Here is an 83,687-nt window from a genome sequence, read left to right on the forward strand (position 1 = left end):
AATGTAACGGCAAAGTCATCTAGTGAAAACGTCAGAGCCATAAAGAAACCTGCCAATATTCCTGGTGAAATATATGGAAGGATAACCTTTGTTAACACATTCCAGTTACTCGCTCCAAGATCAAGAGCGGCATCCACTAAAGATGAACTCATTTCTTCGATCTTAGGTAATACCATTAAAACAACAATCGGCACACAAAAAGCAATATGTGATAAAAGAACAGAAGTAAAGCCCAGTTTAATCCCAACAATCGTAAATAATATTAAAAAGGATGCCCCAATAATGACGTCAGGACTAACTAAAAGCACATTATTTAATGTTAAAAATGTATTTTTTAGTCGATTCTTTCTAACATGTGCGATTCCAAGTGCCCCAAACACTCCAATAATCGTTGAAATGGCTGCTGATAACAGAGCAATGATTAGTGTATTTAAAACAATAATGAATAAACGTGTATCAGCAAAAACTTCTTTATACCAATCAAGGGTAAAGCCTTCAAACTGGTGCATCGTTCCACCGCTATTAAAGGAATAATATATCAAGTAAAAAATCGGAGAGTATAAAATGATAAAAACGATGATTAAATAAAGATTCGCTACTTTTCCATTTCGTTGCATCTTATAACATCCCTCTCTTCCGATTTCCAGTTAACATCATAATAATAGCCATCGCAATAATTAAGAATACGGCAATTGTTGCTCCCATTCCCCAATCTTGAATCACAAGGAAATTCTGCTCAATTGCTGTTCCAAGCGTAATCACTCGGTTCCCGGCGATAAGTCGGGTGATCATAAATAATGATAGTGCCGGAATAAAAACAGCCTGACAGCCTATTTTCACACCATTCAACGTTAAAGGAAAAATAACACGACGAAATACTGTCAAAGGTGTTGCCCCTAAATCACTTGCGGCAGCAATTAATGAAGGGTTGAGCTTATCAACTGCATTAAATATAGGCAAAATCATAAACGGAATAAAAATATACACAGAAACAAAGACAAAACTAAAATCGGTAAATAACAGCTGCTGTGCTGACATTCCAAAGAAGACAAACAAGTCATTAACCGGTCCATATGTTCCAAAAATACCCAGGAATGCATAGGTTTTTAATAACAAATTGATCCACGTAGGCAAAATGATGAGAAGCAACCATAATTGCTTATGTTTTGTTCTTGTCAGCAATAAAGCTGTCGGATATCCAATTAAAAGAGAAAACGCTGTGATTAAAAAGGCATACCAAAAAGAACTTATCGTCATCTTAAGATAAACAGGCGAAAAGAATTTTTGATAGTTTTCTAAACTAAATTGCCCCTCTATATTAAAAAATGAATAATATAAAATAAGAATAATAGGAGCAATAACAAAAACAACAATCCACAACATATATGGGATGAAATAAAGAGTACGAGTTTGTCTATTCATCGCTAACCTCTGTATATGATTCTAGTCGTTTGTCGAATTCATCCTCTGTTTCACCTAATCTCATAACATGGATCGCTTCCTTTTCAAAATAAAGACCGATCTCAGAACCTACGATTGCTTTTTCCGTTGAATGAACGAGCCACTCATTGTCTTCTTTGTCATAGCAGCAAATTTCATAATGAACACCCCTAAATAGCTGGGAATCCACTCTTACTTGAAGCTTTCCTTCTTCAAATGTGCTAATTTTTAAATCTTCCGGCCGAATGACAATTTCAACTCTTTCATTTGGATCAAAGCCTTGGTCCACACACTCAAATTGCTTACCCATAAACTCCACTAAAAAGTCCTCTATCATGTTCCCTGAAACAATATTCGATTCTCCAATAAAATCTGCAACAAAACGATTGATAGGTTCATCATAAATATCAATGGGGGTTCCACTTTGTTCGACTTTCCCCTCATTAATGACAAAAATCTCATCAGACATAGCCAGCGCTTCTTCCTGGTCATGTGTGACAAATATAAAGGTAATCCCAAGACGCTGCTGTAATTCTCTTAACTCATACTGCATCTCGGTTCTTAGCTTAAGATCAAGAGCTGATAACGGTTCATCTAAAAGAATAATGTCCGGTTCATTAACAATCGCTCTAGCAATTGCAACCCGCTGTCTTTGTCCACCAGACATTTCATTAATTTCGCGTGCCTCGTAACCAGCCAGGTTCACAAATCTGAGGGCTTCTTTCACCTTTTGCTCAATAACAGCATTCTTAAGCTTTTTAATACGCAGGCCAAAGGCAACATTTTCAAACACGTTTAAATGAGGAAACAATGCGTAGTCTTGAAAAACAGTGTTAACTTGACGCTTATTAGCCGGGACAGAGTTAATGACTTTTCCATTAAAATAAATGGTCCCTGTTGACGGTTGTGTAAATCCTGCAATTAACCTTAACACCGTCGTCTTACCGCAACCTGACGGACCTAGTAGTGTATAGAATTTTCCACGCTCCAGTTCGAAGCTGATATTATTTAATACAGGGTTGTTATCATACTGCTTTGTTACATTCTCAAAGCGAATAACAGCATCGTTCACCATATCGTTATTCCTCCTGCAAGATGAGTATAGCCTAACTATTTCGACATTTTCCTACTTTTTACGAAAAGTAATTATACATCATTTTTTAGAAATAAAAAATAATGTGTGTTACATCCAGTTACAGAAAAAGTACCATATTTTATCTCCAGTTTAAAACCAAAAAGACCCCCAGGTTTTGACGGTATCTTAATACAATGAAAGGCTCAATTTTACTTTTTTAGCTTCATCTGTATAAACACTAATAGTATAAATGCCTTTTTTTCCTTTAAATCTTATTACTCCATTTTTTGCTGAAGATATTGTATCTTCCCAAATCTCCTCATCTGAATGTTCAAGATATATAGTATATTCCCCTTCTTCAACTGAAGCTTCAAAAGGAATAGTCATAGTTCCGTTAACTGTTTCATTGATTTCAAAGGTTTCAACTTCATGATTACCTTTTAATGAACCAATAGATACATTAACTTCTCCATTGGTTGTTGTTTTGTTCATATTTATCACTACATTATCTCCAAAAAAGAAGGTAACGACCAAGGTAATAACGGTGAATAGCCCTATCATTCCTCCCAGAACGATCCCTAGAATTATAAAGACCCGTTTATTCAAACCTTTAAATGATGTATGTGTATGTATACGAGTGTTTAATTTATAAACTAGTCTAAAGATTAGGGGAAAGGCGATTGCTGGAATCAGGATATTAACCCATCCTCCAAATGAGAGGGCTTGAATACTAAATAAAAGCAATGCAAAAAAGTAAAACCCTACACCAAACCAGTAGGTAAACCTATAAAACTTACTTTCTACGTATGGCTTACCAAAAATAAAATATATTGTATTTTTCAAGACTAAACCTCCTACTATTCTTGAAACTAATTCTTTGTAAAATAAAATTCTTTCCCTTATGAAATAATAGCCACATATGATGGCAATGTCTATGTCTACTTCTTCTATCTGGCAATAGTTACTTATATCTGTACGAAAAAAATCCCCTTTTGTCCTTCAACAGACAAAAGGGGATAATTATTTTTCGTTTATTCATTTAATCCACTTGGATTTTGGTAAAGTGATTGTACTTCAGTTGCCGGGATGGCTACTCCATCATACACACGCACTTCATCCATCAATCCTTTGAAAGGAGTATCCCAATAGTTAACACCTAAACCAAATTCAGCATCAAGAGAAGTAAATACATTCGGGAAATTGTCCCCTGTGTATTTAGCCACTCCATTGATATAAAATATAGCATTTCCTTCCTGGACCGTTAAAGTGAGATGTGACCACTGACCTTCAGGTATGGTGGTATCCGTTACAGCATCATACCATTGATCACCGTTGTGTGACCAAACCATTGTATTGCCCCATCCGGTTTTTGGTACGATACTGATCCAATGATTCGATGTTTCTGCCCCAAAGAATGAGGTTGTAAATTCAGTGATTTGCTCCGGCTTTAGCCACATTGATACAGAGTAAGTATCACCTGTAATTAAGCCATCAGCTAATTTCAGTCCCGATTCCCCATCGAATTGAGCAGCTTGTCCCACTTTACCTTCAGTAAATGTAATATTTCCGCCTGTATTATTAAGTCGATCGCCTGTCACGGCTGCGTCCGCTTTTTTACCAGAGCTGTCTTTTAAACCTTCACTAAAATCGTAGAAAGCTGATAAGCCGCCTTCTTCCTTTGCCTTCACTGTAACGGTTACTGTTAGTGTTTCGGTCACATCTCCTAAAGTAATCGTCCCTGTTAAGTTAACCTCAGCATCTTCAGAGCCAGGACCCGGCCGTGTAACAACTCCTTCATTAGACACTGCCTCCGGATTAGAAGATTCCCATGTAATTTGAGCTCCTCTTGTTGCTACTGTTGGAAGTGTTATATTACTAATCACAGTTGATGGGAAAGTAGTCATTAACTCCTGTTTAATTGCTTGTACTAATTTCTCATCAGAAGACGCTTCCACATGACTTCCCCAAATGACAATTCCTTGATCTGACATCGCGCTAAACGTCATAACCCACTTTTGAGAAGTAGGATCATATTGGCGGTTGAACACACCATCATACGTTCCTTCATTATCAATCGTTAATTCCGCTTTGTAATTTCCATAAAGTTTCCATGTTCCTGTTACTGCACCAGAAATGGTGTGATCTTCGTTCAATTTTACCCATGTAGACTCTGTTACGTCACCAGTGATTTCCTTCCCATGGTTAATATATTTATAGTCACCCGTTACATCCACTTCTGAAACCTTCTCAATTGTTTCTCCAGCATAGCGGTATGGTGTTGGTACCGGCCATTGATCTTTATTCTTAAATGTTTGGTGTACACGAACTTCATGCATTTCCCCTTGTTGTGGGAAACGAGTATGAGTAACGATAAATTCCTTGTCTAGTTCATCGTCAATTAGATAAGAGTTATGACCTGGAGAAAGGTAGCCTGTACCAATTCCTGTTCCTTCTTCACCAAGGTCTCTTTTAAATAGGAAGTTTCCTATCATTTTATTACCGATATCTTTATGATCGTCATTACCCGGGAAGTTTCCAACTCCTCTATCAAATGATTCTGGGAAAACAGCAGCATTTCCTTTTGCATCGACATATGGACCATCAGGATTCTTGGATCTAAACTGCCTCATCTGATAGCCGCCATCAGAAGCTAAACCGCCATACGTGATGTATAAGTAATAATAACGTGTTTTCTTATCATATACAGCGTAAGTTCCTTCAGCCGATCTTCCGTAGCCAGAAGCAATTTTTGTACCAAAATATCTGTCGATCATTCTTCCATCTTCTGTTTTTCCATCTTTGCCAGGATACTTTGGCAACCCTGTTTTCTTATCTAATTCTAAAATAAAGGTACCTCCTGACCAGGAGCCGTAAGTCATATATAACTTATTATTTTTACCTTCAAGGATATTAGCATCTATTGCATTGGTATAAAGCTTATTATTATAAGCACCACTTTCCGTAAACCAATCAGGGTTTACTTCATCGATTACACCATCTTTAATAAGATCTGCGATATTTGTATTCTCCCAATGTTTATTTACATTACTGTTTCGATCATATGCTTCATTGCTGGTAAATCCTGAATACATAATGGTATCGACATATTGAAATGGTCCTTCAATATTCTTTGAAACTGCTATACCGATGGCAGAACGGATATAAGTGGAAGACACACTATAATAAATCATATAGGCACCCTTTGTACCATCTTCATTTACATAATGTTTATTCCAAAACACATCCGGAGCCCAAACTGCAAAGCCACCCCTGCTGTCTGAGTCATTTTCTCCAGCCCATTTAAATGACTCTGCCAAGTTCTGAGACAAATCTCCATATACTTTATTATTTGGAGTTGTATACCCATTCGTAAATCTATCCCAATTGATTAAGTCCGTTGACTTAGCCCCATCAATGTGTGAACCATACACATAGTAAGTCCCTGTTTTAGGATCTTTAATAATTGAAGGGTCATGAACAGACGCATTTCTAAATTCGGGTGGTTCCGAATTACTTGTTTGCTTTATGCCTAGGGCACTGCTTGGTATTAACAACAACAGTATTAGAAAAATAGATATGAAGCTTTTAAAATAACCTTTCATTTCGTTCCTTCTCCTCCTTTGTCAAATAAAATGAAAACGTATCCATTTCTTCAGACTCCTATTCCTCCCTACATAAAAACAATAAAACTATATCGGGATTAAACTTTCCTAATATTACTGAATGTAAGGGTTGTTCCTATTCTTACATGAAAATAGCGAAAAAAGGATGTCTTTACATACAAAAATTTAAGTGAACGAATAGATGAAACCTAATAATTGTACGCACCATTAATCAACATTGAATTTCTTATTTATCCTTACAAAACCCCCTATCCCCAAAAGTTATACTTACAACTACGAAGCGTTTACATATGTAGGTTAGTAAGTTTCTGTCAATTAAACAGTACTATAAATCTATAATAATCTCAATATTCTATTATACCTAGCTTACAAAAACATATACATGATCGTACAAGTTATAACAAAATCTGTCGAAAGTACTACGAACCAGTTGTTATCTATCAGAGAATAAAAAATCAAGGGGACGGTATAGGTTTTTATATCGCCCTCTAACCATCTTCTTTCTTTTTTAAATACAGTACTTTTTTAACCTACCCCCAAAAATTCAAAATAACCACCTAAGCTTTTGTTGATAGTCATTTTTTGTCGAAAGAAATTACCCTAAAGGATACGACCTTTTCAATAACTTTCATACAATCCAGTGGTTTTTGGAAGATTTTATTTATTGTACAAAATCAAGTTAAGAGTTAATTATCATTTTCGACACTACACCTATGGGGGGAGTCTAATGAATCAAGTTTTTAGGTGGATTGTCAGATCATTTTTTGCACCTGTCACTGGAAGTACAGGAGCAATTGCAAGTACACTTGGCTTTTTTCTGGCATTTTTACCATTAGATAACTTAAGAATTCCATTATTAATCGCTTTTTCACTTTTGTTACGTCTTAATATCATCGCCTTATTCCTTGGAACATTGATGACCATTTTTATTCCTAACATTCGTCAATTACCATTGCTGGATTTAAATATATTTGAAGATTACTGGTTTTTCTCCTTCCTAAAAATGAAAATACAATCTTCACAGCTAATTGCATCAGGGGTATTCGGAGGATTGATTGGTCTTGTCTGCTACTTTTTCTTCCATTGGTTTTACAATTTAGGACTAAAAAAAAGTGATCGAAACAAAGAGCCTATCTTTCTTGATCCCGCCAAAAGACGCTGGTCAATTATTAAACGGATGATTGCAGGCTTTACAATTTTAATTGTTTTAGTATCCACTTTTTTTATAGAAAGCCTTAATACAAACCCTGTATTTCCAGAACTTCAATTGAATAATAGTACTGAAAAGAGCAAAATCGAGCCAATTAATACAAGTTTCACGGAAGAAGAACTTACTTCACAGGTTCAGCAAACAAATCCTTCTCCTCTTATTCAAAAAAACCTGGGTCAATTGACTCAAAAACAAATGCAAAGCAATCAAGAAGTTTATGGTTTTTATGTCAATTGGGACGAAAATAGTAAAATCTCTTTTAAAGAAAATATAGATTCGATTACAACATTAGTGCCGGAGTGGCTGCAGCTTTCTCCTACTCTTACCCTTAACTCCAGCATAGACAAGTCTATTGTTTCAGAAGCAAAAGCACATAATATAAAGATTCTCCCGGTAGTTAATAATTTTATTCATAACAAATGGGATGGAGATACACTGCACCAGTTATTTACTACTCCCGGAGCTGAAGATCTTTTTATTAAAAATATGTTGGATTATGTAAGAACAAATGATTTAGACGGAATAAATATTGACTTTGAAGCAATCAATCCAAATGACAAAAATAATTTCACTCATTTTATGGAGAAAGTTTATAAAGCATTTCATCAGCATGACCTTATGGTGACATTAGATGTTCCGCCACAGAATAATAGCTATGACTATGCTTCTTTAGCAGCTAACGCTGATCGAATGATTATCATGCTATATGATCAACACCACTCATTGAGTAATCCTGGGCCTGTGGCCTCATCTGATTGGGTAAAAGAGAGCTTAAGCAAACTCAATATTCCTTCAGAAAAACTGATAGTGGGTTTAGGAAGCTATGGTTATGACTGGGAGAAAGACTCTAAACAGCCTGCGGAGGTGATAGCGTTCCAGGATATCATGAAAATGGGAGTTGGAACCAACCTAAAAATCCATTGGAATAAAAAAATAGGCAACCCTTATTTACGATACAAATTAAACGGAAAAAATCATACTATTTGGTTTTTAGATGCTGCTACTTTTTATAATCAAATGAAGGTTGCGATAGATAGCGGGTCAACAGGAATAGCTGTTTGGCGGCTCGGTTCTGAAGATCCTTCCATCTGGAATTACATTAATAAACCAAGTCAAATTCATCATCCATCCAATGCTCTTAAAGCTTTGGCCAGCCCTGAATCTATTCACTATACAGGTACTGGTGAGATTTTAAAAATCGTTTCCGAACCAGAAAATGGGAATAGAACAATTCAATTAAATTCATATGGGATGATAGAAAATGTAACCTATGATAGATTACCAAAGTCTTTTGAGGTGGCTCGTTATGGTAATTCCAAAGAGAAGGAAGTCGTCCTTTCCTTTGATGATGGTCCCGACCAAACCTATACATCACAAATTTTGGACATTTTGAACAAGAATAAGATTAAAGGAACCTTCTTTATTGTTGGAGAGAATGCTTTAATGCATCGTGAGCTTGTTAAAAGGATGCACAATGAAGGACATGAAATTGGCAACCATACATTTACCCATCCTGATCTTGCTTCCATCTCACCATTTCAAACAAAAATGGAGCTAAATGCAAATCAGCGTTTATTTCAAGAAATCACTGGTCATTCAATGACACTGTTTCGTCCACCGTATGTAGCTAATGCTGAACCGGGCACAAAGAGCGAACTGATACCTATATTGAGAGCACAGAATATGGGATATACCATGGTCGGCGAATTCATCGACTCTGACGATTGGAAAAAAATCTCTAGTCAAGAAATTGTAAACCGGGTATTGGAGCAGTTGCCACAAGGAAATGTCATTTTGCTGCACGATGGTGGCGGTGACCGCTCTAATACTGTAGAGGCCTTGCCTATTATAATTAAGGAGCTTAAAGATCGAGGCTACACATTTACCACCATTGGTGATCTAATAGAAAAAAGTGATAGTCAGATTAGCCCCCCTGTTGATCTGAGCAGCCCCTATTCAGTCTATGATAAAGCTGTATTCATGGTCATAAAAGCGTGGCACTCAGGGTTAAGCTTTCTGTTCTACTCAGCTATCATTTTAGGAATCTTGAGACTAGTTATTTTCGTTTTCCTTTCTCGAAAACAGATCAAACAGTATAAAGAGACGGAAATCGACCCTAGCTTTACACCCTTTGTCAGTGTTGTTATTGCCGCATATAACGAGGAAAAAGTTATAGGCAAAACAATTCAGTCTATATTATCCAGCGATTACTCTGCTTTTGAGATACTTGTAATCGACGATGGGTCAAAGGATGATACTGCCGGTGTTGTTCAAGAAATATATGCAAACAACCCTCTCGTTAGATTAATTAAAAAGAGCAATGAAGGAAAATCTTCCGCTGTTAATCTTGGCTTTAAAGAAGCAAGAGGGGAAATTGTCGTTGCTCTTGACGCTGATACACTCATTGCCGGGAATGCCATCTCATTGCTAGTGAACCATTTTAAAAATAAAAATGTTGCTGCTGTTTCAGGTAATGTAAAGGTCGGTAATAAGAGGAACCTTCTAACAAACTGGCAGCATATTGAATATGTGACAGGCTTTAATCTAGAGAGAAGAGCCTTTGCAGCTCTCAATTGCATTACAGTTGTACCAGGTGCAATTGGTGCATGGAGAAAGACGGCGGTAGAAGAAGCAGGATACTTTAAAGAGGATACACTGGCAGAGGATACCGATATCACTCTTACTCTTTTACGTAATGGAAAAAAGGTTGAATTTGAAGAAAAGGCTTATGCCTATACAGAAGTCCCAGAGGATATTAAAAGTCTAGTAAAACAGCGTTATCGTTGGGTTTATGGAACGTTACAATGTTTATGGAAACATCGTGAAGCTTTATTCAATAAAAAACATAACTCATTAGGGTATATCGCCCTTCCAAACATGTGGCTCTTCCAATATATCTATCAAACCATATCACCTATTGCTGATGTATTATTCATTTTGGCCCTTTTTAACACACACACTGAAAAAGCAGTCATTGGATTTACTCTTTTTTACTTGTTGGATTTATTTACTTCCCTATATGCGTTTCGATTGGAGAAGGAAAGCCCTAAACCATTAGTTTCATTGTTTTTGCAACGAATCTTGTATAAACAGCTTATGACTTATGTGGTAATAAAGTCTATCTTCTCTGCAATAAAGGGAGTAACTGTTGGTTGGAATAAACTGAAACGAAAAGGGAATGTAACTCAGGAAGCCTCTTTTGAGAAGATTGGTTAAATAGTATATAATGAAAATTTTTTATGGTCTTTCCCATTTTAGGAAAGGCCTCTTTTAATTGATTTATCCTAAATTAACAGGCCGTAATATCCTCGTTTGAGTGGACACAAGAAGCAAACTGCCCTTTATAGCAGCATAATTCTTGCTTAATAACAAAAACAAGGATCACCATAATTTTTGGTGATCCTATTTAAAAGAATGACTATTTTTTTGTTGTTTTCTTTTTCATCAATTTGATTTTGCAGCTTTTCCTTTTGCGGATTGAGAAACTTCTTGTCCACGGTTGGTTATCGTTGTTAGTTCGCTGCTTGGATTAGTTTTCTTTGGCGGGGGTGTAGTCGTTGTTGCTTTTTTGCTTGTCTTAGGTTTTGTTTCTGCAGCAGCGGCTGTTGGTTTACTCGCTGTATTATTTTCCTTTGACGTGGTTGTAGTTGTTGGTGTTGGCTTTTCACTTTTCTCAGGTGTCGCTTCTGCAGTAGTTGCTGTTGGTCTACTTGTTGTACCAGTTTCCCTCTGCGTAGTTGTTGATGATTTTACACTTGTCTTAGGCTTCGTATTTACAGCAGGTGTTGTGATTATTGTCTCATTCGTACTAGCTAGGTTTGTTGTCGTACTCGTTTTCAATACTTTTGTATTCTGTTGACTAGATGCTTGATCCATATTACTCATGTTCTTATTTTCTATAGCCGTGTTATTAGGACTATCATTAGAAATCTTGGTTTGAACTTTTTGCACGTCTATTGTTGGCGTTTGATCTTTCACCGTTTTTTCAGCTTGGCTGATTAAACCCTCTTTTTCCCTGTCTTCGAATATCTTTAAAGCATTTTCTTTCATTAATAGTTTAGAAGATTGATCGACTAACAAGCTGTTGGTGACAGAAAACGTAACAGCACCTGCTAATATCATAGCAAGGGCACCCTTAGTTAGTGTCATATAATTCCCCTCGTATTTTAAAATGATTGCATTATAAAAAATACGATCGTCAACATGTATTATGGGGGTGAATAAATAGAATATTCTAGTTTTTTCATTCCTAGACTACATCGATAACCTTATTTATACCTTCACTTTTGTAATATTACTATCAGCTAAGGATGTGGAACAAAGACCACCGTAAGAGATCTCTTAGGTCCATATAATAAAGAAACGCTACCTATAATGAATTATATTGAAGGAAAACGTATCGTAACGGTCGTTCCATGCCCCTTAGAAGTTTGGAAGTCAATTGTTCCTTTATATTTTTCTACAATATTAAAGCAAATCATCATTCCTAATCCTGTTCCTTTACTTTTTAAAGAATAAAAAGGAGTTCCAAGAGATGCAACCTCTTCTTCCGACATCCCTCTTCCATGATCAGTAACATTAATTACAACAAAACCTTTTTCACTTCTAGCTGTTACAAGGACTAAATCACCCATTTTAGAGGCCTCAATGGCATTTTTAATAATATTGATTAATAGTTGTTTAAACTCTATGGTATTAATAGAAATAGTACAATCACCCATTATGTTTAATTCGATTCGATTATTATGCAAAAGTCCATATGAATGTAGTAAATCTTTAACACTTTGTAGAACCAACTTTACATCCACTGTTTCAAGTACCTTTTCTTTTTCCGGTTTGGCAACAGATAAAAATTGAGAAATGACCTGTTCTGCCGTTCCTAACTCATCAATCATCAAAGCAAGATGTCCTTTTCTCTCGGCGGAAAATGAAGTGTCTTGTTCAAATAACTGTAAAAATCCCTTCACAACGGTTAAAGGATTCCTAATTTCATGTGCAACAGCAGCTGAAAGTTGGCCTGTTATCTTCAAACGACCAGATTGTTGGATTTGTTCATAATACAATTGTTGTTGTTTTATTCGCCTATTCGTTAAGTAAAAAATAAAATAGACAATAATTTGGCTCGCAATAAAGTTGATCAAATTTCCTATTAAATCCTCTTCTATGTAAGGATACCGATTTCCTTGATCAAAAATCATAATATAGCAAAATAATAATATGATTGATACAAAATTTGATAACAATGAAAAATAAAAAAGTTTTGAATCAAAAAATAGAATCGAAAATGCCGGAATAAAACATAGTAAAATAAAGTTGGACCACGTCTCTGGATATAAAAAGAAAAGTGTATAAAAGTAAACACCTGCAATGACTGTGATCATGATTCGAAGGGCATCTGTACCATATTTAGGATAAAGTAATAAACAAATAGACAAAACAAACACCCAAATAATATGAAAGATATAACCAAACTCGAACTCTCCCATACGCGGATTATTAATTATCAAGCCCATTATCATCATAGCTATTACAATTAATACAACTATATAGTACATTTTTTTGTTTAATTTATTATGAAACTCCTTCATACATCCCCCTTTGTTATCCATTGATAATTACAAACTAAAATATACCATTATTTTAATATACTGGAGCAATTTTTAGGCTCCAATTTATGAATACGGTTTTCGTAACATATCTAAATGAGGTTTAAACTGGTAGAAATTATGGACAGTATAGGTTTAATCTCATGTTTAAATGTTCTATGACTTCTTCAGGCATTTCCTTGACCTTGATATCCTCACCTAGGAAAAGCAGCCAATTGATCATTTCAGTCAGTTCTTCCAGATTATTAACATTGATAAAAGTCTTTAGTAAAGCTGTGGTTTGGTAAGGATTTGTATAGGAAATTGAGACTTTTAAAAGATGGTATTTTTTGAACTGGGCAATCGCCTTTGGACCAAGTTCAACTACAAGATTTATTACTTCTTCCTGCTTATTTAATTTTTCCAAAATAGTCTTCTTGCTTAATCTGTTTTTCACAGGATATGGTTTAACATTGATGAGATTGTCTACGGGGAAAATTTGTCTCTTTTCTTCTTTTAAGTCAAAGCCTTCAATCAACCAAATATTTCTTTCACGATAAAGGTGCAGGAGATTGATTGGATACGATATTATTTCCTTCTCCTCTATGATGGTAATCAATAAGTAGCTATCCAAAAGAAGTGCTTGGATAAGTTTTTCTAAAATTGGATGGGGCAGGTCTGACAGTTCAAGCAGGTCTGGATTATTTGGATTGGTCCCTTCAAAAAGCAAGATTTGATTTAATAATACTAATTCATCCTGCTGGTTTTCAGAGATGAGGCCAAGTAATTTTTCCGCTAAAGACTGACGGCTCTTTAGATAAGGGAGTTGTTGATTTCTTGTAGCCATAAAGGCAATAAAAAGAGCTTTAATCTCATTATCAGTAAAGCGAACGGTGGGCAGTACAGAATTGTTCATGACAGAGTAGCCCCCATCCCTTCCTACTTCAGCGACAAGCGGCATCCCCATTGCTTCAATTTCTCTTATATCTCTAATAGCAGTGGAACGGGAGATACTAAATTCTTGCATAATCTCAGAAATTGTAAAGTGGGATCGGTTGTTGATATATCGCATGATAATATTAATTCGTTCAACTTTTTTCATCGGATCCTCCTAAACAGTATCATTTTTTGACATGATTAAGGACTATTATAAACTCATCAAGTGAAAAGACAAATCATTTGAAAAAATTTATAAAAAAGGAAGGTTTTGAAAAATGACACAATATTCGCTGGAAGAAAAAGAAAGCTTCACTGTATTAGGTATTGGAATTGAGCTAAAAAGCGATTATACAGACTACGCTGGCATAAACAAGGAAAAGGTAGACTTTTGGCAGGAAGTCAAACAAGATGGAAGACTTGACACTCTAAAATCTATAGCCACAAATGACTACATTTTTACTGTGAACGAAGCGGTAAATAATAAGATGATGCATTATGCCGGTGTCATGACAGAGCAATCTCTACCAGAAGCATCGAGAGTTATTCAATTTCCTAAAGGGGAATACCTGATTGTTCAAGGGGAAGGAAAGACAGCTGATGAATTGAGTAATACACTCACTGGCATTGCCTTTGGTCAAGTATTGCCTAAAGCAAAAGATTTTGCTTATGTTGGCGGGCCGAATGCAACAGTTGAGATGGGACAGCGAAACGGCTTTGTATTTGGTGAAATGTGGATCCCTGTTGTTAGGAAATAACTGGTGAGATAAAATTGCCCCATATTGTAGATTTTAAAAATGTGTCTATAGCTCTTGATTGAGCGTAAAATTATTATTTATTCCATAACAAAGACTATCATTCACGCCAATTATTTAGGCATTCAAATTACGAAACAGGACATCTCCTTCATACTAGAGAGTGCTGTTTCTTTTTTGTGTCATTTACTTATGATACAGTTCCTAGCTGTATATCAATATGAATGAATCTACTTACCTTTTTCATGCCCTCTAAAAAATATTCTTATCTACTAATTTATGTATTTGTACCCATTGCCTTCTAAATATTCTATTGACAACGCCCTTAAGAGGATATACATTAACGATATTGATAATTATTATCAATTAATCTCATATTAAGGAAGGAAATATAAAATGATTGTAAAACAAAAATTTTCATTATTCTTAACATTACTAACTTTTATACTTTTACTTGCATTAGTAGGTTGTTCAGGTGATGAGCAAACAAATGCAAAATCTGAACCAACTTCTACTGAAGAATCTACTAAGGAAACAACGGAATCAGAAGAAACAACAGAGTATCCAATCGTGATTAAACATGCACTTGGTGAAACAACAATTGAAGAAAAGCCTGAACGCGTTGCTACGATTCAATGGTCAAACCATGACGTGGCTCTTGCTCTTGGTGTTGTGCCTGTAGGTTTTTCAGCTGCAAACTACGGTGTTCAAGATGATAGCGGAATGTTACCTTGGACTGCAGATAAATTAAAAGAACTTGGTGCTGAAACGCCAACTATTTTCCAAGATACTGACGGTTTAGATTTTGAAGCAATTGCTGACGCTAATCCAGATGTCATTCTTGCAGCATACTCAGGTATTACTCAAGAGGAATATGATACATTAAGTGAAATTGCTCCCGTTGTTGCCTATCAAACCAGCCCTTGGGTAGCTTCATGGCGTGAACAAGTTACATACAATGCAATGGGTATGGGTATGGAAGAAGAAGGAAAACAACTGATTGCCGATACAGAGAAACTAATTGAAGAAAAAGTAAATGAACATGCTGAAATTAAAGGTAAAAAGGCCGCATTCGTAAGTATTAGTGCCGATGATTTATCTAAATTCTATATCTACTCACCAGGAGATCCACGTGGTGCATTCCTTAATGAGTTAGGAATGGAATATCCTGAAAGTATTACAAGTCAAATCACTGATCCAAATAGTTTCTTTATAGAAGTAAGTGCTGAAAATGCAGATATGCTTAACGATGCTGAAATTTTGGTATCATACGGCGATGAAAATACACTTGCAGCTCTGCAGGCTGATCCAATCCTTGGAAAAATCCCAGCGGTAGAGAGAGGTTCTGTCGTCATTATTGGAGATAACACTCCACTTGCAGCAGCTGGAACTCCTAGCCCACTTGCAATTGAATACTCAATTGACGAGTACTTAACATTACTCTCAGAAGCTGTAAGCAAAGTTCAATAAAATGAGTAATATATCCGTTTCAGAAAATAAGCAGTTACATTTACCGAAAAATTTCATAGCAGTACTTATACTTTCAATTGTCTTACTCGGTATTTGTGTATTGGCTTCTCTTGCTTTTGGCTCTCGAACAGTTGGATGGAATGAGTTAATGGACGGCTTATTCCATCCTGAAGTACAGACTCACGGAGCAAATGTTGTTCGCCAAAGAATTGCTAGAACTGTATTTAGTATTATGTGTGGTGCTGCATTAGGAGTTTCTGGGTCTCTGATGCAATCAGTCACTCGTAATCCTATTGCAGACCCTAGTATATTAGGGGTTAACACAGGTGCAGCACTATTTGTCGTTTGTGGAATAACATTTTTAAATATTGGTACTGCTAGTCAATACATTTGGCTTGCATTAGCAGGAGCGATCATAACTGCCATTTTTGTATTCGGAATTGGTTCGATGGGGAGTGGCGGTGCCACGCCCCTTAAACTTGTTTTAGCGGGTGCTGCTACTAGTGCTGCGTTATCATCCCTTGTTATGGCCATTATGATTCCCCGCTCTAATGTTATGGATCAATTTAGATTTTGGCAGGTTGGTAGTGTCGGATCAGGAAATTGGAGCTCTATCTCTCTTTTTATTCCTTTTCTTATTATCGGAATACTAATTGCCATCTTCACAGCTCCAGCACTAAATGCATTAGCATTAGGTGATGAAGCAGCTACAGGATTAGGTGTACGTACAGGAACACTTAGACTTGTTGCTGCCTTTGGTGGCGTATTATTGTGTGGTGCTGCAACAGCACTCGCAGGTCCTATTGGATTTATAGGATTATTAGCAACACATGTGATTCGACTCATTATTGGTCCTGATTTACGATATATTATCCCAATGTCAGCTCTTTCAGGTGCCATTATTTTAACTATATCAGATATATGCGGTCGGATTTTAGGAAGTCCTGGTGAGCTTGAAGTTGGTGTCGTTACTGCATTTATTGGAGCTCCTATTTTAATTTTAATAACTATGAAAGCGAAAATGCGTACGTTATGATGAATGAATCTATAAATCTTATAATAATAGGTAGAAAAAAGAGACATCGTCGTTATATCCTCGTGACTTCTTTACTTGCAATTATCGCCTTTGCTCTTTGCTGCACAATGCTTATGCTGGGAAATACGATTTATCCTGTTTCAGATGTCATAAGCGTTCTGCTGGGTGAGAAAGTAAAAGGTGCCTCATTTGCAGTGGGAACAATCCGTTTCCCAAGAATGGTTGCAGGTGTTTTTGCCGGATTTGCTTTCGGTGTTGCTGGACATGTATTTCAGACGATGCTTCGTAATCCCCTTGCAAATCCAAATGTTATCGGAATAACAACTGGTTCAAGTGCTGCGGCTGTTTTTTGTATCATCGTTCTTCATGCAAGTAATACCTTTGTTTCGATTGCTTCTATTATTGGTGGACTTGCTACAGTAATCGTTATTTTTCTATTATTAAAGGGTACTTCTTTTTCAATTGGCAGATTAATTTTAATAGGAATTGGTATTCAAGCCATGCTGAATGCAGTTGTATCTTACTTATTATTGATTGGTCAACAACAGGATATCCCTACTGCTATGAGATGGCTAAGTGGTAGTCTAAATGGAGCTAAAATGGAGGAACTCTACCCTCTTATGGTAACAGTTCTTATCTTTGCACCAATTATTATCGCGTTCGGGAAACGATTAGATATGTTAGAACTTGGGGAACAAGCAGCAACATCACTGGGAGTCGATACGAATAAGACACGATTTGTACTTATCATCAGTTCGGTGCTTATTATTGCGTTAGCTACCGCTACAACAGGACCTATCGCATTTATTGCGTTCCTTTCCGGGCCTATTGCAAAAAGACTAGTTGGTGTTGGTTTCTCTAGTATTATACCAGCAGGTCTTGTTGGCATCATTTTAGTTTTAGCATCAGATCTTGTAGGACAATTCGCATTCGTTGCCAGATACCCTGTAGGTGTCATCACAGGTATTCTTGGAGCACCATACTTGATTTACTTGCTAATCCGAATGAATCGAAAGGGGGATTTATAATGAAACCGATACATGCTTTTCAAGCTAAAGGAATCACCGCTGGATACGATAATAAAACGATCCTACACGATGTAAATATTTCCATTTCAAGCAACAAAATAAGCATTATTATTGGAGCCAACGGTTGTGGTAAGTCTACTCTGCTTAAAACAATGGCTAGGCTGATTAAACCTACTTCCGGGCAAGTTACCTTGGGAGGAAAACCAATTCATAAAATTCCACCAAAACAGTTAGCCCGTGTATTAGGACTTTTACCACAATCACCAATTGTTCCGGAAGGAATTACCGTTGCAGATTTAGTTGGTCGAGGGAGATTTCCACACCAAACATTCCTAAAAGGATGGACAAAAAAAGATTATGAAGCTGTTAGTGAAGCAATGGAAATCATGAAAATCACTGAATTTGCCGACCGGCATATTGATGAGCTTTCAGGTGGTCAAAGACAGCGTGTATGGATTGCTATGGCTCTGGCACAACAAACAGACATATTGTTTCTTGATGAACCGACAACCTATTTAGATATCACCTATCAAGTTGAAATACTCGATCTGCTAACAGATCTTAACCGAAAATACGGAACAACCATTGTCATGGTTCTTCATGATATCAACCTTTCAGCACGCTATGCTGACCATATCTTTGCTCTTCATAAAGGAAAACTTGTTGTGGAGGGCGAGCCGGCAGAGGTTATTACAAGTACATTGATTGAAGATATATTTGGTCTTCATTGTACTGTGGTAGAAGACCCTATATCGGGTTCTCCTTCTGTGGTGCCGATTGGGCGGCATCATGTGAATAGGGAACTGATTCCTAGTTAAAGATATGTTTTTGTGTGATTTCGTTTACAGGGTAATGTTCGTAACCTTTCTAGTGACCGGACATAGATTCTTCGTTATGTATTGAAAATCAAAGACCACATTCAGTGCTTAGGGAGTGGTCTTTCTTTCCACAGAACTTTTTTATTTAACCTAATTTATTATTCCTGTCTTAATATCTTAGTTTTCCTATTAAGATAGTTAAATGCTAGTTATTGAAATATCTAATAGTAATTAACACTCAGCAGTTTCTTCCTATTTATATAATTTAAAATACAAGCTTAAACTCATATTATGATAATTTCAGAAAGTTAATTACCTGTCTTTATTTAAATTTTATTTAGTCTCGCCATCACTTTTAATTGCTTGACAAGACTCTCTTTTAATAAGTGTAGCATTTACCTTTTCCACGATCCCTCGTTGCTGTTCTTTCTCAATTGATTCAATAAGAAGTGTTGTTGCCTTTTTAGCGATATCGGAAAATGAAATTTCGACTGTTGTTAGCGGTGGATTTAAATAAGATGAAAAAAATGAATTATCGAATCCAATGATTGATATATCTTCTGGAATACGTAATCCTAATTCACTTGCTGCTTTATATGCACCAATTACCATCGTATCATTACTTACAAAAATGGCTGTTGGCAGATTAGGTCCTCTAAAAAAATACTTTACACCCTCGTATCCACTACTCTCTGTAAAATCACCATGGTAAATAGCATCCTTTGTCATCTCTATTCCGTGTTGCATTAGTGTTGTTTCGAAGCCTGCTAGCCTTTCTTTTGCAGACAATTTATTTAAATTTCCAGTAATAATACCGATAGAAGTATGTCCAAGTTCCAATAAGTACGATACCGCCTTAACACTACCCTCATAGTTATCCGCATTAATATATATCGCATTGTGATTTGTGTTATAAACTTCACTCGTATCTATCATAGCAATGAAATGTTTTTGTTCAATTAGTTTAAATATAAGCTCGTTTTCTGCTTCTTGCGTCCCTACAAAAATGGCTCCATCAATTATCTTTTGATAAAAAATACTTTGAACCTTTTTTAAATCCTCTTTTGAATATGCAATAGAGATAAGGACATAATAATCCATTTTATTTGCTTGGTCACTGACTGCACTAACAATTGGAGAAAAAAACGGGTTATCATGTATTAAAGTATCATCCGTTGATTTGACATGATGAGGTTCCTCATTATCCTTTACATCTAATAAAATGATTGCAATCATTTTATTTTTTACACCAGCTAACTTTTGTGCTGAAGCATTGGGAGCGTAATTGTATTCTTCGATGGCTTTCCAAACCTTTTCTCTTGTGGATTGTGGTATATCTGGATAATTATTAATAACTCTTGATATTGTACTTCTAGATAATCCTAGAAGTTTAGCTAAGTCCTCACTGCGCATAAAGTCTCCACCTAATCACTGATATTTATCATATTATATCAGATAGAAATTCAAGTTCTTGAATTTAAAGACTAATTAATTTGATTGGTGGATATCAAATATTAAAGACACTGGAAACTTTTACATTAAAAGTGATTGAAATTTTTTGACTTATAGTTTAACATCGTTATTGAAAGCGTTTCCGTTTACTGCTAGCAAACAACTTAGAAAATACATAACTATGATTAATGTTTTTTTTTACTCTTTCACTAACACGCGTTAGTAGAAGTTATGAAATTTATTCATGTTCTTCAAAATACTATTAACAACAACAATAAGCTTTTATAACTTAAAACAGAAAGCGGTTTCTAAACTAAATAAAGAGATCTAGAATAACATTTTAACAATTCCACTTTAAAATATTCTCTAACTACATAACTCAAGTAATATAAGAATATTTTATACATTCCACAGAAACCGGTTTCCTCCTTAGAGGTGGTGATTATTTATAACAAACATTTAGTAATAAAATTCTAATACTATGGAGGTAAATTATGAATTTTAGAAAATTAGTTATTCTTTCAATTGCAGTTATTCTATTTTGTTCAAGCTTTCCCTTTAAAAGTAATGTTTCAGCTGCTGAAAACCCATCAACTGATACAAGCTCAGCATCAAAAGATTGGGAATTAATTTGGTCTGACGAATTTAATGGCGACGATATAAACATGGAAAACTGGAGCTATGATGTTCCTACAAATGGTAGGTATAACGGTGAAATACAATCGTATACAGAAAATAATGCCTTTGTTAAAGATGGATCTCTTATTCTTGAGGCTAGGGAAGAAGATATTACAGAGGCAGATGGAAAAACATATAACTACTCTTCTGCTAAACTAATTTCCAAAGGTAAACAAAAATGGACGTATGGAAAAGTGGAAGTAAAAGCAAAAATGCCTTCAGGACAAGGAATTTGGCCTGCAATTTGGATGATGCCAGAGGATGAACCTTTTTATGGTACATGGCCAGTTAGTGGAGAAATTGACATTATGGAACTATTAGGACATGAACCTGATACAATTCATGGAACAATCCACTTCGGTAATCCACATCAACAACGACAAGGACATTATTATTTACCTGATGGTCAATCATTTGCTGATGATTACCATATTTACAGCATAGAATGGGAACCTGGTGAAATTAGATGGTATGTTGATGGTAATTTATATCACACTGCAAATGACTGGTTCAATAAAAGTGATTCTAATGCAGATGACTATACCTATCCAGCACCATTTGATCAAGATTTCTTCTTAATTATGAACATTTCAGTAGGTGGAGGCTGGCCAGGTAATCCTGATGAAACAACAGTATTCCCTCAACAAATGGCAGTTGATTATGTAAAGGTCTATCAAAAAGATGAGTACCCTGAACGTGAAAAGCCTGTAAGTGAGGATAACGATGATGTTAGAGCTCCTCTTAAGGATGGTAATTACGTTTACAATGGTAGTTTTGATATGGAAGACCCTTCTGTAGACGGTGTAGAAGGTGTACTAAATTCTGATTATTGGAAATTTTCAACAGATGGAGGCGCAATTGCGAATCTTGCACCAAATAACGGTGCAATGGATGTAAATATTCAATCAGGCGGTAATGTTGAACACGGAGTTCAATTACTTCAAGCTCCAATTCATCTTATAAAAGGAGCTAAGTATAAAGCTTCCTTTAAAGCAAAAGCAGAGAATGAAAGACCATTAAAAGTTAAAATAGGTGCAGATGGAGATCGAAGTTGGAAAGATTATGCTGGACAAGATCCTTTCACTCTAACAACTTCTTGGGAGGATTACTCATTTGAATTTACTATGAATGAAGAAACTGATAGTAAAGCTCGATATGAATTCAATATGGGGCTAAATGACGGAGATATTTCACTTGATGATGTAAGATTAGAGAAAATTGAAGATGCAGAACCTGTTGATCCGTCAAAAATTGTAAGAGACCCACTTCCAACTGGAAACTATATTTATAACGGTACTTTTGACCAAGGTACTGAGAGAATGGGTTTTTGGGAATTTAGAACAGACGAATCCGCAGATGCAACGAAATATATCGGAAGTGCAGTAAATGAAAGAAGATTTGAAGCATTGATCAGTAATGGTGGTAACAATAAAAATTCAGTACAATTAGCTCAAAATGGTTTTAATCTAGAAAATGGAAAACCATATCAATTAACCTTTGAAGCAAGTACAGAAGCAGAAAGGGATATTCAGGTAGCTATCACGAATTCGAAGTCTGATATAATACATGAAGAAACAGTTAACTTAACACCAACTACACAAGAATATACGTTAGATTTTACAAATGATTTTGCAACCGATAATAGATCAGAGCTCCAATTTAATATTGGTGGTAATCAAAACGATGTGTACATTGATAATGTGTTCATGAAAAGACTACCATTGGAGCAGGTAGAAGGTAATCTTGTTAAAAATGGAATTTTTGACGGCCTAGCTAGTTGGAGAGCAGAAGCATATAATCCCGGTAAAGCAACTTTTGCAGTAAACGAAGAGGGACAAGCTAAAGCAGCTATTACTGATATCGGTACTGCTGATTGGAACATTCAATTATTCCAACAGGGAATTAATATCGAACAGGATGCTACTTATGAAGTATCTTTTGATGCAAAATCTACTGTGGACCGACCATTACGTGTACAAATTCAACATAATGGTGAAGAAGACAACAATTGGACAGGATACTTTGATCAAGCGGCAGAACTAACAAATACATTGCAGACATTTACCTACACATTTAAAATGAGTGAACCAACAGATCCATCAGCCAAATTTGGTTTTGCTTTAGGAAAAGATGCTGATGGATTAACACCAGCAGAAATACAGGATGTATTTATTGACAATGTTGTTATTAAAAAAGTAGAAGACAATAGTAATCCAGAAAGTCCTCCAGGCACTGATGATCCAGGTACTGATAATCCAGGCACTGATGATCCGGGCACTGATAATCCGGGCACTGATGATCCGGGCACTGATGATCCAGGCACTGATGATCCAGGCACTGATGATCCGGACACTGATGATCCGGGCACTGATGATCCGGGCACTGATGATCCGGGCACTGATGATCCGGGCACTGATGATCCGGGCACTGATGATCCAGGTACTAACGAGCCAAATACTAAAGACCCAGAAGTAAAACAGGGTGAAAATTCTGGAGAAAAACAAAGATTACCTGACACTGCAACTAACACGTTTAACCTACTTGCTTTAGGGCTATTAGTAGTCATGTTTGGTTCAGTTTTAGTTATTAAAGCTCGTAGAAAAAAATCCTTTTAACGTAAATAGCACTAATTCCTTTAAGGAATAGTGCTGTTTTTTTATTTAACATAGAAAAACACGGTTGTACCCGTACACTATCAACAAAATGTCAAATCTCTTTTCCGTTAATTGTTATAAATAACTATTAAACTTTAGAAGATCTGTTTTTTGTTTCAAACATCCGAAATCGATCAAGGATCATTTCTAGTCTTGCTCGGTTATACCTCTGCACAATAATAAAAGGGACGTTGAAAAACAATGCATATAAGATCATTACCCAACCAGCCCAGACTGGATTCCAAAAGAAAAACAGCGGAGCAGGGAGAATTGATAGCCAATGAGCTAGTTCGGCTCTCTTCGTCTCAGCAGCAAATCTTTGAAGAGTGTCATTGTCGAACCCATGTAGAGCCTTTTTTTCATATCCAAACTTAAAAAGGCGTGCACCATCTGGAACGGCTCCTTTCCACTTTTTCACACAAAAAAGACGCTGCCATAAATGACCTGAGTTTTCCCAAGCGGCAATCTTAAAAAGCGAGGAACTTCTTTGAAAATATCGTAATGGCACGAAAAAACAGCAAACAGAAACGAGTAGATGAAAAAAGGCCCAGGCTACCACGTCGATAATGATGGTCCACATAATCGAAAATGAAATGATCGGCATATCGATTCCCCTGTCTAGACTTTAATGTTCCTTCCCTTCCATGTTACTGTACGCACTATTTTTGTCAGGTACAAAGAGTAGACAAAAACACCTGTAAAGAATAGCAATAAGAAAGGAAACAAAGGAAAAACCCATATATAAAAATTACCTGTTTTTCTGGCAAGAAAGGCTGTTTGCCACGTATATAATAGATAGAAAAAAAGACTAATGACGATCACAACCAAGTTTGGTTGAAGAAGGGAAATAATGAGCCCTCCTATCAGTGCAAAACCACCACAGATCCAAAGGTTAATGAAAAGCATGACAGTTCCGTGAGTTGACTTCGATGCCGTAGCAAAGTTCTTCGCCCAACCTTCTATCAACTGCTTCCATCCTTCAGGATACATCCGGAATGAAATAATGCCTTTACCACCATAACAAAATATTGGAAACTGATTTTCCCTGAAGACTTTCGCAAGGGCAAAATCATCCATAATCGCGTTTTTCGCTTTTTCATGGCCTCCTGCATGAAAATAGTTTTCTCTGTCACATAGTATACAAGGACCAAAGGCACCAGCGGCTGGAAATGTTTCTTTCCAAGGAGTGAAAATATTCATACCAATCATGACGATCATGTTGAATACAGCGGAGAAGTTTTCATAAACTCGTTTGATCGTGTGATACGGTTGGACAGAAAAAACTCCTTCTGCACCATGATCCATATAAGAAAACAACAATGTTTCGAGACTAGTTTCATGAACGAATTGAGTATCCGCATCTAAAAATAACAACCATTTTCCTTTTGCGTGCTTGGCTCCCGTCCAACAAGCATGCGATTTGCCCGAGCCCATGTGAGCAACTTTTTCATTTTGAAGAACTGTTGCTCCATATTGTTTCGCCACCGAAACGGTACGATCTGTCGAGGCATCATCGACAACGAATAATTCAAATTGTTGAAAGCTTTGTTGTTTTAAAGATTGAAGTAAAGCTTCTATCCTTCCTTCCTCATTTCTTGCAGGTATTATAATTGATAGTAAAGGAAGAGGGGTGTGGGTATTTTTTTTTATAGGAATTAATGGTGAAGACCAAAACATTAGGGCACCGCTTATCACACCGATCATCGTAAGTAGCCAAATACTAATCCATACTATAAACATTTCTCTTCCCCCTCCTATAAAGCAACCATTGTATGTATATGCGCTTTTTGCTGCCTGTCCACTTGCTTTTGTAAGGGAACTTCAAGTTCCATATGTCTGATCTCTTTCAACAATTTTATCTCGAACTTGCTGTCCGCTTAACGTCACCATAGGCATTCCTCCGCCAGGGTTGACCGTTCCACCGACGAAATATAAATTTTCATATCGTTTACTTTGCTTACTATGTTTAAAGCCCTTGTTTTTCTTCCGATCAGATACAGTGCCATATATTGAACCCCGATCAGAATTATATGTACGTTGGATGTCTTCCGGTGTCCAAATATCTTTCGTCACGATATTTTCCCGCAATTGATCAAGCCCCATCTTTTCCAATTTCATCAATACTTTTTCAGCAAATGCCTCATAATCTTCTTGGGTAAATGGGTTATCTTTTATATAAGGAATATGCGGCAGAATTTTTAAATTTTCATAGCCGGACCTAGCCTGAGACAGATCTGTTTTATTGACATTAACAAGATATATGACAGGATCGTCCGGCAATTCATGGCTGTGAAAGATTTTATCCATTTGCTGCTTGAGGTTTTCTGAAAAGAAAAAATTGTGATGGCTTAGCTGTGGGTAGCTTTTTTTCACTCCTACATGGATGACCAACCCAGAACTCGCTGGTTCAAACTTCTTTTTAAGTTTACGAATTAATGATTCTTTTTCTTGAAGTAATTTTGTGTATACCGGAATTACTTCCATATTGGCGATATAGTGATCTGCTGTCAGCAATTCTCCACTCTCCAGCATTGCTCCGGTAATTTTGCCTTTTTCTTTTTGTAATTGAATGATAGCCTGATTCGTATACAATTGAACCCCTATTTCCTCAGCCAATCTTACAAGACCACGTGCAAGCAAATGCATGCCTCCTGGTACATACCACACTCCCTGAGCATGTTGCATATAAATCATCATATTTAAAACAGCTGGTGCATCATAAGGGGAGGATCCTACATATTTAATGAAATATGAAAGCATGTCACGAAATTGCGGATTACTAATTCTTTTGTCAATCGCTTCATACATCGTTGATCCCAAATCAAATGCCTTGATAGATTTAAAAATACCATGATAGCCCATCACTTCTTTTGTACTGTCAAAACCTTTTTGAAAATATCCTTCCTCTGTAATGTCATATAGTTTTTTAGAATAATTGAGCAATTGTTTGTATTCGTCAATATCGCTTTGTGTCAAATTAGCATTTTTCTCAAGCATGTCTTGAAGACTCTCATACAAATCGATCACATTACCATTTGGAAAAAAAGAACGCCACTGATGCTCCAGTCGTAATAGCGGAACATAGTCCTTCATCCTTTTCCCGCTTGCAGCAAATAATCTTTCAAAAATATGGGGCATTGTTAAAATTGATGGTCCGAGATCAAAGCCAAAGCCGTCTTGCTCAAGCCGGTTCAATTTTCCCCCTAAATGGTTATTCTTTTCATATAAAGATACCGCATACCCACTTTGAGCAAGAGAGATAGCTGCGGATAAACCACCCAACCCTCCACCAATAACTAGCACTTTTTTCCGTTCATCCATCTCGCTCCATCCTTTCTCCGTCCTCACGTCAATATTAGTGACTAATCGCTTTTCTTATAGCATTCATTTTTTCCTCGGCTACATAGTTCCTCCATGATAAACAATCATAATGATGAGCCCGTACAGAGTTTAGAATTTCTCTATAGACTTGCGCAGAAAGAGAAACAGGCAGCTGACTATCTTCATCAAAGTAAGTGATATTTTCAAAGAACCCTTCATAAAGTTCCTCTGCCCTTAAGGCTAGTTTTTCCCAGAGTTGAATGAAATTCATATTAATAATTCTGTTTTGCAAATCAGAGCGTGAATATTGATACCTGACTAGTTCTTCTTCTGGTAAGTAGATTCGTTGCTTTTCAAAAAAATCTTCCCCCACATCTCTTAAAATGTTCGTCATTTGCATAGCAATTCCCAAGTTCACCGCAGGGCCACTTAAGTCACGGGGAGTATTGGAGGCAATAATCGGAAGAAGCATTCGCCCCACCGATCCGGCAACATAATAGCTGTATTGCTCCAAGTCCTGCATCGTTTTCGGGGCTGAAAAGTGTACATCCATCAACTGTCCATTTAGTTGATCATAAAAAGGCTTAATCGACATTGGATAATCATCAAACACCGAGCGTAAAGCTCTCCATAAGGGCACATCCGGTTCTGCACGATTTTGAAATAAATCCAGTTCTTTCTTTAATTGCTCTAATGCTCGCAGCTTTTCTGCTTTTATTCTGCTTTCATCGACACAATCATCCGCAATTCTGCAAAAGGCATAGATCGCAAAGACAGCATTTGACTTCTCCTTAGGGAGCTTTGAAAAGGCATAATAAAAACTTTTCGAATGCCTTCGAATAATTTCTTCACAATAAATAAAATCAGCTTGCTTTTGCCTCCAATTCATGTTGCTCTCCTCCTTCAAAACGTTAGTGGTAATCCATCTCATCCTTGGTCATCCAATAACAATTCCTGAACGGCAATTTTGGCGGATAGCAACACAATCGGTACACCTGCTCCTGGATGGGTACTGCTCCCCGCAAAATATAAATGTTCACAATGGGTCGATTTACTTTGTGGTCGCATATGATTACTTTGTGATAAAGTTGGCTGTAATCCAAAACAGGCACCATTGTAAGCATGAAACTTAGATTCAAAGTCTTTTGGAGTCATATACGTTTCCGTAACAATCTCGTTTTCTATCTGTTCAAAGCCCTTAATTTTCTTAAGTGACTGCAAAATGTATTGGCGATAATATTGAATCGTTTCATTATTCCATTCATATTTAGCAGTTGATAAATCAGAGACAGGCATCAGAATATATAAACCATCTTTTCCTTCCGGTGCGAGCGAAGGATCTTTTTTAGACGCAATATACACATAGAATGATCCATTTTCCAATTGGTTTCCTTCGAAAATATCGGTCAAGTTTTGTTCCAGATTTTCATTAAAAATGAAATTATGAACATGGTCGATTTCTTCATATTTGCGGTTCATGCCCAAATACATTAAAAAGCAAGAACAAGAGTATTTCATACTATCAATCTTTTTATCTGTATATTTTCCTTTTGCTTTTACATCTTTAATAAGATGTTTCATAGCAAATGGAAAATCAGCATTACAGACAATATAATCAGCGTTGATTGTCTGATTTCCAAGGCGAATGCCAGTTGCTCTTCCATGCTCGATACATATTTCATCTACAGGACTGTTGTAATGAATCTTCCCCCCCAATTCCAGAAAGAGTTTTTCCATCGCAGTTGCCATTGTATACATTCCTCCTTTGATAAACCAAACACCATAGAGGAATTCAATCATCGGGATCATCGTATATAATGAAGGACCGTTATAGGGGGAAATCCCTATGTACAAGGTTTGGAAACTGATCATTTGCTTTAGACGTTCATTCTTTATGTATTTGCCAATGAACTGATCTGCACTGTCCAATGTTTTCAACTTCAGTGCTTGCTTAAGGGTGGACGGATTGTAAAAGTCTTTTGGCTGACGAAATGGTCGTTGAATAAAATGATTTTTTGCTACTAAAAATCGCTTATAAATTTCTTGGAGATATCGGAAGAAGCCTTCTGTATCTTCTTCACTTATGCTTTCGATCGTTTTCGTAAGTGATGTTAAATCAGAGGAAATATCATATGGATGTTCAGGATCATCGCCAAAATATACACGATACATTGGATCAAGCCTTTGCATTGGGATATAATCATCCGGATTGCGGCCACAAAGTTCAAAGATTTCTTGATATAGTTCTGGCATCATCACAATACTTGGTCCCAAATCGAATTGATAACCATCCAATTCAATCCTATGCATTTTACCGCCTGGCATCGATTCTTTTTCATATAACTCCACATCATATCCTGCATGTTGAAGACGAATTGCACTAGCCAAACCGGCAACGCCTGCCCCAATCACGACTATTTTCTTTTTCATCATTCAATCCTCACATTTCCTATTTTTTCAAGATAATAGGTACCTTTTTAGATACTTTAATGTAAACTATTTTCTCAAAGGTTATCATTCTTTCTTTTTAAACATTATATACGGTTGTACAAGTTTTGTACAACTATAAGTGTTTTATTCGACAAAAAAACAATAATAATGGCAATATTAGAGCCTTTTTGTATAGTGTCATGATAAAATAGTTATACAAAAAGTTATACAAAACGGCTAAGGATTGAATAAGATGGATGCAAAAGATAAACAATATTATTTAATTAACCAAACAGGTCATTCGCAAATGGGAAACTCGATATCAAGTGATTGAACCAAAGCGCTTAGAAAACCGCTACAAAGTTTATACTTTTGAAGATTTATTTACATTGAAGGCACTTAAAGCTTATAGGGCTGAGGGGACATCGATGAAAAAGCGGTCCAATTGTTAGCAAGCCAAAATTCAATTAGGGACTCATTTCATCAACCAAATCCAGTTGAAATAAGTCCTTTTGTAGTAGAATTAATTGATAGCAGTCTGTATAAGACGAAGAGTCGCTTATTTTATTATTAACAAAAGCACATCATAAGCATGGATTAGACTTGTTTTTACAAAATACAAGAGATTGGGATGAAAGTCAGGAAACGGTTGCTAGTTTGGTAGTTAGAGATTTTTTAGCACAAATCAGCCGAAATTTTCAGAATGTACTCATGCTCCATGTGTCCTAGGCTTTTGTCTTCCCTATGAGCTGCACAAAATTCCCCTTCCGATTATGTTATTAAGATTGAAGATGAAGGGTTGGCAAACAACGCTGGTTGGAGCATCGCCCAAGTATTCATCCATTGAGACATTGGGGAAACGAATACAGCCACAAAAGGTGCTACTTTCTGCATCGACCACCATTCCCTTTCAAAAGGATGATAATCTCCTTATCAATTTAGATAATATGGCGATGTAATATAAAGATATTGATTTTTATATTGGTGGAAGAGGGGGATGGGAATATACAAGGCTTCTAAAACCTGAGCATCTTAAAATTACAACTAGTCTCGAAGATATTCTAGGTTAAATTAATTTTGCACGGGGCAGTTTTTTTGTGTTGACTTCATTTATATTTTAGATAACTAATGATAGATTACTTATTTTCTACTTCATTTATATTAAAAAAATTAGGCATAACTATTAATTTTTGTTTTTACTACCTCTCTTTTATGGAATCTAGCTATTATGTCCAAACTCACTTATTCCTTTTCCATATACTAATAAAAAGGGAGGTGAGAGAGTGAGTAAAAATAAGAATAGTTCTTCGCGTAAGGATGAAGAGAACGTGAGTATTAATGAGCATAGTTCGTTATGTAAAGATATAGCAAAAATAGAATCAGCACACCAAGAGTGTATTGACCGTGCTTATCGTATTCCCATATTTTTAAGTACCACAACACATTTAAATGACAACCAACAACGGTTTCTAAACCGGCTAATTTTAGAGATTGAGAATGCATTGCTTTTTCCACGTACATTACCATTAAGCGAAAGTTATCCCGAATCCATTTTAACTGATATTCGTCGGTTAGTTTCATCAAGCTATGGTATGTTGGCAGTTAACCTTCGTCGTTTTGAAATTCAAACTGTTGATGTCAATGCCGGTCCCCTTCCACCATCCACTCCATTCTGGACAGGATCTGTTTATTCACAAGTAGAACCTTCTATGGCTTTTCAATTTGGTCTCCCCTTATTATTAGTAAGGGAAGAAGATACTGATGCAAATAATGGAATTTGGGCAGGAGGAATTGCCCCACTCAACCTATTTATAGTTTGGCATTCTGAAACTCAAACTGTAGATCAATTCTTTAACACTCCTGAATGGAGATCAGCCTTTGCAAATTGGAGTGCACAAGTAAGAAATGCTTTTTATATACAGACAGAGCCTCAGTTCAAGTACAGATGTGAATGATAACCTGATACTCTAGCAAAAAGTCGAAAATAGACAAGGTTTTGCTCACCTTTCTAAATTTCCGACTTTTTTCACATGAAAACAAAATAATTTACTTCATAGTTTTGGGTACTTCTATCAACTGACGAATTACTTTCATTAATTGAGTTGTTCTTGAGAAATTCACTTACATTACATTTGTTGTTAATTATGGTATGGTTCTCCACGTTATATCTAAATGAGGAAATGAATTGGAATGACTCTATCAAACATACTAAACTCTACCTATTTTCCAAACCTTTTGCGATAACCGCATTTTCTACATAGTTCCTCCACTGCCACTCTTTGTGAAAAACCATCTACAAGGTTTTTTGCTCTATCCATCTCGATAATATCAGAAAATGAATGATCATTAATATTTCCAAGATTGATAACACCTTCACCATCTAGACAACAAGGAATAACAGTTCCATTTGCTAAAATACCTGCTTGATTTCGCAGGCCATAGCAGAAGCCCTTGCCATCATCTTCTTCTTCATGTAACGCAGGCCACTGAAACTCGTAATCTTGATTGATAAAGATACGATCCGCAATCTTCACACCGCTTCCAGGAACGACCTTCTCTTCAATTTTGTAATCTAACTCAAATTCGTTCTCAATCATTTCTAGTAAATCTCTATTTCGTTTTCTTTCAATGTTCGTCACATTATCTTGTGTAAGATTCCATAATCTTAGCGAAATAATCATGTCTGATTGGCTCGTTGCTTCTTTAATAAAAGAAAGAATACTTCTCACATACCCTTCCTTATCTTTAGAACCAATATGACCATCAAAGCTATGGAGTGAGAAGTTCATTTGTCTAAGCGCAGGCTTATTTAATAATTTTTCTCTTTTTTTATTAATTAATGTTCCATTTGTTGTGATATTAACTTTAAATCCCTTTTCATGACTTAAGTCTAACAATTGGTCTATTTTAGGGTGGAGCAGCGGCTCACCTTTCACATGTAAATAAATGTAGTCTGTGTGTGGTTTTATTTGGTCTAATCTCTTAGAAAAATCCTCCACAGAAATGAATTGCTTCTGTCGTTCCGTTGGCGGACAAAAGCTGCATGCAAGATTACATACACTTGTAATCTCTAAGTAAAACTTCTTAAATTTTTTCACCATCAATTCCTCACTTCTTTGACTACTTAAAACAATCTAAACTATTATTCTACCACTATTACAGCATATTTTTTTATAAATGCATACATGCTTATTAAAAGAAACTGTCATTACCTATATACCTTCATTTGTAGAGAAAAAGATGATTAAAAGGATTTATAAGGACTAAAAAAGTACAAGCACAATAAAATACGAGGTCCTACCTAAATATATAGACAGGACCTCGTATTTTTATTTCAACATTGTCGTCTTTAAAAACTCCTGAGTTCTCTCCTCTTTCGGATGGTTGAAAAATTGCTCAGGGTTGCCGCGCTCAATAATTTTCCCATCGTGCATGTACACAATCCAATCCGCTACTTCTCTAGCAAATCCCATTTCATGGGTGACAACAACCATCGTCATTCCTTCTTCAGCTAATTCTTTCATGGTTTTTAAAACCTCTCCCACAAGCTCGGGGTCGAGTGCAGAAGTAGGCTCATCAAAAAGCATAATGTCTGGTTCCATCGCAAGCGCCCTCGCAATTGCCACCCGTTGCTTTTGCCCGCCTGATAGTTTACTAGGATAGACATCTGACTTATCCTCCAAACCTACTTTATTCAGTAATTGTTTTGCTTTGAGGATTGCCTTCTTCTTTTCAACGCCTTTTACTGTTATAGGAGCCTCGATAATATTTTCCAAAACAGTTTTGTGTGGGAATAAGTTGAAATGTTGAAATACCATGCCTATCTTTTCCCTAATCTTATTGAGGTTATCAGTACCTGGGTCTACCTCATTTCCTTCAATTATTATATTGCCGTTATCCTTTTTTTCTAAAAAGTTCAAACAGCGAAGGAGGGTACTTTTCCCTGAGCCGCTCGCTCCTACTAAACAAACGACATCACTTTCGAAAACTGTCATATTGATATTTTTTAATACATGTAGATCTCCAAATGATTTATTCAATTGATTTATCTTGATCATTTCCTTTGTGCTCAATGTCCTCGCCTCCTATCTATCGCTTACTGCTAATTTCAGTTCAAATCTTTTTACTAGGAATGTCATTAGCGCTACTAGTAATAAATAGTATATTGCTACAATGAGTAAATAGGTCATTTCGTCAAAATTATTGGACCCTAGTGTTGTTGCCACATTGAACAGCTCATTCATCGAGATAAATGCGGCTAATGAAGAATCTTTTAAGCCTATGATAAATTGGTTGCCTAAAGGCGGCAGCGCCCGACGGAATGCCTGCGGAAGAATAATCCTCCTTAATGTCAGTGCTTTTGTCATCCCCAAAGAGCGTCCTGCCTCCATCTGACCTTTGTCGACTGCCTGAATCGCTCCTCGAAGGATTTCAGAAATATAGGCCCCATTATGTAACGCCAGTGCAAATGAAGCAGCCCAGAAGTCAGGAAGCAGGAAAATCCCACTAATTCCGAAGTAGAGGATAAATATTTGAACAATCAGTGGTGTTCCGCGGACCAAATAGACATATGTATCTGAAATAAGTTCTAGTATTTTTATTTTAGAGATTTTTAATAAAGCAAAGAAAAGTCCGATAACAATTCCGAGTAAGATCGAAACAACTGTCAGCTCTAATGTTAAAAGCATAGCTTTTAAGAATACACCTTTTGTTTCTGTTAGTACGTCGAAAAAATGTGAAAAACTTGGCAATGTACCTACTTCCTTTCTTTCCATGGTGTTGATTTATTCCGGTTTATTGGTAATGTCCTCACCAAAATATTTGATACTAATCCGAGTAAGTGTTCCATTTTCCCGGAGTTTTTCCAGTGATTCGTTTATTCGCTTCAATAGTTTTGGATTATCCTTAGGCAGCACAATCGCTTGTTCACTACGATTAATTATCTGCTGTCCTTTAATCTTAAACCCTTCCTTTGCAGCACTTTTTCCGGTGACAAAATCTGTAATTACCGCATCATGTCGTCCGCTGCTTAACGCTTTTAAAGCTGTAATATCGCTGTCATATGTTTTTATTTTGTCTGTATACTCGGAAGCTGTATCGGCATAAGTCGAACCTTTTGCTACAGCTACTTCTTTTCCTGCTAAATCTTTGGCAGTCTTAATTTGACTGTCAGGTCTGGTGAAAATTTGCGGTCCAGAATAATAGTAGGGGGTAGAAAAGGAGACATGTTTGCTCCGCTGCGGATTAATCGTATGGCTGGCAACAGCTGCATCCGCACGGCCTGTTTTTACTCCTTCTACTATCCCTTTGAATTTGATTCGCTTCTGAACCGGCTCAAGACCCATTTCTTTTGCAATGGCTTCGCCAACCTCAATATCAAAGCCTGACATGGTGAGATCATCATTTATATAACTAAATGGCTTAAACTCACCAGAAGCAGCAAAAACAAATTGATTTTTATGTATTAGTTTAGATCCGTCGGCAAGCTCCTCCTTCTCAGCACAAGCAGATAAAAGGCAGATCATGATAAAACTGAAAACCAATATTAACTTTCTATTCAACCACATGTTGGCTATCAATCCCTTTCCCTCTCTATATTTCTCCAATACCCCTAGCTAGGTATCTTACTTTGAAAATAAATACCCCATTAATTTCCCGACTAAACAAAAAGAGTGTCAGGCAACTTTAAAGGGCCTGACACTCTTTTTATAACACATAAAATTTGTTTTAAGGTAGTTTCGTAGTTGGGTACCATCTTCCTTTTTTATTGCTACAGGTAGAAAGATTGAAAGAAAGCTCGTTTACTTCATGGATATTTTTGAGATAACAAAAAGAATGAAAGCCGTCCATCTCACTTCTTTTTCAATAAGAATAATGGTCCTTAAATAAGTAACTAGCGAAAGGAAAATAAGCGGAGTTTTACCGGTTATTTTCAGAATGGAGCTCGTTTCGGGGTAAATAAGGGGAGGTTTTCCGATTATGCGAAGCAGAATTCCCCATTTTCACATTTTCCGAGTAAATAGGCGGAATCTTTCCGTCTATTTACTCTATTTTTTATTATATTTACGAATTAAGTGGAATTCTTCCGTCTATTTTTCAGATCGGGCACTTAACCTGATCTCCCAACCGATAAGAGCGGATCCTCTTAATCCCAGATGCGGGAATCAACATTTTTTTATCGACTAGTTGAGAAAGTACTTTTTTTACCGTCTTATCACTTAGCTTCATATACATCTCGATTTCTTTAGGGGATATGGATTCTCCTTTTCGAATGACTAGCCGAAGTACTTCCTTTTCAACAATGGACAAAGATGTTTGATCCAGTTTATCACCCAGCCACTGGCCAATCGCTTGCTGAACAATCTGCTGGCATCGGCGAGGCTTCTCTTTCACTTGGTCAAAAGAAAAGCGGATCACGGTCCATCCGTCAATCACCAACTGATTTTGGCGTTCCAGGTTGTCAGAAAATTTCCATCTGCTTATGTTCTTTAGGTGAGGGCCATACCCGTCGACCTCAAGGCAAATCCGGATGCCGGGACGAATATATGCAAAATCCAAATATCTTTTGCCATCCTTGAAATCATCGACTTCATATTCTGGATGAAGATACTTGAAGTGGTAAAATATTGGCCACCACACTTGCTTCAAAAACAACATTTCAGCCTGATCATGCCCTTCTTGTAAGCGCCTTAACCGTTCACCGGTTCTTGCCTGTAAGTGAGCATTCAAAAAGGCCTGATATTCTTCTTCAAATCCCATAGGATACCTCCTCCTATCCAATGGTCATGTCCTCGATTCTTCTACTACCATATAGAACATACATATTCGACGCCACGAATGAATCATCTTTATTATTTATTCATTTGAACTTCGGACCGATTTTTAAAATTAATGAGTGTTAATAAGGGTGAAAACAGAGGTTTATTGTGGCTTCAATTGGAGAAAGTAAGAAGCTTAGTAGCTACTAGGCAATATAGGGAAGAATTTGAGGATATAACTATTTTTAGTTTATTAAAATTCTTACATTTGTCAATCCGTTTTCTTTATCTTTCGCAATACCATTTTTATCAGTTGTATTTCCGTAAAGAGGCTGGGACAAAACTAAAATGTTCATTACTAATGACGAATAATTTTGGTTAGAATAGGCCCTTAATAGAAAAAATCCGAACTAATTCAACATTCTAATCGTAGAATCATGAATTATAGTTCGGATTTTTCTTTGGCTAAAATACTTTTGTCCCAGCCTCTTTGGCAAAAAAACATTATTTACTTATGGTACGGTTCACCCCGATTAATCCGAAAAGTCCGATAAACCTGCTCCAACAATATCAACCGCATCAATTGATGAGGAAATGTCATCTTCGAGAAAGAAAGACTATCATTTGATCTCTTCATAACAGCTGAACTTAACCCTAGTGATCCACCTATAACAAACGCAACCTTGCTTTTTCCATATGTAGCAAGCTGATCTAGATCCTTTGCCAGCTGCTCAGATGATTTCATCTTTCCTTCAATAGCTAATGCAATAACATGTGTGTCATCACTAATCTTGCTTAGTATTCTTTCTCCCTCTTTTTCCTTTACTTGCTCCATTTCGATTTCACTTAGGTTTTCCGGAGCTTTTTCATCTGGTAATTCAATGATTTCCATCTTTGCGTATGATGTTAAACGCTTTAAGTATTCGTCGATTCCTTGTTTTAAATATTTCTCTTTTAGCTTTCCAATTGTAATGATTGAAATGTTCATTTTTGTTTCCCCACTCTAAATTTGTTTATCCACAGAACTTATCCACAATATTTAAAATTTATCCACAATAATGATTGTAACTATTCTCCAACTACATATATAGCTGGTCTTTCGCATATTTGGCATCTTGTGGATAACTTTCCATCATCGTCAATTTTTTCTATTTCTGGTGCCGTTTCTTTTTCATCTACATACATATCTATAGCTAATTCAATATGTTCTTCACAACAATACATTTTCTTATATCCTCCTTATCCACATGTGGATAGTTTATTATTTAGTTTACCCTTAAAGGTTGTCCACAACCAGTAAAAAAAAGAGAGCTAATTTTTAGCTCCCCATCATGTTCTCTTCTGCTAACTTCATCTTACCAGACATCTTTTCACCGTTTCGATAGTAGATCACTTCAACTGAGTCACCGACATCCTGATCATAAAGAGCTTTTCGTAGTTCTATAATATCTTTTACTTTCTCACCTGCAAATTCTGTGATCACATCAAACTCCTGTAACCCTGCTTGAGCTGCTGGCGATACTGGAACAACACTCATCACGATGACACCATCTGTAACATCTTCAGATAACTTTAATGTTTGTTCTTTGTGATAACTGGAAACTTCATTCAGTGATCTCATACCAATTCCTAAAAACGGGCGCCTTACTTCACTGTATTTTTCAAGATCCTCGATAATTGGGATGGCATGATTTGCAGGTATTGAAAGCCCGATACCTTCTACCGCTGATTGAGCTATTTTCATGGAGTTAATCCCAATTACTTTTCCATCTAAATTGATAAGGGCCCCACCGCTGTTTCCTGGATTGATTGCTGCATCTGTTTGCAGGACTTCTGCATTCCAATCTACCTGACCGTCTCCATTTTCATCTATAGGAATCGCTCTCTCTGTCCCTGAAATAATCCCTTGTGTCACTGAACCGGAAAACTGCAGTCCAAGTGGATTTCCAATGGCAATAACAGGTTCACCAGGCTTAACTGCATCTGAATCACCAAACTCAGCTACTTTCTTAACCTTTTCACTATCCACTCTTAACACTGCTAAATCAGTTAAAGCATCACTACCTAAAATTTCAGCAGGGACTCTAGTTCCATCACTAAGACTGATTTCAACTTGTGATGCTCCTTCAATAACATGGTGATTTGTGACGACAAAGGCGTTTTTCCCTTCTTTTTTATAAATAACACCTGAGCCGGTACCAGCTTCACCTGTTTCATTCCAGAAACCGGCTTCCTGGAGATTGACAACACCTACAACTGCATCTGATACATTATCTACAATGTCTGTAATAGCAGAATTCACATTGACCGATACATTTTTGGTTAATCCAGTTTGATTATCAGTGCCATTTTCTTGTTCTGTTGCCTCTTCACCAAGTTCCATATCATACGGAACAATTCTGGACAGAGCAGGAATAGCAAAATACATGAGCAATGCTCCTAATATTGCTCCGACGAATCCTGCTAAAAACCAGCCTCCCCGGTTTCCTTTTTGCCTTTTGGCATTATCATTCTCATAATCTTGATCATAATAGCCCATTATGCTCACCATTCCTTTCAAACACATCTTGAATAGTGTTTACTTAATCAACATTATTCTCTTGCTGTATGAAAATTAACCAAGATGATTACGATATTATGAAATTTAAATTGCTACAAGTGTAGTTGGGGTTGTTGGGTCTGTATCATATAAGTCAAACTGTTCACCAGTGATGAAGCCTTTACCGGCTAATGTTTGTTCAACAGACATTCTCGCTAAATCCTTCATGTTGTTATCTTTGCTTAAATGAGCTAAATAAATTCGTTTTGTTGAATCTCCGATAACATCCATCATAGCTATTGCTGCATCTTCATTTGAAACATGTCCCACATCACTTAAAATGCGTCGTTTAATGCTCCAAGGGTAGTGACCCATTTGAAGCATTGAGACATCATGATTGCTCTCAAAAACAAAGGCATCTGCATTACGGATTGTGCCCTTCATTTTATCACTAACATAGCCTGTGTCTGTAATTAATGCAAGCTTCTTCCCCTCATGATGAAAAGCAAAAAACATCGGCTCTGCTGCATCATGTGAAACTCCAAATGATTCTATATCTAATGAACCGAATGTTTTCACTGAACCGGTCTGGAAAACAAATTTTTGATCAGTTGAAATTTCTCCGATTAATCCATTCATAGCTTGCCATGTTTTTTCATTTGCATAGATTGGAAGTTTGTGTTTTCTGGCTAGTACACCTAGTCCCTTAATATGATCACTATGTTCATGTGTAACCAAAATACCTGAAAGATTTTTTATATCTCTACCGATTTGCTCAAATAAGTTTGTCATTTGTTTTCCGCTTAATCCGGCATCAACTAAAAATGCTTGACCATTTGCTTCAACATATATAGCATTCCCCGTACTACCGCTCGCAAGTACACTAAACTGCAAGCTCATATTCGTCACTCCTCTATTCCCTATTCCGTTAATTGTAAAACATCCCCCTCTAAGGCATTCACATAAAAATCTTCACTCTCTTCATCTTCCTTTTCAACAGTAAGATGCCAGGTCGGTGCTAAGATTTGTTGGTTAGAAAGAGGGCTGTGGGTATAGTATCCATACTCTATCAATACTACTTTACTATTTGACGATAAATAATTTTTATTATATAAAGCTTCGATTGCCTTTAAAGCGGTAATAGCCGCTTCTTTCTCTTCAACTTCTTTTATTTGCTCTAACATGGATTGCTCATAGCTAATAATTTCATTATCTTCATTAAGATGCAAAACAACCATTCCGATATGATCATCTTTTGATTGAAAAATAGTTCGACTATTATAACTCTGAATACAGATTATAGAATTCATTTCTTCATCTGTATACCAATAATGATAAAGCTCACCAGAAATAATATTATCATTTAGGAATTGTGTAATTTTACTCTCTGTGTTAACATCCGGCAATGGAAAAGGCTTATCCAATAACATGTTCAGCGTTCGAAATGATTGATCTTCTTCAAAATTCACATTAGGAAGTTCAATTGTTTGACCTTTCAGTTTTGCTACTTCTTCTATAGTAAAATCCTTACTCTTTGCTGTAATATAAAAGCTATTATTGATATCATCGGGTAAGTCATCAGGATATTCAATTCCCTCTGCAGCCAGCCTTTCCTCAATCGTTGCCTCTTGAATAATCGCATAATCGGATTTATCTTGCAGCTCAAAGAATTCCATTGCTAAATAGATATCTAAGATAAGAAAGGCAAGGATAAAAATGGTCTTTGTTTTACTCCAATCCACTTTTATCACCCCTTTGCTGGCCGTCTATTTTTAAAACTCTTCCATCTTGCAATTCAACACACCAATATGGAGTAATTTTCACAAACCGTTGATCAGTTTCTCCTCCTAATTCATACATGATATACATATCTTTAACTTCCTTTATATCAATGGATGAGTCCTGGGATAGTGTATTAACCAATTCATGTCCCGACATTAATGTTACTGTGTAATTATTTGTTGGTATGTTTTTCATAAGTTGATAAGATGGACGTTTATAAATAGATATTTCATTTTGACTCCATTGTTGAGAGATAATCGTTGGTCCGAAAAATTCCTCATCTGATTCAAATACAGGAATGGATTGGATAGACATAATATATTTAATTTCTTGATTCAGCTCATTTATCTTATATAAAATATAATCATCTGTCCAACCACCATGATCATTTAAATAATCAATACTTTGGCTGACGAGAGCACTGCTTTCAAGAAAGCTCGTATCTCTCAGTGTAGGATTCACGAATTCAACCTTATGCTCGCTTGAATGAAGGTTTAGCTCCCTCCAGCTATCTGTATAGCGATTTCTTAATGAATTGACATCTTGTTTTACATTTTGAGGATTACTAAATAACGCATTTTTAAAAGCAGAGCCATCAATTTCATCTGTAACATATTCGAAGCTATCGACCTTCACTTCATTTTCAGGTAATAAAATTTCAACATTTCCTTCTTCACCATAAGCAAAGAATGGAGATAATTCATTTCTTTGCTTATAAATTTCTGCGACAAATTCATTAGCATCTGTAAGATTAACAGAAGTTTCAACAATTTTTTGCGTATTACTTGACACAAAATATACCTTTTGAACTTCCTTTTCCTGTGGAACATTTAAATAGATTCGATCAAATGTAATATCTAAAGCTGGTTCTGTCTCCCACTTAAACATTGTAGCAAATGTTTCAAAGGGGATCACATCAAGAAATCGAAGTTCTATTTTAGCTTCATCATTCCCATGTACCCAACTTGTAAAGTCTTCCTTTGTAAAGGTACGGGAAATCCGGTCACTACTTAAACTATAATCCCATTTTTGCATTTCCGACCAGAGGTTATTTATATATTGATTATCAAACGTACTGTAATGTTGCTGAGATGTATGCAGAAATAGCTTATTTGGTTTTATGACCTGGTATAGCTCTCGTTCCTGATTACTAAGAGGAACACTTTCAACAAAACTATTATTTTGAAGTTCTTCAAAAGGCGGTTGTGAATTCCATAAATTCCATGTGAAAAATAAACTAACAGCAACTAATATTGTTAATAGCACACTTTTTATTGACTCTTTATTCATTCCCACTCATCCTCTTGTTCCGGATTGTATGGCAGAGTAAAGAATACAGTTGTTCCTGAACCTTCCTTACTTTGTGCCCATATATCTCCTCCATGTGCTTGAACCATTTCTTTTGCAATCGCTAAACCTAAGCCTGTTCCTCCCAACTTACGAGTTCGAGCTTTATCTACACGGTAGAAACGATCAAAGATTTTATTAACACTATCCTTTGGAATCCCAACACCTTCATCTCTCACTCGAATTTGAATTTCTGAAGGGAGAATATCAATGGTGAAAGTTACCTTTCCGCCTTCTGGAGAGTACTTCAATGCGTTAGAAATAATATTATCCAGCACCTGAGTAATTTTATCTGTATCTATCTCAACATAAAGAGGTTCTTTTGGGATATTTCGAATAAATGTAACGTGTTGAGATATTGTCATCTCAAATCGATCAATAATTTTCTGGAAGAAATCCGTAAAATTAATCCAGTCTTTTGTTAACTGATAATCTGTTCGATCAAGCTTTGATAACTGTAATAAATCATTGACTAGGCGAATCATTCGCTCGGTCTCTGTTTGGGTCACATGCAAAAATTGTGGTGCAATCTCTTGATCCTTCCATGCGCCATCTGCTAATGCTTCTAAATAACTTCTCATTGTTGTAAGAGGAGTACGCAGCTCATGTGATACATTGGCAACAAACTCTCTTCTTTCCTGATCAATCTTCTCTTGTTCTGTAATATCATATAAAACGGCAATTAAGCCATCTGTTTTACCCATTTCTTTTTGAATAACTGAAAAGCTGACTCGTAAAATAAACGGACGTTCATCTGTTCCTGTATCCAACACCAGTGATTCTTGCTCATCAATTAAGCTCTCGAATGTATACTCATCACTGATTCCCAGTAACTCTGTAATCGTTGCTTGCTGTACCGTTCCACGTGAAACATTTAGCATTTCTAATGCAGGATTATTAATTAGAATGACTCGACCCTCACGATTTGTTGCAATAACACCATCAGTCATATGAGCTATTACAGACGCTAATTTTTTCCGTTCACCTTCTGTCGTTGCTTGTGCATCTTCCAGCTTTTCTGTTAAATAGTTAAAGGTAATCGCAAGTTGACCAATCTCATCTTCTCCATATACTTTTACTTTTCTCGAGAAATTACCGTTGGCTAACTCGATTGCCTGCTTTCTCATATCAGACATTGGTCTAGTAATCGTTCTTGCCAAAAATATACCCAGTGCTGCAGTAATTGCTAAAGAAATCACAGTACCTGCCGCTAGTATTTTGTTTATAATACTCATTTGTGTAAAGACTTCTTCCATCGAGGCCATAACATACACTGCACCAATTGTTTGGTTATTATGGTTCACAGGAACCGTAATAATCCGAACACGGCTGTTTGTCTCGTTATGAAAGCCTAGTCCCGTATAATCAAGTCCTACTAATGCGCGACGAACAGACTCTTCTGTTGTTTTCTTCCCTACTACATCCTGATTACTACTAGAGGTAGCGATAACAGTTTTATTTATATCAATGACACGAACCTCTCTGATCTCCTCTGTTACGAAGTCCCGGAAAATTGACATAATTTCACTGTTAACGGTCTTCCCATCTGTGTATTCTTTAGGGTCTCGGGACATTTCCTGCTCGATATTATAAACCAACAGGCTAACTCGTTTTGTTAGGGAAGTCTCGAAGTTGGTTTTTAAGGATGTTTCCAATTCTTTCACAAAATAAACACCAATAATTTGCATCGCTAACATGATTAGGAGTACATAAACAGTAACAAACTTAAAATGAATAGATTGAAAAAACCTTACTCTTTTCATGTCTTTAATCCTGTTCTGATTGCTTTAAGTAATAGCCTACTCCACGTCTAGTTACGATCCAGGTCGGATGGCTCGGATTATCTTCGATTTTTTCCCTTAAGCGTCGAACAGTGACATCGACTGTTCTTACATCACCAAAATAATCATAGCCCCATACTGTTTGTAATAGATGCTCACGTGTCATAACCTGTCCAATATGTTGTGCAAGATAATGGAGCAACTCAAACTCACGATGCGTTAATTCAATTGTTTCTCCTCTTTTTGATACAACATACGCGTCAGGATGAATAACAAGTGATCCAATTGAAATTTCATTTGATGCGCCTTTTGTTTCATTTGATTCATTTGCTTGCTGTCTACGTAGGTTTGCTTTTACCCTAGCCAATAATTCCCGCGTGCTAAATGGCTTTGTTACATAATCATCAGCACCTAATTCCAGACCGAGTACTTTATCAATCTCAGAATCCTTTGCGGTTAACATAATGATTGGCATTTCATGTTTTTTTCTCACTTCTCGACAGACTTCCATTCCATCTTTGTTTGGTAGCATAATGTCCAGTAAGATAAGATCGGGATTTATTTCTTCAACCATTTCTATTGCCTGATTTCCATCATATGCACAGTAAACCGCATAACCTTCTTTTTTAAGGTTAAATTGTAAAATATCTGCAATCGGTTTTTCATCATCTACAACTAATATCTTCTTTTCCATATTCTCGCCCCTTTAGTTTATATGTCCCATATATTTATCTTACGTTTGATTTCTAAGTATTAAGGATATGTGATAATCACATCTATTTAAATGTACCATGTTCAAAGAATAGAATCATCTTTTTCAAAGATTCCCTTCTATATTTAGTTTACTATAGGTTTACCTGTGGTATAAAAATAATAATAACTTAAATAGAAAAAAGGGACTGACCAAAATAGTAAGTGTGTCAGACCCTTTCTATCATTTTATTATAAGTAGTCTTGAGGATTTTTGAGGTTTCCATCTTCATAAACTTCAAAGTGAAGGTGAATTCCTGTCGAATTTCCTGTTGACCCCATCACACCCAGCTTCTGTCCTTGTGATACAACTTGTCCAACACTGACAGAGATCGAGCTCAAATGTGCATAAACAGTTTTCATTCCGTTGTTATGATCAATGACAACTTTATTTCCATAACCGCCATTATATCCTGCTGATATAACCGTTCCGTTATCTGCAGCTTTTATTGTACGATCACTAGGTCTCGCTATATCAATTCCCTTATGTAGCTTGCCCCATCGCTGTCCAAGTCCACTGGAAATATAACCACCTACCGCCGGCCATGCCAGATCACCGGTTCCTCTTGAAGGAATGATCTTCGTACCTTTTATAATAATTTCGTTCACTGGTTCCTTTAGTACTTTTTCAGATAATACCTCTTGCTTTATCTCAGAACCATTTTGTTTTGTCATACTATAATGAACCAAGCTTTCTCCATTTTCACCTTCTTGAGAAACTTTCTCTTCTCCCTTAGGCATGGAGTCATCTTCTTTTATTTCAGTTTTATAAGCAATCGATTCCTTCTCAGAAACTTCCTCTTTTACTTGAACCATTACATATGGCTGTAACTCAGTTACATTTAAAAATTCACCTGGTTTAATAACCGAATCTTCTTTAAGTTCAGAATTAAGTTCTAAAAGCTCTTCAAGAGAAAGATCATGTTTAGATGCAATTTCACCCAGAACATCATTCTCCTGCACCTCATATTTCTTGTCAACAGGGGTTCCTTTTTCTAGAAGATTTAATCCTTGCTCAGACGTCATAATCTTATCAGGTACTACTTTTTTGGTTTCCATTGTAACATCTTCTGTAAATGAAACCTCGGTAATGCGGGATTGCCCCTCTTCAAGTGCAGGTAACTGTTGGTTCACTTGACGTGAAGCTAATTCATCTAAAACATCCTTTGAAACAAATTTCTGTTTATATTCTTCTAACACCATCTCAGCATTAGACTGGTCTTGAAAAGCTGCGACTTCTTGACCATTGATGCTCAAGACAGTCCCTTCCACTACAACATCAAGCTCTTTTCCCAAATTCGCCACAACTTCTGCATTATTAAAAACAGGTCGAAACATTTTTTCAGGAATGATCTCAATATCTTCGACTGTTAGTTGAAAATCTTTATATTTATCTATTACTTTATTAATTTTTGATTTACTAAGCTCTTCTATAACATCTTGATTATCAACTGTCCCCATATACTTACCCTCATGATAGATATGGTAAACAGACACTAAAGAATCTTCAGCTTGAGCATGAACCCCAAAGATTAAGGTTGTCGCTAAAACTATACCCATAGTAAGCTTTTTAAAAGGTGAACGCTTTTTTACTGGTTTTCTTTCATCCAGCGCTCTAATAGAACGTTTAAACAATGGTATTTCCTCCTAAATCTATTAAGTAGAGCACGTTTAAATGTCTACTTCTCTGAATTTACTCTTAAATACCGACAAAATTCACGTCATTTTACCCTTTACTAATTTAACACAGAATCTTTAATCGTACGGTTATTTCATCAAATTGTAATACTACTGTATTATTGGATACAATTTTTGGTTATATTGTCGCATCATGGCATACTAAAATTTTCAAAAAGAAAAGACATGAATCTAAAGATTCATGTCTTTTGAGTGGCTCGGGACGGAATCGAACCGCCGACACATGGATTTTCAGTCCATTGCTCTACCAACTGAGCTACCGAGCCATACTAAGTATACGGCTTCCACTAAGCTTCGAATCTCTTCGTCAGCTCCATCGCTCACATCCTCACGTATGGTCATACGCTCCGGTGCTCGCTCAGTCGCTTCCTCGACCTTCTCGCTTATTGAAACCCTCTTACTCTTAAATTAATAACCACTATGTAAAGTTTAAATCATAATATGTAAATGGCGGTCCGGACGGGACTCGAACCCGCGACCTCCTGCGTGACAGGCAGGCATTCTAACCAACTGAACTACCGGACCATTTTTTATATGTTTAGATTAAAATAATGGTGACCCATACGGGATTCGAACCCGTGTTACCGCCGTGAAAGGGCGGTGTCTTAACCGCTTGACCAATGGGCCACTGTTTTTGAAAAAACAATGGTGAGCCATGAAGGACTCGAACCTTCGACCCTCTGATTAAAAGTCAGATGCTCTACCAACTGAGCTAATGGCTCATTTTATAATGAGAAGTACAACCTAGTCTTTCACTTGTTATAGACGCCCAAATCTCAGAAAGTTTAGTCAAGGTGCAGCTCAATTTGTACGCTGATGTATCGCTTCGCAGTTTACTCGATCGTGCTCTACCAACTGAGCTAATGGCTCATTTCACAATGATTTGTTTCCTAACAGGACGTGATCTATCATAACATCATCTAAACTACTTTACAACATATTTTTTATAAAAATATATTTTTTTATAAAAATAAAAAGAGGAGGGACACATATCCCTCCCACTATACTTAGCTATACACGCTGCGAATAACGTTTGTTTGTGAACGATCTGGTCCAACAGAAAAGATAGATAATGGAATTCCTGTAAGTTGAGAGATACGTTCAATATAATGTCTAGCATTTGCAGGTAATTCACTTAGATTACGTACACCTGTAATATCCTCTGTCCAGCCTGGTAATTCCTCATATACTGGTTCACATTCTGCTAAGACTTTTAAGCTTGCAGGATACTCGTTGATTGTTTCACCTTTATATTTATAGGCAACACAGATTTTTAATGTTTCAATACCTGTTAACACATCAATAGAGTTTAGTGAAAGATCTGTTAATCCACTCACACGTCTTGCATGACGGACAACAACACTATCAAACCAGCCTACACGACGTGGACGTCCAGTTGTTGTTCCATATTCACGACCAACTTCACGGATTTGATGACCAATCTCATCATTAAGCTCTGTAGGGAATGGGCCATCTCCTACACGAGTAGTATATGCTTTTGACACACCTACAACATGATTGATTTTTGTTGGTCCAACACCAGAACCGATTGTTACTCCTCCGGCAACCGGATTTGATGATGTAACAAATGGATATGTACCTTGATCAATGTCCAGCATAACTCCTTGTGCACCTTCAAATAGAACACGACGTCCTTCATCTAAAGCATCGTTTAGAACTACTGAAGTATCTACAACATAATTCTTAAACTGTTGACCATATTCATAATATTCATCCAGAATTTCCTCAACTGTAAAACCTTCAACTTCATAGAATTTTTCTAAAAGGCGGTTTTTCTCTTGAAGTGCTCTGGAAAGCTTTTCTTCAAATACATCACGCTCTAATAAATCAGAAATACGAATTCCAACACGAGCCGCTTTATCCATATAAGCCGGACCGATTCCTTTTTTCGTTGTTCCAATCTTATTAGCACCTTTGCGCTCTTCCTCTACTTCATCTAATTTTAGATGATAAGGTAAGATAACATGCGCACGATTGCTGATGCGTAAATTATCTGTTGTAACTCCACGTTCATGTAAATAAGCAAGTTCTTGTACCAGTGCTTTTGGATCAACAACCATTCCGTTTCCAATTACGCAAATTTTATCTTTATAAAAAATCCCTGATGGAATCAAATGAAGCTTGTATGTTTCTCCATCAAATTTAATCGTATGACCTGCATTGTTACCACCTTGGTAACGAGCAATAACCTCTGCATTTTCAGAAAGGAAATCTGTAATCTTTCCTTTACCTTCATCTCCCCATTGAGTTCCAACAACTACTACTGAAGACATTCCGTGCACCTCCGTAATTTCGCACTATTCAAACATGTATATTTTAACAATCACAGAATTGAAAGTCAATGTAAATACGAACAATATTAAAAAGAATCACTGTATTTGTTCGTAAATTCAACACATATGTAGGAAGAATCTTTCTACTCTGTTTTCTAAATTGTTTTTTTTAAACCCAGGTCTAGTGTTTCCAATTAAATATAAATACATTAGGAAAAATTAAGTTATTATCAATTTCTATAGTAGTACAAAAAAGGAGATCGCTCTATGCAATCTCCTTTTTACGCTGGAACACCTTCATCATCAAATCGCCGTTCCAGATTAACGAACTTATTATATTCTTTTACGAATGCTAACGAACATGTACCAACAGGGCCGTTACGTTGCTTTGCAATAATGATTTCAATAATATTTTTGTTTTCGGATTCCTTATCATAGTAGTCATCACGATATAGGAAGGCAACAATATCTGCATCCTGCTCAATACTTCCTGATTCACGAATATCAGACATCATCGGACGTTTATCCTGACGTTGCTCAACTCCACGCGATAACTGTGATAATGCAATAACAGGCACTTTTAATTCACGAGCTAATTCTTTAAGTGAACGGGAAATTTCTGATACCTCTTGTTGACGGTTATCTGTACGGCCGTTTCCTTGAATCAATTGAAGATAGTCAATTAAGACCATTCCAAGTCCGCTTTCCTGCTTTAGTCTACGACATTTAGCACGAATATCACCAACTCGAATACCAGGTGTATCATCAATATAGATTCCAGAATCAGAGAGACTTCCCATTGCCATTGTAAGCTTACCCCAGTCTTCCGCTGTTAAAGATCCTGTTCTTAATCTCTGTGCATCAATATTTCCTTCTGCACATAGCATCCTCATCACAAGCTGATCTGCACCCATCTCAAGACTGAATATGGCTACATTTTCATCTGTCTTTGTTGCTACGTTTTGAGCAATATTCAAAGCAAAGGCTGTTTTACCAACAGATGGACGAGCCGCTACAATGATGAGATCGTTTCGCTGAAACCCGGCTGTCATTCTATCTAATTCTATAAATCCTGTTGGAATACCTGTAACATCACCTTTTCGGTCATGAAGGGTTTCAATATTATCATAGGTTTGTACAAGTACATCTTTAATGTTCTGAAAGGCACCGGCGTTTTTCCGCTGTGCAACCTCCATAATCGTCTTTTCGGCTTCACTGAGTAAGACTTCAACCTCATCTTCTCTGCTATATCCATCCTGTGCAATAGTAGTAGCTGTACGAATCAGTCTTCTTAAAATTGATTTTTCCTCAACGATTTTCCCGTAGTACTCTATATTTGCAGCTGTTGGTGCTGAGTTTGCCAAATCACTAAGATAGGAAACTCCACCTACTTCTTCTAGTAAATTTACATCAGCTAATTCAGAAGTTACCGTCACTAAATCTACCGGCTCACCTTTGTCTGAAAGCTCAAGCATCGCATTATATATTTTCTGATGGGCAGCACGATAAAAATCATCAGGAATTAATAGCTCTGATGCTAAAGTAAGAGAGGATGGTTGTAGAAAAATAGCTCCTAAAACAGCCTGTTCAGCCTCTATATTTTGTGGTGGAATACGATCACCAAGTAACTCGTTAATGATGATCACCGTCCTTTAAGTTTATAGTAATCTATTACTAAGGATAAAAAAAAAGTGGCTCCGCTTCAAGACAAATTTCACTCTTTCCACCAAACCACAACCATTACCAACATTTACTTACTGTTCTTTTACATGGACTTTAATCGTTGCACTTACTTCTGGATGAAGCTTAGCAGGGACATTTGTATACCCTAGTGCACGAATACCATCTGGTAAATCTAATTTACGTTTATCAAGTTTAATACTATGGGTTTTCTTCAGCTCATCAGCAATTTGCTTGCTTGTTACAGAGCCGAATAAACGACCGCCTTCACCTGATTTTGCTTGTATTTCAACCGTTAATTTTTCAAGATCAAGCTTTAGTTGCTGCATTTGTTCCAGTTCTTCTATCGCTTCCTGCTCTACTTTTTTCTTTTGTGCATTTAATGAACTAATACTTGCGTTTGTTGCTTCTACTGCAAGGCCTTGCTTGATTAAAAAATTATGTGCATAGCCGTCAGCAACATTTTTTACTTCTCCTTTTTTCCCTTTACCTTTAACATCTTTTAAAAAGATTACCTTCATGATTTTGTTCCTCCTTCTAGATAGTCTTCTAATGTTAATTTTAATCTATTTTCTGCTTCTTGTAACGTCGTATGCTGCATTTGAGTTGCTGCATTTGTTAAATGACCGCCCCCATCAAGAGCTTCCATAATGATTTGTACATTCACATCTCCCAATGATCTGGCACTAATACTTATCATTTCCTCATTACGTTTCGCAATAACAAATGAGGCCTCAATACCATTCATTGTTAGTAACGTATCTGCAGCTTGTGCAATCGTTACTTGCTCATAAAAATCATGATCCTCCGCAACTGTTATAGCAATTCCTTCTTTAAAAATTGAGGCATTCTGAATGAGCTTAGCACGCTTTACATAGCTTGTAATGTCTTCTTTTAAGAATTTTTGTACTAATACTGTGTCAGCACCTTTTGCTCTTAAATAGGAGGCTGCATCAAATGTACGTGAACCGGTACGAAGTGTAAAGCTTTTTGTATCTACAATAATACCCGCTAATAAGGCCGTCGCTTCAATCATATTTACTTTTAAGTGCTTCGGCTGATATTCCAATAGTTCTGTTACTAACTCTGCTGTAGAAGAAGCGTATGGCTCCATATAGACAAGTATCGGATCCTTTATAAACTCTTCTCCCCTTCTATGGTGATCAATGACAATGACATGCTCACTTCTTGATAAAACTCTTTCATCAATGACTAATGATGGTTTATGAGTATCTACCACAATTAAAAGTGTATCATCTGTCATGATTTCCAGTGCCTGCTCCGGAGTAATAAACCTTGACCATAGTTCCGGATGTAATTTAACTTCAGCAAATAATTGTTCTACACCTGAATCAAGTGCATCCGGATCTAAAATTATAAATCCTTCTTTTTCATTTACTTGTGAAACCTTCAATATTCCAATAGCCGAACCGATTGCATCCATATCAGGATATTTATGGCCCATGATCATGACTTTATCACTTTCAGTCACAATTTCCTTTAAAGCATGGGAAATCACCCGTGCACGAACTCTGGTCCGCTTTTCCATTGGATTTGTTTTGCCACCAAAGAACTTCACCTTTCCATTTTGCTGCTTGATGGCTACCTGATCTCCTCCACGCCCTAATGCAAGGTCTAGACTTGATTGGGCTAAATCACCAAGCTCTTGCAAAGAAGATACACCAGAGCCTACTCCAATACTCAATGTTAGCGAAACATTATGGATCGTCGTTTTCTCACGTACTTCGTCTAATATTGAGAACTTTGTTTTCATTAATTTTGTTAAAATATCCTCGTTTAATACTCCGATAAATCTTTCGGAAGAGGTTCTTTTAAGAAAGACACCATAATCCTTTGCCCATTTATTTAATAGTGATGTTACCTCACTATTTATTGCACTTCTTGTTTGATCATCCATCCCTTGAGTGACCTCATCATAATTATCCAGGAAAATAAAGGCTAAAGCTGTTCGTTCATCTTCATATTGCTTTTCAATCTCGATTTGCTCAGTAACATCAAAGAAATAGATTAAACGCTCTTCTCTTTTAATGATTACCCTAAATTCCCTTTCATACAATGCTATTGTATCTGACTCAACTTCTTGTTTTATCAATGGGACTAAAGAATCGGCAAGATCAAAGAGTGACCTGCCAACAAGAGTATCCTCATCAAAACAAGACGTCATAAAGGGATTCGACCATTCAATTTGAAATTGATCATTAAAAAGCATAATTCCGATTGGCATTTCCATTAATGCTTCTTCGCCCACTTTTTTCAACCGATATGAAAGCGTTGTTATGTATTCCTCCATCTCTGCTTTAAAATCTGAAAGAGCTCGTTTAATAAAATAAAGGACAGTGGCTAGAATAACCAATAAAATAGATCCAAAGATCCAATTATAAAAAGATAAAAAAAGTACTGCTATCACTGTTACGCCAATCAATGCATAAATAGGATAACGGATTAATGGTTTTTCATAAAAACTTGGCATGCTGTTTTCATCAACTCCTCGCAACAGTGAATACAAACCTATTTTTTTGATAATTTATTACGGAGAGGAAAGCCTAAATCAATTATACCTAAGATTCTTATAAGATAAAGAAGTATTGGAATAAGAAATGAGCCGATCAAAATTGAAATTGGCACAGCCTTTGACCATCCCTTTATATATGAATAATAAAAGGTAAATGAGAATCCTTGCATAAGAACAAAGAATTGCAAGATAAAATATAGGTTGATTACAGCAGTAAATAGAAAGGTTTCTGTATCTTGATACACCATTAGCAAAATGGAAACAATTAAATAATACCATACAATACTTTGAGGTAGTTTCCAATCGCGAAAAGGTTTTAATGGAGCAAGATCAAACCTCAGTCTCTTTAATATTGGCATAGCAAGCAAATGAGTAATAACAGCTGAAATCATTCCAATTGTTACAAACATTGTAGGAACTAAATGAACCATTAATTCCAATCCTTCTTCTAATTGAGCAAACTGTGCACTGATTTGGTCTTCTGCCGTAAATGACTCCATAATATTTTTTGATTGTTGAATGGATTGTTCAAGGAGACTAATTGAATCCTGGATAAAATCGATATTCATAAATAGCTTGGCACCAATATAGGCAACAATTATGCTGAATGTATAAGCTAAGCTTCCCCCAACGAGTACACCAAGTGTTTGCTTACGCTTATAGAAATAGCCCATTATTACACCACTTAAACCAAAAGTAACAGCTGTTATCACGCTAAATATAGAGCCAAACAAAATCGAAAGAATACTTCCTGCAAAAATGAGCAGAAACGTAAGTCGAATACCATGCCTGAGTGTAAAAATAATAAAAGGCAATGGCAAAACAAACAGAACAATCGTCCCAATAATAGGGACGTATCTTGCAAAAAGCATAAGAACTAAATAAAGTGCTAATAATACAGCTCCTTCTGTTAAAACATGAGCCTTTTTCACAATGACACCTCTTTAAAATCATATAAGAAAAGCGCAAGCGCCTTGATCAGCTATCTGAACAAACCTTTACTATGTATAAAGTCTTTACTAAATCTTACCCTAAAATTTCTTTAAAAATGCGGTTTTTAATGACGAAAAAAGCACAGATAGGAATAAATCCATCTCTGTGCTTTTCATTCATTATTCACCAGCAACATATGGTAATAAAGCCATTTGACGAGCACGTTTGATTGCTACAGTCAATTTGCGTTGGTATTTAGCGCTAGTACCTGTTACACGACGAGGTAAGATTTTACCACGTTCAGATACGAACTTTTTAAGTAAATCTACATCTTTATAATCGATGTGTGTGATTCCGTTAGATGTGAAGAAACACACTTTACGACGTTTTGCACGTCCACCTTTACGTCCGCCTGCCATGATCAATTTCCTCCCTTCTATTTTAAATGTTTATCTATTAAAACGGTAAGTCATCGTCAGATATATCAATAGGTTTTCCATCATTTGCAAATGGATCGTCATCAAAGCTTGTACGACCTTGATTACGCTGATTTTGATCTGAACCGAATGGGTTTTGATTGCCAGAATTACCACCTTGGTACCCACCAAAGTTATTATTATTGTTGAAGTTATTGTTGTTATTTCCTCCACCACTTGCTCCTCTAGGCTCAAGGAATTGGACACTTTCTGCAACAACTTCTGTTACATAAACACGTTTTCCAGTTTGATCTTCATAACTACGTGATTGCAATTTACCGTCAACACCTGCTAAGCTTCCTTTTTTCAGGAAGTTCGCTACGTTTTCAGCCTGTTTTCGCCAAATCACACAGTTAAGAAAATCTGCTTCTCTCTCACCTTGTTGGTTTGTAAACGTACGGTTTACAGCTAGCGTGAAGGTAGCAACAGCTACTCCGCTTGGTGTGTAACGCAGATCTGGATCTTTTGTTAGTCTTCCAACTAATACAACTCGATTCAACATCAGAACCATCCTTTTTTGTATATCTTATCTATTACGATTAGTCTTCTTTTTTAATTACGATATGGCGAATGATATCTTCGCTGATTTTCGCTAAACGATCGAATTCTTGAACAGCTGCAGCTTCAGAGTTAACTTGAAGAAGCATATAGTAACCATCACGGAAATCATTGATTTCGTATGCTAGGCGACGTTTGCCCCACTCTTTCGCTTCTGCTACTTCCGCACCATTCTCAGATAAAACGTTGTTGAAACGCTCTACTAAAGCTTTCTTAGCTTCATCTTCAATGTTTGGGCGGATGATGTACATAACTTCGTACTTTCTCATCATCTTACACCTCCTTTTGGTCTAAACGGCCCACAACTGGGCAAGGAGCAATTAAATAAATAAATTACTCACAATTAGGTATTATAACAAAAAGGTTCGAAACACGCAAGTTAGCAAATTAAACATTGAAACGGAAGTGAATGACATCTCCATCTTGAACAATATATTCTTTTCCTTCCAAACGAACCTTTCCTGCTTCACGTGCTGCCCCCATTGTTTTGGCTGCTAGTAAATCCTCATAAGAGACTGTTTCAGCACGAATGAACCCTCTCTCAAAATCAGTATGAATGATACCTGCACACTGAGGAGCTTTCATTCCTTTTTTAAATGTCCAAGCACGAACCTCTTGTTCACCTGCAGTAAAATAAGTAGCTAGTCCAAGAAGCTGATAAGAAGCTTTAATCAATTGGTCTAAACCGGATTCCTCTATACCAAGTTCCTCTAAGAACATTTCTTTTTCTTCGCCCTCAAGCTCAACAATTTCCGATTCAATTTTTGCACACACAACGATTACTTCTGCATTTTCAGCAGCAGCAAATTCACGTACTTGTTTGACATATTCATTGTTTGAAGGATCTGCTACTTCCTCTTCACTAACATTTGCCACATAAAGAATTGGTTTAATTGTTAAAAGATGCAATTGCTTCACATATTTAAGTTGTTCTTCATTAAATTCAACTGCACGTGCAGGCTTTTCACTTTCAAATGCTTCTTTCAGCTTCACCAAAATTTCATGTTCAAATACAGCTGTTTTTTCCTTTTGCTTCGCCAATTTAGCAACGCGATCAATACGCTTATCAACTGTTTCAAGGTCAGCTAAAATCAATTCTAAATTGATTGTTTCAATATCCGAAATTGGATCTACTTTACCTGATACATGTGTAATATTGTCATCTGCAAAGCATCGCACAACATGACAAATCGCATCTACTTGTCGAATATGAGAAAGGAATTTATTTCCTAAACCTTCACCTTTACTTGCACCTTTAACAATTCCTGCAATATCAGTAAATTCAAATGCAGTTGGAATTGTTTTTTTCGGCTTTACAAGTTCTGTTAGTTTTTGCAAACGTTCATCAGGAACTTCTACAATTCCTACATTTGGATCTATTGTACAGAATGGATAGTTTGCTGATTCTGCTCCAGCTTGTGTAATTGCGTTAAATAATGTAGATTTCCCAACGTTAGGTAGACCTACAATTCCAGCTGTTAATGCCATTTTTCCCACTCCTCTATAAAAAACAAAGAAATTTGTCCGATTTTCAATCAATCTTCAACAATTATAGATAGTAAAGCTGTAAAATACAAGCTTACTGATGAAATAAGATGCTTAAAGTAGGCATTGTTACTTTTGAATTAGGTGTCATTAAAACATTGGTTGATTTCCATTGCAGGTACTCGCTTTCCGCGGGCGGTCTCTGGAGCCTCCTCAGTGCTTTGCACTTGCGGGGTCTCCATCAACACGCTCTCCCGAAGGAGTCTCGTACCTTCCACTCCAATCAACGTTCTTTTAAATTTGTCACTTAATAAAAACAATCATTTTCCCAAAATGCCAAGAAAAGGCCACTAAAAAAAGAGCTATTTAAAAGCTCTCCCCAAAAAGTTAATCTATCTTCTCCAACCCTACTAAACAGTCATATAAAGTACTTCCTTGTCCATTATCTGATACACGGTCAGGTGTGAGAAGGTTAACTGAACCACCGAACTTTTGCCATAATCCTTCATCAACATTTATTGTTTTAGGATGTGCTTTTTTCATAATTTTGACTGAACCGTTTAATTCTCCACGGCTATTATGAATTCTCACCTTGTCTCCTTCAGCTAGTTGCTTTTCGATCGCAATATCCTCTGATACTTCAATTTTTACTGATTGCATAGCTTCTATTAACACATAATGTTGTGAATGATTTGAGCGTAATGGATGAATGGATAATAACTGATAAGGATATTTTTCTGCTAGTGCAGGGTTTGTATGTTCTGATTCAACCGGGAATAGATATTGCGGTTTACCTACAAATCCTTTTATAGATCCTAACTCTGACGTAAACTCAAATTTCCCGCTCAGTGTTGAAAATTTCATATCATTCCATGGTGTATGGTTAACAGGTAATGGCAGTCTTTTTTCGTCTTTAAGCTTTTCAAGTGTAATACCTTCTGACTCAAGCCCCATCATTCCAATTTTTAAAAACTCGTCTCTTGTATAGGAAAATTCCTTACCAAAACCTAATCTCTCTGCCAGCTGTGTCCAAATCCATAAGTCAGACTTTGCCTCACCTGGAGGTTCTACCAGTTTTTCTCCATAATTTACATAATGATGATACATAGATGTATAATAAATATCTTCTTCTTCAAAAACGGTTGTGGTAGGTAAAACATAATCAGCCATTTCAGCTGTATCTGTTAAAAAATGATCAATCACTACAACTGTTTCAACTGACTGAAATGCTTTCATGATTTTAGTTGAGTCAGGAACCTGGGCAACCGGATTTCCACATGTCACAATAATCATTTGGATAGTTGGATCAATTGATTTTAATATTCCATCAGCCTGTTCCATCATTGTAAAAGTTCTGGATTCCGTTTTTTTATCATTTAAAGCAAGAGCATTCATACTAAAGCTCTTCCCAACCTGAATATTGCCGAAATTGGCTCCACCACCTCGAACTCCAACATTCCCGCTTATGGCAACTAATGCATCAATTAAACGGATTGTATTTCCACCATTTGCATAACGCTGCATCCCAAGTCCCAGGAATGTTGAGGTTGGCCCATTTGTATAGATATAAGCTAAATATTCTATTTCTGATAATGTAATCTCTGCCTTTGAACAAATTTCATCGATCGTGAATTGATTCAACAACTCAAGTAAGTCGTTGTATCCCACAGTATAGTTTTCAATAAAATTTGTATCTTCTTTATTTTCCTGGATAAGTACTTTCATAATACCTATTGCTACTAGCCCGTCCATACCCGGTTTAATTGAAATATATTGATCAGAAATTTTTGCTGTTGCATTATAAATGGGATCTATAACAGTAATTGTTGCTCCCTGTTTTTTTGCTTCTTGGAGCTTTTGAAACAAATGCATATTCGTTCTTGCTACATTTCTTCCCCAAATAACAATATGTTGGCTATGGAGAATATCATTCGGAGCATGACTATCCGAGCTACCGAAGTCCCAAGTTTGAGCTTCAATACCAGATCCCCAGCAAATACTACCAACTAAATGAGTTGCTCCCCCAAAACAATTAAAGAATCTTTTATCAATATTTTTTAATAATCCATTATTTGCATAATCATGACTATGCAAAACGGCAGTAGGTCCATATGATTCCTTAATACCACTCATTTTTTCAGCAATCTCATTCAGAGCCTGCTTCCAGGAGATTTCTTTAAAATTGCCATCTACCTTTTTTAAAGGAACAGTTAATCTCTTATTTGAATTTGTCTTCGTTTCGAGCATCCGTCCTCTTCCACAAATCTTTCCTTGAGTAATTGGATGATCTTTATCCCCTTCAACCTTCACTACTTTTCCGTTCTCCACTGTTACTTCAAAACCACAGCTATCCCAGCAATTTAAAGGACATGATGACTTAAATACTTGTTTCATATTTGCTCATCCCCACTTACAATTCGTTTGCTTCCTCATTACGAACCAATACTTTTTTTAATTTTCTAGAAAACTCCCTGCGAGGAATGAGTACACTATGATCACAGCCTTGGCATTTAATCCGTACATCCATTCCCATTCTAATAATCTTCCACTCATTTGTTCCACATGGATGCTGTTTTTTCATTTCAACAATATCATTTAAACCAAATTCTTTATCCATATGATATAGACCTCCTAACTTACTTCATCTTTTCTGTTATACATGACGATACGAGGATAAGGAATCTCAATACCTCTTTCATCCAATCTTGTTTTAATATCTTTTCTAAGCATTCTCGAAATATGAAAATGTTTCATTGGTTCAACTTCACACGTTACACGAAGAATTACTTCAGAAGCACCTAGATTTTGAACACCTAATAATTCAGGAGGATTAACAATATCTTCATACTTATCTTGTATTTCCAATAATAATTCCTGAATCACACGTTCTGCTTCGGAAATATCACTTTCATAGGCAATACTAATATCCACAAAAGCTACACTGTTATGAATAGAGAAATTTGTTACTTCAGTTATGTTACCATTAGGCAAGATATGCACTTCACCTGTCCAACTCTTTATTTTTGTTGTACGTAACCCTATTTCTTCAACCGTTCCCTCAAAGGCAGATACACGAATGAAATCTCCTACTGAAAATTGATCTTCAAAAATGATGAAAAATCCAGTTATAATATCTCGGACTAAATTTTGCGCACCAAAACCTACTGCTAAACCTAAAATTCCTGCACCTGCTAGTAGTGGTCCTATTTTAATACCTACTGTTTCTAAAATCATGATAATGGCAATAAAATACACAACATAAGTGAGAATATTTTCAAGTAGCTTTGCTAACGTATTTTCTCTTCTTACTGATATTCGAAGTGGTGATTTCCCGCGAAATAAAAAGATCTTACTTATCGCAATTTTCCCAATTCGAATAAAAACAGAAGCAATAATGAATATCAAAGAAATTTTCAATAAACCTTGTCCTAATGTTATCCATAGCTCTATATTTGTTATGTAATCAACCATTTGATTCCACAAATTTTCTAGTAACTTCAATAAAATCACCCTTTATAGTATTAAACTTAAATAGCCATTTTCATAGCCAATTATACTCCATATCCTACGTAATTTTGCACGAAAAAATGTTAAATTTCGTAATTATATATATTCGTATGTAGAGATAGGAATTATGTCGTAAGCTCCTGTCTTTATTTAATATAAAAGGGGTTTTCTGAAAGTAATTGCAGACATAGTCTATCATGAAAATCCTATTTTACCTATTCACGTGTTCGATATCGATTTAAAATCGGATAAAGCAATATCGTTACAAGCAAATACAGATTGATTAAACCATATAAAGGATATAAAATTGCCACCAGATTTGCAAAACCAAACCGAGTAAATGGAAGCATAATGATCACTAAAATTGCCGCCATAATCCAAAAGGGCATTTTCATTAGATCCCTTAGTCGTGAAGCAAGTCCAAATATACCTGAAACAGCGGTTGTATAGATTGCAAGCCATAGCATAATGGACATAAAGAGGAAGAATGCAAAAGGTGATCCTTTTAAGATAGCAAAAAGAGGTATTTCATATTCTGCCAAATAGTCAGACATTTGCACTAATGTTTCATTATAAACAAAGGAAATAGCCCCTAAAACAATCCCACTTCCTATGCTCGCAATCTTCGCTTCCTTCAACCCCTTCATTTCTTTTCCAACTGCAGATAATACAGCAATAAGAGGTAATATATTCAGGGCCGTAAAGGTAAAGGCTGCAGGCCAATTGTATTGTTTTTTTAAATCAAGGACCCATGAATGATGATGGGAAATATTAAAGGATAATAATGAATAAAAGAGCCCAAAAACAAGCAATGGAATCACAATAGCATTCAGCTTAATAATTCCATTTGCGCTTCCAACAAACAGAAGAACAAGTAATATGGCGAAAACAGCGATTCCAATCCAGTAAGGAATTGAAAAGGCTTCAAGTGTGGCCCCTCCTCCAGCAATCATAACAATCGTTGTTGTAAACAAATACAATACGATGAGCACATCGTACACATAAGAAAGCTTTTTACCTATTAACCTTTCTAAAATGGGAAAGAAATGGCTGGATTTTTCTTCATAACTAATTTTCATAATTACGTAGACAGCAATGATAAAAATAACAGTAAAAATGACAATTGCCAGTCCACTTTCAAAGCCGAAAAACTCCCATAATTCCCTCCCCGATGCATAGCCTGCACCAATGATTGTTCCTAAGATTAGAAACATCCATTTAATACCTGATCTCATTTTCTCACCTCATATGGTTGTCCTAATTAAAACGAACATGTATAGAATCGAACATTTCTCCGTATACTGTTACTACTATGACATGGGAGTGAATTCTATGAATCTAAAATCAGGTCTTTTTCAATCAGGTAAGAATCAAGATCGGATCCATTATGAAGATGAAAGAGCTACATCTCTTTTAACAAATATGCTTATAGAACATTTGCCAAAACTATTCTATAAGCCTATCGTTATTATTTGTATTGGAACAGACCGCTCCACCGGAGATTGTTTAGGCCCTTTAATAGGCACTTCCATCAAAAAAGAGTTAAGTCATTTCCATGTCTATGGGACATTAAAAGATCCGGTTCATGCTGTGAATCTAGAGGAAACAATTCAATATATAAAGGAGAAACACCGCAATCCATTCATTATTGCAATTGATGCTTGTTTAGGAAGATTTAAAAGTGTGGGATATATGGAAGTTGCAAAAGGCTCGATAAAGCCTGGTGCTGGTGTAAATAAAGAATTACCTGAAGTTGGCGATATGCATATTACCGGCATCGTGAACATTAGCGGATATATGGAATTCCTTGTTTTACAGAATACAAGGTTACATTTAGTCATGAGCATGGCCGATATTATTTCTATAGGAATTATAGAAGCTGAGAAAGTCTATTTAGAGAAGCGTATTACAGTCAGGAGAAATTGGATGGCGAATCAAGATACTGCTATTAACTAAATCTTTTTCTGACAAATAAAATTAAATTTAATGTCTATATGAAAAAATACTGCAAGTATGCAGTGTTTGGATTCCTATTTTATGAAAAGTTATATTGTATAAGAACGATAATAGTAATAATAACAATACTTGGCAACAAGTTTGCTACTCTTATTTGCTTAATTCCTAATATATTGATACCTATTGCTATAATAAGCACTCCACCTGTAGCTGTTAATTCTGCAATCAGATGCTCTAATAGAGAGTCTGACAAAAATTGATGAATTACATTTGCAAATAAGGCTATTCCCCCTTGATAAAGGAAGACTGGAATAGCTGAAAATAAAACACCTATCCCAAGGGTACTTGCTAATACCATACTTGTGAAACCATCAATCATTGATTTTGTGAGGAGAACAGAATGATCCTGTCTTAATCCACTATCTAGTGCACCTATTATAGCCATAGCCCCCACAACAAAGATTAACGTTGCCGTTACAAACCCTTGGGCAATATTTCCGGTAGGGGATTTACCAATCTTCTTCTCCAGCATATTTCCTAAACCATGAAGATGATCTTCTAATTTCAACCATTCTCCCATAACTGTTCCTATGACTAAACTTACGATAACAAAGAAGAAGTCGCTACTCTTCAAAGCCATATCTAATCCTAAAACAACAACAGAGAGTCCAATAGCTGTCATGACTGTTTGCTTCATTTGTTCAGGTATTTTTCTAAGTAATAAGCCAATTATTGTTCCAAGAATAATTCCTAAGGCGTTTATAATACTTCCAAATAAAACCAACTAGATTACCTGCCATTCTATATATTTATCACAATTTTTAGCGATATAACAACGAACACATATTTTCAAGAAGATTATTAAACATGAAAAAAAGACTGACTATTTTAGTCAGCACTTGTCAACAATTATATTAATATACTATCCTTGCCGATCCAGCAACTCTAGAATACGATTTAAATCTTCCTGAGAAAAGAACTCTATTTCAATCTTTCCCTTTTTCTTTTGCTTACTTATTGTAACAGATGTCCCAAAATACTCCTGTAGAAATGTTTCTCTTTCTTTAATGAATACATCTTTTTCAGGCTTTTTCTTCTTTGTTTCACGTGGAACACCATTGTTTAGTTGTTGGATGATCTGCTCTAATTGACGAACATTTAATTGCTCTTTCATTACCTTTTCCACAAGTGCATTCAATTTCTCTTTATTTTTTAATCCCAATAATGTACGGCCATGCCCCATAGACAGCTTCCCTTCAGCAATTAATTGCTGAATCTTTTGCGGTAATGTAAGCAGTCTAACATGGTTAGCAATATGGGGACGGCTTTTCCCTAATCTTTTCGCTAATGCCTCTTGCGTTACATTTAAATGTTCCATTAGCTTTTGATATGCTTGAGCCTCTTCAATTGGTGAGAGATCTTCGCGTTGTAGATTTTCTAATAAAGCTAATTCCATCATTTGTTGTTCTGTAAGATTACGGACAACAGCTGGAATAACAGTTAACTTCGCTTCTTTCGCAGCACGATATCTACGTTCTCCAACAACTATTTCAAATCCTTTTATACTTTTGCGAACAATGATAGGTTGTAAAACACCATGTTGCAGGATGGATTCCTTGAGTTCATTAATGGCATCCTGTTCAAAAACTTTACGTGGCTGATATGGATTTGGACGGATTTCTTTGATTTTTATTTCCTGAACAGATTCTTCCTGCCCCACCTCAACATTTGTAAATAAAGCATTAATCCCTTTACCTAAGCCTCTAGCCATTCACAACCACTTCCTTTGCCAAATCTAAATAAACTTCTGCTCCTCTAGATCTTGGATCATATATGATAATAGGTTGACCATGACTTGGTGCTTCACTTAAGCGAATGTTTCTTGGAATTATCGTTTTATAAACCTTATCTTGAAAATACTTTTTCACTTCATCAATAACTTGAATTCCTAAATTTGTTCGGGCATCAAGCATTGTTAATAAAACTCCTTCAATTGTTAAGTCTGTATTCAGATGCTTCTGAACAAGACGAACTGTATTTAACAGCTGACTCAAACCTTCTAATGCATAATATTCACATTGAACAGGTATTAAGACTGCATCGGAAGCGGTTAGTGCATTTATTGTTAACAGTCCCAATGAAGGAGGACAGTCTATAACCATATAATCATAGTTATCTTTTACAGCTTCAAGTGCCCGTTTAAGTCTAACTTCTCTTGAGATCGTTGGAACTAATTCGATTTCTGCTCCTGCTAATTGAATTGTTGCCGGAATAATATCAAGATTTTCAACAGCTGTTGGCTTAATGACGTCCTTTGCTGCTACGTCGTCTACTAAAATATCATAAATGCAATGTTCGACATCGGCTTTTTCAATACCAATTCCACTTGTTGCATTTCCTTGTGGGTCAACATCGACAAGAAGTACCCTTTTCCCGATGTATGCTAAGCAAGCTCCCAAATTAACCGATGTTGTTGTTTTCCCAACTCCACCTTTTTGGTTTGCAACCGCAATGATTTTTCCCACGATGTCACCTACTTTCATAAACATAAGATCTGTTGTTTTTTAACAAACACCTAATACATTGAGTAGGAAATTAGAAAAGCGCAAGCGCCTTGGTCAGCCCCGACAAGCATAAGGCGATTTGGAATAGAAGGCGTTCTTTGCCTTCAATTCCAAATTGGCTTATGACCTCGAGGGGCTAGGCGCTGGAGCTAGACACCAAAACCAGGTAATAATTTTATACTTTTAATCGTACAAAAAGAACCTTTTCACCATTTTTTATTTTATCATGAAAAATGAAGGAAAGGTTTTAATTTTTTCTTATTTCTTTAATTTAGTATTTTCCCTTAGAGAAAATCTCTTTTTCAACTAGATCAAAACTCTCTTAAAAGCAGCCAAAGAAAAAAGGCCTGACAGTAGCCAGTACCTAACAAAATGCATGCTAAATAAATGGTCTATTCAACATAAAATTGCAAGTGCTTTAAGAAGTGATGAGATTATTTTGGAATCTTAATCGTAAATTGGATATACTCATCAAATTCTTCTTCTTCAGTGTTTAGTTTCACACCACTATCTGCTACCATCGTTAGGGATTGACGAATTGTATTCATAGCAATTCTTGTGTCTCTGCTAAAAGCCTTACGTCTTGGTTTAGGCTTCACATTATTTTTTTCAAGCAGCTTTACTACTCTATCTTCAGTTTGTTTTACATTAAACTGTTTTTGAATAATTTCCTCTAACAATGTATTTTGTAATTCAGGATTTTTCAACGGAATAAGTGCACGGGCATGACGCTCTGTAATTAATTTCTTAAGTAATGCGTCTTGCACTTCTTCAGGCAGTTTTAATAATCGCAGCTTATTCGCTATTGTTGACTGTCCTTTCCCAAGTCTTTGAGCCAAGGCTTCTTGAGTAAGGTTATGTAATTCCAGTAACTTCGCGTAAGCTACAGCTTCTTCAATGGAAGATAATTCTTCTCTTTGTAAATTCTCTATTAAAGCAACACTTGCTGTTTCTGTATCATTGAAATCCTTTACAATTGCAGGAATAACATCCCAACCTAATGTTTGTACAGCACGCCAACGTCTCTCTCCTGCTATTAATTCAAACTTACCGTCAACTTCACGTACGACGATAGGTTGAATAATTCCATGTGTACGAATTGTTAAAGCTAACTCTTCAATCTTTTCATCTGAAAAAACGGTACGTGGCTGGAAGCGGTTAGGTACAATATCTTTAATTTGAATCTTTTTAACCTCTTCCTTTATTTCTTCCGCTGTATTTTCCTGTTCAACTTCCTCAACAACGATTTGTTCTATTTCTTCTTTTTCTCCCAAACCGAAAAAACGAGAAAATGGATGCTTCATGACCTACACCACCTTTAAAAACTACCATTTTTAATATTCTATCTTTCTATCACTATTTCCTTCAAAATACTCAAAAGATTGAGTAAATGTTTCATGTGAAACATCTACTCAATTGGAAGCTTGTTAGGCGTTCCAGGCTTTCTGGGATATTTTTTTGGAGTTGTTTTTTCTTTTTGAATAATAATAATGGTTCTTTCACTTTCTTCCATTGGTAATTCAAATGAATGAATCTGTTTTACGTTACCACCTAAAACTCCAACCGCTTTTTTTCCTGCTTCTAGTTCCTCTTGAGCAGCCGCACCTTTCATTGCAATAAAATACCCGTCTTTTTTCACTAAAGGTATACATAGTTCGCTTAATACAGATAATCTAGCTACAGCTCTTGCTGTTACGATATCATACGATTCCCTATATTGCTTATTTTGACCAAATGTTTCAGCTCGATCATGGAACAACTGAATGTTTTGTAAACCTAATTCATTTGCCAAGTGTGATAAAAACGTAATTCTTTTTTGTAAAGAATCTACAATCGATACGTTCAAGTGCGGAAAACAAATATTAATTGGAATACTTGGGAATCCTGCACCGGCACCTACATCACATATAGAAAGAGGATTTGAAAAATCAAAATAAAATGCAGCTGAAATTGAGTCATAAAAATGCTTTAAATAAACATCCTTTTCTTCAGTGATGGAAGTCAAATTCATTTTTTCATTCCATTGTACTAAAAGTTTAAAATATATATCAAATTGATCCATCTGATGCTGAGAAAGATGAATTCCTTTCTCAGCTAAACTTGATTGAAATAGTGCCCTATCCATGCTCAAAACCTTTCTATTATTGATTAGAGACTCTGGCTATTCTCCCTTGCTCGAGATAAACCAATAAAATGGAAATATCAGCAGGGTTTACACCGGCTATACGTGACGCCTGAGCAACTGATAGAGGCCTAACTTCTTTAAGCTTTTGGCGTGCTTCAGAGGCTAGTCCATTAATATCATCATAATCGATATCTTCCGGAACCTTTTTATTTTCCATTTTCTTTAATTTTTCTACTTGCTGTAAGGATTTTTCAATATAACCTTCATATTTGACCTGAATTTCAACTTGTTCAGATACATCTGAATCCACAACTTGTTCTGATGGCACAAGTTGTGCGATATGCTCGTAGGTCATTTCAGGACGTTTAAGTAAATCTGCTGCTTTAATTCCATCCTTTAGTTCGCTTCCGCCAACAGAAAGGATGAGGTTTTGCGTTTCTTGATTCGGCTTAATAATAGTTGAAGATAAGCGTTCTTTTTCTTCTTCTATTGCTTTCTTTTTCAGATTAAACCTTTCGTATCGTTCATATGAAATGAGCCCTATTTTATGACCAATATCCGTTAAACGTAAATCTGCATTATCATGACGCAGCAATAATCGATATTCTGCTCTTGATGTAAGTAAACGATATGGCTCATTTGTACCTTTTGTCACTAAGTCATCAATAAGCACACCAATATAAGCATCCGAACGACTTAAAATAACTTCTTCTTTTCCAAGGGCTTTCTGTGCAGCATTAATCCCTGCCATTAATCCTTGACCTGCCGCTTCTTCATATCCTGATGTTCCATTTATTTGCCCTGCTGTAAACAAAGAAGAAATAGCTTTGGTTTCTAGTGTAGGCCATAATTGTGTCGGCACAATGGCATCATATTCAATGGCATACCCTGCTCTCATCATTTGAACTTTTTCTAGTCCTGGGATGGTTTTCAGGATTTGTTGCTGCACATCTTCCGGTAAGCTTGTTGAAAGTCCCTGCACATAGACCTCTTGAGTATTTCTGCCTTCAGGTTCTAAAAAGATTTGGTGTCGGGGTTTGTCATTAAATCGAACAACTTTATCTTCAATTGATGGGCAGTATCTCGGCCCAGTTCCTTTAATCATTCCAGAATACATTGGAGATCGGTGAAGATTATCGTCAATAATTTTATGAGTTTCCCCACTAGTATACGTTAACCAACATGGAAGCTGATCTGTAATGTATTTTGTTGTTTCATATGAGAAAGCTCGCGGTACTTCATCCCCCGGTTGTATTTCTGTTTTGCTGTAATCAATTGAATGACTATTGACACGCGGAGGTGTACCGGTTTTAAAGCGGACTAAATCAAAACCTAACTCTTGTAGGTGTTCTGATAACTTTATAGAAGGTTGTTGATTATTTGGACCACTTGAATATTTTAATTCACCGAGTATAATTTCTCCTCTTAAAAATGTTCCTGTCGTTAAGACAACAGCTTTCGCAAAGTATTCTGCACCTGTTTGGGTTACGATACCTTTACAAACACCATCTTCAACGATAAGGCGATCAACCATTCCTTGAAGCAATGTTAGGTTTGGTTCATTTTCCATCGTTTTCTTCATTTCATGTTGATAAGCAAATTTATCAGCTTGGGCACGCAGTGCTCTTACAGCTGGTCCTTTTCCTGTATTTAACATTCTCATTTGAATGTGTGTTTTATCAATATTTTTACCCATTTCTCCGCCTAAAGCATCTATTTCGCGGACAACAATTCCTTTTGCAGGTCCACCAACAGATGGATTACAAGGCATAAATGCGACCATATCTAAGTTGATGGTAATAGCGAGCGTTTTAGCACCCATTCTTGCCGAAGCAAGTGCTGATTCACAACCGGCATGCCCAGCCCCAACAACGATAACATCATAATCTCCTGCATGATAGGTCATTTTGTAACCTCCTTTTTAAAAGCATTTCTTATTTTCCTAAACAAAATTGAGAGAATAACTGATCAATTAAGCTCTCATGAACAGCGTCACCAATGATCTCCCCAAGTTGTTCCCAACATCTGGTCAAATCAATTTGTACAATATCAATCGGTACTCCTGCATCTATTCCAACTAAAGCATCCTCAATTGATGTTTTTGCAGCAGTTAATAATGCAATATGTCTGGAGTTTGATACATATGTTAAATCACCGCTTTGAACATTTCCTTTGAAAAACAATGCACTTATTGCTTCTTCAAGTTCATCAATTCCTTGCTCTTCAAGTAAAGAGGTTGTCACAACCGGTCTTCCATTAGCTAATTCTTTTACTTTATCAAGATCAATTCGTTTATCTAAATCAGTTTTATTGACAATGACAATAACGTCCATTCCTTTAACTGCTTCGAATAGCTGAATATCTTCTTCAGAAAGCTTTTCATGAAAGTTTAATACTAAAAGAATCAAATCAGCTTCTTTTAATACTTTCCTTGACCGCTCTACACCAATTCTTTCTACAATATCCTCAGTCTCACGGATACCCGCTGTATCAACCAGACGAAGTGGGACACCTCTGACATTTACATACTCTTCTATAACATCCCTTGTTGTTCCGGGAATATCTGTTACAATCGCCTTGTTTTCTTGAACAAGACTATTTAATAAAGATGATTTCCCTACATTCGGTCTACCAATTATAACGGTTGAAAGACCTTCTCTTAAAATCTTCCCCTGCTGGGATGTCTGTAAAAGCTTACTTATTTCATCTTTTACGAATGATGCCTTTTCTATGAGCATTTGATGTGTCATTTCTTCTACATCGTCGTACTCAGGATAGTCTATATTGACTTCAACATGTGCTAATGTTTCTAGTATTTCCTGTCTTAATCTTTGAACGAGCTTAGACAATTTCCCTTCCATTTGTCCTAAGGCCACATTCATAGCCCTGTCTGTTTTTGCACGAATTAAATCCATTACAGCTTCTGCTTGCGATAAGTCAATCCTGCCGTTAAGAAAAGCTCTTTTTGTAAATTCTCCGGGTTCTGCAAGTCTCGCCCCGTTTTGTATAATTAATTGCAGCACTCGATTAACTGTCACAATACCACCATGGCAGTTTATCTCGACTACGTCTTCTCTTGTAAATGTTTTAGGTCCTCTCATTAAAGAAACCATTACTTCCTCAACAACAGCATTTGTTGCTGGATCAATTATATGTCCGTAATGGATCGTATGGGAGTCAACCATTGTTAACCTTTTATTTGAGGGAGCTTTAAATAGCTTATCTGCAATTTGAATCGCATCTTCACCACTTAATCTGACAATTGCTATGGCTCCCTCTCCTAAAGGTGTTGATATCGCTGCGATTGTATCTAACTCCATCGCTACGATCACCTCTCTCTTTTATTTATCTATGCAAACTCCTTATTATCAACTCGACCAAATTTTAAAGATAGCATATTTCGTTTTCATAAGAAAGAAAAATCACTTTGTTTTATCCACATCATTTTATCCACTATCTTATATACCTCTACTTATTTTAACTTATCCACATGTTAATAACAATATTTCCTGTACATAGTAAATTGATCCTAAGTAAAAAAATCGACTAAAAGGCAGAAATGATCTCTATTAATTTAATTGGGCAAAAAATATGGGGTGTTTATATGAGGAATCTTCTACCATTAATTGCTTTCTTAATATAATGATATTTAGAAGAAAAAAGAGGATGACTGTGTCATCCTCTTTTTTTAGGTGATATAACTAAATGTCTGTTTGGCTCTTCGCCAACTGAGTATGTTTTAATTTCTTTAAATTCAGCAAGTGCAGCATGGATTACTTTTCTTTCATATGAAGGCATCGGCTCTAAAGAGACATTTTTTGAGGTATGAATTGCCTGCTTAGCAAGCCTTCCCGCAAGCTGTTTTAATGTTTCTTTTCTTTTTTCCCGATAATTTTCAGCATCCAATATAATCTGCAGATAGTGATTGGAGTTGCGGTTAGCAACTAATTGAGTAAGATATTGCAAAGAATTTAATGTCTGCCCTCTTTTTCCAATCAAAACTGACATTTTATCTCCAGATAGTTGAATTTTTATTATTTTTCCGGATTGTTTTACCTGAACATCTGCATTAATTCCCATTTTTTGTATAACGTCTGCTAAAAACTCTTGTACAGCTTTAATTGGGTTGTGAATGAGTGTTACTTTGACACTAGCAGGTTTTTTTCCAAAAACTCCGAAAAAGCCCTTTTTTCCTTCATCAAGAATTGTGATCTCAACTTCGTCTCGTTTTGCTTGCAATTGCTTTAATGCTACCTCTACTGCTTCATTGACAGTTTGTCCATTAGCAGTTATTTCCATCACTTTTTATTTCCTCCATCTTTTGCGGCCTTTAATTCAGGACCTTTCACAAAATATGTTTGAACAATCATGAAGAGATTTCCGACTACCCAATATAAAGATAGAGCAGCAGGGAAACTTATTGCGAAAACAACGATCATAATTGGCATAAGCCATAACATCATAGCCATTTGTGGGTTTTGATTAGCATTCCCGGCCATCATCATTTTTTGTTGGATAAATGTTGTGACACCCGCAACTAACGGTAGAATGAAGTAAGGATCTCTTTCACCTAAGTCAAACCATAGGAAATTGTGTTGTGCGATTTCCTCAGTTCTCATAATTGCATGATAGAATCCGATTAAAATCGGCATTTGAATAATTAAAGGAAAACAACCTGCAAGTGGATTAACACCATGCTGCTGGAATAACGCCATTGTTTCCTGTTGAAGTTTTTGTTGAGTTTGTTGATCTTTTGAACTATATTTTTCTCTTAATTTTTGCATTTCCGGTTGAATAGCTTGCATTGCTTTAGAACTTTTCATTTGTTTGATCATCAATGGCAATATAGCCAATCGAATAATGAGTGTTACTATAACGATTGAAAAACCATAATTATCACCAGTTATCTCTGCAAAATATGTAATAAGTTGTGATAAAGGATAAACAATGTAAGAATTCCAGAACCCTTCACTCTCAGATGTAATCGGAACATTTACTTCCGTACAACCAGTTAATAGAGCCAGGATCCCTACTAATCCTGCAATTAAAAATATGCGCCTCTTCAAACCTTTTTCCTCCTAATCAATAATTGATACCCTTTTTGTACGTTAAAAGATAGAAAAAGTTCCACATAGGTATTATCTTAACACTTTTATTCATGGAATTGTTTTGTCTGATGAAGTTTTCATTAATATAATTTCTACAATTTTCATCATCTATTTTTTTTGATATATTTTGGCTTTTCTAAACAAGTGGTTCAAGCTTCCCTTTACTTCATGATAATTCATGTCTGCAGCTGGTTTCCTAGCAATAATGATAAATTCTTTTCCACTTGCAATTCGATGTTTCTCTTCTGAAAAAACCTGTCGAATTAAACGCTTAACTTTATTGCGTGTAACAGCATTTCCGATCTTCTTACTTACTGATAGTCCGATCCGAAATTCCTTTTCTTCCGGTTTTTGCAAAAAATAAAGAACAAATTGTCTATTGGCAACTGACTTACCATTTTTAAAGACAACTTGAAAATCTTTATTTTTCTTAATTCTGTACTTCCTTTTCATTTTCCTTCACTCCGGTTTGTTCTGCTATTATGTCAACAACAGAATGATCACCATCATTATATCTGAATTACTCTTGATTTAAACTTACTTATATTATGTCTTCTACCTCTTTTAAACCAGATCACCATACATAAATCAATCTAATATGTAAAACACTCTGTTAAGCTTGTCCGCAAATTATGCTCCAGTTAACATAGTGCCTTTTATTAACCATTACTTTATTTTAAAAAAAGAGACCACTGACTTTTCAGTGGCCTATGCTGATAATACTTTTCTTCCTCTGCGACGACGGCGAGCAAGAACTTTACGTCCATTAGCTGTGCTCATACGGCTACGGAAACCATGAACTTTACTACGTTTACGTTTATTTGGTTGATAAGTACGTTTCATATATTGACACCTCCCTGAGGAATAACAGTTAAAGACAGTCTTACTAATTATAGTTACCTACCATATAAATTGTCAACCACCAACTGCTAATTTCATTTCAGGTAACCATTTTTAATGTGTTTAATATTACGCTAAAAAAATAATTCGTTATATGTATGAAATCCTCTTCTCCTTCTACAGGATGGCCTGTGGATATTTTTTCGACATGATTCTTCACTATCCACATCTGTTATCGACAAGTTTTTCACATATTTTATCATTGTGGACAATTTATTTTAACAAATGATTAATTATGTGGATAAGTTTGTAAAAACCGTTGCATATCTAGTTTTATTCTGATATTATATTTGTGTTTTCACTCTTAATAAACTATTGGCATTTTCAACATATCCACAGTCTGTGGATAACATGTGGAAAGTTTATAAACAGGTTGTGTAAATTGTTGTCCACAAGTCGTGGGTTTTGTCGAAAAGACGTTTTTTTACTATATTATATATTTATTCACATACGTCAACTTTTGCATGTTTATACACGTATATTCGCAGCTTGTACAATTGTTATACAAAAGAGCGTTTTGGCAAAGGAGGGACACTACGTAAATGGAGAATATTTCTGAGCTATGGGATAAGGCTTTGGCAGAGATCGAAAAAAAAATAAGTAAGCCCAGCTTTGAAACATGGCTAAAATCAACAAAAGCTCATGGAATTCAGGGGGACACTTTAACAATTACTGCTCCAAATGAATTTGCCAGAGACTGGTTGGAATCCCGATACTTGCATTTAATTGCGGATTCAATCTATCAATTAACTGGTGAAGAATTTGCGATAAAATTTATTATTCCCCAAAATCAAACAGATGATGACTTTGTTCCTAATTCACCTATTAAACAAATAAATAAACAGGATGAGGAACATACTGAATTACCGCAAAACATGTTAAACCCTAAATATACATTTGATACGTTTGTAATAGGCTCAGGCAACCGCTTTGCTCATGCAGCATCTTTGGCAGTAGCCGAGGCGCCTGCTAAAGCTTATAATCCTTTGTTTATCTACGGAGGAGTTGGACTTGGGAAAACTCACTTAATGCACGCTATCGGCCATTATGTAATCGATCATAAACCATCTGCAAAGGTTGTTTATTTATCATCCGAGAAGTTTACAAATGAATTTATTAATTCTATTAGAGATAATAAGACTGTCGAATTTAGAAATAAATATAGAAGTGTTGATGTTTTACTAATTGATGATATTCAATTTTTAGCAGGAAAAGAACAAACTCAAGAGGAATTTTTCCATACTTTCAATACACTTCATGAGGAAAGCAAACAAATTGTTATTTCAAGTGATCGTCCACCGAAGGAAATTCCGACTTTAGAGGATCGTCTTCGTTCCCGCTTTGAGTGGGGGTTAATTACAGATATTACTCCGCCGGATTTAGAAACGAGAATCGCTATCCTTAGGAAAAAGGCCAAAGCAGAAGGCCTTGATATACCTAATGAAGTGATGCTCTATATTGCAAATCAAATTGACTCAAATATTCGGGAATTAGAGGGTGCACTAATTCGTGTTGTTGCCTATTCTTCCCTTATAAATAAAGATATAAATGCAGATTTAGCTGCTGAAGCATTAAAAGACATCATCCCCAACTCCAAACCTAAAATGATTTCGATTAGTGATATTCAACGAATAGTTGGACAGGAGTTTCAAGTTAAATTGGAAGATTTTAAAGCGAAGAAGAGAACGAAATCAGTTGCCTTTCCTAGACAAATTGCTATGTATTTATCTAGAGAATTAACTGATTCTTCACTCCCGAAAATTGGAGAGGAATTTGGAGGACGTGACCATACAACTGTTATTCATGCTCATGAAAAAATTTCTAAGATGCTCCAATCTGATGAATTACTGCAACAACAGTTAAAAGAAATTACAGGTTTATTAAAAGGCTCTTAATTTTAATAGATGAATAATGTGAATAACTAGTACAGATATATACACAGTCTGTCCACATGTGGATAGGCTGTGTTTCTCTTCTTTTAAGATAGTTATCCACATTTCCACAGCACCTACTAGTACTTCTATTATATTTTTAATAAAAAATAATATAACTAAACATAAAAAAATTTCACAAATCCTATTTGCATTGCTAAAATTTAAATTGGCTTAGGAACAGGAGGAATTAAATCATGAAATTTATAATTCAACGAGATAAATTAGTTCAAGGTGTACAAGATGTAATGAAAGCTGTGTCATCCAGAACAACAATTCCTATTTTGACAGGAATTAAGATTGTTGCTCATACTGAGGGTGTTACCTTAACTGGTAGTGATTCTGATATCTCTATTGAATCTTTTATACCAGCTGAAGAAGATGGTAAAGAATTTGTAGAAATTGTCCAAGCCGGTAGTGTTGTATTAACAGCAAAGTTTTTTAGTGAAATCGTAAAGAAACTTCCAATGGAAATCGTTGAAATTGAAGTAGGTAATCATCATTCAACGATCATTCGATCCGGTAAAGCGGAGTTTAGTCTTAATGGCTTAGATGCTGAAGAATACCCTCTTCTTCCACAAATTGAGGAAGATAATATCTTTAAAATACCAACGGACTTACTAAAGGCCATGATTCGTCAAACTGTATTTGCTGTTTCAACTTCTGAAACAAGACCTATTTTAACAGGTGTTAATTGGAAACTTGAGAATGGTGAACTGATTTGTATAGCTACAGATAGCCACCGTTTAGCATTAAGAAAAGCCATGATTAATTCTGAAAATCAAATTTATTATAATGCTGTTATTCCTGGGAAAAGTCTTAGTGAATTAAGTAAAATCCTTGATGATACTAGTGAGCCGATTGAAATTGTTATTACTGAAAATCAAGTCTTATTTAAAGCAAAAAACTTATTGTTTTTCTCAAGATTGTTAGACGGTAATTATCCAGATACATCCCGTTTGATACCCTCAGATAGCAAAACAAACCTAACGTTGAATTCAAAGGAATTCTTACAAGCTATTGATCGTGCTTCCCTACTTGCAAAGGAAGCGCGAAATAATGTTGTTAAACTGTCAACTTTAACAGATGGAATGATTGAAGTATCATCTAATTCTCCTGAAATTGGGAAAGTAAGTGAGGAAATTCAAGCAGAAGAAGTTGTTGGGGAAGAACTGAAAATTTCATTCAGTGCAAAATATGTAATGGATGCTTTAAAGGCACTCGAAGGAACAGAGATAAATGTTAATTTTACTGGAGCAATGAGACCGTTTGTGATACGGACAAAAGATGATGATTCTATGCTCCAACTCATTTTACCAGTAAGAACATACTGATTTTTTTGAAGGATGGACTGATTTTAATGTCAGTCCTTTTCTTTTAGCTGTAAAAATTTAGATGTATGGTCGAAATTACCTATGTGTTGTGGAGGTCGGAATTCAGTGTCTTTCTGCAGTGGACACTAAAAAGAGATGCTGAGAGTAGTTGTACTTATGATCATATTTTTAGTAAAATAAAAAGGTTAGAGACTACTGATGAGAAAGGTGGTTACTATGGCTAAACCTGTCAAAATTGATTCGGAGTTTATTACACTAGGTCAGTTTCTGAAATTGGCAGATGTCATTCAGTCTGGAGGAATGGCAAAATGGTTTTTATCAGAATATGAGATCTTTGTAAATAATGAGCCTGAAAATCGTCGTGGAAAGAAATTGAGAGATGGCGATGTTCTTTATATACCTGATTTCGGCACGTATATTGTGAAAAATTAAAGTTGGTGTACAAAATTTGTTTATAAAAGAGCTGAAATTAAAAAATTATCGTAATTATGACGACTTGACTGTACAATTCGAAAACAAAGTTAATGTGATCCTTGGAGAAAACGCCCAAGGAAAAACAAATGTTATGGAATCAATCTATGTTCTGGCCATGGCTAAATCACACCGAACTTCGAATGATAAGGAATTAATAGGCTGGGATAAAGAGTATGCTAAAATAGAGGGTAGCATTGAAAAATATAATCGCTCAACAGCTCTTCAGTTGGTTATCTCCAAAAAAGGAAAAAAAGCAAAATTAAATCATATAGAACAAGAGAAATTAAGTCAGTATGTCGGGGGCATGAATGTTATCATGTTTGCTCCTGAGGATTTAAATTTGGTAAAAGGAAGTCCTCAAGTTAGACGGCGATTTATTGATATGGAAATTGGTCAGGTTTCTGCCATTTATCTTCATGACTTAAGTCGCTATCAGAAAATTATGCAGCAGCGAAATCATTACTTGAAATTGTTACAGCTAAGAAAGCAAAAAGATCAGACAATGCTTGATGTTTTAACAGAACAACTATGTGAAGCGGCTGCCAAAATTATTAATAAACGTCTTCAGTTTGTATCTGAGCTCCAAAAATGGGCTGAGCCGGTTCATTCTGGCATCAGTAGAGGACTGGAAACACTTAAAATTAAATATAAGCCTTCTGTAGATGTATCAGAAGATTATGATTTGACAAAAATGATAGAAGCATATGAACAAAAATTTGCTAAAATAAGAGAGAAAGAAATAGAACGTGGGGCTACTCTTGCTGGACCCCATCGTGATGATATGCTCTTTTATGTGAATGATCATGATGTGCAAACATATGGCTCACAAGGTCAGCAAAGAACAACTGCTCTATCACTAAAATTGGCTGAGATTGATTTGATTCATAACGAAATAGGAGAATATCCAATTCTTTTGCTGGATGATGTTTTATCTGAATTGGATGATTTTAGACAATCACATTTGTTAAATACCATTCAGGGTAAAGTGCAAACATTTGTTACAACAACAAGTGTAGAAGGAATCGACCATCAAACATTAAGAGAAGCTGCTACTTTCCATGTGAAAGCAGGAGAGCTTTCTGACAAAAAATGAGGTGATTCATATGTATATTCATCTGGGAGACAACCATGTTGTTCCTTCAAAAGAAGTCGTTATGATACTGGATCGACAATCTTCTCAAGATTCATCAATTGTGGATGAGTTTTTTAAAAAACAGAGGGATAAGATCGTTCAACTGGCAAGTAATGATGCAAAATCTATTATTATAACGCTTGATAAAATTTATTTTTCACCTTTATCATCAAGCACATTAAAAAAACGAGCACAAGTTGCTTTTGATATAGATTGATTAAGGCTTTTATAGACTTAAATATAAAGCTACCTGTCATCAATTATTTATTGGTAACAGAATACTCTTTTTAAGAGGCTATTAATTATCAAGCTTCAAAATCAGTTATGTAAGCTTTAGGAAAAGTGTAGGTGATCAGTGTGACGACAGATAACAATCAAGTCCAACAACAATCTTATGATGAAAATCAGATTCAAGTATTAGAAGGTCTGGAAGCTGTTCGAAAACGCCCTGGAATGTATATTGGATCTACTAGCGGCAAGGGTCTGCATCATTTAGTTTGGGAAATTGTTGATAATAGTATAGATGAGGCATTGGCGGGTTTTTGTACTGAAATCAATGTGCTCATAGAAGAAGACAACAGTATTACTGTTAAAGATAATGGTCGAGGCATTCCTGTAGGGATCCATGAAAAAATGGGACGTCCAGCTGTTGAAGTTATTATGACAGTTCTCCATGCCGGAGGTAAATTTGGTGGCGGAGGATATAAAGTTTCCGGTGGTCTTCACGGTGTTGGTGCCTCTGTAGTAAATGCCCTTTCAACAGTGCTTGATGTAACAGTGCATCGTGAAGGAAAGGTTCACTTTCAACAGTTTCATAAAGGAGTACCTGCAGGTGATTTAGAGGTTATTGGTGAAACCGAGGTAACCGGAACGATTACTCACTTTAAGCCAGATCCGGAAATATTTAAAGAAACGACAGAATATGAATATGAAATTTTAGCCAATCGTATACGAGAGCTCGCATTTCTTAACCGCGGCTTAAAAATTACAATTGAGGATAAACGTGAGAATAAGCGTTCAAATGAATACTACTATGAAGGTGGTATTAAGTCTTATGTTGAACACTTAAACCGTACTCGTGAGGTTATCCATGATGAACCTGTCTACATTGAAGGTGAGAAAGACGGGATCACAACAGAAGTAGCTATTCAGTACAATGACAGCTACACTAGTAATATTTATTCTTTCGCTAATAATATTCATACCTATGAAGGTGGAACACATGAAGCTGGATTTAAATCAGCCTTAACACGTGTTATTAATGATTATGCTAGAAAGAATAAAATTTTCAAAGAAAATGATGATAATCTATCAGGAGAAGATGTCCGGGAAGGTATTACAGCTATTATCTCGATTAAACATCCTGATCCTCAGTTTGAGGGACAAACGAAAACGAAATTGGGGAATTCTGAGGTTCGTACTGTAACAGATTCTGTTTTCTCTGAAGCGTTTGATAAATTCATGTTAGAAAATCCATCAGTAGCAAGAAAGATTGTTGAAAAAGGTCTTATGGCAGCAAGAGCACGTTTGGCAGCTAAAAAAGCCCGTGAATTAACCAGACGTAAAAGTGCTCTGGAAATTTCAAATCTACCAGGTAAACTGGCTGATTGCTCTTCAAAGGATCCATCAATCAGTGAATTATATATCGTTGAGGGTGATTCTGCAGGAGGCTCAGCTAAACAAGGACGTGACCGACACTTCCAAGCAATCCTGCCATTAAGAGGAAAAATTATTAATGTGGAGAAGGCTAGATTGGATAAAATTTTGTCCAATAATGAAATAAGAGCGATTATTACAGCATTAGGTACAGGTATTGGTGAAGACTTTGAAATCACAAAGGCCCGTTATCATAAAGTTGTCATTATGACAGATGCAGATGTTGATGGAGCACATATTCGTACTTTACTATTAACGTTCTTCTATCGATACATGCGTCCAATTATTGAACAAGGATATATCTATATTGCTCAACCACCACTATATAAAATTCAACAAGGTAAAAGAATTGAATATGCTTATAATGATAAACAACTTGATACTTACTTAGCAGAAATGCCCGAACTGCCAAAACCTGGAATTCAGCGTTATAAAGGTCTTGGAGAGATGAATCCAGATCAATTATGGGAAACAACCATGAATCCGGAGACTCGTACTTTACTTCAAGTAACTCTAGAGGATGCAATTGATGCAGATGAAACCTTCGATACGCTTATGGGAGATAAAGTAGAGCCTCGTCGAAACTTTATTGAAGAAAATGCACAATATGTCAAAAATCTAGATATTTGATAAAGTGAATGAAACACCTCATACCGATGAGGTGTTTTTTAGAAGGTTAGAAACTTTTATAAGAGTGACCTTAGTTAAAGACTTTTAAATTATAGATTATCTATGAATTATCTAGTAAATTCATGTGTATTCTCTCGGTAATATTGCTATAATGAAGAGTAGACTATTAATTAAATTATCCAATTGGGCAGAATTTATAACAGACAACAACTATCAATAAATTGTTTAAAATGATAGTATTTTGTCGTTTTCTGATGAGTTATTTGGCACTCCCAATTAAGATTACAGAAAGGAAAGGGAGGTTATCTTAATATGGCAGAAAATCAAAGCTCTCATGTTATAGAAAGAAATATTAGTAACGAAATGCGAGAATCCTTTTTAGGATATGCGATGAGTGTTATTGTCTCTCGTGCTTTACCAGATGTGCGTGATGGATTAAAACCTGTACATCGTCGTATTTTGTATGCGATGAATGATTTAGGAATGACCTCAGACAAACCATTTAAAAAATCAGCTCGTATCGTTGGTGAAGTAATCGGTAAATACCATCCACACGGTGATTCAGCTGTTTATGAAACAATGGTTCGTATGGCTCAGGATTTTAACTTTAGATATATGTTAGTTGATGGACACGGTAATTTTGGTTCGGTTGATGGAGATTCAGCAGCTGCAATGCGTTATACGGAAGCACGTATGTCTAAAATATCAATGGAATTAATCCGCGATATCAATAAAGACACAATCGATTACCAAGATAACTATGATGGTTCTGAAAGAGAACCAGTTGTTCTTCCAGCAAGGTTCCCCAACTTACTAGTAAATGGTGCAACAGGAATTGCTGTAGGGATGGCAACAAATATTCCTCCACATCAATTAGGAGAGGTCATCGATGGAGTTCTTGCTTTAAGTAAGGATCCTGACTTGACGATTCCTGAAATTATGGAGATTATACCTGGACCTGACTTCCCTACTGCAGGTCAAATCATTGGTCGCAGTGGAATTCGAAAAGCATATGAAACAGGTCGAGGTTCCATTACACTTCGAGCAAAGGTTGAAATTGAAGAAAAACCTTCAGGAAAACAAGTAATCATCGTCAAGGAAATACCTTATCAAGTAAATAAAGCAAAACTTGTTGAAAAAATAGCTGAATTAGTTCGTGATAAGAAAATTGACGGAATTACAGATTTACGTGATGAATCTGACCGTACTGGTATGCGTGTTGTTATTGAAGTACGTAAAGATGCAAATGCCAATGTATTACTTAATAACCTTTATAAACAAACTGCCCTTCAAACAAGTTTTGGAATTAATATGCTTTCTCTTGTGGACGGCCACCCAAAGGTTCTTAATATTAAGCAAATGCTCTTCTACTATCTTGAGCATCAAAAAGTAGTTATTAAACGTCGAACTGCTTTTGAATTAAGAAAAGCAGAAGCAAGAGCTCATATACTTGAAGGTTTGCGTATTGCACTTGATCATTTAGATGCGGTTATTACGTTAATCCGTAACTCACAAACAACTGAAATTGCACGTAACGGATTAATGGAGCAATTTTCATTAAGTGAGAAGCAGGCTCAAGCAATTTTAGATATGAGGCTTCAAAGATTAACAGGATTAGAACGTGAAAAGATTGAGGAAGAATATCAATCACTTATTAAGTTAATTGCTGAACTAAAAGCAATCCTCGCTGATGAGGAAAAAGTACTTGCTATTATTCGTGAAGAACTTACAGAAATTAAAGATCGTTTTAATGATGTCCGTCGTACAGAAATTGTGTCTGGCGGTCTAGAATCAATTGAGGATGAAGATCTTATTCCAGTTGAGAATATTGTCATTACTTTAACTCATAATGGATACATTAAACGTCTTCCTGTTTCCACCTACAGAAGTCAAAAACGTGGCGGTAGAGGAATCCAGGGAATGGGGACAAATGATGATGATTTTGTCGAACATCTCTTAACAACATCCACCCACGATACAATACTATTCTTTACGAATAAAGGGAAAGTTTATAGAGCAAAAGGATATGAGATTCCTGAATACAGCAGAACAGCTAAAGGCCTTCCGATTATCAATTTGTTAAGTGTGGAAAAAGGTGAATGGGTAAATGCTATTATACCTGTATCCGAATTTGTTGATGATTGGTTCTTGTTCTTTACAACCAAGGAAGGTATCTCCAAGCGTTCTCCATTATCTCAGTTCGCGAATATCCGTAATAATGGTTTAATCGCTGTAGGTCTCCGTGAACAAGATGAACTAATTTCCGTTAAATTAACGGATGGCTCAAAAGACATCATTATCGGAACCAAAAATGGTATGTTGATTCGATTCCCTGAATCAGATGTTCGTTCAATGGGGCGAACTGCATCAGGAGTTAAAGGAATTACCCTTGATGAGGATGACGAAGTTGTAGGTATGGAGATTCTTGAAGAAAGTGTTGATGTCCTTATTGTGACAAAAAATGGTTACGGAAAAAGAACTCCGTCTGAGGAATACCGTACTCAAAGCCGTGGCGGTAAGGGATTAAAAACATGTAATATCACCGATAAAAATGGACCGGTCGTCTCAGTGAAAGCTGCTACTGGGGAAGAGGATATTATGTTAATCACGGCAAGCGGTATTATTATTCGTATGGATGTTGATACAATTTCCAAAATGGGTCGTAACACACAAGGGGTAAAATTAATTAAACTGGATGAAAATGTTTCTGTATCAACTGTTGCCTTGGTGCAAAAGGAAGATGAACAAGATCATGAAGAAGCAGATGATTCAGAAGAACAAACTGAAGAATAGAAAACAGGAGCTAGTACACACAATTGTGTTGTATTAGCTCTTTTTTTATCTGAAGAGATCAATTTTATTGATTATGGATAAGAAAAAATGAGCAATATTATCATTTTTAGGTATAATGGACTAAGGAGGGGTACCTATTGAAAATCCATATTGATCAATTACAAGAAGGCTGTATTTTAACGGATAATGTCTTATCAGCAACAAATAGACCAATAATTTTTAAAAATGCAATCATTAATAAACATTTAATCGATGTTCTGCAGGCATTTTTAGTGAAGGAAGTACAAGTTGCGAATTTATTAGCAAATGGAAAAGAATTTAAACCAGCATTTTTTGAAGAAGAACAAATAATAGACACTTCAAAAGAGGAAGTAACACCTCATAAGACGTTTTACCAACAATATATAGAGAGTGTACATGCTTATAAGCAGCTTTTTATAAACTGGCAATCTGGTGGTATACTTGATATTCAGAAGATAAGACACATTATTATTCCCTTAATTGCAGAAATTGAACTTAATGATGAAGAAGTTTTCAAGCTGTATCACTACTGCCAACAAGAAGATTATGTTTTTCACCATAGTATTTCAGTTGCTTTGATAAGTGCGTTTCTGGCAAAAAAGTTAGGTTACCAAAAGGGAGAAATAAACCAAATTGCTATAACTGGATTATTATGTGACTGTGGTATGAGTAAAGTGAATGCAAATATTTTAAAAAAGAATGTATCATTAACTGAGAGTGAATACAAAGATATTAGACAGCATCCTGTTCATAGTTACAATATGCTTAAAAATATTATGTTTATTAAAGATGGAGTGAAAATGGGAGTATTACAACACCATGAAAGAATAGATGGTAGCGGCTATCCCTTAAATGTAAAAGGGGCACAGTTACACCCATATAGTAAAATAGTAGCTTTGGCTGATACGTACCAAGCAATGGTATCTGTTAGGCCATACCGTAGTAAACAGTCACCTTTTAAGGTCTTAGAACAAATTATGGAGGATGATTTTGGTAAGTTTGACATTACGATTATTAATGAATTAAAAAAGGGAATTGCAAAGTTCTCTTCAGGCACCAAGGTAAGGTTATCTAATGGAGTTGATGCTGAAATTATCTTTATAGATGATAGTAATCCTACAAGACCAATGATAAAATGTTTGATTACGCAGGAAATTATTGCATTAAAAGAGCGAAGAGAACTATTTATTGAGGAAATTATATAAAAAGCTCTGATTTTTATTGACTGTAGTAATAGTTACTGCTATAATCTTTTAAGTCAGCTAATCAGAGCTGATTGAAAAAACAAAAGCTAAAAAAACAGTTGACTTATTAATGAGTTAAATGTTATATTTAAGAAGTCGCTTTTGAGTGACTTAAGTTCTTTGAAAACTAAACAAAACCAAGCGTGCCAACGTTAATTTCGATTAACAAAAACGTACTATATAGTAC

General features: G+C 36.0%; 71 protein-coding genes and 4 tRNA genes (1 of these 75 running past the window's edge). 18 read left to right on the forward strand and 57 right to left on the reverse strand.

The features are described 5' to 3' along the window. The 5 genes from BK577_RS06335 to BK577_RS06355 form a co-directional block, all read right to left on the reverse strand. Positions 1-617, reverse strand: partial view of an ABC transporter permease gene (locus BK577_RS06335; protein WP_078432157.1) — the 5' portion only. The gene continues 187 nt to the left of window position 1, outside the view; the window shows 617 of its 804 coding nt (coding positions 1-617); the start codon lies at positions 615-617; the stop codon falls past the left edge of the window. A gap of 1 nt (position 618) precedes the next feature. Next, positions 619-1,422, reverse strand: a complete 804-nt coding sequence (locus BK577_RS06340) for an ABC transporter permease (RefSeq protein ID WP_078432158.1) — start codon at positions 1,420-1,422, stop codon at positions 619-621. Next, positions 1,415-2,515: an ABC transporter ATP-binding protein gene (locus tag BK577_RS06345; protein ID WP_078432159.1), complete on the reverse strand. Its 1,101-nt coding sequence runs from the start codon at positions 2,513-2,515 to the stop codon at positions 1,415-1,417. Before BK577_RS06345 ends, BK577_RS06340 begins: the two co-directional genes overlap by 8 nt. Before the next feature lie 186 nt (positions 2,516-2,701). Next, positions 2,702-3,358 (reverse strand): hypothetical protein, encoded by a 657-nt coding sequence (locus BK577_RS06350; RefSeq protein ID WP_078432160.1) that lies wholly within the window; start codon positions 3,356-3,358, stop codon positions 2,702-2,704. A gap of 188 nt (positions 3,359-3,546) precedes the next feature. Further along, complete coding sequence (locus BK577_RS06355; RefSeq protein WP_078432161.1) at positions 3,547-6,117, reverse strand: lipocalin-like domain-containing protein; 2,571 nt, start codon at positions 6,115-6,117, stop codon at positions 3,547-3,549. A 748-nt stretch (positions 6,118-6,865) separates the two neighbouring features. Between BK577_RS06355 and BK577_RS06360 the strand changes: the two genes are divergently transcribed. Next, positions 6,866-10,564 carry a polysaccharide deacetylase family protein gene (locus BK577_RS06360; RefSeq protein ID WP_078432162.1) on the forward strand — a complete coding sequence of 1,233 codons (3,699 nt, stop codon included), beginning with the start codon at positions 6,866-6,868 and terminating at the stop codon, positions 10,562-10,564. Positions 10,565-10,792: 228 nt separating this feature from the next. Here the strand turns inward: BK577_RS06360 and BK577_RS06365 are convergent, their stop codons facing one another. The 3 genes from BK577_RS06365 to BK577_RS06375 form a co-directional block, all read right to left on the reverse strand. Further along, positions 10,793-11,497 (reverse strand): hypothetical protein, encoded by a 705-nt coding sequence (locus BK577_RS06365; RefSeq protein WP_078432163.1) that lies wholly within the window; start codon positions 11,495-11,497, stop codon positions 10,793-10,795. Positions 11,498-11,727: 230 nt separating this feature from the next. After that, entirely contained in the window at positions 11,728-12,936 is a 1,209-nt protein-coding gene (locus tag BK577_RS06370; protein WP_078432164.1) for a sensor histidine kinase, read from the reverse strand. A 136-nt stretch (positions 12,937-13,072) separates the two neighbouring features. Next, positions 13,073-14,035 (reverse strand): helix-turn-helix transcriptional regulator, encoded by a 963-nt coding sequence (locus tag BK577_RS06375; protein ID WP_078432165.1) that lies wholly within the window; start codon positions 14,033-14,035, stop codon positions 13,073-13,075. Between the two features lie 112 nt (positions 14,036-14,147). Between BK577_RS06375 and BK577_RS06380 the strand changes: the two genes are divergently transcribed. From BK577_RS06380 to BK577_RS06400, 5 genes are all read left to right on the forward strand, one after another. Next, on the forward strand, positions 14,148-14,627 hold the full coding sequence (locus BK577_RS06380) for a GyrI-like domain-containing protein (RefSeq protein ID WP_078432166.1): 480 nt from the start codon (positions 14,148-14,150) through the stop codon (positions 14,625-14,627). A gap of 393 nt (positions 14,628-15,020) precedes the next feature. Then, a complete protein-coding gene (locus BK577_RS06385) occupies positions 15,021-16,094 on the forward strand; it encodes an iron-siderophore ABC transporter substrate-binding protein (RefSeq protein WP_078432167.1) in 1,074 nt (357 codons plus the stop codon). A 1-nt stretch (position 16,095) separates the two neighbouring features. Next, positions 16,096-17,130: a FecCD family ABC transporter permease gene (locus tag BK577_RS06390; RefSeq protein WP_026562924.1), complete on the forward strand. Its 1,035-nt coding sequence runs from the start codon at positions 16,096-16,098 to the stop codon at positions 17,128-17,130. Next, positions 17,127-18,158, forward strand: a complete 1,032-nt coding sequence (locus BK577_RS06395) for a FecCD family ABC transporter permease (RefSeq protein ID WP_078432168.1) — start codon at positions 17,127-17,129, stop codon at positions 18,156-18,158. Before BK577_RS06390 ends, BK577_RS06395 begins: the two co-directional genes overlap by 4 nt. Next, a complete protein-coding gene (locus tag BK577_RS06400) occupies positions 18,158-18,976 on the forward strand; it encodes an ABC transporter ATP-binding protein (RefSeq protein WP_078432169.1) in 819 nt (272 codons plus the stop codon). The genes BK577_RS06395 and BK577_RS06400 overlap by 1 nt, the downstream gene beginning before the upstream one ends. A 333-nt stretch (positions 18,977-19,309) precedes the next feature. Here the strand turns inward: BK577_RS06400 and BK577_RS06405 are convergent, their stop codons facing one another. Then, positions 19,310-20,389, reverse strand: coding sequence for a LacI family DNA-binding transcriptional regulator (locus BK577_RS06405; protein ID WP_078432170.1), 1,080 nt, complete (start codon positions 20,387-20,389; stop codon positions 19,310-19,312). A 533-nt stretch (positions 20,390-20,922) separates the two neighbouring features. Between BK577_RS06405 and BK577_RS06410 the strand changes: the two genes are divergently transcribed. After that, positions 20,923-23,721, forward strand: a complete 2,799-nt coding sequence (locus BK577_RS06410) for a carbohydrate binding domain-containing protein (protein ID WP_078432171.1) — start codon at positions 20,923-20,925, stop codon at positions 23,719-23,721. Positions 23,722-23,848: 127 nt separating this feature from the next. Here BK577_RS06410 and BK577_RS06415 read toward each other — a convergent pair whose 3' ends face one another. The 5 genes from BK577_RS06415 to BK577_RS06435 all read right to left on the reverse strand — a co-directional run bounded on the left by BK577_RS06415 (position 23,849) and on the right by BK577_RS06435 (position 29,511). Beyond that, on the reverse strand, positions 23,849-24,364 hold the full coding sequence (locus BK577_RS06415) for a glycosyl-4,4'-diaponeurosporenoate acyltransferase CrtO family protein (RefSeq protein WP_078432172.1): 516 nt from the start codon (positions 24,362-24,364) through the stop codon (positions 23,849-23,851). A 14-nt stretch (positions 24,365-24,378) separates the two neighbouring features. After that, positions 24,379-25,500 carry a glycosyltransferase family 2 protein gene (locus BK577_RS06420; protein ID WP_078432173.1) on the reverse strand — a complete coding sequence of 374 codons (1,122 nt, stop codon included), beginning with the start codon at positions 25,498-25,500 and terminating at the stop codon, positions 24,379-24,381. 81 nt (positions 25,501-25,581) lie between these two features. Then, positions 25,582-27,081 (reverse strand): phytoene desaturase family protein, encoded by a 1,500-nt coding sequence (locus tag BK577_RS06425; RefSeq protein WP_078432174.1) that lies wholly within the window; start codon positions 27,079-27,081, stop codon positions 25,582-25,584. 34 nt (positions 27,082-27,115) lie between these two features. Continuing rightward, the gene (locus BK577_RS06430) at positions 27,116-27,970 is read right to left on the reverse strand and encodes a phytoene/squalene synthase family protein (RefSeq protein ID WP_078432175.1); all 855 of its coding nucleotides are present in this window, start codon (positions 27,968-27,970) and stop codon (positions 27,116-27,118) included. Between the two features lie 38 nt (positions 27,971-28,008). Beyond that, a complete protein-coding gene (locus tag BK577_RS06435; protein ID WP_078432176.1) occupies positions 28,009-29,511 on the reverse strand; it encodes a phytoene desaturase family protein in 1,503 nt (500 codons plus the stop codon). 299 nt (positions 29,512-29,810) lie between these two features. Here BK577_RS06435 and BK577_RS26795 point away from each other — a divergent pair, with 299 nt between their 5' ends. Beyond that, positions 29,811-29,963: a MerR family transcriptional regulator gene (locus BK577_RS26795; protein WP_078432177.1), complete on the forward strand. Its 153-nt coding sequence runs from the start codon at positions 29,811-29,813 to the stop codon at positions 29,961-29,963. A gap of 319 nt (positions 29,964-30,282) precedes the next feature. On the opposite strand, the gene BK577_RS26585 is transcribed toward BK577_RS26795, so the two are convergent. Continuing rightward, the gene (locus tag BK577_RS26585) at positions 30,283-30,405 is read right to left on the reverse strand and encodes a hypothetical protein (RefSeq protein WP_281252553.1); all 123 of its coding nucleotides are present in this window, start codon (positions 30,403-30,405) and stop codon (positions 30,283-30,285) included. 434 nt (positions 30,406-30,839) lie between these two features. On the opposite strand from BK577_RS26585, the gene BK577_RS06445 reads away from it, so the two are divergent. Further along, positions 30,840-31,466: a hypothetical protein gene (locus BK577_RS06445; protein ID WP_078433479.1), complete on the forward strand. Its 627-nt coding sequence runs from the start codon at positions 30,840-30,842 to the stop codon at positions 31,464-31,466. A 264-nt stretch (positions 31,467-31,730) separates the two neighbouring features. On the opposite strand, the gene BK577_RS06450 is transcribed toward BK577_RS06445, so the two are convergent. The 31 genes from BK577_RS06450 to BK577_RS06600 form a co-directional block, all read right to left on the reverse strand. Next, positions 31,731-32,609: a radical SAM/SPASM domain-containing protein gene (locus tag BK577_RS06450; protein WP_078433480.1), complete on the reverse strand. Its 879-nt coding sequence runs from the start codon at positions 32,607-32,609 to the stop codon at positions 31,731-31,733. A 231-nt stretch (positions 32,610-32,840) separates the two neighbouring features. Next, a complete protein-coding gene (locus BK577_RS06455; RefSeq protein WP_139367277.1) occupies positions 32,841-33,584 on the reverse strand; it encodes an amino acid ABC transporter ATP-binding protein in 744 nt (247 codons plus the stop codon). A gap of 12 nt (positions 33,585-33,596) precedes the next feature. Next, positions 33,597-34,262: an amino acid ABC transporter permease gene (locus BK577_RS06460; protein ID WP_078432178.1), complete on the reverse strand. Its 666-nt coding sequence runs from the start codon at positions 34,260-34,262 to the stop codon at positions 33,597-33,599. A gap of 33 nt (positions 34,263-34,295) precedes the next feature. Further along, positions 34,296-35,078, reverse strand: coding sequence for a transporter substrate-binding domain-containing protein (locus BK577_RS06465; protein ID WP_078433482.1), 783 nt, complete (start codon positions 35,076-35,078; stop codon positions 34,296-34,298). 529 nt (positions 35,079-35,607) lie between these two features. Then, on the reverse strand, positions 35,608-36,270 hold the full coding sequence (locus tag BK577_RS06470; RefSeq protein ID WP_078432179.1) for a hypothetical protein: 663 nt from the start codon (positions 36,268-36,270) through the stop codon (positions 35,608-35,610). Between the two features lie 507 nt (positions 36,271-36,777). Beyond that, positions 36,778-37,257, reverse strand: a complete 480-nt coding sequence (gene rlmH, locus BK577_RS06475; RefSeq protein ID WP_078432180.1) for a 23S rRNA (pseudouridine(1915)-N(3))-methyltransferase RlmH — start codon at positions 37,255-37,257, stop codon at positions 36,778-36,780. A gap of 80 nt (positions 37,258-37,337) precedes the next feature. Continuing rightward, positions 37,338-37,493 (reverse strand): CxxH/CxxC protein, encoded by a 156-nt coding sequence (locus BK577_RS06480; protein WP_078432181.1) that lies wholly within the window; start codon positions 37,491-37,493, stop codon positions 37,338-37,340. Positions 37,494-37,587: 94 nt separating this feature from the next. Beyond that, positions 37,588-38,808: a S1C family serine protease gene (locus tag BK577_RS06485; protein WP_078432182.1), complete on the reverse strand. Its 1,221-nt coding sequence runs from the start codon at positions 38,806-38,808 to the stop codon at positions 37,588-37,590. A 105-nt stretch (positions 38,809-38,913) separates the two neighbouring features. Further along, positions 38,914-39,708 carry an MBL fold metallo-hydrolase gene (locus BK577_RS06490; RefSeq protein ID WP_078432183.1) on the reverse strand — a complete coding sequence of 265 codons (795 nt, stop codon included), beginning with the start codon at positions 39,706-39,708 and terminating at the stop codon, positions 38,914-38,916. Positions 39,709-39,728: 20 nt separating this feature from the next. Next, a complete protein-coding gene (locus BK577_RS06495) occupies positions 39,729-40,550 on the reverse strand; it encodes a two-component system regulatory protein YycI (RefSeq protein ID WP_078432184.1) in 822 nt (273 codons plus the stop codon). Beyond that, positions 40,537-41,880 carry a YycH family regulatory protein gene (locus tag BK577_RS06500; protein WP_078432185.1) on the reverse strand — a complete coding sequence of 448 codons (1,344 nt, stop codon included), beginning with the start codon at positions 41,878-41,880 and terminating at the stop codon, positions 40,537-40,539. Before BK577_RS06500 ends, BK577_RS06495 begins: the two co-directional genes overlap by 14 nt. Further along, positions 41,877-43,700, reverse strand: a complete 1,824-nt coding sequence (gene walK, locus BK577_RS06505) for a cell wall metabolism sensor histidine kinase WalK (RefSeq protein ID WP_078432186.1) — start codon at positions 43,698-43,700, stop codon at positions 41,877-41,879. The genes BK577_RS06500 and walK overlap by 4 nt, the downstream gene beginning before the upstream one ends. Before the next feature lie 4 nt (positions 43,701-43,704). Beyond that, positions 43,705-44,412 carry a response regulator YycF gene (yycF, locus tag BK577_RS06510; protein WP_078432187.1) on the reverse strand — a complete coding sequence of 236 codons (708 nt, stop codon included), beginning with the start codon at positions 44,410-44,412 and terminating at the stop codon, positions 43,705-43,707. A 248-nt stretch (positions 44,413-44,660) separates the two neighbouring features. After that, a complete protein-coding gene (locus BK577_RS06515; RefSeq protein ID WP_245823442.1) occupies positions 44,661-46,103 on the reverse strand; it encodes a peptidoglycan DD-metalloendopeptidase family protein in 1,443 nt (480 codons plus the stop codon). Positions 46,104-46,359: 256 nt separating this feature from the next. Beyond that, positions 46,360-46,432 (reverse strand) — tRNA-Phe (locus BK577_RS06520). 182 nt (positions 46,433-46,614) lie between these two features. Next, positions 46,615-46,691: transfer RNA gene (locus tag BK577_RS06525), tRNA-Asp, on the reverse strand. A 27-nt stretch (positions 46,692-46,718) separates the two neighbouring features. Next, positions 46,719-46,793 (reverse strand) — tRNA-Glu (locus tag BK577_RS06530). A gap of 19 nt (positions 46,794-46,812) precedes the next feature. Continuing rightward, a tRNA-Lys gene (locus BK577_RS06535) sits at positions 46,813-46,888 on the reverse strand. 285 nt (positions 46,889-47,173) lie between these two features. Beyond that, positions 47,174-48,460: an adenylosuccinate synthase gene (locus BK577_RS06540; protein WP_078432188.1), complete on the reverse strand. Its 1,287-nt coding sequence runs from the start codon at positions 48,458-48,460 to the stop codon at positions 47,174-47,176. 281 nt (positions 48,461-48,741) lie between these two features. Beyond that, complete coding sequence (dnaB, locus tag BK577_RS06545) at positions 48,742-50,097, reverse strand: replicative DNA helicase (protein WP_078433484.1); 1,356 nt, start codon at positions 50,095-50,097, stop codon at positions 48,742-48,744. 117 nt (positions 50,098-50,214) lie between these two features. Beyond that, a complete protein-coding gene (rplI, locus tag BK577_RS06550) occupies positions 50,215-50,661 on the reverse strand; it encodes a 50S ribosomal protein L9 (RefSeq protein WP_078432189.1) in 447 nt (148 codons plus the stop codon). Then, positions 50,658-52,631 (reverse strand): DHH family phosphoesterase, encoded by a 1,974-nt coding sequence (locus BK577_RS06555; RefSeq protein ID WP_078432190.1) that lies wholly within the window; start codon positions 52,629-52,631, stop codon positions 50,658-50,660. Before BK577_RS06555 ends, rplI begins: the two co-directional genes overlap by 4 nt. A gap of 38 nt (positions 52,632-52,669) precedes the next feature. Next, positions 52,670-53,605 (reverse strand): YybS family protein, encoded by a 936-nt coding sequence (locus tag BK577_RS06560; protein ID WP_078432191.1) that lies wholly within the window; start codon positions 53,603-53,605, stop codon positions 52,670-52,672. A 180-nt stretch (positions 53,606-53,785) separates the two neighbouring features. Further along, entirely contained in the window at positions 53,786-54,025 is a 240-nt protein-coding gene (gene rpsR, locus BK577_RS06565) for a 30S ribosomal protein S18 (RefSeq protein ID WP_026561616.1), read from the reverse strand. 37 nt (positions 54,026-54,062) lie between these two features. Beyond that, positions 54,063-54,584: a single-stranded DNA-binding protein gene (ssb, locus tag BK577_RS06570; RefSeq protein WP_078432192.1), complete on the reverse strand. Its 522-nt coding sequence runs from the start codon at positions 54,582-54,584 to the stop codon at positions 54,063-54,065. A gap of 37 nt (positions 54,585-54,621) precedes the next feature. Next, positions 54,622-54,909 carry a 30S ribosomal protein S6 gene (gene rpsF, locus BK577_RS06575; RefSeq protein WP_078433485.1) on the reverse strand — a complete coding sequence of 96 codons (288 nt, stop codon included), beginning with the start codon at positions 54,907-54,909 and terminating at the stop codon, positions 54,622-54,624. Positions 54,910-55,027: 118 nt separating this feature from the next. Beyond that, the gene (gene ychF / locus BK577_RS06580; RefSeq protein ID WP_078432193.1) at positions 55,028-56,128 is read right to left on the reverse strand and encodes a redox-regulated ATPase YchF; all 1,101 of its coding nucleotides are present in this window, start codon (positions 56,126-56,128) and stop codon (positions 55,028-55,030) included. 384 nt (positions 56,129-56,512) lie between these two features. Beyond that, positions 56,513-58,519, reverse strand: a complete 2,007-nt coding sequence (locus BK577_RS06585) for a molybdopterin-dependent oxidoreductase (protein WP_078432195.1) — start codon at positions 58,517-58,519, stop codon at positions 56,513-56,515. A gap of 16 nt (positions 58,520-58,535) precedes the next feature. Then, positions 58,536-58,742: a DUF951 domain-containing protein gene (locus BK577_RS06590; RefSeq protein WP_026561621.1), complete on the reverse strand. Its 207-nt coding sequence runs from the start codon at positions 58,740-58,742 to the stop codon at positions 58,536-58,538. Positions 58,743-58,756: 14 nt separating this feature from the next. Then, a complete protein-coding gene (locus BK577_RS06595; protein ID WP_139367278.1) occupies positions 58,757-59,626 on the reverse strand; it encodes a mechanosensitive ion channel family protein in 870 nt (289 codons plus the stop codon). A 221-nt stretch (positions 59,627-59,847) separates the two neighbouring features. Next, positions 59,848-60,867 (reverse strand): YkvI family membrane protein, encoded by a 1,020-nt coding sequence (locus BK577_RS06600; protein WP_078432196.1) that lies wholly within the window; start codon positions 60,865-60,867, stop codon positions 59,848-59,850. A gap of 97 nt (positions 60,868-60,964) precedes the next feature. On the opposite strand from BK577_RS06600, the gene yyaC reads away from it, so the two are divergent. Beyond that, on the forward strand, positions 60,965-61,588 hold the full coding sequence (gene yyaC / locus BK577_RS06605; RefSeq protein ID WP_078432197.1) for a spore protease YyaC: 624 nt from the start codon (positions 60,965-60,967) through the stop codon (positions 61,586-61,588). A 79-nt stretch (positions 61,589-61,667) separates the two neighbouring features. Here yyaC and BK577_RS06610 read toward each other — a convergent pair whose 3' ends face one another. The 11 genes from BK577_RS06610 to rpmH form a co-directional block, all read right to left on the reverse strand. Then, positions 61,668-62,372: a DUF554 domain-containing protein gene (locus BK577_RS06610; protein ID WP_078432198.1), complete on the reverse strand. Its 705-nt coding sequence runs from the start codon at positions 62,370-62,372 to the stop codon at positions 61,668-61,670. Positions 62,373-62,510: 138 nt separating this feature from the next. Further along, positions 62,511-63,359: a ParB/RepB/Spo0J family partition protein gene (locus tag BK577_RS06615; protein WP_078432200.1), complete on the reverse strand. Its 849-nt coding sequence runs from the start codon at positions 63,357-63,359 to the stop codon at positions 62,511-62,513. Continuing rightward, positions 63,352-64,113, reverse strand: coding sequence for a ParA family protein (locus BK577_RS06620; RefSeq protein ID WP_026561627.1), 762 nt, complete (start codon positions 64,111-64,113; stop codon positions 63,352-63,354). The genes BK577_RS06615 and BK577_RS06620 overlap by 8 nt, the downstream gene beginning before the upstream one ends. A gap of 473 nt (positions 64,114-64,586) precedes the next feature. Continuing rightward, positions 64,587-65,456, reverse strand: a complete 870-nt coding sequence (noc, locus tag BK577_RS06625) for a nucleoid occlusion protein (RefSeq protein ID WP_078432201.1) — start codon at positions 65,454-65,456, stop codon at positions 64,587-64,589. A gap of 104 nt (positions 65,457-65,560) precedes the next feature. After that, complete coding sequence (gene rsmG, locus BK577_RS06630; protein WP_078432202.1) at positions 65,561-66,277, reverse strand: 16S rRNA (guanine(527)-N(7))-methyltransferase RsmG; 717 nt, start codon at positions 66,275-66,277, stop codon at positions 65,561-65,563. Between the two features lie 16 nt (positions 66,278-66,293). Next, positions 66,294-68,183, reverse strand: a complete 1,890-nt coding sequence (mnmG, locus tag BK577_RS06635) for a tRNA uridine-5-carboxymethylaminomethyl(34) synthesis enzyme MnmG (RefSeq protein ID WP_078432203.1) — start codon at positions 68,181-68,183, stop codon at positions 66,294-66,296. Positions 68,184-68,211: 28 nt separating this feature from the next. After that, the gene (gene mnmE / locus BK577_RS06640) at positions 68,212-69,597 is read right to left on the reverse strand and encodes a tRNA uridine-5-carboxymethylaminomethyl(34) synthesis GTPase MnmE (protein ID WP_078432204.1); all 1,386 of its coding nucleotides are present in this window, start codon (positions 69,595-69,597) and stop codon (positions 68,212-68,214) included. 355 nt (positions 69,598-69,952) lie between these two features. Then, a complete protein-coding gene (gene jag, locus BK577_RS06645; protein ID WP_342743289.1) occupies positions 69,953-70,576 on the reverse strand; it encodes an RNA-binding cell elongation regulator Jag/EloR in 624 nt (207 codons plus the stop codon). Continuing rightward, positions 70,576-71,343, reverse strand: coding sequence for a YidC family membrane integrase SpoIIIJ (gene spoIIIJ, locus BK577_RS06650; protein WP_078432206.1), 768 nt, complete (start codon positions 71,341-71,343; stop codon positions 70,576-70,578). Before spoIIIJ ends, jag begins: the two co-directional genes overlap by 1 nt. Positions 71,344-71,493: 150 nt before the next feature. Then, a complete protein-coding gene (gene rnpA, locus BK577_RS06655; RefSeq protein ID WP_078432207.1) occupies positions 71,494-71,838 on the reverse strand; it encodes a ribonuclease P protein component in 345 nt (114 codons plus the stop codon). 255 nt (positions 71,839-72,093) lie between these two features. After that, positions 72,094-72,228, reverse strand: a complete 135-nt coding sequence (rpmH, locus tag BK577_RS06660; RefSeq protein ID WP_026561635.1) for a 50S ribosomal protein L34 — start codon at positions 72,226-72,228, stop codon at positions 72,094-72,096. Positions 72,229-72,827: 599 nt separating this feature from the next. Between rpmH and dnaA the strand changes: the two genes are divergently transcribed. The 8 genes from dnaA (at position 72,828) to BK577_RS06700 (ending at position 83,461) form a co-directional block, all read left to right on the forward strand. Continuing rightward, on the forward strand, positions 72,828-74,180 hold the full coding sequence (gene dnaA, locus BK577_RS06665; RefSeq protein ID WP_078432209.1) for a chromosomal replication initiator protein DnaA: 1,353 nt from the start codon (positions 72,828-72,830) through the stop codon (positions 74,178-74,180). A 233-nt stretch (positions 74,181-74,413) separates the two neighbouring features. Continuing rightward, the gene (gene dnaN / locus BK577_RS06670; protein ID WP_078432210.1) at positions 74,414-75,550 is read left to right on the forward strand and encodes a DNA polymerase III subunit beta; all 1,137 of its coding nucleotides are present in this window, start codon (positions 74,414-74,416) and stop codon (positions 75,548-75,550) included. A gap of 216 nt (positions 75,551-75,766) precedes the next feature. Continuing rightward, positions 75,767-75,982 (forward strand): S4 domain-containing protein YaaA, encoded by a 216-nt coding sequence (yaaA, locus tag BK577_RS06675; RefSeq protein ID WP_026561638.1) that lies wholly within the window; start codon positions 75,767-75,769, stop codon positions 75,980-75,982. A gap of 16 nt (positions 75,983-75,998) precedes the next feature. After that, the gene (gene recF, locus BK577_RS06680; protein ID WP_078432212.1) at positions 75,999-77,117 is read left to right on the forward strand and encodes a DNA replication/repair protein RecF; all 1,119 of its coding nucleotides are present in this window, start codon (positions 75,999-76,001) and stop codon (positions 77,115-77,117) included. A gap of 10 nt (positions 77,118-77,127) precedes the next feature. After that, on the forward strand, positions 77,128-77,373 hold the full coding sequence (gene remB / locus BK577_RS06685) for an extracellular matrix regulator RemB (protein WP_026562868.1): 246 nt from the start codon (positions 77,128-77,130) through the stop codon (positions 77,371-77,373). Between the two features lie 140 nt (positions 77,374-77,513). Then, positions 77,514-79,442: a DNA topoisomerase (ATP-hydrolyzing) subunit B gene (gene gyrB / locus BK577_RS06690; protein ID WP_078432213.1), complete on the forward strand. Its 1,929-nt coding sequence runs from the start codon at positions 77,514-77,516 to the stop codon at positions 79,440-79,442. 312 nt (positions 79,443-79,754) lie between these two features. Next, positions 79,755-82,235 (forward strand): DNA gyrase subunit A, encoded by a 2,481-nt coding sequence (gyrA, locus tag BK577_RS06695; protein WP_078432214.1) that lies wholly within the window; start codon positions 79,755-79,757, stop codon positions 82,233-82,235. 137 nt (positions 82,236-82,372) lie between these two features. Then, positions 82,373-83,461, forward strand: coding sequence for an HD-GYP domain-containing protein (locus BK577_RS06700; RefSeq protein WP_078432215.1), 1,089 nt, complete (start codon positions 82,373-82,375; stop codon positions 83,459-83,461). Positions 83,462-83,687: the final 226 nt, after the last annotated feature.

Source organism: Metabacillus halosaccharovorans, assembly GCF_002019635.1.
Taxonomy (GTDB): domain Bacteria; phylum Bacillota; class Bacilli; order Bacillales; family Bacillaceae; genus Metabacillus; species Metabacillus halosaccharovorans.

What these genes read in the sequence shown, in the direction of transcription:
- BK577_RS06340 (WP_078432158.1), bottom strand. Translation starts at nt 1,422, where the DNA reads ATGAATAGACAAACTCGTACTCTTTATTTCATCCCATATATGTTGTGG.
- BK577_RS06345 (WP_078432159.1), bottom strand. Translation starts at nt 2,515, where the DNA reads ATGGTGAACGATGCTGTTATTCGCTTTGAGAATGTAACAAAGCAGTAT.
- BK577_RS06355 (WP_078432161.1), bottom strand. Translation starts at nt 6,117, where the DNA reads ATGAAAGGTTATTTTAAAAGCTTCATATCTATTTTTCTAATACTGTTG.
- BK577_RS06360 (WP_078432162.1), top strand. Translation starts at nt 6,866, where the DNA reads ATGAATCAAGTTTTTAGGTGGATTGTCAGATCATTTTTTGCACCTGTC.
- BK577_RS06365 (WP_078432163.1), bottom strand. Translation starts at nt 11,497, where the DNA reads ATGACACTAACTAAGGGTGCCCTTGCTATGATATTAGCAGGTGCTGTT.
- BK577_RS06370 (WP_078432164.1), bottom strand. Translation starts at nt 12,936, where the DNA reads ATGAAGGAGTTTCATAATAAATTAAACAAAAAAATGTACTATATAGTT.
- BK577_RS06375 (WP_078432165.1), bottom strand. Translation starts at nt 14,035, where the DNA reads ATGAAAAAAGTTGAACGAATTAATATTATCATGCGATATATCAACAAC.
- BK577_RS06380 (WP_078432166.1), top strand. Translation starts at nt 14,148, where the DNA reads ATGACACAATATTCGCTGGAAGAAAAAGAAAGCTTCACTGTATTAGGT.
- BK577_RS06385 (WP_078432167.1), top strand. Translation starts at nt 15,021, where the DNA reads ATGATTGTAAAACAAAAATTTTCATTATTCTTAACATTACTAACTTTT.
- BK577_RS06390 (WP_026562924.1), top strand. Translation starts at nt 16,096, where the DNA reads ATGAGTAATATATCCGTTTCAGAAAATAAGCAGTTACATTTACCGAAA.
- BK577_RS06395 (WP_078432168.1), top strand. Translation starts at nt 17,127, where the DNA reads ATGATGAATGAATCTATAAATCTTATAATAATAGGTAGAAAAAAGAGA.
- BK577_RS06400 (WP_078432169.1), top strand. Translation starts at nt 18,158, where the DNA reads ATGAAACCGATACATGCTTTTCAAGCTAAAGGAATCACCGCTGGATAC.
- BK577_RS06405 (WP_078432170.1), bottom strand. Translation starts at nt 20,389, where the DNA reads ATGCGCAGTGAGGACTTAGCTAAACTTCTAGGATTATCTAGAAGTACA.
- BK577_RS06410 (WP_078432171.1), top strand. Translation starts at nt 20,923, where the DNA reads ATGAATTTTAGAAAATTAGTTATTCTTTCAATTGCAGTTATTCTATTT.
- BK577_RS06415 (WP_078432172.1), bottom strand. Translation starts at nt 24,364, where the DNA reads ATGCCGATCATTTCATTTTCGATTATGTGGACCATCATTATCGACGTG.
- BK577_RS06420 (WP_078432173.1), bottom strand. Translation starts at nt 25,500, where the DNA reads ATGTTTATAGTATGGATTAGTATTTGGCTACTTACGATGATCGGTGTG.
- BK577_RS06425 (WP_078432174.1), bottom strand. Translation starts at nt 27,081, where the DNA reads ATGGATGAACGGAAAAAAGTGCTAGTTATTGGTGGAGGGTTGGGTGGT.
- BK577_RS06430 (WP_078432175.1), bottom strand. Translation starts at nt 27,970, where the DNA reads ATGAATTGGAGGCAAAAGCAAGCTGATTTTATTTATTGTGAAGAAATT.
- BK577_RS06435 (WP_078432176.1), bottom strand. Translation starts at nt 29,511, where the DNA reads ATGAAAAAGAAAATAGTCGTGATTGGGGCAGGCGTTGCCGGTTTGGCT.
- BK577_RS26585 (WP_281252553.1), bottom strand. Translation starts at nt 30,405, where the DNA reads ATGCAGAAAGTAGCACCTTTTGTGGCTGTATTCGTTTCCCCAATGTCT.
- BK577_RS06465 (WP_078433482.1), bottom strand. Translation starts at nt 35,078, where the DNA reads ATGTGGTTGAATAGAAAGTTAATATTGGTTTTCAGTTTTATCATGATC.
- BK577_RS06470 (WP_078432179.1), bottom strand. Translation starts at nt 36,270, where the DNA reads ATGGGATTTGAAGAAGAATATCAGGCCTTTTTGAATGCTCACTTACAG.
- rlmH (WP_078432180.1), bottom strand. Translation starts at nt 37,257, where the DNA reads ATGAACATTTCAATCATTACAATTGGAAAGCTAAAAGAGAAATATTTA.
- BK577_RS06480 (WP_078432181.1), bottom strand. Translation starts at nt 37,493, where the DNA reads ATGTATTGTTGTGAAGAACATATTGAATTAGCTATAGATATGTATGTA.
- BK577_RS06485 (WP_078432182.1), bottom strand. Translation starts at nt 38,808, where the DNA reads ATGGGCTATTATGATCAAGATTATGAGAATGATAATGCCAAAAGGCAA.
- BK577_RS06490 (WP_078432183.1), bottom strand. Translation starts at nt 39,708, where the DNA reads ATGAGCTTGCAGTTTAGTGTACTTGCGAGCGGTAGTACGGGGAATGCT.
- BK577_RS06500 (WP_078432185.1), bottom strand. Translation starts at nt 41,880, where the DNA reads ATGAATAAAGAGTCAATAAAAAGTGTGCTATTAACAATATTAGTTGCT.
- walK (WP_078432186.1), bottom strand. Translation starts at nt 43,700, where the DNA reads ATGAAAAGAGTAAGGTTTTTTCAATCTATTCATTTTAAGTTTGTTACT.
- yycF (WP_078432187.1), bottom strand. Translation starts at nt 44,412, where the DNA reads ATGGAAAAGAAGATATTAGTTGTAGATGATGAAAAACCGATTGCAGAT.
- BK577_RS06540 (WP_078432188.1), bottom strand. Translation starts at nt 48,460, where the DNA reads ATGTCTTCAGTAGTAGTTGTTGGAACTCAATGGGGAGATGAAGGTAAA.
- rplI (WP_078432189.1), bottom strand. Translation starts at nt 50,661, where the DNA reads ATGAAGGTAATCTTTTTAAAAGATGTTAAAGGTAAAGGGAAAAAAGGA.
- BK577_RS06555 (WP_078432190.1), bottom strand. Translation starts at nt 52,631, where the DNA reads ATGCCAAGTTTTTATGAAAAACCATTAATCCGTTATCCTATTTATGCA.
- rpsR (WP_026561616.1), bottom strand. Translation starts at nt 54,025, where the DNA reads ATGGCAGGCGGACGTAAAGGTGGACGTGCAAAACGTCGTAAAGTGTGT.
- ssb (WP_078432192.1), bottom strand. Translation starts at nt 54,584, where the DNA reads ATGTTGAATCGAGTTGTATTAGTTGGAAGACTAACAAAAGATCCAGAT.
- rpsF (WP_078433485.1), bottom strand. Translation starts at nt 54,909, where the DNA reads ATGAGAAAGTACGAAGTTATGTACATCATCCGCCCAAACATTGAAGAT.
- ychF (WP_078432193.1), bottom strand. Translation starts at nt 56,128, where the DNA reads ATGGCATTAACAGCTGGAATTGTAGGTCTACCTAACGTTGGGAAATCT.
- BK577_RS06585 (WP_078432195.1), bottom strand. Translation starts at nt 58,519, where the DNA reads ATGAAACAAGTATTTAAGTCATCATGTCCTTTAAATTGCTGGGATAGC.
- BK577_RS06590 (WP_026561621.1), bottom strand. Translation starts at nt 58,742, where the DNA reads ATGGATAAAGAATTTGGTTTAAATGATATTGTTGAAATGAAAAAACAG.
- BK577_RS06600 (WP_078432196.1), bottom strand. Translation starts at nt 60,867, where the DNA reads ATGAGATCAGGTATTAAATGGATGTTTCTAATCTTAGGAACAATCATT.
- yyaC (WP_078432197.1), top strand. Translation starts at nt 60,965, where the DNA reads ATGAATCTAAAATCAGGTCTTTTTCAATCAGGTAAGAATCAAGATCGG.
- BK577_RS06615 (WP_078432200.1), bottom strand. Translation starts at nt 63,359, where the DNA reads ATGGCTAGAGGCTTAGGTAAAGGGATTAATGCTTTATTTACAAATGTT.
- noc (WP_078432201.1), bottom strand. Translation starts at nt 65,456, where the DNA reads ATGAAGCATCCATTTTCTCGTTTTTTCGGTTTGGGAGAAAAAGAAGAA.
- rsmG (WP_078432202.1), bottom strand. Translation starts at nt 66,277, where the DNA reads ATGGATAGGGCACTATTTCAATCAAGTTTAGCTGAGAAAGGAATTCAT.
- mnmG (WP_078432203.1), bottom strand. Translation starts at nt 68,183, where the DNA reads ATGACCTATCATGCAGGAGATTATGATGTTATCGTTGTTGGGGCTGGG.
- mnmE (WP_078432204.1), bottom strand. Translation starts at nt 69,597, where the DNA reads ATGGAGTTAGATACAATCGCAGCGATATCAACACCTTTAGGAGAGGGA.
- jag (WP_342743289.1), bottom strand. Translation starts at nt 70,576, where the DNA reads ATGGAAATAACTGCTAATGGACAAACTGTCAATGAAGCAGTAGAGGTA.
- rnpA (WP_078432207.1), bottom strand. Translation starts at nt 71,838, where the DNA reads ATGAAAAGGAAGTACAGAATTAAGAAAAATAAAGATTTTCAAGTTGTC.
- rpmH (WP_026561635.1), bottom strand. Translation starts at nt 72,228, where the DNA reads ATGAAACGTACTTATCAACCAAATAAACGTAAACGTAGTAAAGTTCAT.
- dnaA (WP_078432209.1), top strand. Translation starts at nt 72,828, where the DNA reads ATGGAGAATATTTCTGAGCTATGGGATAAGGCTTTGGCAGAGATCGAA.
- dnaN (WP_078432210.1), top strand. Translation starts at nt 74,414, where the DNA reads ATGAAATTTATAATTCAACGAGATAAATTAGTTCAAGGTGTACAAGAT.
- yaaA (WP_026561638.1), top strand. Translation starts at nt 75,767, where the DNA reads ATGGCTAAACCTGTCAAAATTGATTCGGAGTTTATTACACTAGGTCAG.
- remB (WP_026562868.1), top strand. Translation starts at nt 77,128, where the DNA reads ATGTATATTCATCTGGGAGACAACCATGTTGTTCCTTCAAAAGAAGTC.
- gyrA (WP_078432214.1), top strand. Translation starts at nt 79,755, where the DNA reads ATGGCAGAAAATCAAAGCTCTCATGTTATAGAAAGAAATATTAGTAAC.